The sequence below is a fragment of the Terriglobia bacterium genome (assembly GCA_020073185.1).
In the GTDB taxonomy this organism is placed as follows: Bacteria; Acidobacteriota; Terriglobia; order Terriglobales; family Acidobacteriaceae; genus JAIQGF01.
This window is the reverse complement of record JAIQFT010000011.1, coordinates 1-115343: the sequence shown is the minus strand read 5'-3', so window position 1 is coordinate 115343 and position 115343 is coordinate 1. Positions and strand designations below refer to the sequence as shown.

General features: G+C 60.8%; 88 protein-coding genes, 2 tRNA genes, 1 other RNA gene and 1 pseudogene (1 of these 92 running past the window's edge). 53 read left to right on the top strand and 39 right to left on the bottom strand.

Translation table 11 applies throughout. The features are described 5' to 3' along the window. The 3 genes from LAN64_05670 to LAN64_05660 all read right to left on the bottom strand — a co-directional run. Positions 1-1691 carry the 5' portion of a PBP1A family penicillin-binding protein gene (locus LAN64_05670; protein MBZ5567324.1) on the bottom strand. 853 nt of this gene lie to the left of the window's left edge, so 1691 of the gene's 2544 nt are visible here — the first part of the coding sequence; its start codon is at positions 1689-1691; the stop codon falls past the left edge of the window. 331 nt (positions 1692-2022) lie between these two features. Continuing rightward, entirely contained in the window at positions 2023-2364 is a 342-nt protein-coding gene (locus LAN64_05665; protein MBZ5567323.1) for a DUF4845 domain-containing protein, read from the bottom strand. Between the two features lie 32 nt (positions 2365-2396). Next, a complete protein-coding gene (locus LAN64_05660; protein MBZ5567322.1) occupies positions 2397-4169 on the bottom strand; it encodes a proline--tRNA ligase in 1773 nt (590 codons plus the stop codon). A 70-nt stretch (positions 4170-4239) separates the two neighbouring features. On the opposite strand from LAN64_05660, the gene LAN64_05655 reads away from it, so the two are divergent. The 3 genes from LAN64_05655 to LAN64_05645 all read left to right on the top strand — a co-directional run bounded on the left by LAN64_05655 (position 4240) and on the right by LAN64_05645 (position 6137). Continuing rightward, positions 4240-4971, top strand: a complete 732-nt coding sequence (locus LAN64_05655) for a hypothetical protein (protein ID MBZ5567321.1) — start codon at positions 4240-4242, stop codon at positions 4969-4971. A gap of 59 nt (positions 4972-5030) precedes the next feature. Further along, positions 5031-5348: an MGMT family protein gene (locus LAN64_05650; protein MBZ5567320.1), complete on the top strand. Its 318-nt coding sequence runs from the start codon at positions 5031-5033 to the stop codon at positions 5346-5348. A gap of 114 nt (positions 5349-5462) precedes the next feature. After that, positions 5463-6137, top strand: coding sequence for a hypothetical protein (locus tag LAN64_05645; GenBank protein ID MBZ5567319.1), 675 nt, complete (start codon positions 5463-5465; stop codon positions 6135-6137). On the opposite strand, the gene LAN64_05640 is transcribed toward LAN64_05645, so the two are convergent. The 5 genes from LAN64_05640 to LAN64_05620 all read right to left on the bottom strand — a co-directional run bounded on the left by LAN64_05640 (position 6127) and on the right by LAN64_05620 (position 10971). Further along, positions 6127-6339 carry a hypothetical protein gene (locus LAN64_05640; protein MBZ5567318.1) on the bottom strand — a complete coding sequence of 71 codons (213 nt, stop codon included), beginning with the start codon at positions 6337-6339 and terminating at the stop codon, positions 6127-6129. The two genes, LAN64_05645 and LAN64_05640, sit on opposite strands and share 11 nt — an antisense overlap. 126 nt (positions 6340-6465) lie before the next feature. After that, a complete protein-coding gene (locus tag LAN64_05635) occupies positions 6466-7431 on the bottom strand; it encodes a KpsF/GutQ family sugar-phosphate isomerase (GenBank protein MBZ5567317.1) in 966 nt (321 codons plus the stop codon). A gap of 24 nt (positions 7432-7455) precedes the next feature. Then, on the bottom strand, positions 7456-8256 hold the full coding sequence (locus tag LAN64_05630; protein MBZ5567316.1) for a thioredoxin family protein: 801 nt from the start codon (positions 8254-8256) through the stop codon (positions 7456-7458). Positions 8257-8347: 91 nt separating this feature from the next. Next, positions 8348-9217 carry a 3-deoxy-8-phosphooctulonate synthase gene (gene kdsA, locus LAN64_05625; GenBank protein ID MBZ5567315.1) on the bottom strand — a complete coding sequence of 290 codons (870 nt, stop codon included), beginning with the start codon at positions 9215-9217 and terminating at the stop codon, positions 8348-8350. A gap of 74 nt (positions 9218-9291) precedes the next feature. Next, complete coding sequence (locus tag LAN64_05620) at positions 9292-10971, bottom strand: CTP synthase (GenBank protein MBZ5567314.1); 1680 nt, start codon at positions 10969-10971, stop codon at positions 9292-9294. 325 nt (positions 10972-11296) lie between these two features. Between LAN64_05620 and LAN64_05615 the strand changes: the two genes are divergently transcribed. After that, on the top strand, positions 11297-12361 hold the full coding sequence (locus LAN64_05615) for a hypothetical protein (GenBank protein ID MBZ5567313.1): 1065 nt from the start codon (positions 11297-11299) through the stop codon (positions 12359-12361). 55 nt (positions 12362-12416) lie between these two features. Here LAN64_05615 and LAN64_05610 read toward each other — a convergent pair whose 3' ends face one another. Continuing rightward, the gene (locus tag LAN64_05610) at positions 12417-12944 is read right to left on the bottom strand and encodes a class IV adenylate cyclase (protein MBZ5567312.1); all 528 of its coding nucleotides are present in this window, start codon (positions 12942-12944) and stop codon (positions 12417-12419) included. A gap of 203 nt (positions 12945-13147) precedes the next feature. On the opposite strand from LAN64_05610, the gene infC reads away from it, so the two are divergent. The 13 genes from infC (at position 13148) to LAN64_05545 (ending at position 24475) form a co-directional block, all read left to right on the top strand. Further along, the gene (infC, locus tag LAN64_05605) at positions 13148-13717 is read left to right on the top strand and encodes a translation initiation factor IF-3 (protein ID MBZ5567311.1); all 570 of its coding nucleotides are present in this window, start codon (positions 13148-13150) and stop codon (positions 13715-13717) included. A 197-nt stretch (positions 13718-13914) separates the two neighbouring features. Continuing rightward, positions 13915-14109, top strand: coding sequence for a 50S ribosomal protein L35 (gene rpmI / locus LAN64_05600; protein MBZ5567310.1), 195 nt, complete (start codon positions 13915-13917; stop codon positions 14107-14109). Between the two features lie 316 nt (positions 14110-14425). Continuing rightward, positions 14426-14785 (top strand): 50S ribosomal protein L20, encoded by a 360-nt coding sequence (gene rplT, locus LAN64_05595; protein ID MBZ5567309.1) that lies wholly within the window; start codon positions 14426-14428, stop codon positions 14783-14785. Positions 14786-15064: 279 nt separating this feature from the next. After that, a complete protein-coding gene (gene pheS / locus LAN64_05590) occupies positions 15065-16168 on the top strand; it encodes a phenylalanine--tRNA ligase subunit alpha (GenBank protein MBZ5567308.1) in 1104 nt (367 codons plus the stop codon). Next, on the top strand, positions 16165-16524 hold the full coding sequence (locus LAN64_05585; GenBank protein ID MBZ5567307.1) for a hypothetical protein: 360 nt from the start codon (positions 16165-16167) through the stop codon (positions 16522-16524). The genes pheS and LAN64_05585 overlap by 4 nt, the downstream gene beginning before the upstream one ends. Next, complete coding sequence (pheT, locus tag LAN64_05580) at positions 16521-18650, top strand: phenylalanine--tRNA ligase subunit beta (protein MBZ5567306.1); 2130 nt, start codon at positions 16521-16523, stop codon at positions 18648-18650. Before LAN64_05585 ends, pheT begins: the two co-directional genes overlap by 4 nt. A gap of 140 nt (positions 18651-18790) precedes the next feature. Continuing rightward, the gene (locus LAN64_05575; protein ID MBZ5567305.1) at positions 18791-19921 is read left to right on the top strand and encodes an aminotransferase class I/II-fold pyridoxal phosphate-dependent enzyme; all 1131 of its coding nucleotides are present in this window, start codon (positions 18791-18793) and stop codon (positions 19919-19921) included. 148 nt (positions 19922-20069) lie between these two features. Further along, positions 20070-20366 (top strand): hypothetical protein, encoded by a 297-nt coding sequence (locus LAN64_05570; protein MBZ5567304.1) that lies wholly within the window; start codon positions 20070-20072, stop codon positions 20364-20366. A gap of 99 nt (positions 20367-20465) precedes the next feature. After that, positions 20466-20780 (top strand): cell division protein ZapA, encoded by a 315-nt coding sequence (locus tag LAN64_05565; GenBank protein MBZ5567303.1) that lies wholly within the window; start codon positions 20466-20468, stop codon positions 20778-20780. 264 nt (positions 20781-21044) lie between these two features. Further along, positions 21045-21235, top strand: a non-coding RNA gene (ssrS, locus tag LAN64_05560) — 6S RNA. A 113-nt stretch (positions 21236-21348) separates the two neighbouring features. Continuing rightward, on the top strand, positions 21349-22158 hold the full coding sequence (gene lgt / locus LAN64_05555; GenBank protein MBZ5567302.1) for a prolipoprotein diacylglyceryl transferase: 810 nt from the start codon (positions 21349-21351) through the stop codon (positions 22156-22158). Positions 22159-22253: 95 nt separating this feature from the next. Further along, entirely contained in the window at positions 22254-23228 is a 975-nt protein-coding gene (locus LAN64_05550; protein ID MBZ5567301.1) for an RluA family pseudouridine synthase, read from the top strand. Between the two features lie 44 nt (positions 23229-23272). After that, positions 23273-24475 (top strand): VWA domain-containing protein, encoded by a 1203-nt coding sequence (locus tag LAN64_05545; GenBank protein ID MBZ5567300.1) that lies wholly within the window; start codon positions 23273-23275, stop codon positions 24473-24475. A gap of 246 nt (positions 24476-24721) precedes the next feature. Here LAN64_05545 and LAN64_05540 read toward each other — a convergent pair whose 3' ends face one another. Then, a complete protein-coding gene (locus tag LAN64_05540) occupies positions 24722-24949 on the bottom strand; it encodes a hypothetical protein (GenBank protein MBZ5567299.1) in 228 nt (75 codons plus the stop codon). Positions 24950-25491: 542 nt separating this feature from the next. On the opposite strand from LAN64_05540, the gene LAN64_05535 reads away from it, so the two are divergent. The 4 genes from LAN64_05535 to LAN64_05520 all read left to right on the top strand — a co-directional run bounded on the left by LAN64_05535 (position 25492) and on the right by LAN64_05520 (position 30238). Then, on the top strand, positions 25492-25995 hold the full coding sequence (locus tag LAN64_05535) for a spore coat U domain-containing protein (GenBank protein MBZ5567298.1): 504 nt from the start codon (positions 25492-25494) through the stop codon (positions 25993-25995). Positions 25996-26065: 70 nt separating this feature from the next. Beyond that, a complete protein-coding gene (locus tag LAN64_05530) occupies positions 26066-26770 on the top strand; it encodes a fimbria/pilus periplasmic chaperone (GenBank protein MBZ5567297.1) in 705 nt (234 codons plus the stop codon). A gap of 178 nt (positions 26771-26948) precedes the next feature. Then, positions 26949-29342 (top strand): fimbria/pilus outer membrane usher protein, encoded by a 2394-nt coding sequence (locus LAN64_05525; GenBank protein MBZ5567296.1) that lies wholly within the window; start codon positions 26949-26951, stop codon positions 29340-29342. Beyond that, on the top strand, positions 29339-30238 hold the full coding sequence (locus LAN64_05520) for a spore coat protein U domain-containing protein (protein ID MBZ5567295.1): 900 nt from the start codon (positions 29339-29341) through the stop codon (positions 30236-30238). Before LAN64_05525 ends, LAN64_05520 begins: the two co-directional genes overlap by 4 nt. 8 nt (positions 30239-30246) lie before the next feature. Here LAN64_05520 and LAN64_05515 read toward each other — a convergent pair whose 3' ends face one another. After that, a complete protein-coding gene (locus LAN64_05515; GenBank protein ID MBZ5567294.1) occupies positions 30247-30606 on the bottom strand; it encodes a hypothetical protein in 360 nt (119 codons plus the stop codon). Between the two features lie 542 nt (positions 30607-31148). Beyond that, positions 31149-32180 (bottom strand): VWA domain-containing protein, encoded by a 1032-nt coding sequence (locus tag LAN64_05510; GenBank protein ID MBZ5567293.1) that lies wholly within the window; start codon positions 32178-32180, stop codon positions 31149-31151. Positions 32181-32293: 113 nt separating this feature from the next. Between LAN64_05510 and LAN64_05505 the strand changes: the two genes are divergently transcribed. Both LAN64_05505 and LAN64_05500 read left to right on the top strand, forming a co-directional pair. Continuing rightward, entirely contained in the window at positions 32294-33544 is a 1251-nt protein-coding gene (locus LAN64_05505; protein MBZ5567292.1) for a VWA domain-containing protein, read from the top strand. A gap of 112 nt (positions 33545-33656) precedes the next feature. Then, the gene (locus LAN64_05500) at positions 33657-34241 is read left to right on the top strand and encodes a gliding-motility protein MglA (GenBank protein MBZ5567291.1); all 585 of its coding nucleotides are present in this window, start codon (positions 33657-33659) and stop codon (positions 34239-34241) included. A gap of 115 nt (positions 34242-34356) precedes the next feature. Here LAN64_05500 and LAN64_05495 read toward each other — a convergent pair whose 3' ends face one another. Continuing rightward, entirely contained in the window at positions 34357-35817 is a 1461-nt protein-coding gene (locus LAN64_05495) for a M48 family metalloprotease (GenBank protein MBZ5567290.1), read from the bottom strand. Positions 35818-36088: 271 nt separating this feature from the next. On the opposite strand from LAN64_05495, the gene LAN64_05490 reads away from it, so the two are divergent. The 5 genes from LAN64_05490 to LAN64_05470 all read left to right on the top strand — a co-directional run bounded on the left by LAN64_05490 (position 36089) and on the right by LAN64_05470 (position 41133). Beyond that, positions 36089-36577, top strand: a complete 489-nt coding sequence (locus LAN64_05490) for a MarR family transcriptional regulator (protein ID MBZ5567289.1) — start codon at positions 36089-36091, stop codon at positions 36575-36577. A gap of 77 nt (positions 36578-36654) precedes the next feature. Beyond that, the gene (locus tag LAN64_05485; GenBank protein ID MBZ5567288.1) at positions 36655-37062 is read left to right on the top strand and encodes a hypothetical protein; all 408 of its coding nucleotides are present in this window, start codon (positions 36655-36657) and stop codon (positions 37060-37062) included. Between the two features lie 11 nt (positions 37063-37073). Then, positions 37074-38102 (top strand): YndJ family protein, encoded by a 1029-nt coding sequence (locus tag LAN64_05480; protein MBZ5567287.1) that lies wholly within the window; start codon positions 37074-37076, stop codon positions 38100-38102. Further along, a complete protein-coding gene (locus tag LAN64_05475) occupies positions 38099-38524 on the top strand; it encodes a DCC1-like thiol-disulfide oxidoreductase family protein (protein MBZ5567286.1) in 426 nt (141 codons plus the stop codon). The genes LAN64_05480 and LAN64_05475 overlap by 4 nt, the downstream gene beginning before the upstream one ends. 173 nt (positions 38525-38697) lie before the next feature. Continuing rightward, entirely contained in the window at positions 38698-41133 is a 2436-nt protein-coding gene (locus LAN64_05470) for a hypothetical protein (protein ID MBZ5567285.1), read from the top strand. A 245-nt stretch (positions 41134-41378) separates the two neighbouring features. On the opposite strand, the gene LAN64_05465 is transcribed toward LAN64_05470, so the two are convergent. The 5 genes from LAN64_05465 to LAN64_05445 all read right to left on the bottom strand — a co-directional run bounded on the left by LAN64_05465 (position 41379) and on the right by LAN64_05445 (position 49063). Continuing rightward, positions 41379-44045: a hypothetical protein gene (locus LAN64_05465; protein ID MBZ5567284.1), complete on the bottom strand. Its 2667-nt coding sequence runs from the start codon at positions 44043-44045 to the stop codon at positions 41379-41381. Positions 44046-44173: 128 nt separating this feature from the next. Further along, positions 44174-44473: a hypothetical protein gene (locus tag LAN64_05460; protein MBZ5567283.1), complete on the bottom strand. Its 300-nt coding sequence runs from the start codon at positions 44471-44473 to the stop codon at positions 44174-44176. A gap of 214 nt (positions 44474-44687) precedes the next feature. Beyond that, positions 44688-45008, bottom strand: a complete 321-nt coding sequence (locus LAN64_05455) for a hypothetical protein (GenBank protein ID MBZ5567282.1) — start codon at positions 45006-45008, stop codon at positions 44688-44690. Between the two features lie 133 nt (positions 45009-45141). Further along, entirely contained in the window at positions 45142-47679 is a 2538-nt protein-coding gene (locus tag LAN64_05450; GenBank protein ID MBZ5567281.1) for a DUF3536 domain-containing protein, read from the bottom strand. A 229-nt stretch (positions 47680-47908) separates the two neighbouring features. Further along, a complete protein-coding gene (locus LAN64_05445; GenBank protein MBZ5567280.1) occupies positions 47909-49063 on the bottom strand; it encodes an AAA family ATPase in 1155 nt (384 codons plus the stop codon). A gap of 370 nt (positions 49064-49433) precedes the next feature. On the opposite strand from LAN64_05445, the gene LAN64_05440 reads away from it, so the two are divergent. The 8 genes from LAN64_05440 to alaS all read left to right on the top strand — a co-directional run bounded on the left by LAN64_05440 (position 49434) and on the right by alaS (position 60868). Continuing rightward, positions 49434-50957 (top strand): putative glycoside hydrolase, encoded by a 1524-nt coding sequence (locus tag LAN64_05440; GenBank protein ID MBZ5567279.1) that lies wholly within the window; start codon positions 49434-49436, stop codon positions 50955-50957. 339 nt (positions 50958-51296) lie between these two features. Then, the gene (locus LAN64_05435) at positions 51297-52250 is read left to right on the top strand and encodes a branched-chain amino acid transaminase (protein MBZ5567278.1); all 954 of its coding nucleotides are present in this window, start codon (positions 51297-51299) and stop codon (positions 52248-52250) included. 126 nt (positions 52251-52376) lie between these two features. Further along, positions 52377-52892, top strand: coding sequence for a DinB family protein (locus LAN64_05430; GenBank protein ID MBZ5567277.1), 516 nt, complete (start codon positions 52377-52379; stop codon positions 52890-52892). Between the two features lie 112 nt (positions 52893-53004). Beyond that, on the top strand, positions 53005-55395 hold the full coding sequence (locus LAN64_05425) for a carboxypeptidase regulatory-like domain-containing protein (GenBank protein MBZ5567276.1): 2391 nt from the start codon (positions 53005-53007) through the stop codon (positions 55393-55395). A gap of 111 nt (positions 55396-55506) precedes the next feature. After that, a complete protein-coding gene (locus LAN64_05420) occupies positions 55507-56637 on the top strand; it encodes a type IV pilus twitching motility protein PilT (GenBank protein ID MBZ5567275.1) in 1131 nt (376 codons plus the stop codon). Between the two features lie 98 nt (positions 56638-56735). Beyond that, positions 56736-57266 carry a recombination regulator RecX gene (locus LAN64_05415; GenBank protein ID MBZ5567274.1) on the top strand — a complete coding sequence of 177 codons (531 nt, stop codon included), beginning with the start codon at positions 56736-56738 and terminating at the stop codon, positions 57264-57266. A 68-nt stretch (positions 57267-57334) separates the two neighbouring features. Continuing rightward, complete coding sequence (locus LAN64_05410; GenBank protein MBZ5567273.1) at positions 57335-57688, top strand: DUF3788 domain-containing protein; 354 nt, start codon at positions 57335-57337, stop codon at positions 57686-57688. A 213-nt stretch (positions 57689-57901) separates the two neighbouring features. Then, the gene (alaS, locus tag LAN64_05405) at positions 57902-60868 is read left to right on the top strand and encodes an alanine--tRNA ligase (GenBank protein ID MBZ5567272.1); all 2967 of its coding nucleotides are present in this window, start codon (positions 57902-57904) and stop codon (positions 60866-60868) included. Between the two features lie 86 nt (positions 60869-60954). Here alaS and LAN64_05400 read toward each other — a convergent pair whose 3' ends face one another. After that, entirely contained in the window at positions 60955-62064 is a 1110-nt protein-coding gene (locus LAN64_05400; GenBank protein ID MBZ5567271.1) for a mechanosensitive ion channel family protein, read from the bottom strand. A gap of 662 nt (positions 62065-62726) precedes the next feature. On the opposite strand from LAN64_05400, the gene LAN64_05395 reads away from it, so the two are divergent. The 3 genes and pseudogenes from LAN64_05395 to LAN64_05385 all read left to right on the top strand — a co-directional run bounded on the left by LAN64_05395 (position 62727) and on the right by LAN64_05385 (position 66749). Continuing rightward, complete coding sequence (locus tag LAN64_05395; protein ID MBZ5567270.1) at positions 62727-63314, top strand: lytic transglycosylase domain-containing protein; 588 nt, start codon at positions 62727-62729, stop codon at positions 63312-63314. Between the two features lie 108 nt (positions 63315-63422). Continuing rightward, positions 63423-65411 (top strand): annotated as a pseudogene (locus tag LAN64_05390) (N-acetylmuramoyl-L-alanine amidase). A gap of 276 nt (positions 65412-65687) precedes the next feature. Continuing rightward, positions 65688-66749, top strand: a complete 1062-nt coding sequence (locus tag LAN64_05385; GenBank protein MBZ5567269.1) for a hypothetical protein — start codon at positions 65688-65690, stop codon at positions 66747-66749. Between the two features lie 657 nt (positions 66750-67406). On the opposite strand, the gene LAN64_05380 is transcribed toward LAN64_05385, so the two are convergent. Then, a tRNA-Thr gene (locus tag LAN64_05380) sits at positions 67407-67482 on the bottom strand. Positions 67483-67586: 104 nt separating this feature from the next. Here LAN64_05380 and LAN64_05375 point away from each other — a divergent pair. From LAN64_05375 to LAN64_05365, 3 genes are all read left to right on the top strand, one after another. Continuing rightward, the gene (locus LAN64_05375) at positions 67587-68576 is read left to right on the top strand and encodes a tetratricopeptide repeat protein (protein ID MBZ5567268.1); all 990 of its coding nucleotides are present in this window, start codon (positions 67587-67589) and stop codon (positions 68574-68576) included. Positions 68577-68770: 194 nt separating this feature from the next. Then, positions 68771-70621, top strand: a complete 1851-nt coding sequence (gene tadA / locus LAN64_05370; protein ID MBZ5567267.1) for a Flp pilus assembly complex ATPase component TadA — start codon at positions 68771-68773, stop codon at positions 70619-70621. Then, positions 70618-70962 carry a PilZ domain-containing protein gene (locus LAN64_05365; GenBank protein MBZ5567266.1) on the top strand — a complete coding sequence of 115 codons (345 nt, stop codon included), beginning with the start codon at positions 70618-70620 and terminating at the stop codon, positions 70960-70962. The genes tadA and LAN64_05365 overlap by 4 nt, the downstream gene beginning before the upstream one ends. A gap of 97 nt (positions 70963-71059) precedes the next feature. Here LAN64_05365 and LAN64_05360 read toward each other — a convergent pair whose 3' ends face one another. Beyond that, positions 71060-71566 carry a YbaK/EbsC family protein gene (locus tag LAN64_05360; protein MBZ5567265.1) on the bottom strand — a complete coding sequence of 169 codons (507 nt, stop codon included), beginning with the start codon at positions 71564-71566 and terminating at the stop codon, positions 71060-71062. Positions 71567-71593: 27 nt separating this feature from the next. Between LAN64_05360 and LAN64_05355 the strand changes: the two genes are divergently transcribed. The 3 genes from LAN64_05355 (at position 71594) to LAN64_05345 (ending at position 75770) form a co-directional block, all read left to right on the top strand. After that, positions 71594-71821 (top strand): hypothetical protein, encoded by a 228-nt coding sequence (locus LAN64_05355; GenBank protein ID MBZ5567264.1) that lies wholly within the window; start codon positions 71594-71596, stop codon positions 71819-71821. 38 nt (positions 71822-71859) lie between these two features. Further along, positions 71860-73572, top strand: a complete 1713-nt coding sequence (locus LAN64_05350) for an AMP-binding protein (protein MBZ5567263.1) — start codon at positions 71860-71862, stop codon at positions 73570-73572. Between the two features lie 326 nt (positions 73573-73898). Beyond that, on the top strand, positions 73899-75770 hold the full coding sequence (locus LAN64_05345; protein ID MBZ5567262.1) for a serine hydrolase: 1872 nt from the start codon (positions 73899-73901) through the stop codon (positions 75768-75770). A gap of 105 nt (positions 75771-75875) precedes the next feature. On the opposite strand, the gene LAN64_05340 is transcribed toward LAN64_05345, so the two are convergent. Beyond that, positions 75876-77948 (bottom strand): transketolase, encoded by a 2073-nt coding sequence (locus LAN64_05340; protein ID MBZ5567261.1) that lies wholly within the window; start codon positions 77946-77948, stop codon positions 75876-75878. Between the two features lie 275 nt (positions 77949-78223). Here LAN64_05340 and LAN64_05335 point away from each other — a divergent pair, with 275 nt between their 5' ends. Next, positions 78224-79444 carry a glycosyltransferase family 39 protein gene (locus LAN64_05335; protein MBZ5567260.1) on the top strand — a complete coding sequence of 407 codons (1221 nt, stop codon included), beginning with the start codon at positions 78224-78226 and terminating at the stop codon, positions 79442-79444. Between the two features lie 74 nt (positions 79445-79518). Here LAN64_05335 and LAN64_05330 read toward each other — a convergent pair whose 3' ends face one another. The 4 genes from LAN64_05330 to LAN64_05315 form a co-directional block, all read right to left on the bottom strand. Then, positions 79519-80715 (bottom strand): pyridoxal phosphate-dependent aminotransferase, encoded by a 1197-nt coding sequence (locus LAN64_05330; protein ID MBZ5567259.1) that lies wholly within the window; start codon positions 80713-80715, stop codon positions 79519-79521. 154 nt (positions 80716-80869) lie between these two features. After that, entirely contained in the window at positions 80870-81886 is a 1017-nt protein-coding gene (locus LAN64_05325; protein MBZ5567258.1) for a hypothetical protein, read from the bottom strand. Positions 81887-81977: 91 nt separating this feature from the next. Next, on the bottom strand, positions 81978-82955 hold the full coding sequence (locus LAN64_05320; GenBank protein MBZ5567257.1) for a glycosyltransferase family 2 protein: 978 nt from the start codon (positions 82953-82955) through the stop codon (positions 81978-81980). A gap of 131 nt (positions 82956-83086) precedes the next feature. Next, positions 83087-83353: a hypothetical protein gene (locus tag LAN64_05315; protein MBZ5567256.1), complete on the bottom strand. Its 267-nt coding sequence runs from the start codon at positions 83351-83353 to the stop codon at positions 83087-83089. A 353-nt stretch (positions 83354-83706) separates the two neighbouring features. On the opposite strand from LAN64_05315, the gene LAN64_05310 reads away from it, so the two are divergent. Beyond that, on the top strand, positions 83707-85164 hold the full coding sequence (locus LAN64_05310; protein MBZ5567255.1) for a tetratricopeptide repeat protein: 1458 nt from the start codon (positions 83707-83709) through the stop codon (positions 85162-85164). Between the two features lie 23 nt (positions 85165-85187). Here LAN64_05310 and LAN64_05305 read toward each other — a convergent pair whose 3' ends face one another. Beyond that, the gene (locus LAN64_05305) at positions 85188-85583 is read right to left on the bottom strand and encodes a ribonuclease HI family protein (GenBank protein MBZ5567254.1); all 396 of its coding nucleotides are present in this window, start codon (positions 85581-85583) and stop codon (positions 85188-85190) included. A gap of 932 nt (positions 85584-86515) precedes the next feature. Further along, the gene (locus LAN64_05300) at positions 86516-87265 is read right to left on the bottom strand and encodes a phosphate uptake regulator PhoU (GenBank protein ID MBZ5567253.1); all 750 of its coding nucleotides are present in this window, start codon (positions 87263-87265) and stop codon (positions 86516-86518) included. 205 nt (positions 87266-87470) lie between these two features. Between LAN64_05300 and LAN64_05295 the strand changes: the two genes are divergently transcribed. Further along, the gene (locus tag LAN64_05295; GenBank protein ID MBZ5567252.1) at positions 87471-88211 is read left to right on the top strand and encodes a PilZ domain-containing protein; all 741 of its coding nucleotides are present in this window, start codon (positions 87471-87473) and stop codon (positions 88209-88211) included. Positions 88212-88238: 27 nt separating this feature from the next. Here the strand turns inward: LAN64_05295 and LAN64_05290 are convergent, their stop codons facing one another. The 7 genes from LAN64_05290 to LAN64_05260 all read right to left on the bottom strand — a co-directional run bounded on the left by LAN64_05290 (position 88239) and on the right by LAN64_05260 (position 98543). Continuing rightward, the gene (locus LAN64_05290) at positions 88239-90029 is read right to left on the bottom strand and encodes a VWA domain-containing protein (GenBank protein MBZ5567251.1); all 1791 of its coding nucleotides are present in this window, start codon (positions 90027-90029) and stop codon (positions 88239-88241) included. A gap of 86 nt (positions 90030-90115) precedes the next feature. Next, positions 90116-90192 (bottom strand) — tRNA-Arg (locus LAN64_05285). Positions 90193-90421: 229 nt separating this feature from the next. Beyond that, entirely contained in the window at positions 90422-91120 is a 699-nt protein-coding gene (locus LAN64_05280) for an FKBP-type peptidyl-prolyl cis-trans isomerase (protein ID MBZ5567250.1), read from the bottom strand. Between the two features lie 91 nt (positions 91121-91211). Beyond that, positions 91212-95534: a choice-of-anchor D domain-containing protein gene (locus LAN64_05275; protein ID MBZ5567249.1), complete on the bottom strand. Its 4323-nt coding sequence runs from the start codon at positions 95532-95534 to the stop codon at positions 91212-91214. Positions 95535-96064: 530 nt separating this feature from the next. Further along, complete coding sequence (locus LAN64_05270) at positions 96065-96325, bottom strand: hypothetical protein (GenBank protein MBZ5567248.1); 261 nt, start codon at positions 96323-96325, stop codon at positions 96065-96067. Positions 96326-96421: 96 nt separating this feature from the next. Beyond that, positions 96422-97777, bottom strand: a complete 1356-nt coding sequence (locus LAN64_05265; protein ID MBZ5567247.1) for a HAMP domain-containing protein — start codon at positions 97775-97777, stop codon at positions 96422-96424. Positions 97778-97859: 82 nt separating this feature from the next. Next, positions 97860-98543 carry a response regulator transcription factor gene (locus LAN64_05260; protein ID MBZ5567246.1) on the bottom strand — a complete coding sequence of 228 codons (684 nt, stop codon included), beginning with the start codon at positions 98541-98543 and terminating at the stop codon, positions 97860-97862. Between the two features lie 294 nt (positions 98544-98837). Here LAN64_05260 and LAN64_05255 point away from each other — a divergent pair, with 294 nt between their 5' ends. From LAN64_05255 to LAN64_05245, 3 genes are all read left to right on the top strand, one after another. After that, entirely contained in the window at positions 98838-99209 is a 372-nt protein-coding gene (locus tag LAN64_05255) for a hypothetical protein (GenBank protein MBZ5567245.1), read from the top strand. A 212-nt stretch (positions 99210-99421) separates the two neighbouring features. Then, a complete protein-coding gene (locus tag LAN64_05250) occupies positions 99422-100123 on the top strand; it encodes an SOS response-associated peptidase (GenBank protein MBZ5567244.1) in 702 nt (233 codons plus the stop codon). Between the two features lie 236 nt (positions 100124-100359). Beyond that, on the top strand, positions 100360-101352 hold the full coding sequence (locus LAN64_05245) for a phosphoesterase (GenBank protein ID MBZ5567243.1): 993 nt from the start codon (positions 100360-100362) through the stop codon (positions 101350-101352). A 149-nt stretch (positions 101353-101501) separates the two neighbouring features. Here the strand turns inward: LAN64_05245 and LAN64_05240 are convergent, their stop codons facing one another. The 3 genes from LAN64_05240 to LAN64_05230 all read right to left on the bottom strand — a co-directional run bounded on the left by LAN64_05240 (position 101502) and on the right by LAN64_05230 (position 105653). Next, the gene (locus LAN64_05240; GenBank protein MBZ5567242.1) at positions 101502-102488 is read right to left on the bottom strand and encodes a glycosyltransferase family 2 protein; all 987 of its coding nucleotides are present in this window, start codon (positions 102486-102488) and stop codon (positions 101502-101504) included. Positions 102489-102907: 419 nt separating this feature from the next. Continuing rightward, on the bottom strand, positions 102908-103426 hold the full coding sequence (locus tag LAN64_05235) for a PEP-CTERM sorting domain-containing protein (GenBank protein MBZ5567241.1): 519 nt from the start codon (positions 103424-103426) through the stop codon (positions 102908-102910). A 574-nt stretch (positions 103427-104000) separates the two neighbouring features. After that, positions 104001-105653: a hypothetical protein gene (locus LAN64_05230; protein ID MBZ5567240.1), complete on the bottom strand. Its 1653-nt coding sequence runs from the start codon at positions 105651-105653 to the stop codon at positions 104001-104003. Positions 105654-105963: 310 nt separating this feature from the next. Here LAN64_05230 and LAN64_05225 point away from each other — a divergent pair, with 310 nt between their 5' ends. Together LAN64_05225 and LAN64_05220 are read left to right on the top strand one after the other, a co-directional pair. Then, positions 105964-107931 (top strand): heparinase II/III family protein, encoded by a 1968-nt coding sequence (locus LAN64_05225; GenBank protein ID MBZ5567239.1) that lies wholly within the window; start codon positions 105964-105966, stop codon positions 107929-107931. 20 nt (positions 107932-107951) lie between these two features. Continuing rightward, positions 107952-109004 carry a GNAT family N-acetyltransferase gene (locus LAN64_05220; GenBank protein ID MBZ5567238.1) on the top strand — a complete coding sequence of 351 codons (1053 nt, stop codon included), beginning with the start codon at positions 107952-107954 and terminating at the stop codon, positions 109002-109004. A gap of 127 nt (positions 109005-109131) precedes the next feature. On the opposite strand, the gene LAN64_05215 is transcribed toward LAN64_05220, so the two are convergent. Further along, the gene (locus tag LAN64_05215; GenBank protein ID MBZ5567237.1) at positions 109132-115026 is read right to left on the bottom strand and encodes a discoidin domain-containing protein; all 5895 of its coding nucleotides are present in this window, start codon (positions 115024-115026) and stop codon (positions 109132-109134) included. Positions 115027-115343 lie beyond the last annotated feature (317 nt).

The following is a 115343-nucleotide window of genomic DNA, read 5'->3' as shown; positions in this document are numbered from 1 at the left end:
GACTTGATCCCGGCGGCGCGGGCAAGAGCGGCGACTTTGTCGTAGCCCACCTGCTCGGCCAGCTTCACCGTCGCATTGTTCAGTGACTGCGCCAACGCAAAGCGCGCCGAGACCACGCCGTGGTACTCGTCCTTATAGTTGCGCGGCTCATAGATCTGGTCGCCGTAAGTGTAGGTGCCGGGCGCATCGTCAATCAGGGACGCGGGTGTGATCGCATTGCTGCCGTCGCCAGCAAGAGCGGTGTTGACCGCGGCGGCGTACACAAAGGGTTTGAAGACCGATCCCGTGGGCCGGCGCGCCACCGCGTGGTTCAACTGGCTGAAGCCGTAATTGCGCCCGCCCACCAGCGCCAGGACTTCGCCGGTGTGCGGATCGAGAGCCACCAGTGCGACCTGCGGCATCGGCCCGGGCACGACCTTCACTTCAACCTTGGCATTCTTTCCGGCACCGACCTTCACGCGCCGGGTGCGCAGTTTTTCCACCTGTGCATCCACATTCTTGATGCCCTCCTGCACGGCCTCGGCGGCGGCCTTCTGCAGGTCGGGATCCAGCGTCGTATACACGCGGTAGGCGTTTTCGCTCGGATCGTGATCGCTAAAGCGGCTGAGCAGGCTGTCTTTGACGAGATCCACGAAATAGGGCGCGTCGCTGGCCTCGACGTTGGGGGGAGCAAGCTTGAGCGGGGCGGCCTTGGCTTTGTCGCACTGTTCCCGGGTGATGGCACCAGTCTCGACCATGGCCTCCAGCACCAGGTTGCGGCGCTCAAGGGCGCGCTCGGGATGGCGGTAGGGCGAAAGATAGCTGGGACGCTGGATGATGCCGGCCAGCAGCGCGGCTTCCGGCAGGCTGATGTTCTGCAGATCCTTATTGAAGTAGGAGCGCGCCGCTTCCGCGAATCCGGTGATCGTATACGAACCGCGTTGCCCCAGATCCACCTGGTTGGCATAAAGCGAGAAGATCTGCTCCTTGGAAAGCTTCTGCTCCAGCTCAATGGCTATCAGCATTTCGATCAGCTTGCGCTTAATCGTCTTCTCGGGGCTGAGGAAGAACGCGCGCGCCACCTGCATGGTGATGGTGGAGCCGCCCTGCCTGCGCACGCCGCCCTGGCGCAAGTCAATCCACGCCGCCTGCATGAAGCGCCAGTAATTGACGCCGGCGTGCTGGAAGAAGCGCCGGTCTTCGATCGCGGTGACCGCGTCAACCATGACCTTGGGAATGTCCCTGTATTCCACGAGCTGGCGCTTGGTGCGCTGCTCGTTGTCCACGGCGGTGATCAGCGTTGGCTCCAACTCGTAGGCGGAGAGCTCGCGGCCATCCGAGTCGCCGGTGCCGACAATGCGCTCAATCTTGCCGCCGGACTCGCGCACCAGGGCGCCGTCCTGGTTGTGGTAGGACTCGGGGCCGGGATGGATCTCGATGCCGTGCGACATCAGTCGATAGCTGCCGACGCCGCTGGAGTTCTGGTCTTCGACATACCCGGCGCGGCGCAACTGGGCGGCGATGTCGTGCGCAGAGATGCTCTCTCCCGTCCAAATGCTGGCGGGACGAGCGTAGATTCTGGTGGCGTTAGTGAATATCTGCCCGTGCAGCCGGCGATCGATAATCCTCTCGTACTTAACGTAGTAGCCAACGAAAACGCCCAGCACGATCAGCGTCACGACCAGGAAAAAGGTGGCGGCGACCTTGACCATCGGGTCGGAAAAGCTGAAATGGCTAACTGCGGCGCGCGACGGCGCGCGGTCGGCCTTAGCCGAGGGCCGAGCCCGAGGGAGTTTTACCTTAATTGCCACTTTGAGTCGTTGTGCGCGCGGCTAGGGCGCGCCCCCTTCCATGATACAGGCTGCCGCTTCTCTTCATTACTCAGACGGCAGCGAGCCCGCAAACGTTAGCCAGCGACGTGCCGGATCGGACGAAGGGCAAGCAAAATTGTTGTTTAGTCGGAAGCTAGGGACATTGTAAATCATCAGCGGCGCCCGCTGACCCGCCGAAGGTAGCCGACAGTCGGTAGTCCGTCGTAACCGCTCAATAGCTCTTGTTTTTCGAAGAGGGGTGGAATTGCAGGTCGAGGGGGTACCCAGGAATGTCCACATGCACGGTGTAGTCAACCCAGATGGCGACGCCACCGCCAGCGCGCTGCACGTTAATCTGCTCGCGCTGGATGGGAATCTCCAGGTCTTTCGCCTTGCGCCAGATGGTTTCGCGCATGTCTTCCTCGGATTTTTGTGTGTAAGTGTTCATGCGCGCTTCTTCGGCGATCGTGTCCTGCAGTTGGTAGTTGGAGTAGTAGGGCGGAACCATGATCCACGTGCCGTAGACCACGGCCACGATGAAGGCAACGCCGAGTATCGCCCGAAGCGCTTTCATCCTTGCGTCCCCCTACCGCTCAGGGGTGGACTTCACTGTCCATTCCGGAGCAAATTCTCCATGATGTCGATTATTTCCGGGATACTAGCATCCTCAGACTTACGTGTCGAGCGGTGGAACACCTCGACTTTTCCCTCCGCGACCTTCTTGCTGCCGACGTTGACCCGGAACGGAATTCCGACCAGATCGGCATCCTTGAACTTCACGCCCGGGCGCTCGTCGCGGTCGTCGAGCAGCACGTCATGGCCGGCCTGCTCGAGTTTGGCAGCGATCTCGTGGGCCACGGAGCGCAGCTTTTCGTCGGCCACGTTGATGGGCGTGACAACGACCTCGAACGGCGCGATCTGCGGCGGCAGGAAGAAGCCGTCATTGTCGTGGTTTTCCTCGATGGCGGCAGTCAGGATGCGCTCAATGCCGATGCCGTAGCTGCCCATGATGGGCGTGACCTCTTTCCCGTCGTTGTCGAGTACGCGCGCGCCCATCGACTCCGAGTACTTGTAGCCGAGCTTGAAGATGTGCCCGATCTCCACCGCCTTGGCGACCTTGAGCGGCGTTCCACAGTTCGGGCAGCCCTCGCCCGCTTCCACCGCGCGCAGGTCGGCCCACTGATGGTCAGCGACCGGAAAATCGCGCTGCGGCGTGACGTTGCGCAGGTGGTAGTCCTGCTGATTGGCACCGGCGATCAAGTTCTTGCGCCCCAGCAGCGCGCGCTCCACTAGCACCTTTGCCCTGACTTCCCTGTAATGCAGGTTCTCCGAGCCGATCGGCCCGAGGAACCCGGCAGGCGAGCCGAACACTTCCTGGATCTCCTCCGGATGCATGGGGCGGAAGTCGGCAGTGCCGATCGCGGCCGACAGTTTCGCCTCGTTGAGCGAGTGATCGCCGCGCAGAAATGCGACGACGGGGATTTCGCGTGGCTTGCCCGCTTCGGCGCCGGCGTCGGTGGCCATCAGCGCCAGCGTCTTCATCTTGTTCTTAGGCGAGACGCCGAGAAACTTGGCGACGTCTTCAATCGTCTTCATCCCCGGCGTGTGCACCGGGGCAGGCTTGCCATCGCCGACGTCGGGATAGTCTTCCACCACATCGAGCCGCGAGGTCGCCTTCTCCAGGTTGGCCGCGTACCGGCAGTTCGGACAACTCACGACGAAGTCCTCGCCCGCGTCGGTGTACACCATGAATTCGTGCGACTGCGAGCCGCCCATGGCGCCTGAGTGCGCTTCCACCACCACGTACTGCAATCCACAGCGATCAAAGATGCGGCAGTAGGCATCGTAGTGCTTCTGGTAGGAGAGGTCGAGCCCGGCGGGATCGAGATCGAAGGAGTACGAGTCCTTCATGGTGAACTGCCGCACGCGCAACAGGCCGGACTTGGGGCGGGGCTCGTCGCGGAACTTGGACTGGATCTGATACCAAATCTGCGGAAGCTGCTTGTAGCTGCGCAGTTCGCGGCGCGCGATCGAGGTCATGACCTCTTCTTCCGTCATGCCCAAGCAGAGGTCGGCGCCCTTGCGGTCTTTCAGGCGAAACATGTTGTCGCCCATCACCTGCCAGCGCCCGCTCTCCTGCCAGATATCCGCCGGGTGCAGCGCGGGCAGGTAGAACTCCTGGCCGATCTTGTCCATTTCCTCGCGCACGATCTGCGTGATCTTGAGCATGGCACGCTGACCGAGAAACAGATATGAGTAGATTCCGGCGGCGAGCTGGCGGACGTAGCCCGAGCGCAGCAGGTACTTGTGGCTGGCGACCTCGGCCTCGGCCGGGGCTTCGCGCAGCGTGGGAATGAATAATTGCGACCAGCGATACATGCCAGAACTGTCCTTCGTACAGAGTTTTTCATTGTAAATGACCGCCGGGCAGACGGTATGATTTCGCGCCATGAGGAAGATGTTGCTGCTCTTGGTCCTGGCGCCGCAGAAACTACGCTCCACCATTCCACCGTCGTGGTTCTGGGCGATTTGGCTTGGGTTTCTGGGGCTTATCGCTCTGATGCTGTGCGTCAAGGCTCGCGAGGTAAGGAAACGCCGCGAAGAACTCGAGCAGTTTGGGATGGAGCGAGGGCTCCTCTTCTCGGAGAAGCCCGACGACGCTCTCGCCGAGAAACTGGCTCTGATCCGGATGGCAAGGATGGAATCCCGGCCACGCTACCGCAACATTCTTCAGGGCAGCGCTGGCGGCGGCGAGGCTATCGTCGCGGACCGCACGGTGGGCTCGGGCAAGAGCCAGTCCACCTCCACCGTGGTTGCATTCCAGTTGGCCACGCCGTTTCCGTCATTCATGCTGTGCCCGGAAAACGCGCTCTTGCGGCTGGCGGACAAAGTCGGTTACTCGGATATTGACTTCGAAGACGCGCCGGATTTTTCGCGCCGTTTTTTTCTGCACGGTCAGGACCCGGCGGCCGTGCGCGCGCTGTTCAAGCCGGAGGTGAGGCAGGCGTTTGAGCAATTGGACCCGAAAGGCAATCTGTACGTGAGCGGGTCGGGACCGTGGCTGGTGGTGTATCGTTCCGGCCGATTGATACCCGCGCAGGAGCTTCGCGATTTTCTGCAGCAGGCGGAGTCGGTGGCCAACGCCTTCCGGCGGACGCAGTCGAGCGGAGTGTTCCGGTGAACGCGCTTTCTTAGGCATTGTCTGAGTTGGCAGCCTTGGAGATATCGAACCACGGCGGAATGTTTCAAAGGATGCTGCGCCAGGTGCGGCGCATTCCTCGCGGCAAAGTCGCCACCTACGGCGACGTGGCGTATGCCGCGGGTTTCCCCGGGGCGGCGCGGCAGGTGGCGTGGGCGCTGCACGGATCCAGCGGGCTGCCGTGGCAACGCGTGGTCGGCGCCAGTGGCAAAATCCTGCTCGGCGGAGAGGCTGGCATGGAACAGCGCTTCCGCTTAGAGAACGAGGGCGTGCGGTTCGCCGGATTGCGCGTGGACATGAAGGCGCACCGCTTCAACTTCTTCGCCCGGAAAGCACCTAAGCGCGCCCGGGGCGGCTAAGTCCCGACACAACACCGGCGCGTTGCCCTCTCGTGTTCCACCGGCTGCGAAAAGTGGCGTCACGCGCGCCGATCCGGTGTACACTCCACCGCCAAAAGTCAGGCCGAGGGCAACGTGGAGCTTGCGATTTTTATCGCGGCGGTGGCAGCGACGCTGGTGATAGCCGCGGTGGTGGTGCGCACCACGCAGATACGGCGCACGCGGGCGCTGGCGCGAGTCGCTGCCGAACGCGGATTTTCCTTCGACGAAGTAGCCGTTCCCTTCACTGACGACGAAATGCTTTCCGTGCTCCGTTTCACGCAGCGCCGCGGCGTCGCCCGTAACGTCATGCGCGGCGCCGATGGCGACAAGCAACTTGTGGCCTTCGACTACCGCTCGCCCGAAGGCGCGCGCGAGACGGTGGTAGCGTTCCGCGCCGCGCTGCCGGTGTTCGACTTGCTCACCGCGATTCACGGCGTAAATCCCAACGTCATGGCGCCGGTGTTTGCCCGGCTGGGGATGACCGTGATGCGCTTCGATTCGCATCCCGAATTCTGCCGCAATCACCTGCTGATCGGACCGGACGAGGAGGCCCTGCGGAAATTCTTCCAGCCCCCGCTGCTGGACTATTTCCAGTCGCTGGACAAGGCGCGGCGCTGGGCGGTGGAGAGCAGCGGCGCCTGGCTGCTGATCTGCCGCGCCGGATACCTGGCGAAGCCCGAGCAACTGCGCGCATACATCGAGGAGGCCGCGATGGTGGCCGCCAGGCTGAGCGCTGCTACGCCGGCCGCGGGCGCGTTCACTCGCTGATCAGATGCGACAGCAGTTCCTTCCCCAGTTTCTGCAGTTCTCCGAACTGCCGCTGATATTCCGCGAACAACCGATTCAGTTCCAGCGATCGGTCCGGCGACAGCTTCGCGCGCAACATCATGTCGCGCACGTGCACGGGGTTGGGCAGTACCGCGTCTTCCTTGAGTTCCTCGAGGGCGATATTGGCATCGTAGTGATACATGGGAATTGAGTAATTGCAGAATCGGGTAATTGCGGAATTGCTCAAGGCCGCAACACATTCAGAGGATTCGCCCGCAACCAAGTCGCTGGATCAACGACCCGATTCCCCGATTCCGCAATTACCAAATTACACCATCTCCGTTCCCCACAAATCATGCAGGTGGATAATGCCTTCCAGCCGTCCGCCATCGCCCACCACCGCCAGCGAGGTGATTTTCTTCTGCTCCATGACGTTGAGCGCGGCGGCGGCGAACTCGCCGGCATGGATGGTCTTCGGGTCGCGCGTCATGCAGTCGCCAGCGGTGAGATCGAGCACGTCCTTGCCGCGGCGCTCCAGCAGCCGCCGCAGGTCGCCATCGCTGATGATCCCCACCAGCTTGTCACCCTCGGTAACCGTGGTAACGCCCAGCTTCTTGCGCGACATCTCGTAGATCACTTCCGACATGGGCGTCTGCAACGTGACCCGCGGAATGGCGTCGCCGGTGTGCATCAGACGCGAAACCCGCGCCAGCTTTTTGCCTAGCTTGCCGCCGGGATGAAGATCGGCGAAGTCCTCTTCCTTGAACCCACGCTTCTCCGCCAGCGCAACCGCCAGCGCATCGCCCAGCGCGACCATCGTCGTGGTCGAAGCCGTTGGCGCCAGGCCCAAGCTGCACGCCTCCTGCTCCACCGAGCAGTCCAGCGCGATATCGGCCGCTAGTGCCAGCGTCGAGCGCATTTTCCCGGTCATGGCCACCAGTTTTACGTCCAGCCGCTTGATGTTACTCAGCAGGTTCAGAATCTCCTCGGTGCCGCCGCTTTGCGACAACGCCAGCACGACATCGCCGCGCACAATCATGCCCAGGTCGCCGTGCACCGCATCGACCGGGTGCATGTACAGCGACGGCGTGCCCGTGGACGACAGAGTGGCGGCAATCTTGCGCGCCACCAGCCCGCTTTTTCCCATGCCGGTGACGACCACGCGCCCGCCGCAGGAGTACAGGCACTCGACCGCACGCGTGAACGCCTCCGCCATCGGCCCAGCGAGGCGGTCGGCGAGCGCCCGCAACGCGTCAGCCTCAATGCGGACCACGTTTTCGCCAATTTTGTGCATGACGAGAGACGAGATGTTAGCAGATCATCGCGCGGCGGCCGGCTTCCATTTATTGAGGAACGCGATCAGGTCGTCGGGATCCATGTTGCGCGCCGACTCGAATTCTCCGTGCTGCTGGCTGTACAGCAGGGTACCGTCGGGCGCCAGCACGGCGAGCGCGGGAACGCCCTTTTTGATCGGTACACGATACTTTTGCGCCAGATCCAGGTTCTTGTCCATCTGGCCGATGTCCACATGCACCACCATGAAATTGCGGTTTAGCAGTGGCGAGACGTCGACCTGGTGAAACGCTGCCTCCAGCACATGGCAGTCGTAACACCAGTTGCCGCCGAAAACGAGAAGCACGCGTTTATGCGTGCGCGCAGCCTTCGCGAGGGCTTCGCGGATCTCCGCCTTGGCGTCGGCATCCTTCTCGTACAGATGCGGGTTCAGCTTTCCCACCGGCCGCATCTTCAGCACCGGGGTGTGAGTGCTGGCGACAATGCGCCAGCCCTGCGACTGCTGCTGCCACCCCTGCTGTTCGAGTACATAACCCTGGCGCATTCCGGCCGGAGTCTTGCTGCGAAACGAGAGTTCCAGCGTCACCACGCTCAGCCCATTTCTGTCCTCTGTTTTGACGACGCTCACTGCTAGCTGGTCCAAGCCTGCGGCGCGCGCATGTTCCCAGAAGTCACTCTCGGCGCTGACTGGGAGCTGTTGCTTGCCATCGGATGAAACCACATAACCGGGAGGATTGGTGGAATAGAGCGCCTGCAACGCGGACTTGTCACCTGCGCTGACGGCCGTCTTCCATTGCTCCAGAGCCGCGCCAAGCCCGGCCGGCACAGCTTGCGCCGCGCATGCCAGTGCGAGGACACAGCCGCATGCGAACGCGCGGACACCGGCTCGGATCAATAGATCTCTCCGAAATCTCTGCCTATATCGCATTGCCGCGGGCCGCCGCAACCGCCGCGTGCACTGCGAGCAACTCGTCCAGCACCGGGCGCAGCCATTTCAGGTCAAGCGCGTTGGCGCCGTCGGAAAGTGCGGCAGCGGGGTTGTCGTGCACTTCGACGAAGATTCCATCCACGCCGGCAGCCACCGCGGCGCGCGCCAGGATGGGAATGAACTCGGGCTGCCCGCCGGATTGAACCACATCATCCCCACCCTGCGCGTCGCGCAAGGGTGGGCCACCCGAGGAAGGCAGTTGCACCGAATGTGTCGCGTCGAATACCACGGGCGCGAACTTGCGCATGATGGGCAGAGAGCGCATGTCCACCACCAGGTTGTTGTAGCCGAACGAGGAGCCGCGCTCGGTCAGCAGCACGCGCTCATTGCCCGACTCGCGCACTTTCTCGACTGCGTGGCGCATGTCCCACGGTGAGACGAATTGCCCCTTCTTGATGTTCACCGCGCGCCCGGATTTCGCCGCCGCCACCAGCAGGTCGGTCTGGCGGCAGAGAAACGCCGGGATCTGTACTACGTCCACGTATTCGGCGACCATGGCGACGTCGTGCGCGTCATGCACGTCGGTGAGCACCGGAACGCGAACGGTTTCAGCGACTTTGCGCAGAATCGTCAAGCCTTCCTTCATCCCTGGCCCACGATAGCTCTTCAGCGAGGTGCGATTTGCCTTGTCGTAGCTGGCCTTGAAGATGTACGGAATCTTGAGCGCGCGCGCCACACCGGCAACGCACTCGGCCATCTTGATGGCGTGCTCTTCCGACTCAACGACGCACGGCCCGGCGACAAGGAACAGCCCGCCGGCGCCAATCGTGACATCGCCGACTTTGAAGGAACGTGCCAAAGTTCTTCGTTTCAAGTTTCAAGTTGCACGTTTCACGTTTCGGGGTGCTTTTGAAACGTGAAACCTGAAACGATTTACGACCGCGTCACCTTCTCCGGCCTCAAGAACATCTCCACTTCCGCGGCGCTCTTCTGCGCCAGCCGCAGTTGCCGGTTTTCGTACGCCGCCTTAATAAACGCCGTGAACAGCGGATGCGGTTCCAGCGGCTTCGACTTGAACTCGGGGTGGAACTGGCAGCCCAGGAAATACGGGTGATCCTCCTGTGACAACTCAATAATCTCGACGTAGGTTCCGTCCGGCGTGGCGCCGCTGATGCGCAAACCGGCGGCAACCAGCGCCTGCTCGTATTCGCGGTTGAACTCGTAGCGATGCCGGTGGCGCTCGCTGATTTCGTTCGTGCGGTATGCCTTCGCCGCCAGCGAACCCGGCTCCAGCTTGCACTGCCACGCGCCCAATCGCATGGTGCCGCCGAGCTCTTCGATGCCGCGCAATTCCCGCAGCTTGTAAATAATGCGGTGCGGCGTGGCGGGATCGAATTCGCTGGAGTTGGCGGTTTCCAGCCCGACCACATTGCGCGCGAACTCGATGCACGCTGTCTGCATCCCGAGGCAAATCCCGAAGTAGGGCACCTTGTGCTCGCGCGCGAAGCGAATGCCGTTCAACATGCCGGCAATGCCGCGCTTGCCGAAGCCGCCGGGCACCAGGATGCCGTCGTATCCTTCAAGCTGCGATTCGTATTCCCTGCCCTTGGTCTCCAGACCCTCGGCCTCGATCCACGAGACGTTGAGCTTCAAATTCTGCGACAGCGCGCCGTGCACCAGCGCTTCCTTCAGCGACTTGTACGAATCCTCGTACTCCACGTACTTGCCGACCAGCCCGATCGAGACTTCGTCCTTGGGGTTGTTGACCCGGCTGACCAACTCTTCCCAGCGGCTGATATCGCGCACGCCGGCGTCAATGTGCAGGTAACGCAGCACCAGTTTGTCCACACCCTCGTGCGCGAACGTCAGCGGGACCTCGTAAATGGAATTGACGTCAATCGCGGTGATCACCGCTTCTTCTTCCACGTTGCAGAAGAGCGCGATCTTGCCCTTGATCTCCTTCGACAGGAAGCGGTCAGTGCGGCACAGCAGGATATCGGGCTGAATGCCGACGCTGAGCAGTTCCTTCACCGAGTGCTGCGTGGGCTTGGTCTTCAATTCGCCCGCCACGCCGATATACGGGACCAGCGTGACGTGCACGAACAGCGTGTTCTCGCGCCCCAGGTCCTGGCGCATCTGGCGGATGGCCTCGATGAACGGCAGCGACTCGATATCGCCCACGGTGCCGCCGATCTCGACGATGCACACGTCCACATCCACCGAGACCTTCTTCATCGCGGCCTTGATTTCGTTGGTAACATGCGGAATCACCTGCACTGTCTTGCCCAGGTAATCGCCGCGCCGCTCCTTGGCGATGATCTGCTCGTATATGCGGCCGGTGGTCCAGTTGTTGTCGCGCGTCAGCTTGGCGTGGGTGAAGCGCTCGTAGTGGCCGAGGTCGAGATCGGTCTCGGCGCCGTCGTCGGTCACAAACACTTCGCCGTGCTGGAACGGCGACATCGTCCCCGGGTCCACGTTGAGATAAGGATCGAACTTCTGCAGGTTGACCCTAAGCCCGCGGCTTTCCAGCAGACATCCAATCGAGGCCGCCGCCAAGCCCTTGCCCAGCGAAGAGACCACACCACCCGTCACGAAGATGTACTTAGCCGGCATTTTTCGACCTCGTCCTCACGAGAGCGTTGCCATCGAGAATTGCGGAGTTGGGTAACTGCAGAATTGCGGAATTGAAGAGAGCAATGCCTGCTTCGATTCCGCAATTCTGCAGTTCCACAATTCCGCAATTTTTCGAGGATACTTCGCCCAGGCAGTGGCTGAACGTTGCCTGGGAACCATTGGAGGGGTGCACGACCAATTATGCCAGAAAAAGATGCTGAAAGAAACGCCTCGATTTGCACCAACACAGGTGCATCGAGCCGCGACTTTCGGCCTCCTTCCGCAGTCTAACTGTGCAGAGAATCCGACGAGAGCGGATAATTTGATGATGTGGTTGGGGGCAATGTCGCGGGTGGTCCTGCTTATCTTCGCGGTTGTGTTTTCCCTGTCCTCATCCGCCCAGCGCAGCGCGCAAAAGCCAAGAACGCCCGCCAAACCGCCGGCCAAACCCGCCGCCACTGAGCCGGCCACGACACCCTGTCCCTTCGCCCGGCCCGACGATCCTTCGCACCGCATCATCCTGCGCGACGGCAACTACCAAGTGGCCGGCAAGTGCGAAATCCTTGGCGATCGCGTGCACTACCTGAGCGCCGAACGCTACGAGTGGGAAGACCTTCCCATGACGCTGGTGGATTGGGACGCCACCAAGAACTACGAATTGTGGCAAGCTTCGCCGAAGAACATGGCGGAAGCTGCCGCCGTGGATGCCGAAGAAGCAGCCGAGCGGAGACAACGAGACGAGAGGTCGCCTGAGGTCAAGCCCGGTCTGCGCCTCCCCCCACAAGGCGGCATCTTCCTGTTCGACGTCTATCGCAACAAGGCCGAATTAGTGGAATTGGTGCAGAACGGTGGTCAGATCAACCAGAACCGTGCGCGCAACGTTCTGCGCGCCGCCATTAACCCGCTCGCCAAGGCTAAGCAGACCATCGAAATCAAGGGTCTGCACGCGGCGGTGCAGTCGCACCTTCCGCAGCCCGTCATCTACGTCAACATCGACATGGACGGGGATCCGCGCACCAGCCCCGGCGCTCGCGACATCTCCGATCACTTTCGCATCGTGCGCGCAACTCCCAAGAAAGATTCGCGCGTGGTGGGCGTCATCGAGATCGCGGTGTATGGCAAGGTGAGCCAAAAACAGAATTACATTCCGACGCGCTCCACGCCGCTCAACAGCCAGTGGATCGAGGTGGCGCCGGCAGAGCCGCTAGACCCCGGCGAGTACGCGCTCGTGGAAATGCTGGGCAAGGACGTCAACATGTACGTCTGGGACTTCGGCGTCAGTCCCACCGCGCCGGAAAATGCCAGCGCCTGGAAGCCTGCACCCGTCGCCGACACCGAGCCCACCACGCGTGAAAGCCCCAACCTCAACAAGCGCCCGCCGCAAGACTAACCGCGGATCGCCACGGATTTGCATGGATCGCTCTCTGATCTATTCCGATACGTGTTCATCCGTGTAAATCCGTGGTGAATGACTGCAACAGTAGATCGCTATACGATTCCGCGATTAAATCCTGCTCGCGAATCCCAAACGCCTCCATCAATTCCCGGCACTGCGCCAGCAACGCGCCGCGATCCGCCTGCTCATCCCCAGCCGCTTCGATCTCGACGAAATTCCCCGCCTTCTGCACCCGATCGAGATGAATCTTGACGTTGTCCAGGTAAGAGATCTCGCGCCGCTTCTCCACCGCGACCAGCACGCCAAGCGCGGTAACGAGAATCTCTTTCAAGCCCGGCGATGCCGGGTACAACAATACATTGCTTGTCTTCGGCCCGGCTTCATTCGGACGCTGGTAATAAATGAGCGCGTTTTCGATCTTCCCTTCCCGCAGCTTCAGCCGTCCCTGCGGCACGCGGAAGTAGGTGTCCACCTGCTGATCGACTCCGGCAAATCTCGCATTCCGTTCGCCGAGCACGGCGCGCACCCGCCCTGGGTCCAGGCATCGAGCCTTGATTTCGACGTTAATCACTCGCATAAGCGTCTGAGAATATCGCAATGGCGTAGTCAGTAGTCCGTAGTTCGTAGTCCGGTCGGACGGCCTTCCATGCTTTTCCGGGCTACCGACTACGGACTACCGACTACGATGATCTGCGTTCATCTGTGGCGAATTCATCCGTTGCCACATGCTATAATCTGGACACTTTTGCCGCTTGGGAGGCCTGCATCGACAAGAGGTACATTCGCACCAACGACCGCATCCGGGCGCGCGAAGTGCGCGTGATTGACGACGAAGGCAAGCAGGTCGGCGTCATGCCCCCGTACGAAGCGCTCAAAATGGCCCGGGAAAAGAGCCTCGACCTGGTGGAAATCTCGCCCACCGCCCAGCCGCCTGTGGTCCGCATCATGGACTTCGGCAAGTTCCTCTACCAGAAAGAAAAGCAGGAACGCGAGGCCAAGAAGCATCAGAAGGTCATCACCGTCAAAGAGGTTAAGTTCCGCATCAACGTGGACGAGCACGACTACCAGACCAAGAAAAACCACGCGCTGCGCTTCCTGGAAGACGGTGACAAGGTCAAGGCGACGATCTTTTTCCGCGGCCGCGAGATGACGCGCCAGAACCTGGGACGCGAAATCCTGGAGCGCTTGATCAAGGACCTGGGGGACAAGGCGATCGTGGAGTTCCGTCCGCGGCAGGAAGGCAACACGCTGCACGCCATCCTGGCGCCGAGCAAGAAAGCTCCCGAGCACAAGCCCGCGCCGCCGCCCAAGCCGCAGTCGCCGCCGCCGCAGCCGGCGCCCGGCGCGTAACACAATTGCGGAACTGCGGAATCGGGTACCTGCGGAATCGTCGCAGGCGTGTGGCAGCGTTTGCTGTACCCGGTTTGTTACAATAGACAATTCGCGTACGCTCGGTAAGGGTTACTTCCGGCTCGCCGCCTCTCCGCGCGGCCGTTTTCAATTACCCAATTACCCGATTACGCAATTACCCGATTGCAAGGGGAGTTATGCCGAAACTGAAAACCCATAGCGGCGCCGCCAAGCGCTTTAAGAAGACCGCCACCGGTAAGGTCAAGCGCGGTCATGCCAAGGCGCGCCACATATTGACGACCAAGACCACCAAGAAGAAGCGCCACCTCGATCGCGACGTCATCATGGACAAGGCGGACACGAAAAAGGTGAAGCGCATGATTCCGTACTGAAGTCAGCTATTAGCAATCAGCTTTTAGCTGGATCTGAGTTGTGCAAGCTGTATCGCCAAACGGCAGATTTTGGGCGGAACAATGGCTTGAAGCCCCGCAGGGGCCGTAGAACCAGCCCGGCACAGCCTGCCCTGAGCGCAGCCGAAGGGTAAGTGCCGGGAAGCGGATCGAAATTTGATCCGAGTCCCGTGGGGACGAAACCGGTGTGTGAAGAGGCCCGGATTTACTCCTTGCCTCCAGCCGCCGACATCGGCTCGATTTCAGCTGGCACACCAACTGAAACCGAAACTGAAATTGAAATAAAAAGGAGCCTCCCATGCCTCGCGTAAAACGCGGCACCAAGCGTCGTGCCAAGCGCAAGAAGATTCTGGAACGCGCCAGCGGTTATTACCTGACAAAATCCAAGCTCTACCGCTCGGCGAAAGAGTCTGTGGAGCGCGCTCTGAAGTTCGCCTATGCCGGGCGGCGCCAGAAAAAGCGCCAGTACCGCTCGCTGTGGATTGTGCGCATCGGCGCCGCCGCCAAGCTCAACGGCCTCAGCTACAGCCGATTTATCAACGGCCTGAAGAAGGCGGGCGTGGAGTTGGACCGCAAGATACTGGCTGACCTCGCGGTCAACGATCCCGCGGGCTTTGCCAAGCTGGCGGAACAGGCCAAGAGCGCGCACGTAGCGTAGCTGTCAGCCGTCAGCTATCAGCCCTCAGCAAAACGGGGCCACGGATTGACACTGATATTCACGGAATTTCCTGAACAGTTTCATCCGTGTTCGTCTGTGTGGACCCGTGGGCAAAGGTTTTATGCGGCGCTCACTCGCGAAGGCCCACGTTTGATGACTCCGCACTGTGGGCGCCGTCCAAGCACAAGCCCCGTAGGGGCGGCAGATAATAGCCCGGCACGTGAGTGCCGGGTACTCGGCCATTTTGATTTTCCGAGTCCCGTAGGGACGGCACCGGCCATGTATACCGTTCCAAAACTCGAGGATTTCACGGATGCCACGCTAGTAAGCGCGGTCAACGAATGTTTTGACACGTGTCACCGTGAAGCCCAAGCCGTATCTAACGAGCCTGAGTACAAGGCCTTCCGTGACCGTTGGCTCGGCCGAAAAAACGGGATTCTCACTCAGATTAACGAGCTCTGGCTACGAAGCGCTGCGAAGGAATCGAAGCGAGATGTTGGCGCACACGTGAACGAGCTCCGCTTGCGTGTCGAAGTCCTCATTAAGGGCACTGAGCTCGATATAGCTGACCGGAAGTCGGTTGAATCGGAGCGCCTCGACGTCACCCTCCCCGGCATCCGTCGTCCTCTCGGCGCCGAACATCCCATCGTCCGCACCATGAACGACATCGTCGGCGTGTTCAAAGCGATGGGGTATTCCGTCGCCGAGGGTCCGGAGATCGAGACCGACTACTACAATTTCGAGTCGCTGAACTTCCCGCCCGACCATCCGGCGCGCGACATGCAGGACACCATCTTCCTCGCCGGCCAGGCGCAGAAGCCCGCGCGGGACCGCCTCCTGCTGCGCACGCACACCTCCCCGGTGCAGATTCGCACCATGGAGAAGCAGAAGCCACCGGTGCGCGTCGTGATTCCCGGCCGCGTCTATCGCAACGACGCGCCCGACGCCACCCACTCGCCCATGTTCCACCAGGTCGAAGGCCTCGCGGTGGACACCAACATGACTTTTTGCGACCTCAAGGGATCGCTCGACCACGCCATGAAGTCGCTGTTCGGCTCCTCGGTGAAGACGCGCTTCAGGCCGTCGTTCTTTCCCTTCACCGAACCGAGCGCGGAAGTGCTGATCTCGTGCATCTTCTGCGGCGGTGGGGGCTATCAGGGCTCGGCGCGCTGTCCCAACTGCAAGACCAGCGGCTGGATTGAGTTGCTGGGCTCAGGCATGGTGGACCCGGCGCTCTACGGATTCGTCGGTTACGACCCGGAAAAAGTCAGCGGCTTCGCCTTCGGAATGGGCGTGGACCGCATCGCCGCCATGCTGTATGGCGTAACCGACCTGCAGTTGTTCTTTAACGGCGACGTCAGGTTCCTGGAGCAATTCTCGTGAGTTCCGCAGATCAAGACGCCTTCCCCCTTCGCGCTGAGGAGCGCGACCGCATCCGCCGCAGCGTGGAGACGGAGCGCGCGCTCTTTGAAACACTGCGCAAGGTGATGCCCGACGCGAGCGACGACGAGGTAGGAGACGCGGCGCACGATCTGGCCGACCTGTGGGAGCTCTCCGTCAAGCATCAGCAACGCGTGGACGCGATCTTGCAGATGACCGGAAGCGAACATCGCCAGGCCCTCGCCGATCTGCTCAACGACCTCTTTTACTGCGATGTGGACATCGAGCTCCGCTTTCATCTGGACAGCATGCGCAAGGTCCTACCCAAACTGATCGAAAAGCTGGAAGCGCGGAAATGAAGATCTCGCCCGCATGGCTGCGCGAGTTCGTTGACATCCCGGCGGACGACCGCAAGCTCGCCGACGATCTGACGCTCGCCGGCATCTCCGTTGAATCGATCGAGAGTGAAGGCGCGCGCACCGTTTACGACGTGGACTTCACCCCCAACCGCGTCGACGCCATGAACCACTACGGCGTCGCCCGCGACTGCGCTGCCATCTACGACCGCGACCTGATGCCCATCACTGCTCTTGTGGCCCGGGTCTCCGACCCGGGTACCCTGGTCAAAGACCCGAGCCACGCGTTCCCCATCGAAATCCAAGACCCCCTCGGCTGCGCCCGTTACACCGCGCGCGTCATTCGCAACGTAAGAATCGCGCCCTCGCCGGAGAAAATCGCGCAGCGTCTGGAGTTGCTCGGCTCGCGCGCTATCAATAACATCGCCGACGCCAGCAACTACACCCTCCAGGAAATCGGCCATCCCACGCACTGCTTTGATCTCGACGTGCTCGAAGGTGGCAAGATCATCGTCCGCCGCGCGCGTCCCGGCGAAAAGCTGAAGACCCTCGACGGCGTGAATCGCATTCTCCATCCCGACGATCTGGTGATCGCCGACGCCGTCAAGCCCGTCGCGCTCGCCGGCGTCATGGGCGGCTTCGATTCCATGATCACGGAAAGAACGCGCCACGTGCTCATCGAGTCCGCCTGGTTCGACCCGGCCTCCATCCGCCGCACCGCGCGCCGCCACTCGATGCACACCGACGCCTCGCATCGCTTCGAGCGCGGCGCCGATCTCGGCATCACGCCCGCCGCCTGCGCCCGCGTTGCCGAACTCATCCTTGAAACCGCCGTTGGACAACTCGATCCCTCCGAGACCGACGCCTACGCGCGCAGAATCGAGCGCCCCACGCTCACTCTGCGCCGCCGAGCCGTGCGTCGCCATCTCGGCCAGGACATTCCCGACACCGAGATCGCTCGCATTCTGCGGCGTCTCGGCTTCGGCGTCACCGTCGGCAGCATCACCGCCGCCGCTCCCGCAAGCACAGGTGCGCACGCCGCGGTCGCAGAGGAAATGGCCGACTTCGCGGTTCAAGTCCCCACCTGGCGCCTCGACGTGGAGCGCGAAATCGACCTCATCGAGGAAATCGCGCGCATTTACGGCTATGATCGCTTCCCCAACACGCTGCCCACCTTCGTCGGCGGCGTCATCGAACTGCCTGAGGCGAGGAAGGAAGCAAAGCTCCGCGCCTCGCTGCTCGGACTCGGCTACCACGAAGCCGTCTCGCTGACCTTCATCTCGCACGCCGACGCGCAGCGCTTCTCCAGCGCCACGCCGGTCGAGGTTGCCAACCCGATTAGCGAAGAGGCATCCGTGATGCGTACCTCCATGGTTCCCAGCATGTTGAACATGCTCGGTTACAACCTGAATCGCGGCCATGCCGACGTCCGCTTGTTCGAGTCCGGCAAAATTTACGAGACTATGGGCGCGCGCACCGACGAGCAGCGCCGCCTCTGCATGGGCGCGACCGGCGCAGCCATTCCGCCCAGCATCCATGCGCCCGGCCGGCAGGGTTCGTTCTTCGATCTCAAGGGCAACATTGAAACACTGCTCGGCGCATTCCAGTACAACTCGCTCTACTACGACGCCAACACGCCCGACTACTACCATCCCGGCCGCTCCGCCCGCGCCGTGATGGACGGCGCCACCGTGGCGCGTTTCGGCCAGCTTCATCCGCAAGTCGCCGCCGAGCGCAAGCTGCGCCTGAGCGCGCAGTATATTCCCGAGGTCTACCTCGCGGAACTCGATTGCGAGCGCCTCTACCGCCACGATCCGCGCCAGATTCGCTATCAGGCCATCCCGCGCTTCCCTGCCGTAGACCGCGACTTCTCCTTCATCTTTGACGAGACGGTCACCTTCGAGAGCATCCGGAACGTCATCGCCGCGCTCCGCATCTCCGAGCTGGCCGCGCTCGTTCCGGTCGAGATTTTCCGCGGCGGCGCCATCCCGGTCGGAAGGTACTCGATGCTGTTGCGCGCGACTTTCCAGTCCGCCGAACGCACGCTACGCGACGACGAGGTCGCACTCTGGTCGCAGCAGATCATGAAGGGTCTCGAATCCCTCGGCGGTACGCTGCGCACATCGTAGCCGGTAGTCCGTAGCCGGTCGTCCGGCGTCTCTGCTGCAGCCATTCCTGTTGTGCGCCCGACCTGCTAAAGTTCCTGAGCATTCGCGGTGCACGAAGCCGCGGACTACGGCCTACCGACTACGGACTACGGGGTGAGCAAATGTCTTTCTCGCGCAGATCATTCCTTGGCTCGCTTGGCCTCGGCGCCACCGCCGCCGTCGGCTTCGGTGGACTTGAACGCATTGCCTTCGCCGAGCCCCCACGCACCTCTTCGCCCGGCGCTCCCATCCTGCTCAACAGCAACGAGAACGCCTACGGCGTGTTTCCATCCGTCGAGAAGGCCGCCCTGGAAGGTCTGCGCGTCGCCCACCGTTATCCCTTCAAGATTTACCGCGACGTGGTTGAGCGCATCGCCGCCTGCAACAAGGTCTCGCCCAAGCAAGTGCTGCTCGGCAACGGTTCCACCGAAGTGCTAGCCATGGCGTCGCGCGCCTTCACCGGCCCGGGACGCAAGCTTATTGCCGCTGTCCCGACCTTCGAATCCTCTCTCGAATACTCGCGCGATCGAGGTGCACAGGTCGTCGAGGTGCCGCTGACCTCGAACTACGCTCACGATCTCGACGCCATGCTGGCCCGCACCAGCAGCGATACCGGCCTGGTGTACATCTGCAATCCCAACAATCCCACCGCCTCGCTCACTCCGCGCCTCGATATCGAGGCCTTTGTGCGCAAGCTGCCATCCAATACCTACGTTCTGATTGACGAGGCCTACCACCACTTCGCCACCGACTCGCCCGACTATGTCTCCTTCATTGAAAGGCCGGTGGATGATCCACGCCTTATCGTCGCGCGCACGTTTTCCAAGGTTTACGGCATGGCCGGCCTGCGTCTGGGCTACTCCGTGGCAATTCCGGCAACCACCAAGCTGCTGCGACCGTGGCAGCTTGAGGACAACGGCAACATGATCGCCCTGCACGCCGCCCTGGCCGCGCTCGACGATGACGCGGCCATGCGCGCCGCTGTCGCCCGCAACGCCGCCGACCGCACGGAATTCACGCGCCAGGCCGCCGTGCGCAAGCTGCGCGTCATACCCTCCTACGCCAATTTCGCCATGATCGAGACCGGCCGGCCCGTGCGCGATGTTATCAAGCACTTCCGTGAAGACAACATCGCCGTCGGACGTCCCTTCCCCCGCATGGAAAACTTCCTTCGCGTCTCCTTCAGCACGCCCGATGACATGACCGCCTTCTGGCAGTGCTGGGACAAATTGCCGGCGTTGTCAAAACAGTAGTCGGGAGTCAGCGGCGGCAAATTGCTGACTCCTGACTCCTGACGACTGACTCCTGTACCGCCAAGATATTCACAGCCTCAAACCTCTTCTCTTCGCTATATACTGCGCACGAGTTAAGCAAAATTTCACCCCCGAGGCGAGCGGACGAATGTCGGTCAAAGCTGTGCGCGAGTTCCCCCCCGAAGTTTCTTCGGACGATTTCCATTCGCTGGAAGAGAAGGTTTACCGCACCATCGAACTGTTGAAGGCGGCGCGCGAGGCCAAGGCCGCCGCCGAGCGCGATGCCGTGCGCTTGCGCGAGCAACTCGAACTGCGCGAGGAGGAAATGGAGTCCTTGCGCCGCGACATGATCAGCCTGCGCAAAGAGCGCGAAGAGGTCCGCGCCCGCGTCGAGAAGATGCTGCACCAAATTGATGAATTGACGGCCGAGGAATCCGGGGCATAATGGTTTTCGAGTTCCCAGTTCTCAGTGTCGAGTTTCGTGCGTTGCGGGATCCTGTCTTTCCCTCGCAGCTTACAACTCGCAACTCTGCGGAGGAACAGGTTGAATCCCCCTAACGGTACTGTGAACAGCGTCCGCGTGGAGATCTACGATCAGGCTTACAACCTGCGCGGCACTGATCCTGACTACATTTTCAAGCTCGCCGAGTACGTGGACGGCAAGATGCGCGCCGTCGCCGAGCAAACCTCCACCGTGGAGTCGCAGCGGTTGGCCGTCCTCGCTGCCCTCAACATCGCCGACGAGTTCCACGTCCTCAAGCGCAAGTACGACACCATCGCCAAGGAAATGAACCAACGCACCAGTTCCCTGGCAAGCGCCCTGGACGAGGTCCTGCAGGACACCCGCCGCGCCGGGTAACATTAGCCACAGAGGACAAAGAGAGAGAACCGTATCCGATCTTCGATAGTCCGTTGGTGATTTTCAGAGCCATTGGCCCTTAGCCTTTCCAGATCGGCGTCTCCAAAGGCCAACGGCTAACGGCCGAAATCGGCAATCGACAAAATGCCTGTTTTGGCCTCCTCTGTGCACTCTGTGGCTGATTCACTGCAAGCCGTATGCCAACTATTTGCGTCCAGCTACTTGCCATTTCTGCGGTCTTTCCCCTAGCATCAAGTTCTGTAAGCCGGCCTGCAAAGTTGGTGCTGGTGGTAACCGGATTTTGAACCAACACCTCAATGAACGGGAGCCCGACTCGGCTTCTGATCCGGTGTGCAACGTTCCGCCATGCGGAAATGCCTAAAGGATTGCGGCGGGTTCCCACCTTGCTGAGCAAGGTTCATTGACGGCCCACCACACGGCCCCGCGGGTCGGCTTCTCTTTCGCCTTAATCCAGTCCGGCTTCGCCCACTGCTTTTCCCTTCCCATCCCGTGTCCCTGATAAACTGATTGTTGATTCCGGCACGCGGCCCGGAACATCCAATCATCAGTGTTTCCCCGACTGTTTCATCTCGGCAGTTTCAACCTTCCTACCTACGGCGTCCTCGTGGCTACCGGGGTGATCGTCGGCCTCTACATCGCCGCGCGCCTCTCCGAGCGCCAGGGCCTTGATCCCGAGAAGGCTTGGAACCTCGGTATCATGGTGGTGCTGGGCGCCATTGTCGGCGCCAAGGTGCTGCTGATCATCAATGACTTCCCGTACTACGCCGAGCACCCCGGAGAAATCTTCAGCCTGACCCTGTTGCAGGCGGGTGGAGTCTTTTACGGCGGCGTGCTGACCGCACTGGCACTGTCAGTCTGGTACATGCGCAAGAACCACATGCCCTGGTTGCGCACCGCCGACGCCTTTGCGCCCGGCCTCGCCCTAGGACACGCGATCGGACGCCTGGGATGCTTCGCCGCCGGCTGCTGCTACGGCAAGCCCACCGAACACTGGTGGGGCGTGACCTTCAAGAACCCGCTGGCCCAGGCCTGGGTGGGAACGCCGCTCAACGTGCCGCTCCAGCCCACTCAACTCTTCGAATCCGCCGTGGAGTTGATCAACTTCTTCATCCTCTACTGGCTCATCCAGCGTAAGAAATTCGAAGGCCAGGTAATCGGGTCCTACCTGTTCCTCTACGGCGTGGCGCGCTACTTTCTGGAATTCATCCGCGACGATCCTGATCGCGGTTCCGTCTTCGGCGGCGCCATGACCGGCACGCAGCTAATCTCCATCTTCCTGGTCATCGCCGGCGGCATCCTCTGGTTTCGCCGCGTGCGGCTGCAGCGGACCGCCAGCGTTGCCCGCGCTGCCAGGTAAGGCCACCGCCAAGGATTATCGCGGAGTCACACGGATCAGATGAGTTGATTGCCGATCTGCGTCCATCCGTGTTAATCCGTGGTTTATCTTTGTCGATGACTCAGCAATTCCAAGTCGCGGCCGAGCATTTAGGCAAGCGTCTCGACCAATTCCTCGTCTCGTGCCTCCCTGATCTCAGTCGCGCCCGCGTCCAGGAACTGATCGCGCAGGAAAAAGTGCTGGTGGACGGCAAGGCCGCGAAGCCCTCTCTTCGCCTCCGCGGAGCGGAAGCGATCGAAGTCCTTGCGGCAGCCAAGCGTCCTCCATTGCGTGCGACGGCGGAAGAGATTCCGCTGGACATCGTTTACGAAGACGACGACTTGGCGGTGGTGAACAAACCTGCGGGCATGATGGTCCATGCGGGGGCCGGCTCGACCGAGGATGCGCGCAATCGCGGCACCCTGGTCAACGCCCTGCTGCACCGCTTCGGCGCGCTGTCGGGTGTTGGCGGCGAGCTTCGCCCTGGAATTGTGCATCGCCTCGACCGCAATACCAGCGGCCTGATCGTCATCGCCAAGCACGACCGAGCGCATCGCAAGCTCGGCGAGCAGTTTGCGCGCCGCGAAGTCCACAAGAGCTACATCGCGCTGGTGCACGGCTGGCTGCAGCAAGACCAAGGGACCATTCAATCCGCGATCAGCCGCGACCGCCTGCGCCGCACGCGTATGACCACGCGCCGAGCCGGCGGGCGCGAAGCGATGTCGCACTACAGAGTCCGGCAGCGAATCGACTCGCCCTACGGCAAGTTCGCCTTGTTAGAAGTGAAGATCGAAACCGGCCGCACACACCAGATTCGCGTGCACCTGTCATCGCTCGGACATCCTGTGGTCGGCGACACGCTGTACGGCGCGCCCCGCGAAATCCAGCCGCGAGCCAAAACCAAACAGGTCTTCCCTGCGCTCGCTCTCCCAAGAAACTTTTTGCATGCTGCGGCCATCGAATTCAAGCAGCCTCTCACCGGTAAGCGACTCGTCCTGGAGCGGCCGTTGCCGCCCGAACTGGAGGATTTCCTGCGTGTACTAAGGCGTTAGCCGCGCGCCAGGGGGAGCGAGTTCCAGCTATAATGAAATTTCTCATGAAATGCGCCTTCCTGACCGGCATTTTAGTCCTGCTGCTGACAGCAGGCGCGGTCGCACAGCAGCAGAATCCGCCTGCGTCGGATCAGGATTTACCCTCGGCGCCGTCGGCCAGCATCGCGCCCGCGCCGCCTGCGCCGCAACCCAAGGCGGAAGTTCCGAAAGCCGCGGAGCCAGTTGCGAAGAGTGCGCCTGTTTTGGAAGATTTGCCGGGCAGCAAGAAACCTTCACCGCCGCCGGCGGTGGCTGCGCCGCCAGTAGAGGAATCCGCCAAGACCGGCGCATCGCAGCCCACGACGCAGCAGGCGAAGGAAACCAAGCCAAACAAAGAGGACCTGACACTGGATGATCGCGGCGTTCCGCTGGAGACCATCCGCAAGCGCGTGGACGAGGTCAACGTCGTCTTCACCGTCACCGACAAGCACGGACACTTCGTCAAGAACCTGAGCAAGAGCGATTTCCGGGTGCTGGATGACAACAAGCCGGCAGCGTCCATCGTCAGCTTCAGTAGCCAGACCAACCTGCCATTGCGCGTCGGGCTGCTGGTTGACGCCAGCAACTCGGTACGCGACCGCTTCCGCTTCGAGCAGGAATCGGCGATCGAGTTCCTGAATTCCATCGTTCGTCCGAAGTCGGATCGCGCCTTCGTCATTGGCTTCGACACCACACCGGAAGTCACGCAGGACTTCACCGACAGCCCCGAAATGCTGTCGCGCGGCGTGCGCATGCTGCGTCCGGGCGGCGGAACGGCGATGTACGACGCGGTTTATTACGCCAGCCGCGACAAACTGATGAAGGCGCCAACGACCGGTCCGGCGCGCCGGGCGATCATCCTGCTCAGCGACGGCGACGACAACCAGAGCCGGGTCACGCGCGAGGAAGCCATCGAGATGGCGCAGCGCGCGGAGGTTATCATTTACACCATCAGCACCAACATCAGCGGCACCAAACTGCGCGGCGACAAAGTGTTGGAGCGGCTGGCGGACGCGACCGGCGGAAGAGCCTTCTTCCCGTTCAAGATCCAGGATGTGGCCAATGCGTTCGCGGAAATCCAGGACGAGCTGCGCAGCCAGTATCTGCTGGCGTATAAACCTGCGGATTTGAAGCCTGATGGGCGCTATCGCTCGATTGATATCATGGCAGAAAACCACAAGAGCCTGAGGGTCAGGGCGCGTAAAGGCTACTTCGCTCCAACCCAGTGACAAATTTTGTCAATCGAGTACCCCCCTCTCCACCAGCTATGTGGAATCAACAACATACGTACGGTATACCGTGGAACCGGCACGGTAACCGTGGCGTGCCGGACTGTGGGGTGGAGCCCTGCGGAGAGTGGGAAATCTCGCCTCTGGATGCATCCCTTTCACGGGCCGATGGAAATCTGTTTAGCTTGAAATCCGCAATTCCCACCTTTCGAAAAACCGCGAAAGGTGGGCCACCCCACATCTTGCTCACTGCTTGAAGGGGTGCGTGCGCCACCCGCCCTGGAGGTCAAAGACATCGTCGGTCTGGACGCTTCCCGCCGAGGTGGTTTCGTGCACGCGCCGGCCATAGGCATCGTAGACAGAGGCTGCGGTCGCGCCATTGTCCACCGAAATGACCCGGTTCTCCGCGTCGTAGGTGTAGGTGTGGAACGTGTCGTTGGTCATGTTTCCGGCAGCATCGTATAGCGGATGCAAATCTGTTTCTCCTGAAATCAGCTATTCCGGGGGCGGAATCTGGGAAGTACGAACAGAAATCCCCACCCTGTCATCGCCCCTTCGCTCCGTTTCGGGTGCAGACTCCCCATCGGGCGAGACAAGGATGGGGCAACCTCAAGAGTGGTTACGCAGGAAAGGGTGGGCCAGCCCCCTCCGGGGCCGGACTGCGAAGGGTAACTTCCGAGTTTTGCTTTGTCTCAAAAAGGGACTTTTCCCGAGTTGAGACCGGCGAGGCGTCGGAGCGTCTCAAATTCTGATCCCGCGCCTCCTTTCCCAGCCGCGCCCCCCACCCGCGAACCCCACAAAAAAAGATAAGTTGATGTAAACAAACCAGGCGAAAGCACTTCCCGATTTAAGACAAAAATCCCGAAATTGGAACCGCGATTGCTTCGGCAATGTCGCAACTCCGAAATATTGGTTAGGAGTGGTTGGATCGCCTCGCTTCTGCGCCGCCGGTACAGCGCTGTCGCGGAGCACGAAAACCAGAACTTTAGGACTAACAACTAGATAGGAGAGACAGCATGAAGAAGACATTTGGGCTAGCTATTTTGTTGCTGTTCACAGCAAGCGCTGCATTCGCGGGCACCGCGACGGGCAACATGAATGTGACTGCGACGGTTACTGCAGATTGCGTCGTCAACTCGGCGGCTGACATGGCCTTCGGTAACCTGGGCATCCCGTTTACCATCAACAGCGTAGATGCAACAACGAGCGCCGCCATCAATTACACGTGCACTAACAGCGGAGTGGCGCCGAAAATCCGCCTCGACCAGGGATTGAATCCCGGCGTGGGTTCGACAGACGCAGCTCCTGTTAGGCGCATGATATCGGGCGGGAATTACATCAGCTACGCGCTCTTTACGGACGCAGCGCATTCCACGCCTTGGATCAACTCCGCAGGGGGGGGCGTCGCGGGGACGGCAGATGGCGCTGCGCATACTGTGACGGCCTATGGCGTAGCCACAGCCGCAAACGTGCCAGCAGGTGCCTACTCCGATCAAGTAGTGGTGTCAGTCGACTTCTAGTCGTTGACAATGGTGCGCGGGCGACTCGCAAGAGCCGCTCGCGATTTTTCAACAAACGAAGGGTATTCCCGTGGCAACTCGTAGCGGTGCATTTGCGCTTTTCTTATTCGGCGCTGCCGTGTTTGTGCAGGCTGGTTCGCTGGCGATTTCTCCTGTGCGAGTCGATTTGAGTGAGACGAAGCCAAATTCGATCGTGCAAGTCACCAACGCGGGGGACGATCCGATCACAGTGCAGGTACACGCGGCAAGCTGGAAGACGGAAGGCGCCGAGGACTCGTACCTCGACACCAATGATGTGGTTGCCAACCCTCCCGTGTTTACTCTCGCCGCAGGACAAAAGCAGATCATCCGCCTCGGGTTACGCAGCCGTGAACGAATCGAGATTGAACGCAGCTATCGCTTGATTCTGGAGGAAGTGCCGAAACCGCCAAAACCGGGGACCATTGGAACGGTTCTTCGAATCTCACTGCCGATATTCCAGGTTCCGCGCCGGCCGATCGCGCCGATTCTCATTTGGCAGGCGGGTTTCACCGATGACGGGGCGTTGAAGCTCAGCGTACAAAATGACGGCAGCGCGCACGATCGGATCAAGGAACTGGTGATTGAAGTGGGAACTGAGCGTATTCCATCGTCGCTCTCTGCCTATGTTCTTCCTGGCGGGCGGCGCGAATTTGTGATTCGTGACGAACGGCTGCGCGGCGCCGCACACATTGGCCTTGAGACCGTCACTGACGCGGGTAAGGGGCATGAAGAACTCACTCCCAAGCCCAATTAGAAAATCCGGTCTGGCGTTGAGGTTGTGCGTCTCCCTGGCGTTTTTTGCGACAACTTGTCAACCGGCATCGGCTGGCACTGCGCCGGAAACTGCAGCGAGTGCTGCACCCCACGCCACGCTGGAATCTGGCGCCGTGCCGGGACCCGGGCCATTGCCTGCATCTGGGCCTGTACCCAAGATGGCAGCTAAGGTAGGGGCTGAAGATAGCGCGTCGGACGCTGCCGCAGATCTGGAAACCGAAGAAGGCCCGCAATCAGCACATGTGGGACAACGCAAGAAACCCGAAGCTCGAAAGCAACCGCTTGCTCCGGGTGAAGTGGTAGTGGCGGTTGAGTTGAACGGTAATCCTGTAGACGATTTTGCCCAAGTATTTCGCGACGGAAAGGGACAGTACTTCGCCACTGCGGAGTTGTTTTCAGCGTCTCGGCTGCCGGTGCCGAAGGTTACGCCAACCCAGGTGCAGGAAATTCTGTATTACCCTTTGTCGGCAATCCCCGGGCTCACTTACCAATTCGACACAGCACAGCAGAAACTCGCGATTCTGGTGCCGCCCTCGAATCTTACGGCCACGCTTGTCGGCTTGGCTAGCGGTACGCGCGAGAAGGCCATGAACCCGGAGCCTGGATTTTTCCTGAATCACGATTTCCAGGTGTCTGGATCGAATGCCCAGTACAACGTTTCCGGCTTTGAAGAACTCGGATTTTTCAGCAAACTCGGTGTGCTTACCACCAAGTTTGTCGGACAAGACCTCACCCACTCGCCGACGGCAACCAGGTTGGATTCGCAGTTTGTTCGTGACTTTCCGGAGCGAATGGCAACGCTGACGATCGGAGATGGTTTCAGTGCATCGTCTCCGTGGGGACGGGTCGTCAACTACGCCGGAGTGCGTTGGGGCAGCAAGTTCGCGACCCAGCCGTCATTCATTCCTTTTGCGTTGCCCACGATAGCCGGTCAGGCGGCACAGCCATCGACCGTGGATCTGTATGTGAATAATGTCCGCACCAGCCATCAGAACGTGGATGCCGGACCGTTTGCGATCCATGATATTCCCACCATTACGCCACAAGGCGATGTGCGCATGGTGATAACGGATCTGACGGGGCGCCAGCAAGTGGTTTCCATGGCGTTTATCAGCACGCCGCAACTGCTGAAAAAAGGTGTCAGCGACTACAGTTACGAGGCGGGGACGCTGCGCACCGGTTTTGGCTTGAAGAGTTTCGGGTATCAGTCCTGGTTCGTGGAAGGCACTCATGCTCGAGGCTTGACGGATTCATTGACTGTGAACCTGCGCGGCGAGGTGCAAGCCCACGGGCAAACGTTTGGCGCAGGCTTCGAAAAAGGGTTACTACCGATCGGGTTGTTCGGTGTCGGAGCCGCTGTCAGCCGGAGCGACAACGGCGGCGGCGGACTCGTCTATGCGCACCTGCAGCACGCTACGCGCGCGTTCAGTTTCTCTGCCAGTGCACAGGCAACCACCAAGAACTTTCAACAGCTAGGCTTAGCCGTTGGTGAGCACGCGACCAGGTTTGTTGGCCAGGCACAGGTCAGCCGTGCCATTAGCCGGCGCGCGACCGTAGCAGTGGCCTATTTGCGGCAGGAGAAGCCCGGTTTGGCGGTTTATGATCGCGATGGGAAAAGTCTCTCGCACTTCAACAGCGTCAGTCCGGGCCTCACGATCGGCTTACCGCGCGGAACCTATTTTGTTTTGTCCGGATACTACGCGCCGGAACTGAAACAACGTGCTTCGGCGAGCATGTCGCTAATGATCCCCCTGGGAGGCCGCCGCACAGTCGTGGCCTCGACCGGTTATCAGGAAGGAAAGACCAGTCCATCGGTCGAGTACACGGAGCAGGCGCCGATGGCCACAGGATGGGGCCATCGCGTCCGCGCCAGCAGCAGTAATGATCTGCAGGCGCCAGAGGTGGACGCTGGCGCTACTTACCAGAGCAGGATCGGGACGTACCTGTTTGAGGCTGGCCAGCAGAAGGGAACGGGGACAAGCTGGCGCCTTGGCTACTCCGGCGGCACCGTGCTGCTACACCGGCGACTGGAGCTGACGCGATCACTCACGGACGGTTTCGCCGTGGTAGATGCCTCCGGCACGCCGGGAATAAGAGTGCTGGTGAACAACCAATACATCGGGACAACCGACCGCCACGGACTGGCCATCGTGCCCAACTTGCCCGCGTACAACAACAACGTGATTGCCCTGGACGACAAGGACTTGTCGCTGGACCTTGACGTCGATTTATCCCAGAAAACGGTTGTTCCCATGCCGCGCAGCGGCCTGTTCATTAACTTCGAGGCCAAGCCGAACCGGGGAGCGGTGCTGAAGCTGGTGACGGAAGACGGCTCCTACCCGCCGGTTGGAGCGGTGGCGACCATCAACGGTGGACAGACGGCTTACGAGGTGGTTTTACGGGGTGATCTGTTTGTCCCAGAGATTTCGTTTCCGGCCAGGGTTCGTGTGCATTGGGACGACACGACCTGCCAGGCGACGGTGCCGGCGCCAGAAAACGCGGGTGAATTATTGCCGCGGATCGGGCCGATTACCTGTCGAAAGCTGCGATGAGCAAGGCTGTCAAACTTTTCGTGCTGCTGGTGTGCTTGCTGCTGAGCGGAGCGGCGTATGCAGCTCCTCCAAATTGCACGATTGCGGCGACTGACATCGCATTTGACAGCTACAACACCAGTTCGTCCACCGCTCAGATAGGAACGATTAACATTACGTGCAATCGCCCCTATACTGGTCTACCCGTGACGATCACTCCGGATACCGGGCGCAATATGAGCTCGAGCGGGAACACCCTGGCGTATAACGTCTACACGAATGCCAGCCACACCATAGTCTGGGGCGACGGTTCTAACGGTACCGTCACTCCGACCGTTGATGTCACCACAGCTTGCGGGCCAGATTATTGCGCGACGCTGACCGTTTACGGTCTAATTCCAGCTGGGCAGGTAGTGCCAACGGGCAGCTATTCAGGGACTCCGCTCACGGCAACGGTTTCCTACCAAGGAAACCGCCAAGCCTTAACCACCTTCTCTGCGAGTGCGACGGTGACCGGGAGTTGCACCATTTCGGCTGTCTCAACCATGAACTTCGGCAGCTTGGGCCTGTCGTTCATGACTACCGATAAGACTGGGGTCAGCGCCAATATTGATTACACGTGCAGCGCCGGGATGGGCGTCATTCTCACGCTCGGCCAGGGGTCGAATCCGGCGGCCGGATCGTCGGACGCGGCGCCTCTGCGTCAAATGAGCCTGGGTGCGACCTCGAATTACATTAAGTACAACCTGTATACGGACAATACCTACAGCACCGTTTGGGGCAACACGGCGGCAACCGGTGTACAGACCACGGGCACCGGATCAGGGCAAACGGCCCTCGTGTACGGCACAGCGCTCCACGCGACGGTCCCGGCCGGCAACTACAGCGATATTGTCGTAGTGACGATCACCTTCTAAAGCCGAACTCAGCGCGAAGCCGTCAGGTGGATGGGCGCGATTCCGGTTACAGTCAGCATTACAGGAGCACCGTAGCGGCAGCGTCCTACTTCAACGGAGTGACCCGGCGCGACTTCAAGACCATTTACCACGGCCAGCGAGCTCGCGCTTACCGTCAAAACAAATTCCGACGAATTCGGATCGTTGGTATTGCCCATCAATTGGATTTGCCCCGGCTCAGTTACCACCGTCGCAGCCATGCTGTCGTACACGGGCTTTTGGCCGTTCAGTTGGAGCGATATATGTGGCAAGACGACGCAGGTGACCTGCAACTGTGCGCGGCGCTGCCCGGCAGCCCAGGCTGCACAACAACCAAGCACGAGGATCATGGCTATCGCGACTAGGTCCCTAGCAGGTGCCTTGCAATGGCCCAATTTCACCCTCCCCGCCGGTTGTTGACTTACTCAGATGAATATTCCCGTACCGCCGCACCCTTTACGCGCGTGAGTTCCTCACGATCGAAACACTGCTAGTATCAGCGCTATTTCGCTGATGAGAGTCCCACCAGAACCAAGTTAATGCAGGACACCTGCCAAACCGGGAAGCGCTCCCGATTTGAACCGCTACATTCCTGATCGGCAAGAATCGATGGGATGATCCGATTTCGTTCGGAGGACCTCTCTGCAGCTCCAAGGCGGTGTCGAAGCGACACTTAGCACTTGTTGCCGTCCCTTATGGCATGGAGGGAGATCTGCGCGCGACACTTGAGGAGAATTCGGCGGAAGCATGTTCGATCTCACCCGGGACGGAGCTTCCGCCATCCGATAAGTGGAAATCCATTTCACCTTTCGGACATGCACATTCCCACGAAAACGCCCAAATCCCCATGCGGACGCGCAGAGTGCTGTCTCACTTACCGACGATATCTGACCTAGGGTTGGCCGCCGGAGCGGTCGCGGGAGGAAGGGGCATAATAGCCGGCGCGGGCCTGGATTTTGTATTCGCCCTTGGCCTTCACTTCCACCTTGCGATAAGAGCCGTCGCGCTTGTTGTTGATGGGCGTGTAACCGATGCTGTACTGGCTGCGGAGCTCGTTGGCGACCTCGTCGAAGGCCTGCTTCAGCTTGTCCCGCTTGTTGCCGACCTCGATCATGCGGCCGCCGGTATCCTGGCAAAGTTTCTTCATCTCGCGATCACCGGAGTAGCCCCAGCCGCCGTAGAAGCCGCGGTCGGCAATGAGCAGCACGTACACCATGGAGTCGGACTTCTGCGCCGCCTCGATGGCGTCGCGGATTCTCATCTGGCTGCCCTGGTCTTCGCCGTCGGTGAGAATGATCATGGCCTTGCGGCCAACCTCATGCGCCAGCTTTTCGTTGGAAGCAAGATAGATGGCGTCGTACAGCAGGGTGCCTTTGGGATTGCTGCAGGGGATCGGGCCACCGCCCAGGCCGGGAACTCCACCGCAACCACTGCCGCCGTTGATGCGGGCACGATTCATGCCGGCGCGGAGATAATGGGCATCGTTGGTGAAATCCTGGAGCAAGTCCACGGTGACGTCGAAGCCGATGACGAAGGCCAAGTCCTTGTCGCGCAAGACCTCGCGCAAGAAGGCGGCGCCGACTTCCTTCTCCATGGGCAGCACGCGCTCCTGGCTGACGCTGCTGTCAATCAGAATGCCCAGGGTGAGGGGCTGGTTGGATTCGGCAGAGAAATACTTGATGGTCTGCGGCTTGCCGTCTTCGAAGATCTGAAAAGAGTCTTTGAGGAGGTTGGGGACGAGCAGGCCATGCTTGTCCTTGACGTTGAAGTAGACGTTGACGACGTTGACATCAACTTTAAATGTCTGGATGTCGTCGGCGTCGCCTTGGCGGGGAGGAGCTTGCTGGGCCCGCGCGGCAACCGAGACGCCGAGCAGCAGGACGAGCAGAGCGGCTGTGAATGTTTTCGGGAACAGATGGGACATATACTTCTTCCGAGCCGATTGAGCCCGCTTGGAGTTATTCTAAATCAGAGCTCCCTATAATGTTTAGAGCGGCGGCGGGGGAGAAGGTTGCTGTGCGCTACTGGAAAAAAGAGATGATCACAGACGGTAAAGGTCGCAATAAAACTCCGGGACGGCTGACACTGGCGCTGAGTTTGGCACTGGCGGCGAGCCTGGTCATGGCGCAGCAACAGCCCAGCAACCCGCCGGCGGGGCAGCCGAGCATTCCGGACGCGCCCTCGGCAAGCCGTCCGGCGGAGAAATTCCCCACTGCCAACGAGACCATCACGGCGCCGCCTCCGGCGGAGATCACGACCGCGCCGCCGGGAAGCGTGCCACCCGCGGGCGGCGGGCGCGACGAGTTGTTCAAGCTGGTCACGAATGTGAATTTCGTGGTCGTGCCGGTGACTGTGAAGGACGGCAGCGGCCACCTGGTGGAGGGCCTGTCACAGCAGGATTTCCGGGTACTGGAGGATGGGCAAGAGCAGAAAATGACCTTCTTCACCAGCGATCCGTTTCCGCTGACGGCGGCGGTGGTGATCGATCTGGGCATACCCGAGGTCGATTTCCGCAAGGTGCGCGACACGCTGCCGGCGCTGGTGGGAGCGTTCGGGCAGTTCGACGAGGTGGGGCTGTACACCTTCGGGACCACGGTGCAGAAGGTGCAGGAGTTCACCGCCACCAACAACAAGCTGAGCCAGGCGATGGACCGGATTCGCAAGAAGTCCACGGCCCGCAGCGGGGGAGCGCCGGTGGTGGGGGGGCCGTTCGGCTCTCCGGCGGGGACGGTCAACGGCCGGAACATCGATCCCGGAGTCAACCCGACTCCCAGCTATACGGGGGAACGGGAAGCCAAGGTGCTGAACGACGCCGTGCTCCAAGCGGCGCTGGACTTGTCGCGCGGCAACCCGACACGCCGCAAAGTGATTTTCGTAGTCAGCGACGGAACGGAGTACCGCTCCTCGGCGAGCTACGGCGCGGTGTTGAAGGTACTGCTGACCAACCAGATCTCGGTGTACGCGGTGGGCGTGGGCGGAGCCGCGATCCCGGGTTACGGACAGGCGCAGAAGATCCATCTCCCCAAGACGGGGTACGGAGATATCCTGCCGAGATACGCGGTGGCGACCGGGGGCGAGGTGTTCAACCAGTTCAGTTCGTCGGCGATCGAGCAGGCCTACAGCCGGTTGACGGAAGAAGCCCGCAACCAATACACCATCGGCTACACGACACGGGCTACGCCCTCAAGTCAGTACCGCGACATCGAGGTCAGGGTTCTTCGTCCGGGGTTGAAGGTAACGGCGAAGCAGGGATATTATCCGCTGCCACCGCCGCGGGCGACGCCTTGAGCGTTGCACCACGCTACTGCTGTGATATAAACAGTGCTCTTCCGCTGTGGACAGGGAACTTCGGCGCGTCGCAAAGCGTCAGGGCCGCGATGCGTTCGATGCGAGGGCCGTCTTGAGTTTCATCAATTTTGCAGCGCGCGAGATCAACTGCAAGATCGTCTATTACGGCGCCGGTTTGGGCGGCAAGACCACCAACCTGCAATACATCTTCGACAAGACCAGCGAAAAACAAAAGGGGAAGATGATTTCACTGGCAACGGAATCCGACCGCACCCTGTTCTTCGACTTCCTGCCGCTGGACCTGGGCACAGTGCGCGGGTTCAAGACGCGCTTCCACCTCTACACTGTGCCGGGACAGGTGTTCTACGACGCCAGCCGCAAATTGATCCTGCGGGGCGTGGACGGAGTGGTATTCGTGGCCGATTCGCAGGAAGAGCGCTTGGACGCCAACGTCGAGGCGCTGGAAAACCTCCAGGAAAACATGCAAGAGCACGGGTACGACTTCACGAAAATCCCGTACGTTCTGCAGTTGAACAAGCGCGATCTGCCCAACGCGCTACCCGTGGACCAGCTTAGAAAACAGTTGGCGAAGCGATCCGAGCCGGTGTTTGAGGCGATCGCGTTCCAGGGCGTGGGCGTGTTCGACACCCTGAAGGAAGTGGCGAAGCAAGTGCTGATCGAGCTGAAGAAGGGGTAGAGGGTTTCAGTTTCAGTTTCAGAAAAGGCTTTCGTTTTATCTAAATTTTTTCTCTATTTTTCGTCTTACCTGCAAGGATGTGTCGAACCCCCAGCTACAAACTACGACCTACCGACTATTGGTTGAGATGAAATGTCTTCAGCATGTGCTCGTAGGTGGGGCGCAGGCGGGGGAAGTCCTTTTCCGGGGCAACAAACACCAGCGAGATGGCAGCGCCGTTGCCGTAGGGCAGGGTCACCAGCCAGTCGTGCTCCGGCAGTGGCTGGCCATCAGGGCCGGGAAGAGGCGATTGCCCGAGCAGGTCAACCGATTTTCCGGCGACGCCGTTGACGCGGATGTTCTGCAGTTTCCCCGCCTGGCGCAGGCCGGGATTCTGCTGCTGCAGGGTGGCGATCAACCGCAGGGTGGCATCATTCAGGTCGTTGGCGTTCTGCGGCTGGAACGGCCCGACGACCGCGCCGTAGGCAATTCCGTTTTGCGAGACGCCAGCCTGGGGCGCGATAGTGACCCCGCCGGACTGCTGGTCCTGCATGACCTGCCAATTGCTGGGATGCTCGATCGAGAATGCACCCTGGAATTGCTGGAAGCTGGAGCTGGGCATGACATCCGATGAGTTGGCGGATTCGCTGGCGCCGGACGGTCCGGTCGGAACGCCGTCGGGATCGCTGACGTTGTGGGTCTGGCCGCTCTGCGCCATCTGCTGGATCTGCTGCGCGCTGTAAGCGCGGATGCTGCGCGCTTCCTGGCGGGCTTGAACGAACTGCGGAGTGTCGTCGTGATACTGGCGCGACGGCCAACTCCTGATTTCGCTCTGCACCGCCTGCACGCGGTTGCCGGGATCGGGGTGGTCGCTCAAAAACTGCGGCCCGCTGCCAGCACCGCCACTCCGCTGTTCCAGCTTCTGGAAGAACTGCGCCAGCCGGAGCGGGTTGTACCCGGCCTTCCACATGATGATGGCGCCGACAGCGTCAGCCTGGGCTTCGTCAGCACGCGAGTACTTCATGCTGATGACGCCGGCGCCGAGTTGGGCACCGAGGTTGGCAAGCGCTCCCGCGGCGCCGCCCAGAACGGCGCCGAGAAGGCCGCCGAGAATCTGTCCGGCAGCCTGCGTCGTTCCCTGCTTCCGCATGCCCTTGATGGAGTGCTGCATGTAGACGTGCGACATCTCGTGGGCGAGAACGCCGGCGAGTTCGGCCTCATTGTCGGCGGCGAGGACGGTGCCGAGGTTGACGAAAACGGGCCCGCCGGGCAAGGCAAAGGCGTTGATATCGCTTTGCTGTACGACGTGGAACTGATAGGGCCAGTTATATTCCTCGGGAATGACACGCTGGAGCTTGTGACCGAGCGACCGCACGTAGAGCGTGACCGGGCTGGAGTCGGGCAGGATGGGCATTTGCTTGTAGACCTCGGCGACCGCTTTCTGGCCGAGTTGGATCTGCTGATCCCGAGGCGCAGCCAGGCCGGGGTCGGGCAGACTGGGCTCGGCGCTCACCCCCGCCAACATCCATGCTGGACATGCCAGCACGAAAACCAGCAGGACAGCGAGGGGGCGCGAAAACGGGGACAAATGTCTCACAATGCCTCCCGCCCGGCCGAGAGGCAGCGCCGGGCGAAAAAAGATCCTAAAAGAACTAACAGTTTAGATGCCGGTAAGTTGCGCGAGTTTGTAGAAAGTCCGCAGCGGCTTGGCGGCGCGTCCCGCACCCTGCCTGACATCCCGGGAAAAGGACAAAAAGAAATCTTGACAACCGCATTCCATTTACAGTAATTTCTGTATCGACAGAAACTAGAGAACGATGCCAACGCTCACCAAAGTCATGAAGCAGTACATTCTCCATTGGGGTGAAATGGGCACGCGCTGGGGAATCAACCGCACGGTGGCGCAGATTCACGCCCTGCTCTACCTGTCGCCGGCTCCGCTGACTGCCGAGGAAATCGCCGAGACCCTGAGCGTGGCGCGCTCCAATGTCAGCACCAGCGTGCGCGAACTGGAAGCCTGGGGACTGGTGCGCCCGGTGCACGTGCTGGGCGACCGGCGCGAGCACTACGAATCCATGAAAGACGTATGGGAAATGTTCCGGATCATTACCGAGCAACGGAAAAAGAAGGAGATCGATCCGACGATTGACGTGCTCCGGCAATGCATCGGCGAATTGGACCGGAACAACGAAGGGGACGCCTACACGCGGGCGCGGCTGCAGGAGATGTACGAGTTCTTCGAGGGGATGACGGGAGCCTACGACGAGGTAAGGCAGATTCCGGCTGGCGCGCTGCGCGGGATGCTGAAAACGCGCGGGAAGATCCGGAAACTGCTGCGCCTGAAGCCGTCGAAGTAAATTTTTTTGGGCGTTTAATTCTGGTTTGTCAGAACTATCTGACACAACGGGCAGGAGTGAGCAGCAAGGAGCGAACGATGAACCCTCATGTGGTTTCGCTGTGGGTTGCAGGGGCAGTACAGATGGCGATCATCCTGGCCAACGTTGTATTGCCCGCGAGGCTGCGGGTACGGTCGGGGATGGCGAGCGTGCCGCGCTTCCTGCGGCAGGTATTCATCGTCCATTGGGCCTACATCATCTTTGTGGTTTTCCTGTTCAGCCTGCTGTGCTTTCTCTTCCCTGCCGAACTGGCGGGCGGCAGCGCGCTGGGGCGGTTCTTGTCCGGCGCCATGGCGCTGTTCTGGTTGGCGCGCCTGTTGCTGCAACTGTTCTATTACGACCGGCAGACGCGGCGTGAGAACCGCGGCTTAGACCTGGCTTATCTGGCCGGATTGGTCGTGCTGATCGGGATTTTTGGCGTGGGCGCGACCGGGCATTTGGCGTGAAGGAGGGTGCGATGGACAGGAGTCTGGATTCCCGCTGGACCTTGATGTGGGTGAAGCTGGGCGCGCTCTGCTGGCTGCTACAGGCAGTTCTTTACTTCGCGGGGTACGCGCCGTTCGGTCCGATCGAGTTGTGGTTCCTGCTGGCGCCGCTGGTGGTGGTCCCGCTTGGCTTCGAGCTGCTGGACGGCGATGCGCGGGGAATGCGACCGCCGCTGGGCCGCGCGCTTCGTGTGATGCAGCCGGTGGCGGCGCTGATGGCTGCCGCCTCGTTTTGGTTCCCTGCCGGACGGTTGGCGGGCGCGCTCGGCTCGGGGTGGCTGTGGGTGGGGGCAGTTGCGGCCTTGATGGCGCTGGTTGACCTCGCCAATGGTGGATGGCGGTCGCTCGAACGTGTGGTGTTCGTGATGGCACGATTCGACCTGGCGCTTGCCGCCGGCTGGTTCCTCGCGTCGCGCATGGGATTGACACCGATGGGATTCCAGGAACCGATCGTTCTGCTGACCGGTATGCACTTTCATTATTCCGGATTCGCGACGGCGTTGATCGCAGGCGTTACGCTGCACCATTGGGGAGAGCGGAAAGGAACAAGGTACGGGATGGTGCGGTGGATGGTAGCGCTGATTGTGTTCATGCCTTACTTGCTGGCGGCCGGATTCGTGTTTTCGCCACTGTTGAAGCTGACATGCGCCTCGATTTTGGCGGCGACGCTGCTGGGGTTCGCGGCGCTGCAGATTTCCGCCGCCGCGAATTTCAGAAACGGGGTCGCGCGAGCCCTACTGAGGACCGCGTCCGGCCTGCTGGTCGCCGGCATGCTGCTGGCGGTCGTGTACGCCATCGGTGACTACACACAAAAATACTGGCTGATCATTCCATTCATGGCGCGCATCCACGGGCCGCTCAATGGACCAGGGTTCGTGCTGCTCAGCCTGGTTGGGTGGGTTGCCGAGAAGGCGTACCGGGCGCAACGCTTCCAGGAGTTGGTGCACGAAATTGATCGTAAGTCGGTTCGGATTTCGGCGGTGAGGAGGCTGTCGTCATGAGGACGACAGCCGTGATTCTGTATGACGGCGTCTGCGGGCTGTGCAACCGGTTGGTGAGCTTCGTGCTGCAGCATGACCGTTGTGGCGTGTTCCGGTTTGCGTCACTGCAAAGCCCGAGGGCGAGGGACTTGCTTGATCGACACGGGATCAGAACCGTACCAATGGCCACGGTTTATGTCGTCGCCGACTTCGCACTGCCCACGGAACACGTGTTAGCGAAATCCAGCGCCGCGCTGTACATATTTTCGCGGCTCGGCGGAGTATGGGGGCTCACCGGTGCGGCGCGCGTAGTGCCCGCGAGGGTGCGAGACTCGGTGTACGAGGCGATCGCGCGACGGCGCTACCGGATTTTTGGGAGGTACGATGCTTGCCCGCTGCCCGATGCGAGATATCGAAACAGGTTCATTGACAGCGGGGATTAGGGGGTACTGGAAATACTGAAGCCGCGAAAATGGCGGCGTTGGGCAGGCGGAACGGGTATATAATCGGCTCCTCTTTCAGCGGACATCAGCAGTGGTTTTCGGCAAACGGGGTTTGCCCGTTTCCGAACTGTAAGTCCCTGAAATCATCTTCCTTCGCTTGCGAGAAAAAGTTCATGGCCTTCCTAAAGGACCTACTCCTCAAATTTCAGCCGCGAGATACGGAGACGCCCCGTCTGGACCGCGGCTGGATCATCGCCAACCACAAACTGGTTTCGTTTCACGCCGCATTCCTGACCTCGCTGCTGAGCATTTCGACCAGCGTGGCCTCGCGCTTTGACGTGGTGCGGCAGATGTTCCTGAGCGCGGAGGTGCTGATCTCGGCCGCGATTTGGTACGCGGCGTGGCATACCAACATTGCCATCCACGAGATCGGGCATTACCTGGCGGCGGTGCGGACCAACAACCTGCGGCCCGAGCTGGCTGGACCGGCGCAGGAGAAGCTGGAGCAGGGCGGGCTGGGGCGCTGGATGTGGTACCTGGAGATGTTCGCCAAGATCCCATACGGGAAGTTTAAAGGCGTGCACAAGGAGGCGGGGAGCTTTCATCCCGCCGTGAAAACGCAAAACCTGGCGGTGTCGGCGGCGGGGCCGAAGGCCAGCCTGATGCTGTGCCAGTGGACGCTGCCGCCGGGATTCGTTCTGGTCGCGCTCGGACTGTGGGGCGGCGCTCCGCTGGCGGTGTACGCGGGGCGGTTGCTGTTCACCATCGGCGTGGTGGCGATGTTCGATTTTCTGATCGCGGACGCCGGCAAGTACAAGGCATACCGCGAACGCGAGCGCGAGGCGGCAGCGCGCGCGGCGGAAGTGCAAGTGGCGGCGCCGTCGGCGGCCGAAGGGCGTTCGGGCAAGCCGTCGGAGTTGCGGCGCAAGCTGCGGCTGCACCGGCTGCAGGAACTCGAGTTGGCCGACGGAACCATCGTGTTCGCACCGTGGGAGTTCAGAAACTCGATCATGGGCGGGCGGCACACGGAAGAAATGGGCGGCAACCTGAGCTTCCAGGAGTTCATGTTCCTACCGCTCACGGCGCGCGATTACATCGAGGCACAGCGCGTCACCAATATGCTGCAGAGCCGGGCGATCCAGATCATCCAGGACTCGGAAGGGCTGAATTTTGTGGGCATCGGACTTGAAGGCGGCATCGTCGCCTCCTACGCCAAGCAGGAAGGCGACATCCTTCCCGAAGAGCGGGCGCTGCGGGTGGCGGTGCGAGCCATCGAGGAATGCGGATTCGTGCCCGACCGCGACGTGGTGCTGGCCATCGACCCGGCGGCCAGCGAACTGAGCAACGCATATCGGGAGAAGACCGGCGAGAAGGATTCCGTCGGGCAATACCTGTTTTGGCGCGCGGAAGATCCCCGTGTGATGACCACCGACGAAATGGTGGAGTTGTACATCGCGTGGGTGAAGAAGTATCCGATCGTGTCGTTGGAGGATGCCTTCGCCGAGGACGATTACGAGGGCTGGAAGAAACTGATGAAGGCGCTGGACGCGGAGATCCTGATCATCGGCGACGACCTGGTCACGACCAAGGACTCGACCATCCGCCGCTGCGCCGAAGAGGGGTTGATCAACACGGCGCTGATCAAAGCCAATCAGATCGGCACCATGAGCGAAACCCTGCTGGCCACCCGGACGGCGAAAGACTTGGGATTAGCGCTGGTGGTCTCGCACCGATCCAAGTCGCCCAATGAGGTCATGGAGGCTGACATCGCTTTCGCGGTGGGCGCCCTGGGCCTGAAATGCGGGGGCGGGGCCAACACGGAACGGCTGGTTAAGTACGGCCGGATCGTGGAACTGATGGAGCTGGCGAAAAAAGGCGTGAAAGCCACGCGCAGGCTGGACCCGGATATGAGGATCGCCGATATTTTCGCGCACGAGGAACCGACCAACGCCGGCATACCCACGGTCGGAGTAACGGTGATGCTGGACAACGGCATGAAATTCTCGGCCGCCACGCCGCTGGGGACCTCGGCGGGAACGGATGAGGCGATTCACCTGGTGGACAGCATCATCGAGGCCAACCCGCTGACGAGGAAGTACCCGAATTATTTTGTCTATAAAGAAAGCGAGAAAACCTACCGCTTCGCGCCGAGCGTCAAGGCCGAGATGGTGGCCAAGGAAAACGCCGAACTGGCGGAGTTGTGGATGCGCGCCAAACGCTACGGCGGCAAAGGCTGCCTGAACGCGGTGGCGAACGTGATCGAGGTGGTGGCGCCGCGCTTCCTGGGACAGAAGATTTCCGCGCTGGGTACGCTGACCGACATCGATCGCGAACTGCTGCTGATGGAGCTGGACTTGGCGACCAAGCGCGGAAAGATCAACGGAAGCGCCTTGGCCGAAGACAGAATCCAGATCATGCAGAGGAAGGCGAACCTGGGCATGAACGCGGTGCTGTCATTGTCGCTGGCACTGGGGAGGCTGGTGGCGGCGCGTGACGGCAAAGAGTTGCCCGAGGTGCTGCGCGAGATGGAATCGACCATTGACCGCGATTATCTGTACGGGGTCAAGCAAGCGGCGGCGGTTAGGGAGCCGAACGGAGTGCGGGTCTAGGACAGTGTCAGAATTGGTGTAGCCGAGAGAGGAAACCCAGAGATCCCTCGACTCAGGTTTCCCGCGCACGGCCAGCCCAGCACGCCAAAAGCAGGCGTGCCGGGGACCCCGGTTACGAAAACGCGCGGGAGCCCTCCCTCGCTCGGGATGACATCGGCTGCAGAAAAGATGAAACGGATCGAAGGCCGGCGCTTTCCACCGTAGGACATGCAGCGACACCGATTGCGGAACTGCTCTGAACTGCTCTACACGTCGTCGGGCGAAGGCAGCGGCAGGCCCTCGGTCTGGCAGATTTTCTTGAGTTCGCCCACCGACCATTCGGCGCGGAAATTGTAGAACTCGTGATACGGCTGCTGGAGCAGTTCCAGCACGCGCGCCGATTGCGCGTCGCTCCACTCGGGCAGCGCGGCCCGGGCTTGATCCAGGCGCGGGGAGCTCAGTTTCAGCGTAATCAGGGAATGCACAACGCCAGGATGGAGCGCGAGCTGGTCGAGCCCTTCCTTGAGAATCTGCTTGCGCGCCCGCAGGACTTTTCTCTCGCCCACGTTGTGCAGTAGCTGCAGGTATTTTTCAAACAGCACCCACTCGTTGACCAGCAAAGCGATTTCCAAGGGCGTAAAGCTTTTCCAGAAGGCGACGGGATAACGCATGGCGAGAAAGCGGCCGAGCATGAAGGCACCGGCTTCGTAGCCGGAGATGTGTTCGCGCGCCAATTTGGCCAGCGCCGCCTTGAAGAAGCGGACTTTGCGGTCGAGGGTGAGCATTTCGAAGACGTTGCTCTGCCCGAGGTGATCGCCGATGTCGCTCTTCAGCACTTCGTCCATGTAGACGGTCTCGCGCTCATCGAACCAGCCGTTCACGAGCTGGCGGGCGTCGTCGGACTCGGCGCGGAGTTCGAAGTTGACCAGGCGCGTGACCTCGCTGAGGCTGGAGATTTTGTCCACCGTGAGGCCGCGGACCAACTGCTGGTAGTAGCGATAGGCGTAGGCGATGGCGGCGAATTCCTTTTCTACCTCGCTTCCCTGCTCGGCGATGCGCTCACCCTTCATGTAGCGCAGGAGGCGGGCGGGAGTGAACTTCGCCTTGCCCTGGTAGACGGTGTTGCGGCGGGAGGAAATGGTGATCCAGTCGCCTTCGCGAATTTCACTGCCGGACCAGTTCACCAAGCGGCCGTCGGGATGCAGCGTAACGCCATACTTTTCCAGGTTGAGGAGGGCAGGAATGCCAAGGCTCTGGCAAATGGTGACTACGTGCACGGCGGCGGAGGTCAGGCTGAGGACGGCGTCCACCTCGCGCATCACCACGGTGTCTGTTGGGACAAAGGTTTTCTTGCAGAGGCAGACCTTCTCTTCCTGCGTCTTGGCGCGCAAGGCAGCGTCGCCAGTGAAATACACGCGGGCCGAGACGGCGGAGCGAGGCAGGACGGCCACGCCGGAGGAGAAGGTGCTGAGCGTGCTGAAGTTTTCCTGATCGATGGTATCGCTGGTGAGCTGCTTGAGGTGGTAAGGACGGACCAGTTCGGTGACGCGCTTGCGCGAGATGGCGCCGGATTTGTGCATGTCAATCACGGAGATAAGCGCCGCCCCGCCCGCCATGCCGGTTTCATTCAGTTGCAGCAGCGCGAACCACTGGTAGCGGCGGGTGGCCTCGACGGCGAACTCGATGGTGACCGGCGACTCCAGTTCGCGCTCCAACTCCGGCAGATGCGGCAGAAAATGATAGACGGCGGGAAACGTGTGCTGCACTGCCTGCTTGTCTTCGAAGGTAGTGGTTTTGAACTCCGCCGTACCGGTCATCATTTCTTCGCCGAAGATGTTGCGGGCGGTCTGCAGTTCCACTCCTACCCCGGTGCGGGTGTTGCGGCTGGACAAGACGCCGGCGTAGGCGCTCTCGTGGCGCACCGTACACACCATCTTCTGCAGGATGAGGCTGGGAAAATGTTCCGTGCCGCGGCCGAGCGCCGCCACCAAGTCATGGTTTTCTTCAAAATCCTTGTACGCTTGCCGGGCGAAGAAGACGGCCTGGCAATAGGGATCCTCGATGAGACGGCGGTCTTTTTTCCGGATGCGATCGGATAGCTGATCAATGAGGCGCACGACTTGATCCGGCGGGAGATCGGGCCTGACGGCGTTGACCAGCGCCGGGTCTTGAAGGAGGCAGTCGCACAGGTTGCGCAGCGTGTTGAGGAACATTTTGCGCGCGCCGGTGGGGCCGTACATCTTCTCCAGGCACGGCAAGGCACGCTCAGTGATGCCAACGTTGAGGAAGGTGTCCATCACGCCCGGGATGTAGTGCGGGGTGGCGCAGCGGATGGCAAAGACCAGGGGGTCGCCGGAACCGAGCGACTCCATGGTGAGGATTTCCAGTTGGGCGATGGCGTCGGCGAGGTGGCGCTCGATGTCGGCAAAGCCTTCGGTGTAGGCGTCGGCGGTGACGACGACGAAATCGGGGACCGGATAGCCCTGCCGCGCCAGCTTCAACAGGATGAACCCTTTTTGACTGATATCCCGCTCGCAGTGCGGCTCGGCGCTGGTGCAAGGGACGACCCAGGGGGTCTCGGCGGGTGGGGGCTGTTCGGCGGGCGCGGTCAGCCACGGGTACTTTTGCAGAGCGGCGTTGAGCCCGGCGGCGGCCTGCGAGTACCCGCGGCGGGCGTTCACGATGAGCGCCAGGTGGGCTCGCGCCTGCTCAAAATCATCCTGACAAAGGAGCGGGATATCAATCTCGCTGGCCACGATGCTGCCGGTGGCGCCGTCTTCCAAGTCGAACTCGACCACCGGGGGGCAGTATCCCGGACGGGTGGCGACCTCGGTTACGGAATGCCGCTCCTTGCGAAAGCGCCGGCTGTGCTGATTGAAGTAGTTGCCGCGCACGCGGAAGTCGCGGATCTCCCTCGCCGGCAGTGGTTCCATACCGCGGATTCTAACTGCTGAGCGGCAATTGATCTATGACCGATCTCACCGGTCGGAAAAATCAGCAGCCGCTTGCACCAGCGTTCCTATAACTCTGGGCACTGGGTCAGTTGCCGGTCAGGCGACCCTTATCGGTTGTATGATTCGGAAGCGGTGCGAATCAGCTGGATTAAGCGAACGATTGTTCTACTGCCATCGTCGATCTTGGGAAAGCTGTACTCACAGGGAACGCAAATATCTCCCTTCCCATCTTCCCACGGGTACTCGCTGTTGTCTTTGCGAAGATCATTGTCATCGCATGCTGGTGCCAGCACCTCAATCTCATGAGCAAGACGCCGTATCTCCGAGATTTCCCATCGGGTTAACACGTTGTTGTCGTGGATCACCGCATAAAAATGACGCGCAATGATGGGAAGGATGCGCGCCACGTAGGCGTGACTCTTCCGTACTCTATCGTGCCCATTCGCTAGAGTTAGATGGGCCTTGCATGCTTTTTCCGCTGCCATCTGAAGGAAGTGAAGGCGATGGCACTTCTCGGCGTTCGCACGAGCAAGCGCCTCGCGGGCCCGAAGGTCGGACAGCGCCTGTCTCGCGTAACTTCTCGCCCAGTTTTCGTTTGTCGCCTGCACAATCGTTCGCTCTTCAACGGGCTTGCAGCTCTCTGCCAATCGTCCACCTATGATTTCCAAAACCAAGCTTGCCGGCTCGCATGGCTTCGTACTCAGTTGGCGATATCTCGATGACAATCGACGGGTACTCGATGCCGTGGGCTGGATCGGCAGTAAACGCGACCGGTTCGATCCCGCGTTCGATCGTTCCTTCGACCACCTCCAAGAGCTTGATTGGATCCTCCGGATTCTGATCGTCAACTGGTTCTATGAGATGGATGCGCTTGAGATTTGGCTCAACTCCAAAATGCGCCTTTGCCAGACTCTCCGCCGTTTCCAATTTGCTCTTCTTCATGATTCCTCCAAGCCCCCGCCAATTATTAGATCACATCTGGCTCGGCTCACATCCGGAAGCGGAACCCGCGCCGAAAAGTGCCGAAGCGAAAAGTGCCGCAGCGGGGCGGCAGCTTCTGGACGACCATCATTTGTCAGAGGCTTTGGGATTGGCGGTAGCGGCGGTGAGCGGCGGTGGACAAGCCGATCATGCTGCGGCAAGCATCATCGCGCACGGGAGCCGCGTCCACTTGGCCGGGCAGACGCGGGCAGAGAAATGCCGTGTCGGGCACGATAACTCCCAGGCATTCACCGAGCTGCTGGAAGTGTTCCAGCCACGCAGGGGAGGTGTCGCGTGCGAGGGCATCGGCGGAGATTCCCTGCAACAGGCGGTAGTAAACATTCTGCACCTTCCACAAGTCCACCTCGAAGGGCAGGACGCGGGCCAGGGAAACGACGGCGGCCACCGTCTCCAGCAGATCGCGATCGGCGGGCTTCAGCGCCCACTGGTCCACGAGCGCGTTCAGGCGTTCGCGCAAGGCGAACTGCAGCGCCGGGACATCGAGCTGGACGTTATCGCGCGAAGCGGTCTCGACGAGAGTGCGGATGCGCTCCAGGTCGACATCGCGATCGGTCAGGGCGCGCCGCACCGCGCGGTCCAGCACGAAGTCGCTGGTCACCCGCAGGATGCCGGGTAGCGGCATGTGCAGTTCCGAAAGGAAGCACATCAACTGGGCATGCTGGTCGTAAACCTGGCGGTACACGGACTCGGCCTCTCCGAGGGTCGAGTTCACGATTTGCGAGACGATACGGCGCCGCTCATCACGGAACAGCGATTTCAACGAAAAGGTAGCGCCCGGAAAATGGTGGTCGAGGACGCGCAGGCATTCGTGGAGATCGGCCGACTTGAAGGCGCGCGTGGCGGTTCCGGTCAGGGCACGGAATGAGTCCTCGCCGGAGAAGGGGCGAACACCGGCCGTGAGGTTGTGATCGCCGAAATGGAGCACCCCGAAGGTGACCGTCATCTGCTCGCGGGTGAGTCGTGAACTGATCTCGGCGCGGCCGATGGCGAGCCTGGCCTTGCCCGACTCCAACACACGCGATTCCAGCAAATCCACACTGTAGCAGTAGGCGTAGCTGCGCCCGCGATAACCGTCGAAGAGCGAACTGATGGCGTAGTGCGCGCCCACTTCCACCAAGTTAAGCATAGCCGGGCGAACGAAGCGTTCGTAAACCTGGCGGCCGTTGCCGAAACCGGGGATGTTGCTCCAAGCCTGCTCCAGGCGGCGGAGAAATTCTTCCTCGGGATCGACGGCCAGCAGATCCTGGGCGAGCTGCAGGGCGCGGCCGGCGTATTGCAGCGACTGTACCGTCTCCAGGCCGGTCAGCTCGTCGAAGAACCAGCCGCAACTGGTGAACATCAGCATGAGGTGGCGCTGCATTTCCAGCAGCTTCAGAGCGCGTACCTGCTGTTCGCGGGACAGCCCGGGAAAGCCGTGCCGGGCCAGAAAATCATCGACATTCCAGGGAGAACGATCGAGCACGACGCGGATGTAGTCATCGCGCGCGGCCCAGGGGTCGAGCAAGAGCGGCTGCGCCTGCAAATAGTAGAGGGGCGCCAAATGGTCGCGCAGCCAGTTCAGCGCGTCGCGCAGGGGACGGCGCCACTGCTGGTTCCAGGAAGTAGTGCCGGAATTGCAGCCGCAGTCGGCTTCCCAGCGGCTGACGCCGTGCACGCAACTCCAGGACGTCTTCTCCACGATTGCCACTTCCTGGGTGGGAGGATGCTGAGCGAGATATTCGCCGTAATTGGTCAGGCGGGCTAGGCGATGGCGTTCGATGTAATCGAGCGCGTAGGCCAGAGCCATGTCGCCGCGCGCATGATGATGACCGTAGGTCTCGCCATCGGTGGCGATGTGCAGCAGCTGCGGCCAGTTCCGCCCGTCATTGAAGCCAGTGAGCAAGCGGCGCGCGAAATTCTCGCCATTGAAGAGTAGTTTTTCGAAGGCGACGGCGTGCGCGATGGGGCCATCGTAGAAAAACAGGCTGATGGCCCGGCCGGAGGGCAGGTTGCATTGATAGGCGCGCGTGGGATCGATGGCCCCGCCATCAAGGTTGGTCCATTCGTCCCAGGGCCGGCTGCGCCAGCGCTGCGCCTGATGCGGCGCCAGGATGGTGAACTTAATCCCGAGCGCGGCTAGGCACTCCAGGGTTTCGACGTCCACGGCCGTCTCCGGCAGCCACATGCCTTCCGGATCGCGCCCGAAGCGGTGCTGAAAGTCGCGCATGCCCCAAAGGACTTGGGTGTATTTGTCGCGCGGGCTGGCCAGCGGCAGGATCAGGTGGTTGTAGGCTTGCGCCATGGCGGCGCCATGCCCGGAAAACAATTCCCGGCTTTGACGATCGGCGGCGAGAATCTGCTCGTAGGTCCACGGCGCCTTCTCTTCCAGCCAGGAAAGCAGCGTAGGAGCGAAGTTGAAACTGATGCGCGAATAGTTGTTGGTGATTTTTGCGATCCGTCCCTGCCCGTCGAGAATGCGCGAGGCGCTGTTGGGCGCGTAGCACTCGGCGGCGATGCGCTCGTTCCAGTCGTGGTAGGGAGAGGCGGAATCCTGCGACTCGATCGCCGCCAACCACGGGTTTTCGCGCGGTGGCTGGTAGAAGTGGCAATGAACACAGACGTAACGCTCCATCTTGGCCGCGAACCTCCGCAAGCAGCCCTGCACTGGCGTCGCCTGTGGCACAAGATAACCCCGAGTTTGTTCGCAGAGGGAGATACCGTCTTGGTACATACGGAAGAAATGTGACGATGCGAGCGCAGTACGGCGGCGCGCATTGGGTGCGCGGAGGCGGGAATCCAGGCCGCTTTGCGAAGGTAGCGCGAAAAGGGCGGCGTTTTCGTCACGACCCGTAAGAAAAGAATTATTTATCGCCCAGGGAGGGAGCGCCCATTTCACGGCGCGCTGCGGCGCGGGTGGCGCGCGCGGCGGTCGGGGTGACAAACTCGGGGCCGTACTTCTCCAACAGCACCGGCACCAGCGCGCCCTCGGCTTCCTTGACGAAGACCATGCGGCCGTCGGGGTTCATGTCAATGCGCACGAAGTCGCCGAGCTTGATCTGGCCGGTGGCGACCAAGTTGGCCAGCGGGAACACGACATGGCGCTCGATAGCGCGCTTCAGATGGCGCGCGCCGTACTTCGGGTCGGCACCCTCGCGCAACACGAACTGCTTCACCTTGGAGGTGCAGGAGAAGACGAACTGATTGTTGCCCGTGGACTGCAGAATGCGCTGCTGCACCATGCCGAGTTCGATCTCCAGGATGCGCTCCAGGTGCTCTGGACGCAGAGTTTTGAAGACCACCACCTTGTCAATGCGGTTCATGAACTCGGGGGAGAACTTACGCCGCGCCGCTTCCACCGCGCTGCGGTTGATCCTCTCGTCGAACTTATTGTCGATGGCAATCGGCTTCGGCGCGAACCCCATGCCGCCCAGCATGAGCTCGTTCATTTCGCCGGCGCCGAGGTTGGAGGTCATCATAATGATGCAGCTGGAAAAATCCACGCGCCGGTTATCGCCCAGAGTGAGCGTGGCCTTGTCGAGGATGCCGAGCAGCAATTGCCAGAGCGCGTCGGAAGCCTTCTCGATTTCGTCGAACAGCAGCAGCGAGAGCTTCAGCTTTTCGGTCTGCCACTGGTTGAGCGCTTCCTGGGTGAGCAGCGGATGCGTCTCGCGATGGCCGAGGTATCCCGGGGGAGATCCGACCAGTTTTGCGATTTCGTGAGAGTGCTGGAACTCGGCGCAGTCAATCTTGATACAGGCGCGCGCGTCTCCGAAGAGGGCTTCCGCCACCGACTCCGCCACACGCGTCTTGCCCGAACCGGTCGGGCCCAGGAAGAGCAGGTTTCCCATCGGACGTCCCGGCGGGTTCAGGCCGGCGAGAAACATCTGGTAAATTTCGGCGACCCGGTCGACGGCGGCATCTTGTCCCACGATTTTGCGGCGGAGAGCATTTTCGAAATCCAGCGCGTCGCCACCGCGGCGGTTCGGATCCAGTGTTGCATTAATGCCGGTCTTCATAATCCCCAGCTTTCAAGGGGCCCAACTCCTCAATCGGAGGCTTCGACTTATGCATGAGATGGGAAAAACCGGACCTTGAGTTGTTCACGCGGCGATCTGGAAGTGCCGGATGTCATCGCCGGCGCCGTTCTCCATCCCCACAATCAGTTAGATGCACGCGCTGCGAAGGCGATTGATCGGCGCGCAACAAAGCCGGGAGCGCCTAGTTCTGCAGCATCTTGCGCAACGGACAAACCGCCCAGAATGGGAGTGAGCGGGTGAATTTCCACAGGACACGGCCATGCGTAACCCGCTCAGTACACAGATCGGCGTCTCCCGTCCAGAATTGCCATGCTACGATTCGACACAGACTAGTAACGGGATCGAGAACATGTCCAGGTCGTCCGGCCTCGCTATCAGCGTCATCAGCCTCTTGTTGCTTGCTGGCATCATGTTATCCGCCGGAGCGTGGACTCCGAACCACGGATTAGCGCATCCGAAAACGACTGCCACGGCAGTCTCGACGCCCACGCCGCCGCCCAAGATCGACTCCGCGGCGGTTGCGCCGGCGGGAACGGTGCTGCACGTCGTCGCCAAGGGTGAAAGTGTGCCCGTAGTGGTGCACAAATACCTGGCCCAGAGCTCGTTTATGACGCGCGCCGAACTGGAAGCGGCGCTGCGGGAGAGGAACACCGGCATCAAGGGCATCGCCCTCAAGCCCGGCGCGACGCTGATTATCCCCGGGATGGAGGGGGCAATCACGCAGCAGCCGGTGCCGGTGGTGCGCGGTTACGAGGTGCGCGCGATTTACCTGACCGGCATCATGGCGGGCAGCGTCAACGGCATGAACCTGATCCAGCGCTGGCGCGCGGCGGGCGGCAACGCGGTCGTGTTCGACGTCAAGGACAGCGACGGCATCGTCAACATCCCTTTCCAGCACCCGCTGAACACCGGAGGGCCGCGCCCGTACATCCCCAATCTCCCGAAATTCACCCGCTGGCTGCACCAGCAGGGCATGCACGCGATTGCTCGTATTGCGATATTTCGCGACGAGAAGCTGGTGACCTTACATCCGGAACTGGCGGTGCAATCGCGCTCGCGCGGAGGGGCGTGGCGCGAGAACGGCAAGCTGGTCTGGACCGACCCCTCCAAGCCGGAGGTGCAGCAGTTCAACATCGCGCTGGCGCGGCAGGCTGCGCTCGACGGGGTGGACGAGGTACAGTTTGACTACGTGCGCTTCCCTGCCGAGGGCGACCAGAGAGACGCCAGTTTCTACTTCGAGACTCATCCCTTGCGCCACGCCACCAAGGGAGCGGACGGCAAACCGATAGCGGCCGAGCCGACGCGCCGCAGCGACGTCCTGACCGATTTCCTGGCGAAGGCCTATGCCGAACTGCACCCGATGAAGGCGCTGTTCTCGCTCGACGTGTTCGGCGTCATGGCCTGGCAGCGGCCGATTGACCTGGCGCACACCGGCCAGGACATCGCGCAGATGGCGAAGCATTGCGACGTGCTCTCGCCCATGATCTACCCCTCGCACTTCTTCGGCATGGACGGCTACAAGATCCCGGGCGACGCGCCCGAGCATTTCATCTCGGAATCCATGGAGCGCTTCAAGAAGGTCACCGACGGCACCGGTGTGGTGCTGCGTCCGTGGTTGCAGGCGTTCGGCTGGAAGACGCCGAGTTATTCGCCGCAGTACGTCGAGACGCAAGTCAAGGTGGCCAAGGAAAACGGCGGCATCGGTTTTCTGTTCTGGAACGCGCGCAACGATTACAGCAAGCCCTTCTCCGCCATGCCCGCGATGAAGCAGAATCCGAAGTTCTTCCGCGGCGACGAACTGCCCAAGATGAAACGAGAGCAGGAAAAGGCGGCAGCGGAGAAGCCCGGGGCCCCGGTAGCAGTCAGAAGCTGACTTCCTACATTGTGAAAATTGCGAACTGGTGGATGTGCCGGGCTTCAGCCTTTGGTGGAAGCGCCGGGCTGAAGCCCGGCGCTTCCACCAAGTGCAGCACTTTGGGTGACCATTGAACTCAGGAGATGGCGGCGTCCGCAAGGCCGTCCCTCACTCCTCTCAGTGACGCACATTTTCTGTGCCGGGGCGGGCAAACACCTCGGCTATAATGGCCTGTAACATCCGCGCGTGCATCGCACTCTGGAAAGCCGATTTTGACCTGACTGCCGGCAGGTAGAAGTGCGCCAGTGCGCCTGATGACAAAGACTCGGCAGATACGTCGAATGAAGGGGGTCCTACATGGCCATTCAGAAGACCGAGAAGATCTGGCACAACGGAAAACTGATTCCCTGGGATGAAGCCCACCTCCACGTCATGTCGCACGTGGTCAATTACGGCTCGTCGGTGTTCGAGGGGATCCGCTGCTACGCCCAGCCCAAGGGCCCGGCGATTTTCCGCGCGCAGGAACACATGCAACGGCTGCTGGACTCGGCAAAAATTTATCGCATGAACGTGGAGTTCACCCGCGACGAACTGGTGAACGCTATGGTCGAACTGGTCGGCGTCAATAACGCTTATCCCTGCTACATCCGCCCACTGGTGCTGCGGGGCTATGGCGAGGCGGGCGTCAACCCGTTCAATACCCCGATTGAGGTTTACATCGTCAATTACCCGTGGGGAAAATATCTTGGGCACGGCGCCGAGGAAGGCGTGGACGTCTGCGTCTCCTCCTGGACGCGCATCGCCCCCAACACCCTGCCGGCGATGGCCAAAAGCGGCGCCAATTACATGAACTCGCAGCTTATCAAGATGGAAGCCATCCTGAACGGCTACGTCGAGGGCATCGCGCTGGACGCCAACGGCTACGTCAGCGAAGGCTCGGGCGAGAACCTGTTCGTCGTGCGCCAGGGCAACCTCTACACCGCGCCGCTGGGCAACTCGGTGCTGCCAGGCATCACGCGCGATTCGATCATCCGCATCGCCAAAGACCTCCTCATCACCATCGTCGAGCAGCCCATCCCGCGCGAGATGCTGTACATCGCCGACGAGGTTTTCTTCTCCGGGACGGCGGCGGAGATCACCGCCATCCGTTCGGTGGACAAAATCAGCGTGGGCAAAGGCGCGATCGGCCCGGTGACTAAGGCCATCCAGAAGGAATTCTTCGGGATCGTCAACGGTACCGAACTGGATCGCTACCATTGGTTGACGCCGGTGCCGGTGAAGAAGAACGCGCCGCAGGCGGTGGGAGTGTAGTTTCGGTTTCGAGTTTCAGTTAGGAAGAGCCGGGGCCGAGCGCCCCGGCTTTTCAGTTCCGGCGCGTTGACTTGCATTGCCGCGACGCGCCGCGCACAATGGCAAGTCTCATTTCAGGAGGCAATCATGGAAACCCAGTCCGCCATCACACCGGAATTTGTCACGGCCTATCGCGAGCTGATCCTGTCCACCATGGCGGCGGAGATGAAGACCACCCTGAAAGTCATCGGCAGCATTCCCGAAGCCGGCAAGGGCTACAAGCCGGATCCGAAATCGCGCAACGCGCACGAACTGGCGTGGCACATCGCGAGCGACGACGTCGCCTTCCTCAACAAGATCGCCGACATGAAGATCGAGATGACGCCGGCGCTGCCCGCCCCGGCGACGATTGCGGAAATCCTGAAGTACTACCAGGAGAACCTGCCCAAGGCGATCAAGCGCGTGCGCGACATGACGCCCGAGCAATTGCTGACCCCGGTGCCATTTTTCGGCGTCATGAGCCTGCCGGTGTTCCAGTACCTGATCATGGTGAACAACCACAGCGCGCATCATCGCGGCCAGCTCTCCACCTACCTGCGCCCGATGCGCTCCAAGGTCCCGAGCATCTACGGCGGCAGCGCCGATGAGCCGTTCACGATGTAAGCTTCAGGCTTCAGGCGCCAGGCTTCAGGCCCGCGCAAGAAGCTGCCGATTCGGCGTTCCTCCTAAGGGCAATCCGCTTATGATGTTCGCCATTCGAAACAAGGGAGGACGTATGCGACGCATTTTCAGTGCTTCCCTGCTCGTGGTGTCACTCAGCGTAAGCGTACTGGCGCAAGCTGCCAAACCGACAACGTCGAATGTCAGCGAAAGCTCTCCTACCCGGCTGCCGGTCCGCCGGGTCGTGCTCTACAAAAACGGCGTCGGCTACTTCGAACACACCGGACGGGTGCGCGGCAATCAGGAACTCAGCCTCGATTTCACCAGCGCACAACTGAACGACGTGCTGAAGTCACTGACCGTAGTCGATCTCGGCGAGGGACGCGTCACCGGCGTGCGCTACGACTCGGTCGCGCCGATCGGAGAGCGCCTGAAGTCTCTACGCCTCCCGTTCGGCGAGCAGACCACGCGGGCCGAATTTTTGGGAGCGCTGCGTGGTACGCGAATCGAGGTGCGCAGCGGCAGCGGCGGCGCCGCGGGACGACTGGTCAGCGTCGAGCAGCGTAAGCGGGTGAGTCCCAAGGGAGAGTTGCAGGAAGAAGTCACAGACATCGGGGTGATCACCGACACGGGTGAGCTACGCACGTTTGAACTCAACCCAGCCACATCAGTCCGGGTTGCGGATCGCGACCTCAACGAGGAAATCCGCCGCTACCTAAACGTCATCGGATCGGCGCGGGGCCAAGGCGCGCGCCGCATGGTCATCTCGACCGCCGGCGCCGGCGAGCGCGACGTTTTCATCAGCTACATCAGCGAAGTGCCGGTCTGGAAGAGCACGTACCGCATTGTCTTACGCAAGAAGACCGAGGCCAAGCCGCTGCTCCAAGGCTGGGCCATCGTGGACAACACGGTTGGCGAGGACTGGAAGGACGTGCAGCTTTCCCTCGTGGCGGGCGCGCCGCAATCGTTTATCCAAGAGATTTCGCAGCCCTACTACGTCCGCCGGCCGGTGGTGGCGTTGCCGGAAAATGTTTCCCAAACTCCGCAGACTTACGAAGCCACCATGAACATGAACGCCCCAGCCCTACCGCCTCCACCGCCCATCGGCGGTCCCGTGGGTGGCGGGGTCGGCGGCGGTGTCGGCTCCGGAAGTGGCGGCGGAATCGGTCCCGGGTACGGCGGCGGAATTGGCCGCGGCGTATCGCTCTACGGTAACGTTACCGATCCCAGCGGCGCAGCGATTTCCAATGCAAACGTCACTATCACCAACAATGCGACCGGAACCTCGCAGACCGTCCGAACCGACTCCAATGGCGCTTACAGCTTCTTCGGCGCGGCACCGGGGCGTTACACGGTCACGGTCAATTCGCCTGGATTCAGGCCGTATCAATCAAATGTCAATCTTGGTGGCGGATCGGTCAATTCGAATGCGGTCTTGAACGTAGGATCGGCCATGGAGACGGTAACGGTTTCGGCCCAACCGGCCAACCTCGACACCGCCATCGAAGCATTGGAATCCGAGGCCAGTGCCAGCCCCACCGGAGACCTGTTCCAGTACGATATCCAGCACAAGATCACCATCGGCAAGAACCAGTCCGCCCTGGTGCCGATCATCTCCGCCCGCGTGGACGCGGAAAAAGTCAGCATCTGGAACAGCTCGCGCGAGCGCGCCGACCGCGCACTATGGCTGACCAACAGCAGTGGCCTGACCCTGGATGCCGGCACGTTCAGCGTGGTCGAGGACGGCACCTTTGCCGGCGAAGGGCTCATCGCCGCGCTCAAGCCCAGCGAGCGTCGCCTGATCTCCTACGCCAGTGACACCGCTGTGCGCGTGCACTCCACCGACGATTTCGACAACAAGAAAGTCAGCCGCGTGGTGGTGGCGAAGGGCATCATGCGCATTACCCGCGAAGAGCAAAGCTCCGAAACCTACGTCGTGCGCAATTCCGATACGTCGCCGCGGACCGTGGTCATCGAGCACCCGGCGCGCGATGGCTGGAAGCTCGCGGAAGACCTCAAGCCGGAGGAGTCCACCGCGTCCTATCATCGTTTCCTGGTCAAAGTCGAAGCCGGAAATACCGCCAAGCTGACCGTCAAGGAACACCATCCCGACAGCACCACGTTGGCGCTCAGCAACCTCAACTCCAGCCAGGTGGAACTGCTGGTGCGCGAGGGCGCCGTCAAACCCGAACTGGAACAGGCTTTCCGGCGCATCCTGGACAAGAAATCGGAGATCAGCGGTTTCGAAAACGAGCTGCGCTCTGATCAGCAGGAAATGGACTCCATCGCCGCCGACCAGGGCCGCGTACGCGAGAACATGAAGGCGCTGAAAGGCACTGCCGAAGAAAAAACGCTGCTGCAGCGTTATACCGGGCAGTTGAACGCGCAGGAAGACCGGCTCGCCGAACTGCGCAAGCTGATGAAGGAGCTGCGCAGCAAACGCGAGGCCGCCGGCGCCGAACTGGACAAGATGATCTTGCAGATTTCATTCGACCAGACCTCGTAGACCACGCGGAGGTGACGGCAAGGCGTGCGCTTCTGGCTTGGCCCTGAGCCTTGTTCATGGCACCTTTCCGTGATACCGTCTGGCCGCAAGCAGCGAATTGGGAATCGTTCCATGCAAATCGACGATCTGTTGCGCATTGCCATGGACCGGAAGGCGTCGGACTTGCACCTGAAGGTGGGCAACCACCCGCACGTGCGCGTCGACGGCGAACTGGTCCCGCTCACCGACCAGACGCGGGTTACCGCCGAGGACATGCTGAACATGGCCTTCAGCATGATGTCCAACCGGCAGAAACAGAAATTCAAAGAGAACGCCGAACTCGATATGGCCTACGGCGTCGCCGGCCTGGGACGCTTCCGCGTCAACGTTTTCCAGCAGCGCGGTAACGTCGGGCTGGTGCTGCGCGTCATTCCCACCAAGATCCGGCCGCTGGACGAGCTCTACATGCCGAAGATCGTGGAACAGGTCTGCGACATGCCGCGCGGCCTGGTGCTGGTCACCGGCGTAACCGGCTCCGGCAAATCCACCACGCTGGCCGCCATGATCGACAAGATCAACTCTACCCGGCCGGAGCACATCATCACCATCGAGGACCCAATCGAATTCCTGCACCGCGATAAGAAGGGGTTCGTCAACCAGCGCGAGGTCGAGGTGGACACGCCGTCCTTCTCCTCGGCGCTGAGGGCCAGCCTGCGGCAAGACCCGGATGTCATCCTGGTCGGGGAAATGCGCGACCTGGAAACCATCGCCACCGCGCTGCACGCCGCCGAAACCGGCCACATGGTCTTTTCCACCCTGCACACCTTGGACGCGGTGGAAACCATCAACCGCATCATCTCCGTGTTTCCGCCGCCGGAGCAAAAACAGATCCGGCTACAACTGGCGGCCACGCTGCGCGCTGTCATCAGCCAGCGCCTGGTACGCCGCAGCGACAGCGCCGGGCGCGTCCCCGCGGTCGAGGTGCTGATCTCCACCGCCTACGTGCGCGAGTGCATCATCGTGCCGGAGAAGACGCGCACCATCAAGGAAGCGCTCGCGGCCGGCACCTCGCAATACGGCATGCAGACCTTCGACCAGTCGCTCTACGATCTCTACACGCACGGCCTGGTCGCCTACGAAACCGCGCTGGAAAACGCCTCCAACCCGGACGACTTCAAGCTGCGGGTGCAGGGCATCAGCGGCACCGCGGAGTCAACGCGCGACGAGATGTCGCAGGCAGGCAGAGGGGGCTACGGAAGATAGGCGGCAGCTGCAGGCATCAGGCTGTCCGGAAACGGGCGGCCTTTTTCGTTCTGCGTTCCCTTGTGCCCTGTGCGCTGATCTTTGATACCTTACGAGGCATGGCATTCGGTCGCGCGAAAAAGTTCAACGATGAGGCCGGGCTGTACGAATACGCGGTGGGCGCGCTCGGAAGACGAATGCGGTCGGTTGCGGAGTTGAAACGCCTGCTGCGCCGGCGGGTGGAAGCGGACGAACTGGGCGCGGCGCTGGTCGAGTTGGTGATTGCCAAGCTCAAAGAGCAGCGCTACTTGAACGACGCGCAGTACGCTTCAACCTACTCTTCCCTGCGGCGCGAAAACGACAAGTTCGGACGCCGCCGAGTGATCACCGAGTTGAGATCGCGAGGCGTGCATTCCGAGGTTATCGACAAAGCGGTCGCCGGTGTCTATGACGGCGTGAACGAAGAGACGCAGGCGCGGGCATACCTCCGCCGCAAGCGCCTGCAAAGACCCACCGATCAAAAGCAGGCGGCGCGCGTTTTTCGCTCGCTGATCCGCGCCGGATTCGGCACCCGCACCATTATTTCTATCCTGAAGAAGTGGGACGTGGACGAGGAGGTCCTGACCGCCCTGGAGTCGGAAGAGCAATGACCACAGGAGCGGTAAATGCTTTTGTCGGAAAATCGAAGCAACCCACGGAAGCGGAGCTTGGCGCAGAGTTGGGCGCAGGCAAAGCATGGTGGGATCAGTTGGTGAGCGATATAACCGCTCAGCATGGCTTTTCGCAGGAGTGGAACTCTTACTCCAAGAAAGCGGGCTGGTCGCTGCGGCTGAAGCACGGCGACCGCAATATTGTCTATCTCTCGCCCTTTCACGGTTGTTTTCAGGCGTCGTTCGCGTTGGGCGATAAGGCGGTGAAGGCGGCGCTCGCAAGCGGTCTGCCGAAACCGGCGATCAAGCTCATCAAGGAAGCGAAGCGTTACGCGGAAGGCACCGCCGTGCGCATTGAGGTGAAAGGAACTGAGGACGTGGAGATCGTCAAGAAACTCGCCGCGATAAAGCTAGCCAATTGAGTTGGGGCCGCGCGGCGTCAACGGCTTAGCCGCAATGGTCGCCAGGGCTGAAGCCCACTCTCTCTTGTCGTGCGAATCGCCGGGCTGAAGCCCGATACGCTTCCACCGCGCGCGCGAGGGCGCGTGTGCCACTCGCGGGTCAGAGACCCGCGCCACACCTGCTAGAATTAAGCCTTCATTCGTCAGCTCCCGGAATTGAAGCAGGCCCCACACATGCTCAGCGGCAACGATGTCCGGCGCAAGTTTCTGGACTACTTCGTCCAGCGCGGCCACAAAGAGGTGCATTCGTCTTCGCTGGTGCCCGCCAACGACCCCACCCTGCTGTTCACCAACGCGGGCATGAACCAGTTCAAAGACGTGTTTCTGGGGCTGGAGAAGCGCGACTACAACCGCGCCACCACGTCGCAGAAATGCGTGCGCGCCGGCGGCAAGCACAACGATCTGGAGAATGTCGGGTTCACCAACCGCCATCACACGTTCTTCGAGATGCTGGGGAATTTTTCCTTTGGCGACTACTTCAAGCGCGAGGCGATTGCCTACGCGTGGGAGTTGATCACCTCGCCCGAGTGGTACGCGATTCCGAAGGACAAGTTGTACGCCACCATCTTCAAGGGCGAAGGCGTGGTGCCGCGCGATGAAGAGGCATACAACCTATGGCACGAGCAGGGCGTGCCCAAGGAGCGGATTTACGAGTTCGGACTAAAAGACAATTTCTGGCAGATGGGCGACACCGGCCCCTGCGGCCCGTGCAGCGAAATCCACTACGACATGGGCCCGGCGGCGAGCGACCAGGCACACACCGATTGCAAATTTGGGTGCGAGTGCGGACGCTACGTCGAAATCTGGAACCTGGTGTTCATGCAGTTCGACCGCGACACCGCCGGCGTGCTGAACCCGCTTCCCAAGCCTTCGATTGACACCGGGGCGGGCCTTGAGCGGCTGGCGGCAGTGCTGCAAGGCAAGCTGTCGAACTACGACACTGACCTGTTCGTGCCGTTGATCGGCGCAGCTGCGGGGATGCTATTCCCCGATAGTAACAAAACTCCTCTGTCCGACATTCTCTCCGGCAGCGAACATCAGGCATCGCTTCGGATCATTGCTGACCATTCGCGCGCCACGACTTTCCTCATTTCCGACGGAGTAGTGCCTTCAAACGAAGGGCGTGGATACGTTTTAAGAAAGATTATGCGGCGAGCCATAAGACACGGTCGCCTGCTCCGCCACACCCAGCCGTTTTTGTACAAAATGGTCCATGAGGTTACGCGGGTGATGTGCGATGCGTATTCGGAATTGAAAGAGAGTGTACCCCGCGTTGCCGAAACTGTCTTGCAGGAAGAGAAACGATTCTCTCGTACTGTTGACGAAGGTCTGAAGCGCCTAGATGCCGACCTGGCCCCTCTCATCGCGGAGCGCCACTTATCGGCCCGGCCGGAGAAAGGGCTGGAACAGTTAGGGCTCAAGAAAGAAGCTTGGGGCACGCTTGAGCCGAGGAGCACAGTCGTCTACTCGGGCGAAAAAGCGTTCAAGTTATACGACACGTTTGGCTTACCCCTCGACTTTATTCAGGATGCGTGTCGAGACGGTGGAATCGTTCTTGACAGTGAAGGCTTCGATCGCGCCATGGCCGAACAGCGCACGCGCGCACAGGCATCTTGGAAGGGCGCTGCCAAGCAAACGGCAAGCCCTGTGTACACAAAATTCCTCGATGAGTTTTACAAGCCCGAAGCTGTCGGAACCGGTAAGGTTGATGGCAAGCCGTTAAATGTGTACACGTCATCGTTTCGGGAACAATCTGTATTTGTCGGATACAAAACCACCGAAGCTTCCGGCTGCGAGATTCTGGCGCTCATCCGCCACGGACAGGGCGTGCAGGAGCTGAAGAAAGGCGAGCAGGGTGAGGTCATCCTCGACCAAACCCCTTTCTACGCCGAGTCCGGCGGCCAGGTCGCCGATCGCGGGTGGCTGTATTCGCCGGGACGCGGCATGGTCGTCGCCGAAGTCGAGAGTTGTTACTACCCGGTGCAGGGCGTGCGCGCGCATTACGCGATCGCGCGCGAAGACTTGCGAGTCGGCGATCGCGTGGATGCCGCGGTGGATACGGAAAAGCGCTGGGCGACCATGCGCCATCACACCGCGACACACTTGCTGCACGCGGGACTGCGCCAGGTGCTGGGCCCGCACGTGAAGCAGGCGGGGTCGCTGGTGTCGCCCGGGCGGCTACGCTTCGACTTCTCGCATTTCGTGGGCGTGGAAGACGAGGAGTTGCAGGAGATCGAGGACATCGTCAACAAGGAAGTGCTGCGCAACCAGAAGGTGGAAGTGATCGAGGACGTGCCGATTGACGTCGCCATCAACGAGTACAAAGCGATGGCGCTGTTCGGCGAGAAGTACGGCGACCGGGTGCGGGTGGTCAAGGTCGGAGATTTCTCCACCGAGCTTTGCGGCGGCACGCATACGTCGGCGACGGGCGAGATCGGGCTGATCAAGATCCTCGACGAGGGCAGCGTGTCATCCGGCGTGCGGCGCGTCGAGGCGGTGGCGGGCGAGAGCTCGCTGCGGCACTTCCGCGCCGACCACGAACTGGAGCACGTGGCGCGCACGCTGGTGCGCGGTAACCTTACCGCAACAATTGCGGGAACGAGCCGCGTAACTGCCCACCTAAGCGGCTCCGGCAAGCTAACTGCGACAATTGCCGGAACGAGCAGCTTAAGCGGCTCGCTGGCCACCGCGCTGCGGCACGAGATCACGGCGCGCGACGACGAAATCAAGCGCCTGAAAAAAGAGCTGGAGCAGGCGCGGATGAAATCGGCGGCGGCGGGCGCGGCGTCCATCGAAGACAAGGTGCGCGTGGTCAATGGCGTCAAGGTGCTGGCACATCGGGCCGACAATCTGGAGCGCGCGCAGATGCGTACCCTGGTGGACAACCTGCGTCAGAAGCTGGGGTCGGGCGTGGTGGTTGTTGGCTCGGCTTCCAACGGCACGGTGGCGCTGGTGGCCGGCGTGACCAAGGACCTGACCACGCGCGTGCAGGCTGGCAAGGTGATCGGCCCGGTGGCAGAAAAAGTCGGGGGCAAAGGCGGCGGCCGGCCGGATCTTGCCGAAGCCGGCGGAAAAGACGCGGCGGCACTGGACGAAGCGCTGGGCAGCGTGTACGCGGTGGTGGAGTCGCTGCTGAAGTGATCGCTGAAGTGATCGAAGACAAGCTGGAGCCTACCACCAACGTGTTAGCTGTGCTGAAACTGTGAACCGCTCAGCGGGCGCCGCGTTTACGCTGCGCCGGCTGCCTTCTGGGCCGTCGAATCTTCCGCGTGCATGTACACGGTACGAATCGGGAACGGGATGTTGATGTCCTCCTGCGTGTAGCGCTTTTGCAGGCGTTTGATGAACTCGTGCTTGATGAGGTACTGGTCGGTGAATTCCTTGCCACGCAGGATCACCGAGAAGTTGATGCTGGAGTCGGCAAAGGTGTGGTAACGAATGAAGGGCTGGTTTTCGGGAATGCCACCGGTAACCGACTTCATGACATCCGCCGCGACTTCCACGGTGACGCGCTCCACTTTTTCCAAATCGCTGGAGTAGCTGACGCCCACCTCCACCAGGACCGATATTTCTTTCTCGGGCATGTAGTAATTGGTGGTGATGGTGGAAGCCAGCTTGGAATTGGGAATGAGGATGGCATTGTTGGCCAGGGCGCGGATCACGGTGTTGCGCCAGCGAATGTCGGTGACGTAGCCCTCCTCGCCGCTGGCCAGCTTGATGTAATCGCCCAGCCGCACCTGGCGTGAGGCCAGGAGCTGGATGCCGGCGAACAGATTGCTGAGCGTGTCCTGCAGCGCCAGGGCCACAGCCAAGCCGCCAACGCCCAACGCAGTAAGGATCGGGGTAACGGAAATCCCGAGGGTATCCAGGATGACCAGCACGCCGCAGATGACGACGGCCAGCGCCGTCAGGTTGCGCAAGATGGAGGTGGAGGCGATCAGGCCTTCCGTCTTCAGCGAGTACAGCGTCACCAGCGTGGCTGCGATGCGGGCACCCACCAACGTAAGCGATGCCAGGAACAGCACCAGGATGGCGTGCTCGACCAATCTCTCCCAACGGGGATACAACTCGATGCTGTTGCTGGCGAAGTAGGCGCCGGCCAGGAAGCACCAAAGCAGGGGCAGGTTGCGGAACGCGCTCAGGATGAGGTCGTCGGCTACCCAGCGCGTCTTTTTGACCAGCCGGACAAGGTACGCGAACACCGTCTTTTCGATGATCAAGCCGGCCAGCAGCCCGGCGATGAGATAGATGACAGGCGCCAGCCATGGCCATCTCTCGAACACCTGTCCCACTTCCGGGATCCACGCGGCGAAGGCGAAGCTACTTGAGCACGGCATGCCAAGAGGGTAAGTGACTGGACGGGCGAATTGCAAAGCCAGAGTAGCTGCTGCTGACGGGCTTTTCCGGCCTGCGACCAGAAAGCTGCTGTCCTTTGGTCAACGCCGTTCGTGTTGTGCAGCGGCAGTCGTGCCGGTTTTGCCGGGGAATTCCCGCTGTTCACCCCCCTGATTCCCATGTAACAACCGATTGAATGGCAAGGGTGGGCGTGTCATAATCGCGGCACTCTGGATTGATTTTCTCCGCCGGGCGTAGGGCGTCGCGGCGCACAGCAGTGTGCCGACGACCGTGGTAGGTGTAGCGCGGAGGAGTTGGTTGGCCGTCAGCCGCCGCGCGGAGGGATGAAATGCCTGAACACCTGCACCAGCCCGTGCAGCGCGTATGGTTAGCGCTGCTGACCCTCGGGGCATTGGGCCTTCTGGCTCTGCCCGCCTTTTCTTTTTCCGGCTCTGATGAAGCGGCGCCGCCCGCAGCCGCTAAGTCTGCGGGGACGCAGGGAGGCGGCATCATCGCAGTCGAGGAAAATGGCCGCAAGATTTACGTCAACGGATCCGCGCCGGAGGCTTCGGCATCGCGGCCACGCGCCCGCCGTAGCGTGCTGGTGTACTGGAGCAACACCGAGCGACGCTGGAAGCCGGTGCCGACGCCGAGTCCGGCGGCGATGAGAGCGGCGTACAATGCCGCCGACGAGGTGCGGGGCTACATTGCGGCTCGTCCGCGGGGCGCTTCTTCCGCCACCGCCAACCCCAACTATGCGAACCTGGCCCGGGGCTATCGGGTGAGCGCCGCCGAGATCGATTCCACGATCGCACAGGCCGCGTCGAAGAACGGCGTTGACCCCAACCTGGTGCGCGCCATCATCAAGGTGGAATCGAATTTCAATCCCAACGCGGTGTCGAACAAGGGCGCGATGGGCCTGATGCAACTGATGCCGCACACCGCCAGCCAGTTGAGCGTCAGCAATCCGTTCGATCCGCAGCAGAACGTGGATGCCGGGGTGCGTCATCTGAAGCGCCTGCTGAATAACTTCAATGGCGACGTGCGGCTGTCGCTGGCGGCATACAACGCAGGCGAGGGCGCAGTGGCGCGCAATCGCGGCGTGCCGCCGTATGCGGAAACGCAGAATTACGTGAAGAAAATCACCGATCTATACTGGAATCAGGGAGGTCGTACGTTCGGGCCGTACTACGCGCCCGTCCATATGTATCGCGGCGAGGATGGTGTGCTGCGGATGACGAACACGGAATGACGGGAGTCAGGAATCGGCGGTCAGGAACCAGGTTTCTCGGCAGGCGGTAGGGTCGCCCAGGGCACCAATGTGATCAGGACCAGAGCACGGGCAATCACGATAACGGCAATGGCGCTGGCGTTGACGTTCGCAGTGCCGGTCGCCGCCAAGCGCACGGTCGCGCAGAAGAAGCAGGCGGCGCGCACCCAGTTCGAAAAGGCCGAACGTATGCGCGAGGCGCTGAACGGACGCGCCGTCTCGGAACGCACGCGGCGCGATTACAACCGGGTGATCGATGTCTACCGCGCCGTTTATTACACGGCGCCGACCTCCAACAAGGCGGATGCAGGTGTGGTCGCCGTCGCCGAACTGCTGGCCGAGTCGGGCCGCCAGCTTAACGACGAGAAATCGCTGCGCGCGGCCATCGCGCAGTACGAATTCCTGCGGCGCGAGTATCCCGGCAGCCGCTTCCGTGTGTCGGCGCTGTTTACCATCGCACAGATCTACAAAGACGACTTGGAAGACGCCGAGCAGGCGCACGCCAGCTTCGAGGAGTTCCTGAAGCGCTATCCGCATAGCGAACTGGCGTCGGAGGCGCGCGGTTTGAGCGGCTCGAGCCACGGCTCATAGTGACGCCACTGGTCCACGCCGGATTACACGCGGGTAGCGATTGATCTGCAAGAGGAAGTGCGCTACGGGGCCGGTCGCGTCCCCAATCCCGACCGCGTCTTCTTCGACCTGCACAATACCAAGCTTGCGTCCACCCTGGTGGGCAAGTCCTTCGACGTGGAAGACGGTTTCCTGCACAAGATCCGGGTGGCGCAATATCAGCCGGGAGAAACGCGGGTGGTACTGGAGATGGACGAGGTGGCGGAGTATTCCGCCTTCCTGCTGCCCAATCCTTACCGGCTAATCATTGACGTGCACGGCAAGAGTCCGCAGAAGACGGCGAAAGCAGAGCCGCCCAAGCCTGCGCCGGGAGAACCTGAAGAGCCGACCGTCAAGGGGGCTCCCGGGCCGCCAGCCGGGAAACCTGGGCCGCCGTTGGAGGTCACGCGCAAAGAGCCACTCGGTAATAAGAAGCCGCGTGCGACCACGAGCGAGATCGCGGCTGACAAAGCTGCTAGCGATGTCTCCTTCGACGCCCTGGCGCAGAAAGTTGCCAAGCTGAATCCGCCCAAGGTCGCGTCGGTATCGAAGACGGCCGCTACCGACGCCGCCCCGGTCAAGGAGCCTGCGGCGGTGTCAAGCAGGCACGCCAAGACGAGTGCGAGAAAGAAGGCGCCAGAACTGCCCGCCAGCCATGAAGCACGGCCCACGGCCAATGGCGAGCGCTCGCTGATCCGGGCGCTGGGGCTGAAGATCGGGCGCATCGTGGTGGACGCAGGCCACGGCGGGCATGACACCGGCACCATCGGTCCTAACGGGCTGCTGGAGAAAGACCTGGTGCTCGACGTGGCGATGCGGCTGGGCAAACTGCTGCAGTCGCGCCTGGGCGCCGAAGTAGTCTACACGCGCGACGACGACACTTTCATACCGCTGGAAACGCGCACCGCCATCGCCAACCAGAATGCGGCCGATCTGTTCATCTCGATTCATGCCAATTCGAGCGGCGATCGTTCCGCGCGCGGGGTCGAGACCTACTACCTGAACTTCACCACCTCGGCCGACGCACTGGAGGTGGCGGCACGGGAGAACGCGGTGTCGGAGAAGTCCATCCACGAGCTGCAGGACCTGGTGAAGAAGATCACGCTGAAGGACAAGATCGAGGAATCGCGTGAGTTTGCGGTGGACGTGCAGCAAGCGCTGTACATCGGATTGGCGAACCGCGGGCTGCGCAATCGCGGGGTGAAGAAGGCGCCGTTCATCGTGCTGATCGGGGCGAATATGCCGTCTATCCTGGCGGAGATTTCCTTCGTCAGCAATCCCGGGGACGCCAAGCGGCTGAAAACGCCGGCGTACCGGCAGAAGATCGCGGAATCACTGTACCGCGGGACGGCCAAGTACATCAGCGGACTGAGCGGACTGAAGGTAGCCTCGAAAGCGAACAAGCTCGACGGCCCGGTCTCTTCCGCCACCCCTCCACCAACCATCCCCGCAACGTCGAACAACGAGTAGCGTAAGGTACAACCCGCTATTGTCCCGCAATGTCACCGTGCTTGCGTTTCCAACGCAGCTCGCAACTCGACCGGCTGGAAACTTTCCTGCCGCGTCTGTAGTCTAATTAAGAAGGATTACAGCGATTCCGCAGGTGCTGTCACCGGGCTGAAGCCGGCCTCTTGCGGGAGCCCGATTCACCGGCCTAAAGGGCCGGTGCTTCCACCGTAGGATCCGTGGCTACAGCGATAGCGGAACTGCTGTAGATTACTTTCCGTGTCGATGAAGCGCATTTTTGTGGCACCGATTTTGTTGTTGGTCGGGTTGCTGCCGGCTTCGGCAGCCAATCCCAAGGCCAAGCCCGATTCGCTGCTGCCGAGCGCTTTTGCCGGATGGCAGAAGAGTGTCCCGGCGCGCACCAGCGCCAACCCCGCCGAAGCCGATAAGATCAACTCCGAGCTGTTGAGGGAATACGGCTTCGACGATTTCGAAGACGCCACCTACACCCGGCCCGACCGCAAGCTGCAGGTCATGGCCATCCGGTTTAAGGACGCCAGCGGCGCTTATGGGGCGTTCACCTTCTACAAGGCCCCGGAAATGCAGACCGAAAAGATCGGCGACCAGGCGGCGTCGGCCAACGACCGCGTGTTGTTTTACCGCGGCAACGTGCTGATGCAGGCGGTGCTTGACCGCGTGACCCCGATGTCGGCCGCGGAGTTGCGTGAGCTCGCTGGCAACATTCCTTTGCCCACCGGAAGCGCGCGCAATCTGCCCTCGCTGCCGATGTACTTGCCGCGGCAGGGTTATGTTCCCAACACCGCCAAGTACGTGGTGGGACCGCTGGGGCTGGCCAACATCAGCGCGCCTATAGCGGCGGAACAGGTTGAGTTCGAACGCGGCGCGGAGTTGGCGCAGGGTCAGTACAACTCCGGACGGGGCACCGCCACGCTGACGCTGATTTCTTATCCCACGCCGCAGATCGCCGGCGATCGTCTGCGCGCGCTGGATGCGACGCACCCGCTGCCGCAGGACGGATCGACGCTGTTCCTCACCAAGCGCAGCGGACCACTGGTGGCGATTGTGACTGGCGCGATCAGCCAGCGGGAGGCGAAGTCGTTGCTGGCTTCGGTGAATTACGACGCTGAAGTCACCTGGAACGAGCGCACCGGACTGTCGCCACGCGACAACGTCGGCACGTTGCTGGGCGGCGTGGTGCTGTTGACGGTTATCATTATCGGCATGGCACTGGTCGCAGGCATCGCGTTCGGAGGCATTCGAATCTTGACGAAGCGGCTTTTCCCCGACCGCGTGTTCGATCGTTCGCGGGACGTGGAAATCATCGAGCTGAAGCTGCGGTAAGGACTCCCGAATTGGGCCTCCCCTCCCTCTGAGCGGGCCTAAATCACTGATTTGACGTGCTCTTTCGCGGTTCCGGCGGTGAAATCGGGGGTTTTTCACGGCCGGCAAGTATTTTTTGATTATCGCGTAAGTAGTTGAAAATACAGGGATTTAATTTGGAAAAAATCCTTGACACCCCCAATCGCCGCTCATAAGATTTCGCCAGAAAAAGTTTCTGACGGCGCTAACCCTCCGTGAGGAACTATTCTCCCTAAAAGAAAAGGCCGCCTGCGTTGCTGGGTGGCCTTTTCGTTTGTGCTCTGAATTGCAATTGGCGATTAGCGGTCAGCTGTTAGCACTGAGCTGGATTCGCAATGGTGTGAAGCGTTGTGACCAATCTTGAAACGCGTACCGCGTGACGAGTCGATGGGAACACACTGGTCCGCTCCATGAGTTTGACAGGAACATACCGAAAGTTAGAGGAGAAACAGAATGAGCTAGAAGAGCTAGACGGGTTTGGGACATCGTGTAGCCGTGAAGCAGTCGCTCAGCAGCTAAAGCCGGATGGATTTCCAAAGCGCCTCGACGAGGGCACGTCTGAAGCCGTGCCCCTTCAAAGAACGTTCCTTGGCGGCTACAGCAATTCCTAAACGCCCTACTCGCTAATCGCTGGGATTCTGGAGCCGACGATCGGACTTGAACCGATGACCTGTCGATTACGAATCGACTGCTCTACCAACTGAGCTACGTCGGCCTGCTGTGATTCTAAAGGCGAGAGCCCAAGGGCGTAAAGAGCACTTCAGCAAGTCAAGTCAGATTCGGGTTTCAAGAAGAAACTGAAGTACTAGACCGACTGAAATGAATCTTTCCAAGTTACTAACAACTGAGGAAAACTTTCCCCTTGCGTTCGTCTCGCGGCATTTCCATAATCAACCAAGTAGAGCGTTTGCGCAACCGAACCCAGTGCACCGTTACCGTCGAGCGGACGTAATTCGCATTCTGCGCATAACGGCGCGACAGTTGGCGCAGTGGCAGAACGCCGGACTGGTCGCCGCCGCAGACAACTATACTTTTTTCGACCTCCTACAGATGAAGAAGATCCGCGACCTGCGCGCCAAGCGGGTGCGATCCGCGGTGATCCGGGAATCGTTGCAGGCGATGCAGAAGCAGGTCGCAGGGATGGAAAACCCGCTGCTGGAGGCGGGCACGTTCTCCACCGGAACGCGTGTCGCGTTCCGCCACGAAGGTCATGCCCTGGAACCGACCAGCGGCCAGTTCGTCATGGATTTCAACGCTGCCGAGCGGGTCGTCCCCAGCAATGTGAAGAGCATGCGTCGTGCGGAAACGTCGGCTGAGTATTTTGCGCGCGGCGTCGGCCTGGAGGAAGATCCGCGCTCGCAGGTTGAGGCCATCGCAGCGTACAAGAAGGTCCTGGAGATTGACCCGCAGCACGCCGCTGCCTACATCAACCTCGGCACCCTCTATTACAACCGTCAGGATTACGTACTGGCCGAGACACACTATCGCAAAGCGGTGGAGGTAGATCCGCGCTACGCCCTGGCCTACTTCGATCTGGGCAACGTGCTGGACGAGACCGGCCGCGTCGGCGAAGCGATTAAGGCGTACAGGACGGCGCTGCAATTGGCCCCCACCTATGCCGACGCGCACTACAACCTGGCGCTGGCCTACGAAAAAACGCGGCAGCCCAGGCCGGCCTTGCAGCACTGGCGCGCCTATGTGCGGCTTGACGGTTCGGGGCCCTGGGCCACTCACGCCAAGCATCAAATCCGCCGCATCCTGGACAACGAGGGGCTGAAGGTGGTCTACCGGAAAAAGAAATCCCTCTAAGAAGGCACTAGCTAGCTAGCCAGCCAGCCCGCCGCCTCCCACCAAAGTGGCAAAAGCAGTTCCAAATTGAGCAACTGTTCCGGACTGGGATGAGACGAATGCCAGGGCGGTGTTTCCTGAGATTCAGGAACAGCTCCGCGGAACATAATGAATGGGTGACCGTACCCGGACGCAGAAGAAAAAGGCTAGGCGAGGTGCTCCGCGAGCGCAAGCGCGTGAAAGCGGAAGACCTGGATCAGGTTCTCGGGGAGCAGCAGGCAGACGGTTCGGCGCTGTTGGGGGAACTCCTGTTCCAACGTGGCTTCGTGGGCAAGGAGGACCTCGTCTCCGCTCTGGAGGAGGTCACACGCTTCCGTTACGTGGACGCGCGCTTCGCTACGGTGGAGAAGGCGGTCCTCAGACTGGTTCCGCAAGCGGTAGCGGAGCGCTATGTGGTGCTGCCGCTGGTGCGCGAGGGCCGCCGCATGGTGGCGGTGATGGCCGAGCCGCAAAACCTGAAAAGCCTCGACGATCTGCGATTTATCACCGGCATCGAGGTGGAGCCGCGGCTCGGGTTCCGCGCGGAGATCGAAGAAGCCATCAAGCGCTGTTACGCCGAGCTCGAGCCGGGCACGGAAGGGTCAGCGCCCAGCCCGCCGGTCCCGTTCATTGACCAGGTTGACACTTCCAACATGCAGTTCTTCACCGCCAGTTCCAGCGAGCGCAGCAAGGCGGCGATGGCGGAATTCGAGGCCGAGCTGCGCAATGAAAAAACCCCCGCAGTGCGGCTGGTGTCGGCGATTCTATCGGCAGCGGCGACCAAGAAGGCGAGCGACATCCACATCGAGCCGCAGCCGTTGGGCACGGTGGTCCGCATCCGCGTGGACGGCGTGCTGCGCGAACTGACCCACGTTCCGCTGGAGTTCACCTCCTTTCTGGTGTCGCGCATCAAGATCCTCTCCGACATGGACATCTCCGAGCGCCGCGTGCCGCAGGACGGGCGCTTCCTGGTGCAGATCGGCGACAGCCATCTCGACCTGCGCGTTTCCACGCTGCCGACGCACTCCGGCGAAAAGGTAGTGATGCGGTTGCTCGATCCCGGCGCCAGCCGGGTGGGCTTCGAAAAGCTGGGTCTGTCCCCCGACAACGCCGCTGCCCTAAGCCAGGTCCTGTCGTCGCCGCAAGGTATGCTGCTGGTCACCGGCCCGACGGGCTCGGGCAAGAGCACGACGCTTTATGCCGCGCTCAACGTGCTGCGCTCGCCTTCGGTCAACATCATCACGGTCGAGGATCCGATCGAGTACCGCGTTGAAGACATCAACCAAGTGCAGGTAAATCCCAAGGCCGGGCTGACCTTTGCCGGCTGCCTCCGCTCCATGCTGCGGCAGGACCCCAACATCATCATGGTGGGCGAGATTCGCGACCAGGAAACGGCCGAGATCGCGTTGCAGGCCGCCCAAACCGGCCACCTGGTGCTGTCCACGCTGCACACCAACGACAGCATTGCGGCCATCACCCGCCTGCTCGACCTCAACGTGCCCTCGTTCATGATCGCCGCCTCGGTCACCGCGGTGGTAGCGCAGCGCCTGGTGCGCAAGCTGTGCGGCTGCCGCGACATGGCGCCGATGCCGGAAGAATATGGCGCGCGCCTGCTGGCCGCCGGCATCGTGGATTTCGGGAGCAACGCCTACGTTCCGGTGGGGTGCGCCGAGTGCGACAACTCCGGCTACAAGGGCCGGGTCGGCATCTACGAACTGTTGCTGCTGGACGAGCAGATCCGCTCCGCCATCCGCTCCGGAGCGCGCGATGAGGAGATTCGCAACCTGGCGCGCAGCGGCGGCATGCGCCTCATGCAAGAAGATGCGCTGGAAAAGGTGAAGCTGGGCATCACCACCATGGAAGAGGTGCTGCGCGTTGTGCCGTTCGACAACGCGTTGACCGTGCGCTGCCGCAGTTGCGGACGCGCGCTCGCCCCGGCGTTCTTGTTCTGTCCCTATTGCGGCGCCGGCACGCGCCAAGCCGCCGCTCCCATCGCGCGCAAACGCGCGGAAGGAGTCCTGGCATGAGTTCCGACGGGCAACAGCATGGCGTCCCCACGCGCGAGTTCGAGCGCTACGCCACCTATCGCGGCCTGAACATCATGTACGAGGGGCGGAGCGAGCAGATGGAAATCCGCGCCCCCGATATCAGCTCGCGGGGCATGTTCATTCACATTCCGACCTACTTTCCCGAGGGCGCGGTGCTCAAGGTCGAATTCCGTTTGAGCCGCTCCGGCCACACCGTGAAAGCGCGCGGCGAGGTCCGCTATTGCCTGCCTGGGGTCGGAATCGGGGTGGAGTTCGTGGAGATTTCTGACGAGGACGCGCAGGCGATAGAGGAGGAAATCGGCACCGCAATGGGGTTCTAGAAGCGATTAGCACCCAGCCAGGCAAAAATGCGTAACCGGGCTCAGAGACAGTTGTACCTCTCCAGGGCGCAGAGTGTACTGCGAATTGTGGCCGCGGTCACCAGATGCGGTCGTCGAGCCGGAGGCGCGGCGGCCGCTCCGCCGTGCTCGCAAAGCGCAGCACCTTGGGCTGCACCAGGCGCACAAAGTCTTGGTATGCCAGGCGCATCACCTCGTCATGCGAGCCGGCGTTGAAGGCGATCCGCGCCTGCTTCACCAGTCCCTCGTCCACGAACACGTCCATGCCGTACAGGTTGCCAAAGGGTGGCATGGCGCCGGCATCGCAGTCCGGGAACTGCTGTTTGAACTCCAATTCGCTGGCCAGGCGCAATGAGACCGCCCCGCTGGCGGTGTGCAGCGCGGTGATGTCCACCCGCTGCGAGGCCGGCACCACCGCCATGGCCAGCTTGCCGTCGCGGCTGACCATGACGACCTTCGCCAGTTCGTCCGCGGTCACGTGTGAGGACGCCGCCGTGAGCTGCGCCGTGTAGGTAGTCGGGTGGTGGATGAGTTCGTACTTGATTTCGTTGCGATCGAGGAAATCCTTCAGTTTTGGGCAGGGCATGATTACCTCCCGCAGCTTCCGCACACCATGCTCTACCCGCGGCGTGATTACGGCGCATATTTTCTTGCACGGGAGAAGGAACGGCTTCCCGAATTGGTCACCGCCGCGCGGCACAAATCCAGCGAAATTAGCGGCCAGGTCCCCGTTTTCCGTTTTGTGGCTGGGGTTGCGGCCGGCCAGAACAACGACGATACGCTGCTGGCGAAGCCCGCATTTTCTGCAGCGCCCGCCCAGCGCTTTTCATCAGTTCACTGACCCTTACAAGTACGCCCCACGCAGGCCCCGAGCGCTTTATGGATTTGTCAGACTTTCGTCGAGAGCTGCAGAGCAAACTCGAAGCTGCCGGCGAACGAATCTTGCTAAGGATAGTCACAGCTCCCGCTTTTGATCATCCCTTCGAGCTTAGTGGGAGAGAGATTTTGGCGGCCAGCAGGAGCATCGCCAGCCGATCCGCACAGGTGCAAGCAAACAACCTCGTACTGCTTCTGCTTCCGCACTCGGTAGAACTGTTCTTGTTACATTTGGGTCTGATCCTTGAGGGGTACTGTCCAGCGATTTTGCCCTGGCCAACACGGCGGATCGACGCAGAGAAATACCGGCGCAATCTGGTCTACCAGTTGCGGCAACTCCCGGCGTCGCAGTTGATCACAACCCCAGGGTTGGCGGACAACTTACGCGGTGACATGACTTATCGTGTCACGGGATGCGACGTTCCCCACGCGGCCGATCACGATCGAATGTTTTGTACTTCGCAGCCGCGGCTGCAGCTGAGCCCGGCCTTGCCTGCAACAGGTGCTCTGTCGGCTCCCGCAGACGCATTGTTTGTCCAGTTTTCCGGCGGCACAACCGGACTGCAGAAGGCGGTGGCAGTGGGCCCGCGAATGCTCCAGGAACAGCTCAGCAGGTTGGCGAGGATGCTGGATTTTTCCGACCATGACGGCGTCGTCTCCTGGCTTCCGCTGTACCACGATATGGGCCTGATTGCATGCCTATGGCTACCGCTTTGGTGCGGGGCGCCGTCACTGCAGCTCGCCAACAACGACTGGCTGCTGGCTCCCGAGCTGCTGTTTCGATATATGGACCGGTATGCGGGGACATTCTGTTGGCTTCCCAATTTCGCCTTTTCCTATCTGGCAGAGAGAAGAGCAACGATGAGCGGACGCTACTCGCTGCAGCATGTGCGAGGGTGGATCAACTGCTCCGAGCCGGTGCGGCTGGCGTCGCTGGACGCCTTCGCGGGGAAATTTGCAGACTGGGGTGTGCAGAGAGAGTCTTTGCAGGCGTGCTATGCCATGGCGGAGAATGTGTTTGCCGTAACCCAGTCACCAGTTGGCCGGCGGGTCAGGACGGTACCGCGGCAGGAAGTAAGCGACCGAGGTTCATCGTACTCCGATCTCGCCTTCCACGTGCTCGACCGCGTGTACGTTTCGTCGGGTGTGGCGCTGCCCGATATGCAAATCAGAATTGTCGCCGCTTCCGGAGAGCCTTGTCCCGACGGCACGGCAGGCGAGATTCATATCAAGACCCCCTCTTTATTCTCCGGATACTGGTCGAACGGGAAAGCGGATGACAGTTACATCGGCAAGGACGGTTTCTATCAAACCGGCGATTACGGTTTTATGTTGGAGGATGAGCTGTACGTGATCGGCAGAACAAAAGACATCATCATCAATGCCGGGCAAAACGTGTTTCCGGAGGATATCGAAACTGTCGTCAACTCCCTGGAGGGTATTTATACCGGGCGCGTGGTTGCGTTTGGGGTAGCGCATGAGGAGTATGGGACGGAAATGGTCGCGGTGGTGGCCGAAATGAGGGGTGAATACGAACCCGCCCGCGCGCGCAGCCTGGAGCAAGAAATCCGGAGCCTGGTGTTGGCGGCGATTGGAATCGCGCCACGTTGGGTGTCGGTGGTGCCGGAACGGTGGATTGTAAAGAGTACAGCGGGCAAGATTTCCCGACACGATACGCGCGAGCGATTTCTCCACGAGCAGAGCATGGCTAGCTAAGCAGGTCGCCTCAGGGGCTAAAGCCCAATTTGCTTGGTGCCCTGCCAGCACGGCTGAAGCCGTGCCCTTCCACGGTAGGCCAGACGAACTCCTTCAAAGAACAGTTCGTCGGCGGCTACAGCAATTCTTAAACTGCTCTAGAGCCGCGCCTTTCCACGGTAAGTCAGAATTTCGTTCGGTGCGGCCAAAGCCGCGTCCCTGCGAGACGGCCAATCACAGAAGACTGCACCATTTTTGAAACTGCTCTAGCGATCGGGCGATCTGAGCTGCACCCCAGCTATAATTCTGCGCTTGGTTCAAAGCAAAATCTTACCTTCGGAGGGCACATGCGCAGGCGCAGCATAAGTGTGTTCGTATTCGGGGTCATTCTAGTCACTACGTCATTGGGGCAGCAGGGGCCGACGCCGCAGCAGGGGCGTCAACAGAAAGCGCAGCCGGGAAAGACGGCGGCGCAGACGCCGAAACCGGGCGCGATAGCCACGGCCACGCCTGGATTGGGGGACTTCGACACTTTCGTGCAGCAGGCAATGAAAGACTGGCAAGTACCGGGGGTGGCGATCGCGATCGTCAAGGACGGCAAAGTCATCCTCAGCAAGGCCTATGGCTGGCGCGACGTGGAGAACAAGCTGCCGCTGACGACCAAGTCCATGTTCCCGATTGCTTCCATCACGAAGTCGTTCACGGTGGCGACGCTGGCTTCGCTTTCCACCGAGGGCAAGCTGGACTGGGACAAGCCGGTGCGCGATTATCTGCCCGAGTTCCGGCTCGAGGACGACGTGCTGACGGCGCGGGTAACGCCGCGCGATTTGGTAACGCACCGCACCGGCATGCCGCGTCACGACGCCTCCTGGTACCACATCGAACGCACGCGGCCCGAGCTGATCTATATGCTGCGCTACCTGGAGAAGAGCAAGGACCTGCGGCAGCAGTTCCAGTACAACAACCTGATGTTCCTGACGGCGGGGTACATGGGAGGCAAGCTGAACGGGACGTCGTGGGAAGATGCGGTGCGGCAGCGCATTTTCCGACCGCTGGGAATGACGAGCTCGAACTTCAGCGTGGACGATTCGAAGAAATCGCCCGATTACGCGCACGCCTACCAGAAGGACGACAAGGAGGTGGTGCACGAAATTCCGATCTTGAAGGCCGATGATGTGGGGCCGGCGGGCAGCATCAATTCCAACCTCGAAGACATGACGCAGTACCTGTTGCTGTACCTCAACAAGGGCAAACACGGAGACACGCAGATCATCTCGCAGCCTGACATCCGCCAGATGACCACACCGCAGATGGTGATCGCGACGTCCGGCGTGGACAAGGAGTTGGGTTACCTGAACTACGGCATGGGGCTGTTCGTGACGACGTATCGAGGGCACAAGTTTGTGCATCACGGCGGTAACCTGGACGGGTTCTCGCTGCTGCTGTCGTTCCTGCCGGATGACAACGCCGGGTCCATCGTACTCACCAACATGGACGCGACCCAGTTGCGCGAAGTGCTCACCTACAACATCTATGACCGGATGCTGGGCATGGATCCGGTGGACTGGAACCATCGCCTATTCGCGCGCTATAAGGCGGGCAAGGCGTCGGAAGAGGAAGCTGAGAAGAAGAACTACGTTCCGCGGGTGGAGGGGACGAAGCATTCGCATCCGATCGAGGATTACGTGGGAGAGTACCAGCACCCGGCCTACGGCGTGGTTGCGATCGAGCGCAGCGGCAATGGCGACGACCTGAAGATGAGCTGGCATGGGTTCACGTCGGTGGCCAAGCACTGGCATTACGACGTGTGGCGCGTGCCCAAGAACGCGCTCGACCGGCTGGAACGGACGCAACTGATGTTCAACAGTGATTGGGACGGAAACATCGCCAGCGTGTCGTCGCCGCTGCAGCCGGACGTGAAGGACATCGTGTTCACGCGGCTACCGGACCGGCGCATGAAGGAGAGGCCATTCCTGGAGCCGCTGGCGGGTACGTACACGCTGAGCGACTTCAAGTTCCTGATTACGCTGCGGCCAGACAACGTGCTGACCTTTACCACGCCAAACGGCACGATGTACGAGCTGGAGCCGGTGCGCGGCACGACGTTCGCGGCAAAGAAACTGAGCGGCACGACGCTGACCTTCAAGATGGAAGGCGGCAAGGTGACGGAAGTGGCGTTCGCGCAACCGGGGTCGACGCTGGTGCTGAAAAGGCAGTAGTTAGGAGTTGGGAGTTGGCGTGCAGATCGAGTGATGCGAGCGGCGGCCGGAGCGGCCGCCGCGTCTCAAGTTCCGTGTATAGCGAGCGCGCTCCAGCATTCTTCCTCAGTTGCGGTGGCCGGCGAGTTCGGCGAGTTCAATCCGCATCGTAATCTTATGGCGCAGCTTGAGCTTCATCAGCTCCAATGCCTTGTGGGCGATGTGCTCGGCGGAAACTTCGAATTCCTTGATCAATTCCCAGGGCGCGCCAGAGTCGCCGAAGCGGTCCTGCACGCCGATAGCGCCGGTGATGACGGGTTTGCCGTAGAGTTCGGGGCTGGCGGTGATGACATTGCTGACGCGCCAGGCCAGGGCGCCGATCTGGTGCTCCTCGGCGGTGATCACGATACCGGTCTCCTTGGCGGCGCGGATGATCGCGGCCTCATCCACCGGCTTCATGGTGTGCAGGTTGACGACGCGGGTTTCGTAGCCGAAGTCCTGCTTGAGGATGTAGGCGGCGCGCATGGCCTCGGGCACCATGGGACCGCAGGCGATGATGGAGAGGTCTTCGTCTTCGTCGAGGTAGTGCGAGGCCAGCACGGTGTCGAAGGCCTCGATGAAGTCCTGCGACTCGCGGCGGAAGCGGATCACATTGGCTTTGCCGAAAACGAACGGCGTGTCGCGCTTGGTGACGATGGGCGTGGCCTCGCGGGCGAAACGGATGTACTTGGGACCGACGTGCTGCATCAGTAGGTAGTCGGTGGCCTTGCGCGTTTCAACCGCATCGCAGGGCACCACCGCAACCATGTTGGGCAGGCCGCAGATCGAGAACAGGTCTTCCAGCGCCTGGTGGGTCGCGCCGTCGGGACCCACGGAAACTCCGCCGTGCGCTCCGGCGATCAGCACGTTGAAGTTGCCATAGCAAATGGTGGTGCGTATCTGGTCCAGGTTGCGGGCGGCGGCAAAGGTGGCGTAGGTGCCGAACACTGGCAGCTTCCCTTCCCGCGCCAGCCCGGCAGCGACCGCGGTGGCGGACTGCTCGGCAATGCCCATGCTCAGCCAGCGCGGCTTGCGCTCGGGCTTGCCATTGTAGAACTCGCTGATGGTGATGGAGCCAGAGATATCGAGACCGAGAGCGACGACGCGCTCGTCGGCGCCGTTGACGGCGAGAGATTCACCGAAGCCCATGCGCGTGGGCCTCATCTTGGCTTGCATGTCCACTGAGTTGTTCCACCAGTAGTCGCGCTTGAAGCGCGGCATCTTTTCGAACAGCTTGGATTCCACGGTTGCCTGGTACGCCTTGGCCTTGGCGAGCAGCGCGTCGAGGGGAATTTTTTCCATGAGGCCGAGTTCGGCGAGAGCTTTCTTGGTTTCCTCGAGGTTGGGAGCCTTGCCGTGCCAGCCGGCAACGTCTTCGCAGAAGCTGACACCCTTGCCCTTGATGGTTTCGGCGATGATGGCCAGCGGCTTGCCCGTGCCGGCACGCTCTTTGCCCTGCTGCAGCGCCAGCACTACCTGGTCCATGTCGTGGCCGTTGATGCGCAGCACATCCCAGCCGAAACTGCGGTACTTGTCGTCGATGGGGTCGATGTTCATGACCTCGCGTACGCGGCCGTCAATCTGCAGGCGGTTGTAGTCGATAATGCCGACCAGGTTATCGAGGTGGTAGTGGCCGGCTTCCATGGCGGCTTCCCAGACCTGGCCTTCCTGCTGCTCGCCGTCACCCATGATGCAGAAGGTGGTGTAGCTCTTCTGGTTGAGGCGGCCGGCCAGCGCCAGGCCGACGGCGATGCTCAGACCTTGTCCCAACGAACCGGTGGAGGCTTCGACGCCGGGCAGCTTCAGCCAATGCGGGTGACCCTGGAAGGGAGAGTAGAGCTTGCGCAAGGTGACCACCTCGTCCAGGTTGAAGTAGCCGGACATGCCGAGCGCGAGGTAGAGACAGGGCGCCTTGTGGCCGGTGGACCAGATGACGCGGTCGCGATCTTTCCAGTTGGCATTCTTGGGGTCGTGCTGGAGCACCTTGAAGTAGAGGGCGGCGGCGATGTCCATGATGGAGAGCGTCCCGCCGGCATGGCCGCTGGCAGCGGCGCAGAGCGCGACCAGATCGTAGCCGCGCAAAAGGTTGGCGGCTTCCTTGAGTTGTTCGATGGAGTCGTCGCGCACGAGCTTGCCGGTGATGGAATCGGTGATTGGCATGGAAGCTCTCCCCTCTGAGGCACAAGGCGCAAGGCCGGAACAGACAAGCGCTGTCGAACTGCTAACCGTATTCCTTGGCGCCGCAGGGGGTCAGTGAGTGATGTCACAAGGGGGAGTGATAGCGCAACGTTCTCGGCTCGGCGACGGCCGCCGGCAGCGCCAGCACCGTCGTTACTTGCGCGCGCCAAGTATCCGTGGCACCGTCGCGCAGCCCTATGCACAACCGATTCGTTCGCTCGGGCGTTGGCATTGCCTGCGCTGCACTGGCAGTCCGAGTGGCCGTTGCCGTCTATTACTTTGGCTTCGGTGGTTATCGGCTCACCGTCGTCTGGGACATGGGTTACGAGATGGCACATGCCGCGGCAAGTCTGGCCAGCGGAAACGGATTCAGCTCGCCCTTTCAGCAGCCGACCGGACCCACGGCGGCCGTGCCGCCTGGCTACCCCGCTTTGTTGTCGGTGATCTTCCGGGTATTCGGCACGATGACACCGGCCTCGGCGATGGTGGCGGTGGGCTTGAACCTGGTGTTCTCGGCGGCCACGGGCCTGGTCATCTTCCATCTTGCCAAAAAGACGGTGGGGGAGAACGCGGGAGTCATTGGGGCGTGGGTTTGGGCGCTGTATCCGCCGGTCATTCTATCGTCTACCTTCCACGTCTGGGACACCAGCTTGACCATTCTGCTGGCGGCTGTGGGATGCCTGGTGGCCAGCTATCTCGAAACCGGTGGCTGGAAGATGTGGCTGCTGCATGGCGCGCTGTGGGGAACGGGGGCGCTGGTCAACCCATCTCTGCTGACCATCTATGGAGTGTTGTTAGCCTGGGCTTGTTGGCGACAGCAGCGTCGCCGGACGGCCTGGCGCAGAAATGCGGTGGTGGCGGCGATGGTGCTGATTGCCATTATGGGGCCCTGGGCAGCGCGCAATTACCGGCTGTTCCACCGCCTAGTGCCGGTGCGCAGCAATTACGGTCTGGAACTGTGGGTGGGCAATCATGAAGGAGCCGACGGTTTTTTCCGCGTCCTGCTGCATCCGCTGGGCAATACGGCGGAGATGCACCAGTACCGGCAGCGCGGCGAGGGCGAGTACATGGCATGGAAGCAACATCTGGCGGTGGTGTTTATTGAACAGCACCCGGCCGAGTTCCTGCGTCTGACTCGGTTTCGCATGGGCTGCTTCTGGGGTGGCGTGTACGACTCCGGCTACGCTGCTATCGTGCTCCCCACAACGTTGATGGGCTTGTTGGGACTTTTGCTGCTGGCGCGTCATGATCGGGAGTTGATGTGGCTGTATGCGCTTCCCCTGGTGTTCTACCCGATTCCCTACTACCTGACGCACGCCGACCTGCGCTTCCGTTTGCCCGCCGAGCCGCTGCTGGCATGCCTGGCGGGCTACGCGGTGACCATGATGGCGGCTGAGGCGCGACGGCGCATCACCGCCTGGGCTACCCCGACGGCGGCACAGGACTCTCCCAGCACAGCGACAGTCTTCGTGAAGTAAAGTGAGAAAAGAAACATGGGCCGCCGAGGCGGCCCGCAAAAGCAGATTCCTCGCTACGCTCGGAATGACACAACTTACAGATTCTTCTTCGTCCAGTCTTCGATCCGATCCAGGGCCTTCTGGATGTTTTCCATGGAATTGGCGACGCTGAAGCGGAGATAGCCTTCGCCGAAGGCGCCAAAGGAAGTGCCGCTGAGTCCGGCGACGCCCGCCTGCTCCAGCAGCGCGTCGGCCAGCTTCTTCGAAGGCCAGCCGGTCTTGGTGATGTTGGGAAAGACGTAGAACGCGCCCTTGGGCAAGCGGCAGGAGAACCCCTTGATGCGGTTCAGGCGGTCGACCATGTAGTCGCGGCGGCGCATGAACTCGTTGCGCATTTTGTCGACCGCGCTTTGGTCGCCCTTCAGCGCTTCCACACCCGCCATCTGGGTGAAGCTGGCGGTGCAGGAGACGGCGTTGGTCTGCAGGCGCGCGATCTGGGTTACCAGGTCGGCGCGCATGACACCGTAGCCCATGCGCCATCCGGTCATGGCGTAGGTCTTGGAGAAGCCGTCGAGCAGGATGGTGCGGTCTTTGAAATCGTCCACCGACATGATGGAGAAGGGCTCGCCTTCGAAGAGCAGGCGGCTGTAAATTTCGTCGGAAAGGACCATGATGTCGCGATCGCCGATGGCGGCGGCGATGTCGAGCACGTCCTTCTTCGTCAGCACGCCGCCGGTGGGATTGTGCGGCGAGTTGAGAATGATGAGCCGGGTGTGGCTGGTGATCTTGGAGGCGATCTCGTTGACGTCGAGGCGAAAATCCAGCTCTTCGCGCAACTGGATGGGCACGGCCTTGGCGCCCACAAAATTGATCATGGACTCGTAGATGGGAAAGCCCGGGTTGGGATAGATAACCTCATCGCCCTCTTCGGCGAGCGCGGTGAGGACGTAGAACATGATCGGCTTGCCACCGGGGACGACCACCACTTCTTCCGGCACCACCTTCACGTTGCGGGTGCGGGAGACATAATCGGCGATGGTCTGGCGAAGTTCAGGCAGGCCCGGCGATGGGCCATAGTGGGTCCAGCCCTGGTGCAGGGCGTTGGCGCCGGCTTCGATAATGTTGGCGGGCGTATCGAAATCGGGCTCGCCGATTTCCAGGTGGATAACGCTCTTGCCCTGCGCTTCCAGGGCGCGCGCCCGGACCAGCACTTCGAAGGCGGTCTCGGTGCCCAGCCGCGACATCCGCTTGGCCAGGCGCAGTGCAGGAGTGACACGAGCTGTTTTTTGCATAGTAAGAGTTGCCATTATATAGCCCCTCCGGGCGGCTTCGGAGGAAACGATTAACTTATGACATCATCGTGGAAAGGTGCAGTGATGAGCGTCACGGGGTCGATGGTCGATGGCAGTAGGGCGATTTCACCACAGTTGCAACTTCCAAGTCGCGCTAATGTTGAAAAATGACGCGCAGCTTCTCTGGAGTGAGAAGTTCTTTCAGCGAATCCGTACCGACGCTTGGTTTCAGATCATAGATCGAGACAGCCCGCCAGTCGAAAGGCTGTAAGCGGTAAATGTAAACGTATTCGTCGTCGTACCACGCGCCCGAGTCCTCAGCCTCCTCACGCGTCAAAAAGCCGTCGGTTGAGAATCCTACTCGGACGGCAAATGCCGCGGTCTGGTTGCTGACTTCGACAGCTTCGATGTCGCTGCCGAACTGGTCTGGATTGCATGACCAGTTGTATTTCCGACATTTGTTGCGATCAATCACATCCGCGAGCCGATGTTTGAAATCCTCACGCAACGGGTCGCGGGTTTGCGGATACACCCGCTCCGATCGCCCCGTTGCTACTTCGTACAACCAAAGTTGCGCCGGATGAGTTGGGGCGAAATGGATCATGTTCCGCTCCCAAAGGACGGCGCCTTTCAAGAATGCTACGTCCCAGCCGGGCAGCAAGTTCTCGACTGTGAAGTCCTGCTTCAAAATGAGAAGGCACCCAGCCGACGGATTCACGTGAAGGTCCAGGTAATAGTGGTCTTCCTTTTCCTGAACTCTCAGCACGGAACCGAGGCAGTAATCGGTGCGTGTGCGGCTGCTTGTTTCATCTGGAATCGAAACTCTTATGTCCTTCAGCTCTGCCTTGCGCCACCCACCGGTTCGTTTGTCAAGCCGCGAGAGAAACAATGGAAAATGCAGCTCCTCATTCTCTCCAGCCAAGTAGTAGGCGATGAAGAACTGCCGCGAGTCGTTTAACACAGCGTAGCCGGTTACAGGCGAATACAAGCGCGGGATTGGCGCTGTGTCGCTGGGAATCGAGTTGCGAGCCAGTACATCAGCGAGTGTTTCCTTCTGCTGTCCGACGGCGCAGTTTGCCAACAACAGCGCCAAAATTGCAAACGCCAGAACCCCTCGAGTCGCGCCATCTCGCATCGCCTGTCGGAGTGCCGTGCTCAATATCGGCAGCATATCCACAGTCTATGTCATGGCTGTAACTGTTGAGAACAGCGCTTATTACTTGTTTGGCTAAACTTACAGGTGATGGCCGATGGCAAAAATCCTATTCCGTAACCGCCGACTGATCGCTGGCTTTGAAGACGCGGTCCACGGAATAGGGCGCGGCCTGGCCCTGCGAGCCGTAGTAGTGGTGGACGTGCAACTCGCCGAGCAGACCCAGCGCCAGCATCTGCACGCCGGCGATGATCAGCACCGCGCCGAAGATCATCAGCGGACCGTGTTCGGCCATGATCGATCCGCCGGTGATTAGCTTCTTCACCATCAGAAAAATAGCGATGCCCAGTCCAGCCACATTGCTGATCATGCCTATGGTGCCGAAGAAGTGCAGTGGGCGCGACAGGTAGCGCAGCAGGAAGCGGATGGTGATCAGGTCGAAGAAGACGCGGAAGGCGCGCCCCAGGCCGTAGTGCGACTCGCCGCGCTCCCGCACCGTGTTCTTGATCGGAATCTCGCAGATGGTGGCGCCATGCCATGAGGCCAGCGCGGGAATGAAGCGGTGCAGTTCGCCATAGAGCGGCACCTGCGCCAGCAGTTCGCGGCGGTACGCTTTGAAGGTGGTGCCGAAGTCGTGGATATCCACGCCGCTCAATTTCGCCATCAGCCAGTTGGCGCAGCGCGAGGGAATGCGGCGGAGCCAGAGGTTGTCAATGCGCTCCTTGCGCCAGCCGCTGACGATGTCGTAGCCCTCGGCGAGTTTTTCCAGAAAGCGCGGAATGTCGACCGGATCGTGCTGCAGGTCGCCGTCCATGGCGATGACGTATTCGCCGCGGGCATGGTCGAATCCGGCGGCCAGCGCCGGCGTCTGTCCGAAATTGCGCCGCAGCTTCACTACCACCACGCGGCTGTCCACGGCCACGATTTCGCGCAGCAGGCGGAAGGTGCCGTCAGTGCTGCCATCATCCACGAAGACCAGCTCGAAGGAATCGGGCTGGGCTTCCATGACCACCTTCAGGCGGTCATAGAGATCGGTGACGTTTTCCTGCTCGTTGTGTAGAGGAATGACGATGGAGTACTTCGGCACGTTGACATTATAACGGTGGCGGCTCGTCATTAGGGTTGTCGGTTATCGGTTTTCGGTAGTCGGTACTCGGTAACACAAGCACCTGCCGCAACCCCCGAGAAACCGTGAACCGACAAGCGAGAACCGTGGGCCTAATTCCCGTGCAGCGCGTAGCCGGGTTCCAGCGGCAGCTTGCCGTTGAGCTTCACGACGTTGACGCTGCTGGTGATAGAGTAGATGTCGATCAGGCCGACGGCGCCGGGAAGACTTTCCACCAAGCGGATGACCTCGGCATCGCTGTTCACGATCGCGAAGTAGCCCGGATTGGCGGCCAGGAGCGATTTGACCCGATCGGGGGCGGCGCCGAAGATTTTTCCCAGTGCGATCTTCATAGCTGGGGTGGTGGGATCGCGCAGCACGAACGTGACCCTGCTGCCTCCGGGCCAAGAAGGTAGCGCAGCATTCGCGAGCTTGCCTAGATCGGAAGACGTGAGGGTGCGGACGGAATTTGCCTTATTGACAATGAGCGCGAGATCGCGAGCGCTGCAGATCGCGGACGCGCTCAGCAGAAATAACCCGAGCGCGCACACACGACGAATGCTGAAAGATGGCGTAGCTTCTCTCCTGCCCGCGTGATTTAAGCGCAGAAGGGGTGTGGAAGGCAATTGGAAACGCGTAACTCGTCCGATTTCTGGAACAAGAGTCGCGCTGCAACGGATTGCATTTGAGCACAAAACGAGTTACATCACGGCCGATGCATAGAGCCTTGCTGATGGCACTACTCTGTTTGTCAGTTGCCGGCGCCGCGCAGGAAGCGCCGCGAGGCCGTTCGGCAGCGTCAAAGATAACGAAGCACACGTCGGAGGCCACTACGGTCTTGCCCGTCACCACTGCTTCGGCCCAGGCGCGCGCCCTTTACCAGCAGGCGATGACCGAGTCGATGAATTTTCACCTTGATCGCGCGCTGGTGAAGTGGCGGGCAGCGGTGAAACTCGATCCTGATTTCGCGCTCGCGCACCTGATGATCGCCTTTCGCACGCCGGATCCGAAAGAGGCCAAGGCCGCACTGCAGCGGGCAAACACAGCGGTGCGAAAAGCCACCGACGGGGAGCGTCTGTTCGTGCGCTGGATCACGGGCATTCGCGAGGGGAATTTCGTTTCCGGGATCGCGGCCATGAACGACCTGATGGCCAAGTATCCGCGCGATCAGCAGATGCTGTCGCTGGCAGGCAACTGGCTGATGGTGCGCTCCAGCTACGATCGCGCCGCAGAGGTGCTGAACCGGGCGCTGGCGGTCGATCCCAATTATCCGCCGGCCCTGAATTCGGCCGCGTACGCCTATGCGCAGATGGGCGACTTCACGAAAGCCATCGAGTTGATCCGACACTACGCCGAGGTCATCCCCAACGAGCCGAACGCGCAAGATTCCTATGCCGAAATCCTGCGCATGGCGGGCAAGTTCGACGAGGCCATCGAGCACTACCGGGCGGCGCTGAAAATGGCGCCGGGATTCTCCCTCCTGGGCCTGGCGGACACGTACGCGTTGAAAGGCGAGGAAGCGAAGGCACGGGCGGCCTACACGCGCTGCCAGGAGCGGGCGGAGATGTCGGAGGACCACATCCTGTGCCGCTTGCAGTACCCGATCACGTATGTGCGGGAGAAAAATTATGGCGCCGCCGACGAGGCGTTCGAAGCGACCGCCAAGTGGGCTCATCAACACAATTTGGGCTTTGCCGAGGCGCAAGCACATCGCATGATGGCCGAGTACCAGCGGGACGATGCGGCGGCGCTGAAGCATCTGGAGCGCGCGGCGGCGGCGCTGGATGAACATGCCAGCGTTTCCAAGTCGGACCGCGACGATGAGATGGCGCGTATCCTGCGGTGGCGTGTGATGCACGCGTCCCATGCCGGGAACAAAGTACTCGCGGCCAAGGCGCTGCAAGAACTCGAAACGATGGCCAACGCAACGCAGAGCGAGAGCGTGCAGCGTTCGTACCACGCGGCCGTGGGAGCGGACCTGATGGCCAAGAGCAAGCCGGCGGAAGCAATCCCACATCTCAGCGAGGATGTGAAGGACGCGTTCTCCATGGCGCTGCTGGTTAAGGCGTACGAGGAAATGAGCGATGAGAACGGGGCGGCGGCGGAACGCGCGGAATTGATCAACCAGAATATCCCGACCATCGAGAACGCGCTGGTGGCGCCAGCTTTCCGCTCGGGCGCGCGGCAGTAATCAGGGGAAGGGGTGAACGCCTCTCAGCGGCAGCGGACGGCGTTGTTGGCGAGGGTGTTGGCCTCGAGGTTCAGCTCGCGCGGGATGTGGCTGATGGTGAATTCCAGGGCGCGCGCCAACTTGCGGCAGGTCCAGTTGAGGGAGTACAGGCGCGGACTGCGGCAAGCATACTCGCCGGTCATCTGGCGCACGACAACTTCCGAATCGCAATAGACCTGGAGCCGCTTGGCGTTGCGGGCCACGGCGAGCTGCAGCGCTTCCAGGACCGCGGCGTACTCGGCCACATTGTTGTCCTGATGCCCGATCCATTTGGAGATTCTGATGGTTTCGCCTCCGGGGGCCTCCAGCACGATGCCAATGCCCGCTGGCCCCGGATTCCCATGCGAACCGCCGTCGACGTAAGCTACCAGTTCTGACATCCCAGCCCTGTTGGAGACACAATGAACCCGATAGGATTTCTTGGTCAAGCGTTTCGTTTGGTTCCCCTGTTGAATTCGGCGCCTTTTGTGGAAAAATCTGTGGATAAGACGGAATTGGGATTAGCACTTTCGTAACCATTGTTTTTTGTGCAAATTGCCCGCCCCGAAATTAGCCGCGAAAATTTTGTCATTGCACCGAACATGAGCGTTGACAATTGTGAATCCAGCATTAATATTCCGCGCGTCGACGGTCGAAAGGGTTGGCGTCAATCATCGGTCGCCAGTCCAAAGTAGACTGGGTGATCCCAAAGGCGGGGCGACCCGCTGGAGGGCCGGACCCGAAAAAACCGACGGGTACTGCGAGGTTCCGTTGGGGTTCGGCACTGCGAAAGCAGCGATCACATCAGGGGCTGTGACGGTACATGCGTCCACGTCGTTAACTCCCTCGCAGGAGTTGGCGGCTAGACCATAACCAATGTCACGGCCCTTTTAATTTTTCCCGCCTGTTTTCTCCCGAAGCCTGACTAAGCCCATGCTGCCGAGGACATTTACAAGAAAAATTGAAAGTTTTAATTTAATCCCTGTTTTCCGCGTGTTTTCCGAAGGGTTTTCAACATTTGCACCAGAAGCGGGCATTGACACTAATTCTAGTGATGGTAATCTGCAGCGCGTCGACGGTCGAAAGGGTTGGCGTCAATCATCGGTCGCCAGTCCAAAGTAGACTGGGTGATCTGGAAAGCGGGGTGACCCGCTGGAAGGCCGGACCCGAAAAAACCGACGGTTCTGCGAGGTTCCGTTGGGGTTCGGCACTGCGAAAGCAGTGATCGCATCAGGGGCTGTGACGGTACATGCGTCCACGTGGTTAACTCCCTCGCAGGAGTGAACGACTAGACCATAACCAATGTCACGGCCCTTTTAATTTTCTCCCGCTGTTATTTCCGACCTACTCCATTGGCTCGCGTGCTCAAAGCCGTAGTCTTCCCTCGCAGAAAATCCAGGTAGCGCTGTTCATCAGACTTATCGGATGCCTGGCGGACGTGGCGGATGGTGTGGCCGGTCACGATGTGGCAGATTTCCTCTCCCAGGTTGACGGCGTGGTCACCGGCGCGCTCCAGTTCATTGGCAATGAACAGCATATGCACGGCATTGCGCGTCGCGGTGGAAGCGCCGTCCAGCAATCGGAAGAACAGCAGATTGCGATGGCGGTCGATTTGGGCGTCGGCGCGCACAATCCTGAGGGCAATATCGACGTTGCGCCGGGCGAGGCCCGCGTAGGCGTCTCGCAGCATCGCTTCCAGCACGGTCGCCATTTCGATCAGATCCTTCAGGTCGGCCATATCCACGGTGTTGTCCAGGACCTGGGCGCGCGAGGCGGCGGAGCACAGCAGGTCGCCGATTCGTTCCAAGTCAATCAGAAACTTCATGCAAACGAGCAACTCGCTGGCATTGCCGGAGTCCACCAAAGTAACCGCGTAGGAGACGCGCTCGTCGAGCTCGTGGTCGATGAGATCGAGCTTGCGCTCGCACTCCGCGATCTGAGCGAACGCGGCGGGCGACTTGCTGGCCAGCGCGTCGGCGATGGCGGCGGCCGCTGTCCGCGCCAACTCACAAGCGGCCAGCGTCATTTCAAGGAACTCGGCGTAGATGGGAGAGACGGAGGGCAGCTTTTCCGCTGTGCTCATGGGAAGATTACATGTTGGGGGTATGAATGAGTGATGAACACGCGGTTACAGGATGGTAAAAACGGCAGATTTGCCGTCGTAACGGCGAGGGTATTCGCAGCCCAAAATGGAACACCGAACCCCAGCCTCGGCTCGGGACGATAGCCAAACATCCTTGCTCTTTGGTTACTTGTGCCGGCGTCAGCCTAGGGCAATGATGGAAAATATGCCACCGATCCCCGGAGTCGCAGGAATCGCTACTCGATCTGGCAAGCGCAGAAGTGAACGCATCAAGCTGAAGATCCCCCTCACCATCCATGTCGGCAATATAGTGCTGAAAGCCGAAACCGTCAGCGTCAGCAAGCATGGAGCCAAGATTCGGATCATCAGCGTAAGCGAGAAACTGGCTTGCGGGGAACGGATGCGGGTGGCCATCCGGACAGGCCGGCAGCCCCAGACGGCGCGCGTGGTCTGGCTGGACAAAACCGCTGAACCGCACTGCGGGATCGAACTCGACGACCCGAACAATTTCTGGGGGGTACATTTTCCCAGCAAAACGGGCGAGGATGGGCGATGGCAAAAGACAACGGCGCCACCAACGCAGCATACGACGGCGGCACCGCAAGCCACCGAAGCGCTCGGCGCCATGCCTCCCATTGAACTGCGCATCATACCCCGTGGCGCGCCGGCGGTCGGGCTGGGCGATGAGACGGACACACGAACCATGCCCGCCGTGGTGACAGGAATGTCGGCGATTCGTATGCCGTTGACGGAGAACGTGGACATCGTGTTCACGCGACCCGATGAGGCGACCGCGCTGCTGCGTGATCTGGTGGAACCCGGCACGACGGTGCGACTGATATTTGCCAAGGACCGGGTGATCATGGGCCAAGTGGCCGCTATCGGTACGCAGAGACAGGCAGGCAAATGGCGCGTGCGCATCAAGTGCGATGCGCCCTGCTTCTGAAACAGCGGCTATCTGCGCTCGGCCGTATTAGGGCTTCGGCAGATTCAGGTGTGCCGTCAGCGTGCCGAGGTAGCCGGTAAGATTGTCACGAACGGCGAGCCGCAACTGGTATTCGCCGGGCGAGAGGTCAATCTCAACCGGCACCAGGAGCCCGCGCTGTTTCACTTGCGCATACTGAGCCGTATCGATGGTGGTAGCTACCGTCTTCCCTTCTCGGGCGGCCAGTTTGCCGTCAGGAGAGAACGCCGCCACCACAAAATCCAGATCGAGCCTAACGCCACCCTTGTCCTCCTCCGTGGCGATACTTTCCGGCCTGACTAAAAAGCGGACGGGCAGTTGCGCCTTGGCTGCGGGCGCGGGAGGAACGATCTGGGCGTCGAAGAGCACCATGGTGGACTGCAAATTGCTGCTGTAGAGCGTGCCCATAAGCTCGGCGTCCTTTTCCTTGGCGGAAGACTTGCCCGGTTCGACCGCAAAGTAACCACGGCGATAGCGAAGCTGAACCCCCGGCCGCTTGACCCTGACGGAGAACTTGTGGAATTGATTGTCCTGTTTCTTCCTGCCGGGGTAATAGCCGAGGGTGTAGTAGGTGCCGCCGTCGCCGCCGGCGGTGGCAACGCAGTTATCAACGTCGTTGCGGTTCTTGAAAACGCGGCCGCCAGTCTCGTCGGCGATTTCAACCATGCTCGCCTGAGAATCAAGCATGCTTGAACTGGACGCGGCGACCGTCTGGCCATAGTCATTACCGATCCGCAACAAGCCGCCGCTCGTCCCCTTACTGCTGGCGTCGCTGATCCCTATCGCACCGATCAGACCGCGGGCGTCGACGGGATAGATGGAGATCTGCGCATCGGTCAGCAAGGCGGCCGTGCGCCGCACGCCCTCGCTGGTTTCCTGCCGCACCTGCTGGTTGTACGCCGCGTAGGTTTGCTCCTGGGGAAGCGGCTCGCCTCCCCGGGCATCCCGGGCCATGGGAACAAACGTGGTTTCATTGGTCACCGGATCCAGGCTGACAGGAAACCCGGCAGTCACCCAGACCAGGTTTTTTCTTCCTGGTCTTCCAGCGAGTTCCCGAGCAATCAGGGTCATGGCGGCCAAGGTAGTACCTATGCGGTTCTCGAGCATGGGAGTGGCCTGCTCGGCCTGAAATTGCGACATGATGGCAATGGCGGCTGCCGACGCATTCGACAGGCCATGCAGGCCGGCGGCCGCTCCCGTCGCCGCTGCCGCGGAACTCGTGTCAAGCGGGGCCATCGTCGATCCATGCTGGGGGAGAGATACCGGGTGGAATGCCTCGATGGCCGACTTCAACACCTGCGGATCGCTGGTGAAGTCCTGCAGCTTGTACAGGCGGTTGCCGAGCGCGTACACCGCGGTTTGCTGACCGGGTTTCACCTGCGTCGCCGCATAGCGGATCAGTTCCATGCGGGCTTGCGACTGGTCGGTAAAGGGGGTATTCAGGGCATCGATGAGGAGGACAGTCAAGGGGCCGGACGGCATGGTGTATTCCGGCCGGTTACTGAAGATATTCGGGGGCAGCGACGGCAGGGCGCTGGGCGGCACCGGAGTCTCCAGGCTAAAGATCGCGATCTTCTGTTTCTTTCCGCTGTCTTCGAGCGTGAAATCGTCGGCTTTGAGGTCGGTGACGGGCGTGCCATCCTTGCTGGTGGCGATCACATCCAGCACGACCAGCCGTGTGGTGATGCGGACCGCCGGGGTGACGGCGTCGGGCGAGGGCTGCTGCGCCAACAGGAGGTATCCCGCCGCCAAAACAACGGGGACGATAGCGAGGCTGACCAGCCAACGATGGCTCTGCACAGGAAAACCTCCGCAGTTCAAGCCTGGGAATTCTGGATGGTACACCGAGAGCGGAACAACACAAAACGACTCTGGCGAGGAAAAACTGGAGGCCCTGGGCAGATTCGAACTGCCGACAAGCGGTTTAGGAAACCGCTGCTCTATCCATCTGAGCTACAGGGCCGTTCCGACCTTCCCATTATCTCACCTCAATCTGGCGTGGCAGACATGGCGCGAGAATCGAGGTTGGAATAGTTTAAAAAATAACTGTAGCCGCGATCGGCGTCGCACTAATTCCGGATGGTCTCCTAAGGAAGCTCTGATCAAGCACGTCGACAGCCCCTCGGTGGCTAAAGCCGTATTCTTTTTGCGGCACTTACGGACTTCAAAAACCGGAGTCAATCAGACCCTCCCTAAGGTTTGGCCTGGATCGAGACCAGTTCCACCTCGAAGATCAGCGTCGCGTTCGGGCCAATCGTTCCGCCGGCACCCGTTTCGCCATAGGCCAACTCGGGAGGAATGAACAGTTGCCACTTCGAGCCCACCGGCATCAGCTGCAGAGCCTCGGTCCAGCCCTTGATGACTCCCTTGACCGGGAAGGTGGCGGGCTGGCCGCGCTTGTAGGAGCTGTCGAACTCGGTGCCGTCAACCAGCGTGCCCCGGTACTGACAGACTACGGTGTCGTCGAGCGCAGGCTTCTTCCCAGTGCCTTCCTTGAGGATCTTATATTGCAAGCCGCTGGGCAGGGTCACCACCCCTTCCTTCTTTTTGTTGTCGGCCAGGAACGCCGCCCCCGTCTGTTTGCCGTCCTGTGCGGCTTTACTCCGGGCCTCCGCCTGCTTGCGCTTCATCTCGGCCTGCAGTTCGGAAATGGCGGCGCGGACATCCTCCTGCGTGAGCAGTGTTTTGCCGCCGGAAAGAGCGTCGCTGAGCCCTCGGCTGAAGATTGCCGGGTCCAGCTCAATCCCCAGCGAGTGAAGCTGGTTTCCCAGGTCCATGCCAAGCGCGTAACTGCGCTTGTCCTTTGCGTTCTTCAGCGGCGAAGCATCCTGCGCGGCAGCAACTACCGCAAACAGTATTATCAAGACTGCCATGACCCGTCGGACTGCCATTGCGACCCCTCCTATGCACCGAGATGGTGGTTATATTACACGCAAAAAAAGGGGGGAGGATGTTACCCCCTCCCCCACAGGTTTACAGGTTTCAGTTGCCCGTGCCGCTCAACGTTACAGGCGGCTTTGTGACAGCCGGAGCTGCAACGTTCACAGTCAAGGTAGCGCTCTTGGCGCCTGCCGAAGTTGGATTGAATCTGACGGTGATAGTACAGGGGGGCGCGCCTACCGCCAAGGTTCCCGGACAGGCGTTGGTACGACTGAACTGGCCGGGGTTCGCCCCTCCGAGAGGGACGCTGCTGATGACCAGCGGGGCGGCTCCTGTGTTAGTCACAGTGACCGTCTGAGCTGGGCTGTTGCCCCCTGCTACCGACCAGTTGCCGAAGGCCAGCGAAGCAGGCGACACCGTGAAGGTCGGCACAGTAACGTTGCCGGTCAGGACCACTGCCCCCGAGGTTGCAGGAGCTGCGACGTTTACATTCAGTGTCGCGGCCTTCGGCGTCGTTGCCGTCGTCGGCCTGAACGTAACGCTGACCGTGCAGGATCCAGTGAGCGGGGCCAGCGCGTTCGCCGCACCCGTCTTGCAAGTGGTCGTATGGGCGAACTGGTTAGTGGAATCGGTGATGCTGTTGATCACCAGCGGGGCGGTTCCCGTGTTGCTAACAGTCACCGTCTGAGCACCACTGGTGACGTTCAACGGTGAGTTGAACACCAGTGATGTTGGCAACACACCCAGAATCGGAATGGTGCCCGTACCGGTCAACGAGACGGTTTGCGGACTTCCCGGAACCGAGTCCGTGATCGTCAGTAGCCCGCTCTGCGGGCCCGTTGCGGCGAGCGCCGGTTGGAACCGCACGTTGATGGTGCAGCTATTGCCAGGCGCCAGGCTCGGAGTGCAGTTTTGGGCATCGAAGAAGTTAGCACTCCAGGTGATGCTGGAGAACTGGATCGTCGTATTGCCCGTGTTGGTGAGCGTCACCTTCTGACCTGCACTAGTGGTGCCCACCAGTTGGTTCCCAAACGTTAGCGATGTCGTGCTCACGGTCATCGAGGTTATGCTCCCCGGTAGCACCGTGATGGGGGCCGAGGTCGTGGCACCGGCGGCGTTGAAGGCCACGACGCGGTAGCTGTACGTCGAGGTCGCAACGGCCGTGGTGTCCGAGAAGGTGGTTTGGTTGGCGAGGGCGCTCCCGACTACCGAGTACGCGCCAGGCTTGCCGTTTTTGGCAACGGCAGCCCGCTGGATTTGGTAGCCGATTTCGTTGCTCGGACTCCCCCAATTGGCGGGGGTGGTGTAGTCCACAAGAGTGCCGTCCGTCCAAGTCAGATTGACCGCTGTGTCGCGCGTGTACCCCACGGACGGGGCAAGCGGGAACGCACGTGACACAAACGTGTTGATCGGCCGCATCATGTCCATCTCTTCGTGGCCGAGGATGTGGCAATGCCACACGTACTCCCAGCCGAAGTTGGTGGGCACGTTGGAAAGCACCGGGCTGATGGGATTCCCCAGCGTGTCCGTGCTGTTGAACCCGTGCGTCGAACCGATGGGGTTCGACGGGTCAAGCGGGCGGACACTATCGGGCACCCCGAAGGGGATCTTCGGAACGATCGGCCGCAGGGCGACGATGGTGTCCTCGAGTGGGCTCACTCTGACGGTATCCTTCCACCCCAGTTCGTTGGCATCGGGCGGGAGGATTCGGTTGTCCCAAGTGATCCGGTTGAGGAGTTGAACGTTGAACAGATGGAAGTGGATCGGATGCGTATCCACTCCGTTGTGGGTGAGCTTCCAGATCTGGGTCCCGTCCGCGTTCGAGGAGATGGGGTCAACCTTGAGACTGCCGGTAGGCAGTTCGATCCCAGCGATGAACTCCGTCGGGGGGTTGATGTACGGATAAAGGATGATGTTCTGTGTGAGTGGCGTTGCGCCCGGCGCTTCAAGGCCGAGGTTAGCGCTCATCCTCCCGTAATCGTCGAAGACCGCCGCGTTCGTCTCGTCGTGAAGTCCCTTGTTCTGGAACGCCATGGTCATCGTGTTGGTTGAGCTGTTGCCCGTCAACAAGGTGTTGAAGGTCATCGACATGTCGGCGATCCTTGCGTACCCGTCCCTGGGCGGCAAACGGTTGAAGGTGATGCCGTAGGCCGAGTTGTAAGCACCCTGCGCGACGATGATCGGATCCAGCGAGGACTCGAACACGCCAGCCGGGGCACCTGTGACCGGATCGAGATGGTGCGCCCACGCCGCCTGGAGAGCCGCGAGCCTTGCGGTGTTGTAGAGGTTAGGTGCCGGACTTCCTGCAGCACCCGGGACTACGACCTGCATGATGGTACGGGTGTTCGGGCCGAAGCCGGGCTGGGTGGAAGGAGCTCCGCCCGCGTCGGTCTGGTCCGGGGCGCCGGTGTAGTAGTCGTAAGACGCAACGCGCGCCGGGAATGCCGCGGGAGCGTCGTTGTAGAGGATTAGCGTCTTGCCGGCGTACGGGCCGAAGTCGACAACCACGTCGGCCCGCTCAGCCGGAGCGAGCAGCAGTGAATGCTTGTCACCGTTTCCCCAATCGAAGCGAGTCGGATCTGTGACCCAAGTCATCACCTGGTTCAGAATCACCACTGGAGCCGGCAGGAAGCCGCCCTCGGTGCCGATCTGAATCCAGGCCGGGCCCGCCGGGCTGATGGTCGTGTCCGGCGTGGGGAAGACGTTCGGGTCGAGCTGTGCAGCCGCCACCAAGGAGGCGTCCAGCGCGACCTCTTTTCCCGTGGGATCGGCCACGTACCACTGCAGGTTGAAGAAGCGGTCGTTGGCCGCGTTCAGGATCCGGAAGCGGTATTCCCCTGCGGTGGGCAACGTGAAAGTCGGGTACGCCGTCCCGTTGACGAGTGGAGTGTCGTTAAACGCCTCCATGCCCGACGACAGGTTCGGGGTTCCCGGGATTAACGGTGGCTCGCACCAGCCGCTGACGTTGGCGTCGCAGGCCGGGTCGAAGTAGGGGTTGTTAATCGGCGGGAAGAACGGAGTCGAGGGCGGCCAAAACCAGGAGCTGTAAAACCACCGTCCGAACCCGTTCACACCCGTGACGTCGCCTGGGTTTTGGGCTGGCATGTAGACGTGCGGAACCCAAACGCTGCCGAATCCGCCCCACCGGGTGGCGTCCCAAGTCGGGTCTTCCGTGGCCAGCTGCTCTGGTGGCGGCACGAAAGTCTTGTCCTGAATGACGAGAGGAATCCCGTAGCCGAGTCCGTCAAGGGGACCTCCGGGGGCCATCAAAGCCTGTTCTGTTGCGTCCGTAACCACGTAGGGAGCGGCCTCGCCCGCGTACACGTTCAAGCGGGTGATGCCCCAGGCATGGTCGTGGTAGAACATCAGCCGGGCGCTTTGCTGGTTGGTATAGAAGAACGTCTGCGCCCCCTTGCCCGGATCGGGCATGTCGGGGACGTTGAACACGCTGACGCCTTCGTTTTTCGTCTTCCCGGGCAAGAGGGTAGCGTCCGGGTATGCCCTGGTTTCGGCTGCCGGGGTGATCCACTGATGCGGCGTGCCATCGCTGATCCACGGCGTGATGCCGCCGTGCAGGTGCAGCGTGGCCCGGTTCTCGGTGAAGCAACCCGCGGGCTTGGGGATCCTCCCGCACATCGGGTTCCGAGCCCCGTCTGTGGTCACACCCATATCCATCTCTATCATTCCACCCATGTCCGGGGCCATGCCCGAGCCCATGTACGTGGTGTCAACCGGCACAAACAGGCTGCCGCCAGCGTCGTTTGCCGGCAGCATGTTGCGGAATAGGATCCGCACCGGGCGATCCCTCTGCGACAGGATCGTCGGGCCCAAGTAGTGTGGAAACGCGTTGGGAGCTACGGTGTTGTCAGCAGTAGTGCACCCTGGCCCGCCGTTAACTGGCAGACATGCTGTGTTGGTGCCGTTATTGAGCTGGATGTATCCGCGCAGCTTGGTCGGCGGAAGACTGGAATGTAGTGTCTCGAAGTACTCGAACAATCCGATCTCGTAGTAGTCGGAGCCCGGATACGTGGCGATGTCCGCCACGGCCACGGGAATGTACTTCCCGAGGGGATCACCGCCAGTCGTTACAGGACCAACGGTGCCGGCAGGTACGCCGAGACCCGGCAGCGGGTCCACGAACTTCGGGATGCCACCGGAGACGATCGGCCCACTGCAAACTGCGGGCGCACCCGTAGCGTCAGTAAGCAGAGCGCACTCGAGGTCTCCATAGCAAGGAGTCGCGCTGAGGTTCGAACAGCTGCGCAATGGCAGCGGACTGGTGGCCCAGTTGGCACAATTAAAATAATCCGGTGCGCTCCCCGGTCCAATTGTCTTCGGTACGCCACCGACAACCGGCGGTAAGCACTGACCGTAGGCCAGCGTACCCAGAAGGAACAGCAGGGCAAAACCAATTATCTTTTTCATTTCTTCACCCCGCTCTGTGCTTTCTTGAGGGCGGCTGCTCGAAGGGCCTTGACGCGGGCCTGGGCTGCGGCCTTTCGTTGAGCGTACGTGATGCGTGTGGCGCGGACGTGCGTCCGTCCCGCAGCGTCCGTAATGGTCATTTGCTGGCCTAGTGGCGCCGAATTCAGTCCACCTGGCGCTGGTTTCATTTGGGCAAAGCCTGGCTCGATGGCGAGCAAAAGGGTAGCCACAATCAATGCCAGGCGTATAAGTTTGAAAGTTGTTCGCGTAATCATCTCGCCCTCCTTCACTGGGCTGGTGCGAATCCTGAATTGCCGTGCTGCGGTTGACTTGAAGGCCTGATCTGAGCCTGGGAATCAGCGCATCCGTCATCAAACGCAAACCAGGGTTCACGCTCTTTCCCTGGGAGGCAGAGCGCTTTGCCCCGGCTGACGCCACACACCATCGCATCGCGGGATTAAACGGAAATTAGATGGGGATTAAATTCTTCTAATGTTTCGGGGACGAGTGGGGTGCCCGGTTAGGCTGGGTTAATCGGGGCGCACGCTCTCGCCACGATTCTTGCTGAGCATCACGCCGACCATCTGCTCCATGCTTTCCGCCAGGCGGCGATTGCTTTCGCGCACCTGCGTCACCTCGTCGCTGGGCGGCTTCCCGGAGGTGTATGCCTCCCACAGAAGATCAATGTTCAGTTGCTGAAGCTTGAGAACCACCAGCACATTGACCAGGATATCGAGCAGATTGGGAGAGAGCCCGAGCTTCTTAATGATTGCCCGGATGTCATCCGCCATGGCCGCGCTCCGCCCTCAGACTGAAAATCGGCTGGTTAACCTGGGTGTTTGTACTACGGCCGGATTAAAAAGAAGTTAGAAGAGTATTAGATTCTTCTAATCTGCGGTCGAAAGCGAGTGGGCTTGGGCTGCGGCTTCGGGAGAGTCCGGCGGCAACAAAGGGAGAAGTATTGTGAACACGCTTCCCTCCCCCACTCTGCTTCTCACCTGGATGACGCCGCCATGCTTCTCAACAATCCACGTCGTCAGAGCCAGGCCCAGACCCCCTCCCCCCGGACCTGTGGGCCGCGAATCGGGGGCGCGATAGAAGCAGTCGAAGATGTGGGGGAGAGCGGCCTCGGCAATGCCCCTGCCGGTGTCGGACACTTCCACCATGGCGCGGTCACCGGCCGACCGTGCCGCGATTTGAACTTGGCCGCCCTCAGGAGTGAACTTAACGGCGTTATCCAGCAGGTTCAGGATGGCGCGTTCGATCCAGCCCCGGTCGGCGGCGAGGAGCGTCTCCCCATCACATGCGACTTTCAAGGAAACTCCCCGGCTCATGGCGACCGGTTTGATCTCCTGTCCCAGGTCGGCGGCGAGTGCACAAACATCGAACTGCCCCATCTCGAACTGGATCTCGCCGGCCTCGGCTCGGGCCAACAGCAGAAATCGCCGGATCAGGCGGTCCAACTTGTCGAATTCTTCCAACTGGCTGGTCAGCAGCTGGCGCCATTCTTGCGGCGGCCCCGGCTGCATCAGTGCAATTTCCGCCTCTCCTCGCAACACGGTAAGCGGCGTCCGCAACTCGTGTGACATGTAGGCGGAGAATTGCTTCATGTGCTGGACCGCATCTTCTAGAAGCGCGAAGACCTGGTTGAAGGTCGCCGCGAGAGCATCCAATTCGTCCCGCGTGCCGCGGTGCGGCAGGCGGCGATGCAGTTGAGTAATGCTGATGGCGCGCGCCTCATTCTGTAGATCCTGCAACGGACGCAGGACCTTGCCTGCCATCCACCAGGTGCCGACAACGCCCACCAACGTCATCGTCGGCAACAGCAAAAAAAGCACGTACTTCAGCGCGGCCAGGTCCTCCAGGTTCTCTTCCAATGACACTCCGACGCGCAGCAAATAAAAACGCCCATTGGCCTGGAACAGCGCGCTTCGCAAGCGCAAGGGCATCCCTTCGACGACGGTCGCGTCGATACCGGGGTGGCTCACCCAACGCCGGACCTCGCTTGCCGGCAGCGCCAGGTGCATCAGGGAAGAGTCGGACGACTGCAGCAGCAACTCACCGCTGGCGGCATCATACAACTCGTAATAGCGCGTGGCCTCGCGCAGGAAATATGCGATCTGGTGATTGCTGGTATCGTAGGTCAGCACCGGCTTGCCATCGCGGAACTCGATGTAACCCCAAAGCCCCGCGCAATGGTCTGCGAGATTGTCGTCGGCGGCCGCGGTGAGATGCATCGCCATAATGCGATACACGGCGATCCCTGCGCTCGCCAGCAGAATTGTGAACAGCGCAGCGTAGAACAGAGCCAGCTTGGTGCGCAGCTTAAGCGACGGCATCATCCTCGTCCGTCAGCATGTAGCCGACTCCCCGGATGGTGCGAATCAGAGGAGGAGAAAAGTTCTTGTCGATCTTGTTGCGCAAGTACTTTACATAAACATCGACAACGTTGGAGACGCTGTCGAAGTGAATGTCCCAGACATGTTCGATGATGCTGGTGCGCGTCACCATGTGCCGCGCGTGCCGCAGCAGGTACTCCAGCAACGCGAATTCCTTGCTCGAAAGCTCAATCTTGCGGCCCGCCCGGCTCACCCTCCGATGCGCTACATCGAGCGTCAGATCGGCGATCCGGTACGTGGCCAGGCTGCGGTCCCCACGGCGCAGCAAGGCTCGAACCCGCGCCGCCAACTCCGCAAAGACGAAGGGTTTGACCAGGTAATCGTCGGCTCCGGCATCCAACGCGGCAACCAGGTCCTCCACCGCGTCCCTGGCCGTCAGCACCAAAACCGGCAACCTGGGCTTTGCTCGCCGCACTTTCTCCAGCACCTGCAGGCCGGACAGCGTGGGCAACACCAAGTCCAGAATCAAAATATCGTAATCCGACTCTCCGATCATGGCCGCGCCCTCGGCCCCGTCGTGAGCCACATCAACCGCGTAGCATTCCTGCTCGAGTCCCTTACAAATGAAAGCGGCGACTTTCTTGTCGTCTTCCGTGATCAAAACGCGCATTGGGCCAACTCCACTCTCTAACTAACCATGCGGCCATTGCCCGGATGCTCTCTGCTCAGGATCGACCACTCACTGCGTCACCACCGGCGCACAACAATGCAGGTGCGCAGATCATAAGGTTGCGAGATCATCACCCGACAGGACGTGTTATCGAACATGGGCCACACGGTTGTCGCTTGGGGGTAGCAGCTACTAATCTAACCAACAATTGGCAATCCAATCAGCGTCAACAGCCGCCATTCTCGAAGCAAATGCCAAAATGGGAAGCACCGATTGCGATCAGCATGAAAACCGATGGCGCAGCAAATCTCAGCAGAGCCGCGCACAAGTGATGGACAAACGAGGCGGAAGCACCTGGAGCGCTTCTTCGCGGAGGAGTACGAACCCAAAGCACGAGAGGGTGATTGGAAAACGAACTATAAACAGCAGCGTCAGCACAACCAAGTGATTCGACGAGAGGCAAGCGATGCGGTGCGCCCGCAGGACCGTTGGCAGGAGGTCAACCTCAGGTGCCACGACAACCATCAGGATGCATACCAGCAGGACAACGCACACCCCAACCTGCATCCGGCGGGAGGTTGCGGCTTGAAACAGAACAACCATCGGAAGGGGCTATGCAGTGCCTGGGACGCACGCCACGTCTGTGACAAGGCGCGAGGAGTGTAGGTCAGGAAGCACGAGCAATCAGTGACTTCAGTCACACGTAATCGTGAGGCGATCACAATGTTCCGCGAAAAACGGTTCTATCCGCTGCCGGTTCGTCAGGCCGGCGTTTCGTGGCGCAACGCGCCTGCCATGCAGTCTCAAACATCCGCGGGGAGTTTGACACCCGACTTGCTGCGAACTGCGCGCTCGTTGTGTTATTAGAGTAGGTAAGTATGTGCGGACGGTTCCGTTTGGGAAAAGGACGTGAGGCGCTGAAAGAATACTTCGGCGCCGAGGTTGATGTCGAGTGGTCGCCGCGCTACAACATAGTGCCGACGGATCTCATACCCAGCGTCCGGCAGAACGCAACCAAACCGGTACGTGAGCTCTCGTTGATGCGCTGGGGCCTGATTCCCTTCTGGGCCAAAGAAGCCTCCATCGGGTACAAGCTGATCAACGCGCGCTCCGAGACCGCCGCCACCAAGCCTGCCTTCCGCGACGCCCTCATCCGCCGCCGCTGCCTCATCCCCGGCGACGGCTTTTACGAATGGAAAAAGCAGGCTAAGCAGCCGTATTGCTTCACCCTGCGCGATGAATCCATCTTCGCTTTTGCCGGCATCTGGGAGCGCTGGAAGGGTCCCGACGGCAACGCCATCGAAACCTGCTCCATCTTGACCACGACGCCCAATGAACTGGCCGCCCAGGTGCATGACCGCATGCCCGTGATCCTTGCGCCCGACGATTACGACCTCTGGCTCGATCCCGGAATTAAGGACACGAAGGAAATCTCCGACATGATGAAGCCCTATGGCGCGGCGCTGATGAAGGCGTACGCGGTCAGCACGCGGGTGAATGCGGTAAAGAACGATGACCCGCAATGCGCCGAGCCGCTGGACATCCCTGGTGACCAGCACACTTTGGCTTTGCGATTTTAGCCGAGGGGAAGTGCGCCCAGCCGCCGTGCCGGCAATTCGTCAGTTGTTTATTGGGAGGGCCTCTGGGCGGCAGAATCGTCAGGCCAGGTTTGGCTGCTCCTCGGTAACGGATACTCTGCCATCGCAAACTGTGGTCCATGGCATTCTCTCCGCAACATTGGCTCCTTGACATTAGCGTACGAAGATGAGATTGCTATACGCTTTTGGGTTTGCCGTTTCCGGCAGAAGGGGCTGCAGTGAGAGTTCGGGTCTTTTACCACGACAAGTGTTTTGACGGCGCCTGCTCGGCGGCGTTGTTCAGCCGCTTCTACAAGGAGCGCATCCGCGAGGACGTGCAGTTCCACTACAGCGGTCTGGTGCACCGCGCCGGCGCGCTGTTCGACGAGCGCCACTTCGACGGCGACGAAAACGCCATCGTGGATTTCAAGTACTCCACCTCGCCCAAGATCACCTGGTGGTTCGACCACCACCTCAGCGCCTTCCTCACCCCCGACGACGCCGCTCACTACGAGCGCGATGCCAGCACCAAAAAGTTTTACAACCCCGATTTCAAATCCTGCACCAAGTTCATCGCCAGCATCGCCGAAAAGCGCTTCGGCTTCAATCCCGCGCCGGTGGCGCAAGTCATCGAGTGGGCCGACATCATTGATGGCGCTTCCTACTCCGATGCCAGGACGGCAGTCGAAATGCAGCACCCGGCAATGAAGCTGACCATGGTCATCGAGTCGACGCAGGACCCCAGCTTCATCCCGCGAGTAATACCTCTGCTCTCCTCCACGCCGCTGGACCAGATCATTGGTCAGCCCTTCGTCGGCGACCTGCTGCCACCGCTCCTGCAGCGCCACGAGCAGTCCATCCACCTGCTGCGCGAACGCGCCGAGTGCAAGGACGGCACCGTCTTCTTCGACGTAACCGATCAGGACCTCGAGGGCTACAACAAGTTCATCCCTTACTACCTGCATCCCACCTGCATCTACAGCGTGGGCCTGAGTAAGAGCAGCTTTCGAACCAAGGTGGCGGTCGGCTCCAACCCGTGGGCGCGCGCCGACAACATGGTTAACCTGGCGAAGGTCTGCGAACGCTACGGCGGCGGCGGGCACGCGCGGGTGGGCGCCATTTCGTTCGAGCCTCACAAGTTCGACGTCGCCCGCAAGGCGGCGCGAGAAATCGTGGACGAACTTCGCGCCAGCTACCGCTCGGCACAATCCTCTTTGCCCCCCACTGCGTAACCGTACCCGGGCGCAGGGCAAGGGCAGTGGTCCGCGAGAGGTGGCCTCGGCGATGCAGGCAAGGATTGGAACTGTGGCAAGCTGGCGGCGGCGCTGGGGCTCAGCTAATCGACCGTGCAGCGCATGACGGCGAACAGCGCTGGACTGCGTCACCGCGCCGACTCCGTAGCGCTCGTCACCACGGCTTGAGGTTCCTCGGCCTCGTCGCCGAGAAATTCCTGTACCAGGAAGAGCGGCCTGCGCTTACATTCCGTATAGATCCGGCCGATGTATTCGCCGACAATGCCGAGGCTGAGCAACTGCAATCCTCCGAGGAACAGCATGCCGGTAAACAGCAACGTCCAGCCTTCCACCCAGACGTTGGTAAACAGCCGCAGGACGAGGGCATACACAATGCCAAGCCCGGCCAGGGCCGCCGCCAGGGCGCCGACAAGGGTGACAAGACGCAACGGCATAGTCGAGAACGAGACGATTCCATCGAGCGCCAGGTTGAGCATCTTGCGCATCGGATATTTTGTCTTCCCAGCCAAGCGGGCGGAGCGATCATACTGCAACTGTGTTTGTCGGAAGCCGATCCAGGTGGTCAAACCGCGGACCAACCTGTGCGTCTCCCGGAGCGAGATCATCGCCTGCACGGCTTTCCTGCTCATCAGGCGAAAATCACCGGTGTCGACCGCAAGGGGCGTATCGGAAAGACGATTGATGAGGCGATAGAAAGCCCGCGCGGTCCAAAGCTTTAGCCAGCCTTCACCCTCACGCGAGCGGCGGGTGCAATTCACCACGTCGTACCCAGCGCGGAGCTGCTCCAACAGGCTGGGCAGTAGCTCAGGCGGATCCTGCAAATCGGCGTCCATGATGGCGACAGCATCGCCGCGGGCAAATTCGATACCTGCCGAAATCGCCAACTGCTGTCCGAAGTTGCGGGACAGATTTAGGATCTTCGCCCTGGAATCCTGGCGGTGAAATTCGCACAAAATGGCCAAAGTTTCGTCGCGGGAGCCGTCATTGACGAAAATCAGTTCGTAGGAAATACCGGCCTGCTGGAGAATGCCGGAGAGCCGCCGGTAGCATTCGCGAACGACCTCCTGCTCGTTGTAACAGGGGACAACCACTGACAATTCCGGTCGCGCGTGCATCGGGCGAGAATCCCTTGGTGGCAGAGAAGCGAACAGGACGATAATACATTAGTGGCGCCCGGATTCTGAGTTGGGGGTCCTTTCTCGCGACTGGAGTTGGAGGCACGAGCACGACCGCGACCCCATGCAGGCAAGCGTGGCCCTCGCCACGGCGCGCAACGAAAGTCCGCAGCCGGCCGCGGAAAAAGGGAATCCCGCGCCTTTGCGGGATTTCCAAGCATAGCGGAAAAGCCCCGCACTTGGACTTTTCCACGAAGCGTCTTTTTTTCTGACCTCCTGCTCACAAAATCTGCTGTCAGAACCCTGTCTACGAATTAACGGACATCCTCGCGGTGAGTCGGTGACCGATATGTTGTTGGCGGCTCCGCTCCGCCGCTCGGAGTAAAATTGGGGGATGGGGGAGGTTACAGTGTTGACGGCTACCGCGATTTCAGTTGCCGCCGGCCTAGACCGATAAGCCCGAGCAAGCCAGAGCCGAGTAGAGCGAAGCTGGCTGGTTCGGGGACTGAGTTCACATTGAACGTTACTGGCGTAGAGGGATTGCCACTCTCATCGCGGGTAAGGCAATTCGAGTTCTGGCAGGTAGCAACTGTGCCACCATTCCCCCAGTTGAAGAGATTGTACTGAATTCCACCGACCAGGAACGAGACGCCTTGCGTGTCGAGGCCCGGCGCAGTGTCATAGACCAGGTTGTCATTGCTGGCAAAGCCGCCAGGATTAAGCAACGTCATGCTGTTTGGCGCTCCGTTGAAGGTTCCGGTCAAGCCGGTGACCAAATAGGTGTGCCAATAAACTGCGGTGACTGTCATAGTTCCAGTCGCCGTGTAGTTGCCAGCCGGACCAGTGCCGGTAAAGTTAAAGGCCATCTGGTCGGCGAAAGCAGGTGAGATCGCCAGCAAACATACGGCGACCACCAGGAATAACGACTTTTTCGACATTCTGCACCCCCCTTTGTGGTGTGCGTTTACAACTGTTTTGGCCTTCTTTATTCAGTCTCACCTAGGCCGAGATTTCCCGAAACTGAACCGCCTCATTTGACCGCTTCAGGAAGAGGCACAATGCCAAATTGCACTTTTCCAGCCAGTCCTCGGCGCGCCGCCGCGCAATTTCGAGGGCTAAGCGCGGCGAGATTCCAGGCCACTCAATGTGTTGGGCAGTAAGAACTTAGGTCGACAGTAGAACGCGTTCGAGGAGAAGTTACGAAGGTTTGCGGGGCTGGTGTGAGGTAGTCGCGGAACCTTCATCATGCAAACTATTGCAAAGCTAAGGAATTCACTTTCTCTCTGACAAGCTGATCTGCGCCCCGAAAACTAGTCGATGGAAATGCGAATACTGCGCTAACGATGGCCCGCCAGGATCGAATGAGGAGTCGCGCTATAGAGTCGCTATGGCGAGATGGACGTGAGCGAGGCGAGGTGGCTGCGGCAGGTCGAGGAGGAGGAACCGGCGTTGACCGAACTGCAGATCCTTGGGGTCAAGGACATCCTGATCACTGCGTGGATGGTGGGCAACCTACTGGGACTCGTAGGCGCCGATATCCCATCCAGCGCCTTGCGGGCGAGTGGCGCCGCCAATGTCCTTACGAATGTCAATTCTGTAGCGGTTCTGGAAGACAGCATAAACCGCGGATTCGGCACCGGCATCTATGGCTGGCGAACGCCGCGGCGCAGTTTGCAGGTGCAAATCAGGCGTGGCCGTGCTAACAAACAGCGGATTCTGGTTCTTGCAGCTCTTACAACTCGACCAGGGTTGCGTGGTGGCCAGAGCAGCGCCGTTGTTGTAGAAGATGTTGTTGCGCCAGGTGATGGTACCTCTGCCCTCCGCAAATTGCTCATAGCCGCCGGAGTTGTTGCGGTACTGGAAGACGTTGTTTTCGATCTGGATCGCGCCCGCACCCGGCGGAGCGCTGATTCCGGCGATGTAGTCATACACCGAGTTATTCACGACATAGGTGTGAGCGGAGCTGCGGATGACAAAGGCGCCCGTGTTGTAGGGATGAAACTTGGCAGCGACGATGTGCCACAATAGGTTGCCGATCAGATAAACATTGTCCGCCGCCCCGTTGTCGGATGCCAGGTCGAAACCGACGGTCGAGTCATGGCAGGTGTTGAATAGGAACCAGATGTAATCGTGATCGTACTGCGCGCCGTAGCAATGTCCCGGGCCTCCCGAGTTTGGCCCGAAAGTATCGGCTTCGTTCTGCGAAAAGATCACGTCCTGGGCGTCTTTAACCCACCCCCCCGACTGGCGGTTGTTGGTCGAGGAATTCTTGCCGAAATAAATGTGGTGAATGTTGGTCTTGTGACCCTGCTGCGCTTCTATTTGTATGGTGTCGCCACTGCAACGAGCGAACCTGCTGTGGGTGATCCAAACGTTGTTCGCGATACCGTTGACGACGACGCAGTGCCAGTCCACGTCCTGGGTCGGATTCAAGGGGCCGATATCGTGGAAGTCCACGTTATCGATGACAACGTCATGAACGAGGTTGGGACCCGAGTTGTAGCCCCAGTTGCCGATCCCTATTCCCCCGCCGTTGCGCGTGATGGAAAGGTCCGTGTTGCCGCCGGACACTTCACTGTCACGGAGGACAAGATGGTGATTCTCGGCACCGTCGGGGAGGCCAAGCCCCCAATCCAGCGAGGTGGAACTGGCAGCACCAAAATTCAGGTTCTCCATGATGATGTAGGTGGAGCTGTCGGTGTACCAGGTGGCGGCAATCTTCGGCCGGGAGGCATAATCTTTTCCCCGCACCCATACGGGGCCTTCCCTGTTGGCTGCCCAAGCGTTACCGTTGCCCTTCCAACTGAAAGGCAGAGGGTAGGTCTGATTGCCATGGACCTCCACCAGACTGCCCGGTCCAAGCGTGCGAGGTACGGTGCAGCGCACTCTGCCGGCAGCAGGGTAGCCGTTCTTATTGTTGTCGCTGCAGGCACCATAGGTGCCCGTCGTATCCACGTAATAGAAACCCGCAACCGCCGAAGTCCAAGGACTCGGGCGGGCCGGGGCCACTTCGTTGACGCCGAAGGAGGGCACGGGGATCCCGATTGGCGCCTGCCAGGCGGGTCTGGCCAAGGCGGCAGGGGGTGAGCCCTGCGTGCCGGTAACCTGGCAGGCGGCAAAGATCAGAGTGATTCCGCATCCTGTCAGCCAACGGAGCGTGCGCATTCTTGGCAAACCTCGGGGTACCGCTGACTGAAAGCCACTGTGCTGCTATGCTTTCCAAGCGGTGGGCAGCAAGTTACCACGAAGCTAGCCGAGCAACAACCAATTCAATTCTGGAGTGGCGCCGATGCCTACAAAGTCTCTGGCGATTGCGAACTCAAACGGGTATATTGCTGTTTCAAAGCCTTCATTCTTCGATCAAACACTGCCTTCGCCTTAGCGCGAATCAGAGGACTGTGTGCAGTCTTTGACTTGGAAGTACCGCCGCGTCCGCAGCATGTCTGGAGATGAGCTCGCCTGGAGGCTCCGATCAATGCTGCGGGATTCCGTGGACCGCTGCCGGTTCTCGATGGGACTAGTGCCGGGCCCCGCCGCAGTCGCCGGCAATGGAAGTGGGGAGCCGACAGCGGGTTTCCGCGCCACCGATATGAACATCGGGGAATGGAACGCACCAACCGCCAAACCACAGGAAGCGGTCTGGCGCGGGCGCTTGGTCCGGCAAGCCGACGCGATTGCCCAGCGGCGCCTCAGTTTTTTCGACCTTGGCGATTGCCACCTCGGCGATCCCATTGACTGGAACCGCGATCATGCCCATGACAAGGCGGCGCCGATGTGCTTTGCGCCGTCTGTAGACTACCGCGACTTCCAACTCACTGGTGACTGCAAGCTAGTATGGGAACCGAATCGCCACCATCACCTGGTTGTGCTCGGTCGGGCCTACCGCGCGACCGGGGAGGTGCGATATGCCGCGGCGGCACTGGAACAACTGGACTCCTGGCTGATCCAGTGCCCGTTCGGCAAGGGGATGAACTGGCGAAGCCCACTGGAACTGGGAATCCGGCTGATCAGTTGGGTATGGCTGATCGACCTGATTCGCGATTCGGGGCTTTTGATTGGCGCGCTGCGCCAGCGGGTGCTGCACTCCGCTTACCTGCACCTCTGGGAGATCACCAGGAAATATTCACGAGGATCCTCGGCCAACAACCACCTGGTGGGCGAAGCCGCGGGGGTTTTCGTCGCCACCAGTTATTTCCGCGAATTTGCCAACGCACAGCGCTGGCGGGAGGAGAGTGCCCAGATATTGAGCCGCGAGATCCTTGCCCAGAGCTATCCGGATGGGTGCACGCGCGAGCAGGCGCTGGGGTACCAGGTCTTTGTCTTGCAGTTTTTCGTGATCGCGGCAGTGGTGGCCCGAGGAACGGGGCAAGACTTCCCCCCGGCGTACTGGGAGCGGATGGAGAAGATGTTCGATTTCCTAGCTGCCATGGTCGAAGGCGGAAGCACGGTCCCCCTGTTTGGCGACTGCGATGACGGATACGTATTGGATCTCGGTGCACGCGACGTACACGGCTTGCTGGCGATTGCGGCGATCCTTTTTGGCCGTGGCGATTTCAAGGCTTTGGCAGAAAACTGCGAAGAGCCTGCGCGATGGCTTCTGGGCCGCACCGCCTTTGATCGCTGGCAACAGCTCCCAGCGAAGGCGTCGGCAACACTGGATGGGCGGGCTTTTCCTGACGCCGGCTACTATCTCCTGCAGTGCGGTATTCGGGGAGCGGAAGACGCGATCAGTGTCGCGTTCGATTGCGGCGAGCTCGGCTTCGGAAGCATCGCGGCCCATGGTCACGCAGACGCCTTGAGCTTCAGCTTGCGCGCCTTCGGAGTGGATGTGTTTGTGGACCCGGGAACCTATGACTATTTCACCTACCCGGAGTGGCGCAGCTATTTTCGCAGCACCCGGGCCCACAACACGCTCGTGATCGACGGCATGGACCAGTCTGAGATGCTCGGCCCGTTTCTCTGGGGGCGGCGCGCCCGGGCCAAGTGCCTGGGATGGGGAACCAGCGCGGAAGGGTCAAGAGTTAGCGGCGAGCACGATGGCTACTTGCGGCTGCCCGATCCTGTGATACACCGCCGCACGCTGAACTTGGACGCCCGCTCCCGCGTGCTCACGATTTCGGATGAAATGCTGGGGCGCGGGGAACACGACATAACCATATGTTTTCACCTGGGCGAGGAATGTAAGCTGTTGAAAATGGAAGGTAATCTCTGTCAGATTGAGGTTGGGAGCGGCGCCATCGCACTGCAACTAGATACCCGATTGCGGGTTGAAACGGCTGTCGGCAGCGAATCTCCGATCACGGGCTGGGTCAGCCGTGGCTACCACCAGAAGAGTCCGTCCACCACAATCTTCGCGCGCGGCATGTTTGAGGGGAACCAAACCATCATCTCCCGAGTGAAGATCGGCAAGCCTGGCGAGGCGAGTGGCTACGGCAGCAGATAGCGGAGTCAATACACACGTCATTGGGCTACTCCATCCAACTCGCCGACCTCAAGCGGGATCAGCCGGAAGTCTTGACCATTTTCAGGGGTAGTGATCTTCACATCCAGGAAGACCGATACGCCTGGCTGTACGATCAGAGCCCCCTCGGTCCGGCGTCCTGCTGGTTGGCGCTGCATGACGGTACCGCGGTTGGCACCTGCTCGCTGTTGCCGCGACGTTTCTTGATCAATGGCAAGATATGCCGGGCCGGTGTGGCCTGCAATTTCGGTGTCACCAAAGAGCACCGGGTACTCGGTCCCGCACTGATGCTGCAGAAAGCGACTTTGGCGGCGTGCGACCGGAGAGATTTCGATCTGGTTTACGGATTTCCGAATCAAGCGGCGCAACCGGTGCAGTTACGGGCCGGATATCGGCTACTCGGGGAAGCGACTATGTTCGTCAAGGTTCTGAAATCGCATTCTTTCCTTCGAAAGCGACTTCAGGGAACCAATCACAGGCTGGTTTCGGCCCTGAGCCGGGGTGTGGACACGCTACAGCGCTATGTTTCCAGAGAGCGTTGGTACCGGAGGAGCGCGGACTGGAAATTCGAAGGGCTTTCCCGGTTCGACGACCGCTTCGACCTACTTTGGAAGGAAGCGGGGCAGCATTACACCGCGATCGCGGAGCGGACATCGGCCTACCTAAACTGGCGATTCGTCTCCAGTCCGCATCGGCGCTTCACGATCTTCGCACTCAGCAACCGCAAGACGGATCAGGTTTTGGGCTACATCGTCTCTTATGAGGAAAAGGAAGAGGAGGGCAAGGTCCGCATCGCCGACGTATTCACCATGGGCATGGCGGAGTTGGACGCAGTGCTGTCAGAGTTCCTGCTGGTTCAGCGGCGGGCAGGGACTCCGTCGGTCGCGTTTCTCTTTCTTGGCCGGAGCGCTGTGATGGAAGAGTTCCGGCGACTCGGATTTGTGCCGCGAGCCTGCCAAGCAAAAATGCTCTACTACGCCAATACTGATTGCTTGCCACTGCTTCCCGCCGAGCAGGAAAAGTGGTACATCGTCGAAGGCGATTCTGACTTCTGATCGGAAACCGTTCCCCGACGGCCTTTCCGGGCTCAATCGAGCTTGCCTCTGCTGCGGGCAGCACTCCGCGCGGCACCGGCGCCTCTCTGGTGCACGGTTTAACGGACGGGTAGCCGCATGGAAGTCCTTACGGATCTTGATACCACTCGTACGCGCCGATGTCCCACGCGAGGCCATAGGGCCGGGCGGTCGCGTCGCGACCCATGTTGATAATCTTCGATGCGCCGCCAAACAGATTCTCGATCAAATCGCTAGTGCCCGTCGAATAGAAGTTGTCAAAGGCGGCGTAGACGTCGGCAAGGGCGCCGGTATCTCTTGCAGCAGAGGTCGAGGTCAAGTGGGGATCGGTGGGCGAAACGAACGCCGGGCTGCCCGTGAAACAATGCAAACACAGACCGTAGGCCGACGCGAAAGCCGCCACCGAGGTTTTGTTCGGGTCCGAGCCCCAGCGCAGCCCGTGGGCCGCAGATACCTCCGGCAGATTGTTGTAATCAAGCGTGTAGGAGCTCAGCGGGACATTGTCGGCGAAGCCCAGCGTATAACCAGTCGAGCCATCGGCAAAGCCGCCGATGATGTTGTTCAGGATTACTTTCGCGCTGGCGTATCCAGTCTGAATCCCGAATATTCCGTCGCTGATGCCCCAGATGGTGTTGTTCACGTACCAAGCAGGATTGCCGCCGTGGTCGGATATGCCGGCGGCGGCATAGCCGGAGTTGTCGAAGGCGCACTGATTGGCGGGATCGATGGTGGCATCCACTTTCAAGTCGTGGAAGTAATTGCCTACCACATAAGAACTTCCGCCCGAGGTGGCCAGATCGTCGGTGGGAAAGTTAATTCCGTAGGGGTCGTTGTAAACCTCATTGAATAGGAACCAAATTCTCCGCGGTCCGTACTGCGCGTAGAACGGTTCCGCACACGTCCCATTGTCGGTGCTGTTGCCCATGCCAAAGACGTCGTGGACCACGTTCTGCGAGAAAATCACGTCCGACGCCCGCTTCGATCCCAGTCCTCCGCGTTTGGTGTGATCAACAACATTCTTTCCCACGAAAATGAACTTGATGCGGTCGTAGGCACCCAGATCTTGGCCGTTGTCGCCATTGACCTGGACACAATTTGCGCCGATGTAGGAACAGGCGACGTTCAGAATCCAGAGGTGGTCTACCCAGTACCCCACATTAAAGGCATGCCCGTTCTGATTGTTATCGGTGGCTTCGTAGACCTGCCCCTGGTCGTGGATGTTGATGTTGTAATAGACGATATGGTGATGGCGCAGGTTTGGGTTATTAATCATCCAATATCCCACCGAACCGCCCTGCACCGACCCGAAGCAGGCGGTACCCTGGGCAGCGCAGCCCCACCATTCCATGTTGCGGAAGACGAAATAAGAACCGCAGTTGCGCTGATCGGGATTGGCATCGCAACTCGTAGCCATGGTTTCAGCGGAGCCGTTGCTGTAGATTCCGTAACCTCTGCCGCTGGTGCCAGTGCGGTTGTCCATCAGGAAGTTTTCGACAATCAGGTGATGGCCAAAGGCGAGGAAACTACTGTTTACCAGGCTGGGACGGTTGGCCCCGCTGTCCGCACCGCGAATCCACACATAGCCCGCGGAGTTGAGCACCCAGGGAGCGGCCGTGCCGTGAGCATAAAGTCCGTTAACATTCTGCGTGCCGCTGCCGTGGACTTCGACGTAGGTGCCCGGCCCGAGGTCGAGCGGGATCGTCTTACGAGGCAAGTCGGGTGCTCCGTAGGTTCGCCCGCTGTCAATGCCGGTGCTGAGATCGACGTAGTAGCATCCCGCCAATTGCGAACCCGGCGCTCCATTCCACGCGTTTGTGCAGTCGGCCGGGGCGCTCTCCCTGATGCCAAAACCCGGATCAGGTATGCCAATCGGCATGGCGTAGTAGGGATTGCCATGGCTCGCAGGCAAATAGCCGATCCGCGCAACCTCGGGAACAGCGATGCCGACCACATTCAATTCCGCCACCGCCGTCCAGGGCCCGCCTTTGACTTCGTTCACCGCGCGCAACCGCACATACCGTCCGACAGTACTGGGGAAATCTACTTGCTTCTGAGCGTGGTCGGCGGAGTTGTTGATGAGGGTCCCGCTCGCCACCGCCGTACCCCAGTTGGCCCCGTCCTTTGTACCCCAGTTCTCCCCATCCATGCTGACGAAGAACTCGTAGTTGGCGATATTGCCGTTCGCGTTCTGGTCCTGGCGCGGCAGGTACTGGAAGCCGGTGATGTTGTAATAGCCTCCGAGATCAATCTGGATCTCGTGCGGCGGCGGCGGCGGTACGCCATGGCAATACTCGGTGAACCACATGGTGGCGGCGTTGCCGTCGATCGCATTGCTCGCGCCGTAATTGCCGCAGTCGGTCGCCTCGCTGTCCGCCCACACGTGCCATCCCGTCTTCGGAGTGAGGGTCGGCGTAACCGTCAACAGAACCGCTCCCGTCGAGCCATTGAACGTCGCACCAATGATGGATGTCGTTGCCGTGCCCAGGAAAGATGCGCTGGTCACGGCGAATGTCGCCGTTGTCGTGCCGGCGTTGACCGTGACCGTTGCCGGTACCGTGGCGGCACTGGCGTTGCTGCTGCTCAGCGTGACGGTGGCGTTCGTCGTCGGAACGCTGGCCAGGGTCACGGTCGCCGTCGAGGCATTGCCGCCGGCGATAGAGGCGGGGTTCAGGGTCACGCTCGCCACTTGCGGACCGGTGGTTGTCACCACTGAACCCAACACATTGAACTCCGCGACGTTCGTCCACGGCCCGCCCTTGACTTCGCTCATCGCACGCAGACGTACGTACCGTCCCACGAACCCACTGAACGCCACCTGCTTCTGGCTCTTGTCGGATGCATTCGTGAACAGCCACCCGGTCGAGACCGCACTGCCCCAAGTGTACCCATCCATGCTGACGTAGAACTCGTAATTGTCGATGTTGCCGCTCGAGACCTGGTCCTGGCGCGGGAGGTACTGGAAACCGGTGATGTTGTAGTTGGCTCCTAGGTCAATCTGGATTTCATGCGGAAGCGGCGGTGAGCCGTTGCAGTATTCGGTTACCCACATGGTGGCGGCGTTGCCGTCGAAGGAGTTGGTCGCGCCGTAATTGCCGCAGTCGGTCGCTTGGCTGTCCACATACACCACGCGCCATGCCGCATGTGAAATCAGGCCTGCCGAAGAACTCCCCGGCATAACCGTCAGCGTGGCCGCACTGGTCGAGTCGTTGAAGGTCGCCGCTATCACCGATGTCGACATTGTGCTTACCGAAGAAGCGCTGGTCACCTGGAATGATGCCGTGATCGTACCCGCGTTCACCGTCACGGAGGCAGGCACCGTCGCTGCATCGGGGTTGCTGTTGGTCATCGTGACGATTGCGTTCGTCGCCGGAGCATTGGTCAGGGTCACGGTCGCGGTCGAGCTATTGCCGCCGCCAGTAATCGAGGTCGGAACTAGCGTCAACGACGCCACTTGCGGATTGCTCGCCACCGAACCCAATACATTCAGCTCTGCGGCGTTGGTCCACGGCTTGCCGCTGACTTCGCTCAGGGCACGCAGACGCACGTACCGCCCGATGACTCCCGGGAAGGTCACTTGCTTTAGCGTGTGGTCGGCGGCGTTCGCGATCAGGGTTCCGGTCTTGACCGCCGTACCCCAGTGCCCCCCCTCCGTCGTACCCCAGTTCCCCCCGTCCGTGCTGACGAAGAACTCGTAGTTGGCGATATTGCCGTTCGCGTTCTGGTCTTGGCGGGGCAGGTACTGGAAACCGGTGATGGCGTAGGTGTCGCCCAGGTCAATCTGGATCTCGTGGGGCGACGGCGGCGAGCCATGGCAGAACTCGGTGATCCAGATGGTGGCGGCGGTGCCGTCGATGGCATTGGTCGCGCCGTAATTGCCGCAGTCGCTCGCCTCGCTGTCCACCCACACGCGCCATCCCGTCTTCGGAACGAGGGTTGGAGTAATCGAGAGCAGAGCCGCTCCGGTCGAGCCGTTGAACATCGCACCAATGATGGAGGTCGTTGTCGTGCCCAGGAAAGATGCGCTGGTCACGGCAAATGTCGCCGTGGTGGCGCCCGCATTGACGGTGACTGTGTCCGGCACCGTCGCCGCGCTGGGGTTGCTGCTCGCCAGGGTCAGGGTCGCGTTGGTGGGGGGAGCGCTGGTCAGGGTTACCGTCGCCGTTGTGGTATTCGCGCCGCCGGTAATCGAGGCCGGATTCAGCGTCACGGTGGCCACTTGCGGACCGCTGCCCGTCACCGCCACACCCAGGAAGTTCAGCTCCGCGGCGTTCGTCCACGGTCTTCCCGTGACTTCGTTCAGCGCGCGCAAACGTACGTATCGCCCGGCCACGCCGGGGTAGGGCAAGTTCACCTGCTGCGCACTATGATCGGAAGAATTCATGAACAGTGTGCCCGTCGAGACCGCCGCTCCCCATTTCGCCCCGTCCGTGCTGACGTAGAACTCATAGTTGGCAATATTGCCGTTGGAGACCTGGTCCTGGCGAGGCAGGTACTGCAAGCCGGCGATCATGTAGTTGGTGCCGAGATCGATCTGGATTTCGTGCGGAGGAGGCGGCGCGTCATTGCAGAACTCGGTGATCCACATGGTCGCGGCGTTACCGTCGAAGGCGTTGGTCGCGGCGTAGTTGCCGCAGGCGCTCCCCTGGCTGTCTACGTACAACACCCGCCACGCCGTCTGCGGAATCAGGAGCGTGGAACCCAGCACATTCAGCTCGGCGGCGTTGGTCCACGGCTTGCCGGTCACCTCGCTGATGGCGCGCAGGCGCACGTACCGCCCGATGACGCCCGAGAAGGTCACTTGCTTCAGCGTGTGGTCAGCGGCGTTGCTGATCAGGGTCCCGGCCGCGACCGGCGGGCCCCAATTGGACGCGTCGAAACTGACATAGAATTCATAGTTGGCGATATCGCCGCTGGAGATCTGGTCCTGGCGGGGCAGGTACTGGAAGCCACTGATGCCGTAGTAGTCTCCGAGGTCAATCTGGATCTCGTGCGGCGGCGGCGGTGCGCCATGGCAATAATCGGTGATCCAGATGGTGGCGGCGTTGCCGTCGATGGCGTTGGTTGCGCCGTAGTTGCCGCAGTCGCTCGCCTCGCTGTCCGCCGACACGCGCCATCCCGTCTTCGGAATCATGGCCGGCGTAATCGTCAGCAGAACCGCTCCGGTCGAGCCGTTGAAAGTCGCACCCATGATGGATGCCGTTGTCGCGCTCACCGATGACGCGCTGGTGACGATAAAAGTCGCCGTCGTCGTGCCGGCATTTACGGTCACCGTCGCAGGCACAGTGGCCGCGCTGGGGGTGCTGCTGGTCAGCGTGACGGTCGCATTCGTCAACGGAGCGCTGGTCAGGGTCACGGTCGCCGTCGAGGTAGTGCCGCCGGAAATCGAGGCCGGATTCAGCGTCACGGTGGCCACTTGCGGACCGCTAGTCATCGACGCCACACCCAACACGTTGAACTCCGCGACGTTGGTCCACGGCTGGCGATTGACTTCGCTCAGAGCGCGCAAACGCACGTAGCGCCCGATGACGCCTGGGAAGGTGACCTGCTTCAGCGAGTGGTCGGCGGAGTTAGCGATCAGCGTCCCGGTCGCCACCGCCGTGCCCCAATTCACGCCGTCCACGCTGACGTAGAACTCGTAGTTGGCGATGTCGCCGCTGGAAGCTTGGTCCTGGCGCGGCAGGTACTGGAAGCCACTAACGCTGTAGTAGCTTCCGAGGTCTATCTGGATCTGGTGCGGGGGCGGCGGCGACGCGCCATAGCAAAACTGGGTGATCCAGACGGTCGCAGCATTGCTGTCGAAGGCGCTGGTCGCGGCGTAATTGCCGCAGGCGGTCTCCTGGCTGTCCACGTACAACACCCGCCAACCGGCCTGAGGAATCGGCTGATCTCCTGACTGTGCGAACGCAATAGCACTTAAGGAGACAAATAGGAGAGAAAAAATGGCAACACGAGTGTGCCGGGCCCATGGAGCGCACTGCGTATGTTTTTCTCTATGCTTGCGCAAAGCGTTCGATCTCTTGCTGTGGCACTCTGATCAGGGGATCATGGAGAAGCTACTAAGCATAGCCGCAGCTTTGAATATGGAATAGTGACGAGAGTCACCAGCTCAAGTGACTGCGGTGCGGATGCTCGGTGGAGGCGAACATCACGGTTCAGCGGATTGCGGCAGGATGTGTGGGATCGCCCTAGCAGCCCGTGGTGTAAGTAGCTGAATTTCGGCACGGGCAGCGGCGTACTCGGTTGCGTGAGTTCGCCAAGTTTTTCGCGCGGGACATCGAGATTCCACTTCTGCACGGCCGATTCCGATCTTCCCGGCGCGGG

Coding starts and splice junctions, on each gene's coding strand:
- LAN64_05665 (MBZ5567323.1), bottom strand. CDS start 2,364: ATGAAAGCGCTTCGGGCGATACTCGGCGTTGCCTTCATCGTGGCCGTG.
- LAN64_05660 (MBZ5567322.1), bottom strand. CDS start 4,169: ATGTATCGCTGGTCGCAATTATTCATTCCCACGCTGCGCGAAGCCCCG.
- LAN64_05655 (MBZ5567321.1), top strand. CDS start 4,240: ATGAGGAAGATGTTGCTGCTCTTGGTCCTGGCGCCGCAGAAACTACGC.
- LAN64_05650 (MBZ5567320.1), top strand. CDS start 5,031: ATGTTTCAAAGGATGCTGCGCCAGGTGCGGCGCATTCCTCGCGGCAAA.
- LAN64_05640 (MBZ5567318.1), bottom strand. CDS start 6,339: ATGTATCACTACGATGCCAATATCGCCCTCGAGGAACTCAAGGAAGAC.
- LAN64_05635 (MBZ5567317.1), bottom strand. CDS start 7,431: ATGCACAAAATTGGCGAAAACGTGGTCCGCATTGAGGCTGACGCGTTG.
- LAN64_05620 (MBZ5567314.1), bottom strand. CDS start 10,971: ATGCCGGCTAAGTACATCTTCGTGACGGGTGGTGTGGTCTCTTCGCTG.
- LAN64_05615 (MBZ5567313.1), top strand. CDS start 11,297: ATGATGTGGTTGGGGGCAATGTCGCGGGTGGTCCTGCTTATCTTCGCG.
- LAN64_05610 (MBZ5567312.1), bottom strand. CDS start 12,944: ATGCGAGTGATTAACGTCGAAATCAAGGCTCGATGCCTGGACCCAGGG.
- rpmI (MBZ5567310.1), top strand. CDS start 13,915: ATGCCGAAACTGAAAACCCATAGCGGCGCCGCCAAGCGCTTTAAGAAG.
- rplT (MBZ5567309.1), top strand. CDS start 14,426: ATGCCTCGCGTAAAACGCGGCACCAAGCGTCGTGCCAAGCGCAAGAAG.
- pheS (MBZ5567308.1), top strand. CDS start 15,065: ATGTATACCGTTCCAAAACTCGAGGATTTCACGGATGCCACGCTAGTA.
- pheT (MBZ5567306.1), top strand. CDS start 16,521: ATGAAGATCTCGCCCGCATGGCTGCGCGAGTTCGTTGACATCCCGGCG.
- LAN64_05575 (MBZ5567305.1), top strand. CDS start 18,791: ATGTCTTTCTCGCGCAGATCATTCCTTGGCTCGCTTGGCCTCGGCGCC.
- LAN64_05570 (MBZ5567304.1), top strand. CDS start 20,070: ATGTCGGTCAAAGCTGTGCGCGAGTTCCCCCCCGAAGTTTCTTCGGAC.
- LAN64_05550 (MBZ5567301.1), top strand. CDS start 22,254: ATGACTCAGCAATTCCAAGTCGCGGCCGAGCATTTAGGCAAGCGTCTC.
- LAN64_05545 (MBZ5567300.1), top strand. CDS start 23,273: ATGAAATGCGCCTTCCTGACCGGCATTTTAGTCCTGCTGCTGACAGCA.
- LAN64_05535 (MBZ5567298.1), top strand. CDS start 25,492: ATGAAGAAGACATTTGGGCTAGCTATTTTGTTGCTGTTCACAGCAAGC.
- LAN64_05525 (MBZ5567296.1), top strand. CDS start 26,949: ATGGCAGCTAAGGTAGGGGCTGAAGATAGCGCGTCGGACGCTGCCGCA.
- LAN64_05520 (MBZ5567295.1), top strand. CDS start 29,339: ATGAGCAAGGCTGTCAAACTTTTCGTGCTGCTGGTGTGCTTGCTGCTG.
- LAN64_05515 (MBZ5567294.1), bottom strand. CDS start 30,606: ATGATCCTCGTGCTTGGTTGTTGTGCAGCCTGGGCTGCCGGGCAGCGC.
- LAN64_05510 (MBZ5567293.1), bottom strand. CDS start 32,180: ATGTCCCATCTGTTCCCGAAAACATTCACAGCCGCTCTGCTCGTCCTG.
- LAN64_05505 (MBZ5567292.1), top strand. CDS start 32,294: ATGATCACAGACGGTAAAGGTCGCAATAAAACTCCGGGACGGCTGACA.
- LAN64_05490 (MBZ5567289.1), top strand. CDS start 36,089: ATGGGCACGCGCTGGGGAATCAACCGCACGGTGGCGCAGATTCACGCC.
- LAN64_05485 (MBZ5567288.1), top strand. CDS start 36,655: ATGAACCCTCATGTGGTTTCGCTGTGGGTTGCAGGGGCAGTACAGATG.
- LAN64_05480 (MBZ5567287.1), top strand. CDS start 37,074: ATGGACAGGAGTCTGGATTCCCGCTGGACCTTGATGTGGGTGAAGCTG.
- LAN64_05475 (MBZ5567286.1), top strand. CDS start 38,099: ATGAGGACGACAGCCGTGATTCTGTATGACGGCGTCTGCGGGCTGTGC.
- LAN64_05470 (MBZ5567285.1), top strand. CDS start 38,698: ATGGCCTTCCTAAAGGACCTACTCCTCAAATTTCAGCCGCGAGATACG.
- LAN64_05465 (MBZ5567284.1), bottom strand. CDS start 44,045: ATGGAACCACTGCCGGCGAGGGAGATCCGCGACTTCCGCGTGCGCGGC.
- LAN64_05455 (MBZ5567282.1), bottom strand. CDS start 45,008: ATGAAGAAGAGCAAATTGGAAACGGCGGAGAGTCTGGCAAAGGCGCAT.
- LAN64_05450 (MBZ5567281.1), bottom strand. CDS start 47,679: ATGGAGCGTTACGTCTGTGTTCATTGCCACTTCTACCAGCCACCGCGC.
- LAN64_05445 (MBZ5567280.1), bottom strand. CDS start 49,063: ATGAAGACCGGCATTAATGCAACACTGGATCCGAACCGCCGCGGTGGC.
- LAN64_05440 (MBZ5567279.1), top strand. CDS start 49,434: ATGTCCAGGTCGTCCGGCCTCGCTATCAGCGTCATCAGCCTCTTGTTG.
- LAN64_05435 (MBZ5567278.1), top strand. CDS start 51,297: ATGGCCATTCAGAAGACCGAGAAGATCTGGCACAACGGAAAACTGATT.
- LAN64_05430 (MBZ5567277.1), top strand. CDS start 52,377: ATGGAAACCCAGTCCGCCATCACACCGGAATTTGTCACGGCCTATCGC.
- LAN64_05425 (MBZ5567276.1), top strand. CDS start 53,005: ATGCGACGCATTTTCAGTGCTTCCCTGCTCGTGGTGTCACTCAGCGTA.
- LAN64_05420 (MBZ5567275.1), top strand. CDS start 55,507: ATGCAAATCGACGATCTGTTGCGCATTGCCATGGACCGGAAGGCGTCG.
- LAN64_05415 (MBZ5567274.1), top strand. CDS start 56,736: ATGGCATTCGGTCGCGCGAAAAAGTTCAACGATGAGGCCGGGCTGTAC.
- alaS (MBZ5567272.1), top strand. CDS start 57,902: ATGCTCAGCGGCAACGATGTCCGGCGCAAGTTTCTGGACTACTTCGTC.
- LAN64_05400 (MBZ5567271.1), bottom strand. CDS start 62,064: ATGCCGTGCTCAAGTAGCTTCGCCTTCGCCGCGTGGATCCCGGAAGTG.
- LAN64_05395 (MBZ5567270.1), top strand. CDS start 62,727: ATGAGAGCGGCGTACAATGCCGCCGACGAGGTGCGGGGCTACATTGCG.
- LAN64_05375 (MBZ5567268.1), top strand. CDS start 67,587: ATGAATCTTTCCAAGTTACTAACAACTGAGGAAAACTTTCCCCTTGCG.
- LAN64_05365 (MBZ5567266.1), top strand. CDS start 70,618: ATGAGTTCCGACGGGCAACAGCATGGCGTCCCCACGCGCGAGTTCGAG.
- LAN64_05360 (MBZ5567265.1), bottom strand. CDS start 71,566: ATGCCCTGCCCAAAACTGAAGGATTTCCTCGATCGCAACGAAATCAAG.
- LAN64_05355 (MBZ5567264.1), top strand. CDS start 71,594: ATGCTCTACCCGCGGCGTGATTACGGCGCATATTTTCTTGCACGGGAG.
- LAN64_05350 (MBZ5567263.1), top strand. CDS start 71,860: ATGGATTTGTCAGACTTTCGTCGAGAGCTGCAGAGCAAACTCGAAGCT.
- LAN64_05345 (MBZ5567262.1), top strand. CDS start 73,899: ATGCGCAGGCGCAGCATAAGTGTGTTCGTATTCGGGGTCATTCTAGTC.
- LAN64_05340 (MBZ5567261.1), bottom strand. CDS start 77,948: ATGCCAATCACCGATTCCATCACCGGCAAGCTCGTGCGCGACGACTCC.
- LAN64_05330 (MBZ5567259.1), bottom strand. CDS start 80,715: ATGCAAAAAACAGCTCGTGTCACTCCTGCACTGCGCCTGGCCAAGCGG.
- LAN64_05325 (MBZ5567258.1), bottom strand. CDS start 81,886: ATGCTGCCGATATTGAGCACGGCACTCCGACAGGCGATGCGAGATGGC.
- LAN64_05310 (MBZ5567255.1), top strand. CDS start 83,707: ATGGCACTACTCTGTTTGTCAGTTGCCGGCGCCGCGCAGGAAGCGCCG.
- LAN64_05305 (MBZ5567254.1), bottom strand. CDS start 85,583: ATGTCAGAACTGGTAGCTTACGTCGACGGCGGTTCGCATGGGAATCCG.
- LAN64_05300 (MBZ5567253.1), bottom strand. CDS start 87,265: ATGAGCACAGCGGAAAAGCTGCCCTCCGTCTCTCCCATCTACGCCGAG.
- LAN64_05295 (MBZ5567252.1), top strand. CDS start 87,471: ATGCCACCGATCCCCGGAGTCGCAGGAATCGCTACTCGATCTGGCAAG.
- LAN64_05280 (MBZ5567250.1), bottom strand. CDS start 91,120: ATGGCAGTCCGACGGGTCATGGCAGTCTTGATAATACTGTTTGCGGTA.
- LAN64_05275 (MBZ5567249.1), bottom strand. CDS start 95,534: ATGAAAAAGATAATTGGTTTTGCCCTGCTGTTCCTTCTGGGTACGCTG.
- LAN64_05270 (MBZ5567248.1), bottom strand. CDS start 96,325: ATGGCGGATGACATCCGGGCAATCATTAAGAAGCTCGGGCTCTCTCCC.
- LAN64_05265 (MBZ5567247.1), bottom strand. CDS start 97,777: ATGGCGATGCATCTCACCGCGGCCGCCGACGACAATCTCGCAGACCAT.
- LAN64_05260 (MBZ5567246.1), bottom strand. CDS start 98,543: ATGCGCGTTTTGATCACGGAAGACGACAAGAAAGTCGCCGCTTTCATT.
- LAN64_05255 (MBZ5567245.1), top strand. CDS start 98,838: ATGGCGCAGCAAATCTCAGCAGAGCCGCGCACAAGTGATGGACAAACG.
- LAN64_05250 (MBZ5567244.1), top strand. CDS start 99,422: ATGTGCGGACGGTTCCGTTTGGGAAAAGGACGTGAGGCGCTGAAAGAA.
- LAN64_05240 (MBZ5567242.1), bottom strand. CDS start 102,488: ATGCACGCGCGACCGGAATTGTCAGTGGTTGTCCCCTGTTACAACGAG.
- LAN64_05235 (MBZ5567241.1), bottom strand. CDS start 103,426: ATGTCGAAAAAGTCGTTATTCCTGGTGGTCGCCGTATGTTTGCTGGCG.
- LAN64_05230 (MBZ5567240.1), bottom strand. CDS start 105,653: ATGCGCACGCTCCGTTGGCTGACAGGATGCGGAATCACTCTGATCTTT.
- LAN64_05225 (MBZ5567239.1), top strand. CDS start 105,964: ATGCTGCGGGATTCCGTGGACCGCTGCCGGTTCTCGATGGGACTAGTG.